This is a genomic window from Streptomyces glomeratus (genome assembly GCF_021462825.1).
Classification (GTDB): Bacteria; Actinomycetota; Actinomycetes; order Streptomycetales; family Streptomycetaceae; genus Streptomyces; species Streptomyces glomeratus.
Genome location: NZ_JAKEEB010000013.1, coordinates 1 through 114,541 on the forward strand (window position 1 = coordinate 1; position 114,541 = coordinate 114,541).

Genomic DNA, 114,541 nt, shown 5'->3' on the forward strand with positions numbered 1-114,541 from the left:
TCTACCGCCACCTGCCCCGCCCTCAAATCACCGCTGAACAGCTCACACAAGCCGCTTGACGATCTATAGGAGCTTCCGCCCGGACTCACCAGGGCCGGCCCCGGGCGACCATGGCCTCGATCCCCGCGATCAGCGTCTCCAGCGCGAACGCGAAGTCGCGGTCGCGCATCTCCTCCACCGTGTCACCGCCGCGGGCCTCGACGAGGTCCGCGGAGCGGTGCACGGCCTCACCTAGGCCGGGGCTCCTGGTCACCGCGCTCAGCGCCTGCCGGAAGTACTCGTCCTGCGTCGTCCCGGCCGCCGCACAGCGCTCGACGAAGTGCCCCTCGATCGTGCCGAATCCGTACACGAACTGGAAGACCGCCGAGATCGCGCCCATCTGCTCGTGCGCGGGCAGCCCGGTCAGCCGGATCACCCGCTGCACGGCGAGCGAGAACGCGGCGGCGTGCGGGCCGATGTTGAGGAACCTCCCGACCAGCGGGGACAGCCAGGGATGGCGCACCAGCAGCGCCCGGTACTTTGCGGCGAGCGCCCGCAGCTGGTCGCGCCAGTCCCGGTCCGCGTCGGCCGGCGGCAAGCGCATCTCCCCGAAGGCCGCGTCCAGCGCCAGTTCCAGCAGGTCGTCCTTGGTGTCCACGTACCAGTAGACCGACATCGCCGTGACGTTCAGCTCGGCGGCCAGGCGGCGCATCGAGAACTTCGCCAGGCCCTCCGCGTCCAGCAGCCGCACGGTCGCCCCGGTGATCCGCTCACGGTCCAGTCCGGAGGGCTGACCGCCGCCCCCGCGCGAGCCGCCCCGGGCGGCCTTGCCCTCCAGCCAGACGCTGGTCCGCAACGGGCGTCCGGCCCGCTGGGCTGTCTTCGCCATGGCGCACCTTCCTCGACACTCCGACGGCTGATCACGATGGTGCCCCTTCGGGGGCGCGAGACCGCTGTGCGGCCGGCACCCCCGAGTCTTCCCGTTCCGCCTGTGCGAAAAGCGGTGGGCCGGGCATGTGCCCGGCCCACCGCTTCGAGGCCCGCCGTCGGTCCCGCGGACCGGCCGTCAGCCGCCGGTCTTCCGCGTGAGGTCGTAGAAGGTGGCCGAACCGGCCGTCACCTTCTTGAAGTTCTTCTCGACCCACGAGGTGATCTGGGAGGAGACGCCGGAGCCGCCGGAGCCGCCCCGGCCGCCGAAGCCCCCGCCGGAGATGAAGTAGTGGATCCTGCCCTGCGCCACGTACTTCTGGAACTGGGCGAGCGTCGGGGACGGGTCGCTGCCGTTGAAGCCGCCGATCGCCATCACCGGGTCTCCGGTGGCGAGCTGGTAGCTCGCGGCGTTCTGGGAGCCGATGGACGCGGCGACCCAGGTGTATTTCCCGGCGTCCTTCTCCAGCAGCCTCCTGGCCTCGGAGCCGACCCGGGCGCCGTTGAGCAGGCCGCCCATGCCGCCGGGGGCGCCTCTGCCGTCCCCGCCCGTCCGGCCGGTGCCGGGTAGGCCGTTGCCCTGCTGCTGGTTCTGGCCCTGACCGTTCCGGCCCGGCATGCCGCCGCCGGGGAAGCCTCCGGGCAAGCCGCCGTTTCCGCCGCCCGGGAACCCGCCGCCCTGGCCGCCCTGGGCGGTGCCGTTGCCGTTGCCGTTGCCGTTCTGCTGGTTCCCGCCCGGCACGCCGCCGCCGAAGCCGCCGCGCATACCGCCACCGCCGGGGCCACCGGGGCCGCCGGGACCACCGCGGCCGCCCATCCTGCTCGCGCCCGCCGGACCGGCCGTGACGATCGAGCCGGTGTGGCCCTCGTTCACCGTGGTCAGGGTGTACGCGGCCGGACCCGCGAGAGCGGTCACCAGGCTCAGGCCCATCGTCGCCAGGGCGAGCCGCCGTCCGAGCCGGGCCACGAAGACCAGGCCGAGGGCGCCGGTCAGACCGCCGACCAGGACGAGCCACCTCAGCCAGGGCAGATACTCCGGCGTGCGGTTGAGAAGCACATAGCCCCAGGCCGCGGTCGCCGTGGCGGTGGCCGCGAGCGTGAGCGACGCCCAGGTCTTCGACCGCTCCTCCCACAGGACCGTGACGCCCATGCCGACCAGGGCGGCGATGTAGGGGGCCAGAGCCACCGTGTAGTACTGGTGGAAGATGCCGGCCATATAGCTGAAGACGACCGCGGTCATCAGCAGCGAACCGCCCCAGGCGAGGAAGGAGCTGCGGGTCAGGTCCGTCCGGGCGGCCCGGCCGGCGAGGACGAGGCCCGCGGCGAACAGGATCAACGCGGCCGGCAGCAGCCAGGAGATCTGGGAGCCGATCTCGGCGCTGAACATCCGGTCCCAGCCCGTGGCACCCCACTGACCGCCGCCCCCGCCGCCCATACCGCCCCTGCCGCCGACGCTGCCGGTCTCGTCGCCGTTGATGCGGCCGAGACCGTTGTAGCCGAAGGTCAGTTCCAGGAACGAGTTGTTCTGCGAGCCGCCGATGTACGGGCGCGAGGACGCGGGCCACAGCTCGACGATCGCGACCCACCAGCCGCCGGAGACGACCAGCGCAACCGTCGCGAGGCCCAGTTGCAGCAGCCTCTTCCTCGGCTTCACGGGCGCGCAGACGCCGTACACGGCCGCCAGGGCCGGCAGGATCAGAAAGGCTTGCAGGGTCTTCGTCAGAAAGGCGAAGCCGACGGCGACACCCGCCCACACCAGCCACTTGGTGCGGCCGTCCTCCAGGCCCCGGACGACGAAGTAGACCGTGACCGACATCAGCAGCGCCAGCAGCGCATCCGGGTTGTTGAACCGGAACATCAGCGCCGCGACCGGGGTGAGTGCGAGCACGGCGCCCGCGATCAGGCCGGCCGCGGGGCTGAACCGGCGGCGGACGGCCGCGTACACCACGGCGACCGTCAGGACGCCCATGATCACCTCGGGGACGAGGATCGCCCACGAGTTGAGCCCGAAGATCCGCACCGACAGGGCCATCGGCCACAGCGCGGCCGGGGGCTTGTCGACGGTGATCGCGTTGCCCGCGTCCAGCGAGCCGAAGAACAACGCCTTCCAGGAGGCGCTGCCGGCCTGGACCGCCGCCGAGTAGAAGGAGTTGGCGTAGCCGGAGGCGCTCAGGTTGTACAGGTACAGCGCAGCGGTGGCGAGCAGCAGGCCGAGGAACGCGGGGCGGGCCCAGCGGGGGTCCTCGGGCCGGCCGCGCCGGAGTCTGCGCGCGAGCGGCTGCCGGGGCTCACCGGCACCGGGGACCGGCGCCGGCGGTGCGGCGGGCTGCCGCGCCGAAGTCGTGGGGGGCGGCCCCCAGGAGTGCGGCCCCGGACCACCTGGGTGGGTCGGCTGGTCGAACTGGGTGGTCATCGGTAGTCCCTCGGGTCGGTGTCCTGCGGACGCACCGGCTGTACCGGCATGGTGGCGTCCGTCCAGCTGGCGCGGTCCGCGTCGGCACCGGCGCGGAACTGGGCGGTGTCGTACGCGGTGTCGTACGCGGTGTCGTACGTGGTGCCGTGCGCGGTGCCGTGCGCGGTGTCGTATGTGCCGGCGTATGTGCCGTCGCCGTCGGACGAGAACCGTGGCGCGGCGGGGCGCCGGGGCGGCGAAGGGTGCTGCCGGTGGTGCGGATACGGGTACGGGTACGGGAGGTCGCCGCGGGCGGTCGGGTCGTCGTGCGGGGGCCGGTCGTCGTGCGGGGGCCGGTCGTCGTGGGGGGTCCGGTCGTCGTAGAGGGGGCGGTCGTAGCGGGGCGCACGGTCGTCGTCGCGCCGGTCCGGGAAGACCCAGGCACGGAAGAGCAGGAACCGCAGCACGGTCGCGGCGAGGTTGGCGGCGATCAGCACCGCCAGCTCCGTGGAGTGCGCCGGATTTCCGGTCGCCGCGTTCAGGGCGGCGAGGGAGCCGCTGGTGAGGGCGAGGCCGATGCCGAAGACGACCAGGCCCTGCGCCTGGTGGCGGACGGCGCCGCCCCGGCCGCGCACCCCGAAGGTGAGCCGGCGGTTGGCCGCCGTGTTGGCGACCGCCGAGACCAGCAGCGCGAGCGCGTTGGCGATCTGCGCGCCCGAGAACTGCCGGAAGAGGCTGTAGAGCGCCAGGTAGAAGAGGGTGGACAGGCCGCCGACCACACAGAAGCCGACGAGCTGACGGGCCAGGCCCCGCGGTACGTCCTGGATGTCCCGGTCGCGCGGGTCGTCGCCGAACGGCCGCGCGAGCCGGTCCAGCGGCAGCGAGCCGGTGGCCAGCGCCCTGCCGATCCGCCACACGCCCTTGAGGTCGTCGGTCGCCGTCTTCACGATGTGCACCGTGGAATCGGGGTCGTCGACCCAGTCGACGGGCACCTCGTGGATGCGCAGACCGGCACGCTCGGCGAGGACCAGCATCTCGGTGTCGAAGAACCAGCCGGTGTCCTCCACCAGCGGCAGCAGCACCTGGGCCACCTCTCGGCGGATCGCCTTGAAGCCGCACTGAGCGTCCGAGAACCGGGCCTGGAGCGAGCCGCGCAGGATGAGGTTGTAGGCGCGGCTGACGAACTCCCGCTTGGGACCGCGCACGACCCGGGAGGTACGGGCCAGCCGGGAGCCGATCGCGAGGTCGGAGTGGCCCGAGATCAGCGGTGCCACCAGGGGCAGCAACGCGTTGAGGTCGGTGGAGAGGTCCACGTCCATGTAGGCGAGGATCGGGGCGTCGGAGGCGGCCCAGACGGTCCGCAGCGCACGGCCGCGTCCCTTCTGCTCCAGCCGGAAGGACCTCACCTCCGCGAGCTTCGCCTCCAGCCGTGCGGCCACCTGCGGGGTGGTGTCCGTGGACGCGTTGTCCGCGATCGTGATGCGGAAGGCGTACGGGAAGGTGCGCCTGAGGTGCTCGTGCAGTCCGAGCACGCACGGCTCGAGGTCCTTCTCCTCGTTGTAGACGGGGATCACTACGTCCAGGACAGGCGTACCGGCTCCGGCGGCCGGGAGGTGCTCCCGCGCCGGCAGGGTGCCGGGAGAGGAATCGGTTCGCATGGCCCCGACTCTTCTCAAGCGCCCTGTCGCACCCATGTGGTGACGCTGTGCTGTGCCTGTGAGTGCCGTTCCCGGTCCGCTTCGGGAGCGGGCGCGGGCGCGGGGACGTGCGGGGTGAGCGCCGGCAGATGCACGGTGAACACCGTGCGTCCGGGCACGCTGTCGACGGTCACCGCGCCACCGTGCGCGGTCGCGACGGCCTGCACGATGGCGAGCCCGAGTCCGGTGGAGCCGGTGGCCCGTGAGCGCGCCGAGTCGCCGCGCGCGAACCGTTCGAAGACGTGCGGCAGCAGATCCGGCGGGATGCCCTGACCGTCGTCCTGGACGTCCACGCACAGCCATGGCCCCCGCCGCGCGACGCGTGCGGTGACGGTCGTGCCGGGCGGGGTGTGGGTACGGGCGTTGGCGAGCAGATTGACGAGCACCTGCTGGAGCCGGGCGGCGTCCGCCGACACGAGCGCGGGCTCGTCCGGCAGCTCCAGCCGCCAGTTGTGGTCCCGCCCGGCCGCCCGGGCGTCGCTGACGGTGTCCACGACGAGCGGTACCAGGTCGGTCTGCTCGAAGCGGAGCGGGCGGCCCGCGTCCAGCCGGGCGAGCAGCAGCAGGTCCTCGACGAGGAGCGTCATGCGCCCGGCCTCGGACTCGATCCTCCCGAGGGCGTGCCGGGTGTCGGGCCCCGTCTCCTCGCGTCCGCGCCGGGTCAGCTCCGCGTAGCCGCGGATGGAGGCGAGCGGGGTGCGCAGTTCGTGACTGGCGTCCGCGACGAACTGTCTGACCCGCGTCTCGCTCTGCTGCCGTGCGTGCAGGGCGCCGTGGACGTGGTCCAGCATGCGGTTGAGCGCGGCCCCGACCTGCCCGACCTCGGTGTGGGGGTCGGTCTCGGACTCCGGCACCCGCTCGTCGAGGGTGACCTCGCCGGTGTGCAGCGGCAGTTCGGAGACCCGGGTGGCCGTCGCGGCGACCTTGCGCAGGGGCCGCAGGGCGAGCCCGACCAGTACGGATCCGGCGATCCCGGCGGCGACGAGCCCGGCGGCGGTGACGCTGACCTCGACGATGACGAGGGTGTTGATGGTGTTGGTGACCTCGGAGGTGGGCAGCCCGATGTAGTAGTTGCCGCGCGTCCCCTCCTTGTACGTGACCCGGTACTCGCCCCGGCCCGGGATGTCGACGGTGTGGATGCCCTGCTTCGGCACGGCGGAGAGCGCGGCGACCTGCCCGGCGCTCAGCTCGGTGAACACCATGCCCTTGAAGCCGACGTTGCTGTCGTTGGTGGCCACGGAGACGGCCGCCTTGACGATCCGGCCGTGCGCGTCGACCACGGCGGCGACCTCCCCCGGCTGCGCCGCCCCCCTGGTGACGATGAAGTCGAGCTTGTCGTCCGCCGATTCGATCCTGTTCGGGGAGTTCGGCAGTGACGCGTTGCCCGACGGCGGTCCCGAGCCGCCCTCGGGGCCGGGCGGTCCCCCCTCGGCCACCCCCTTGGGCAGCCCGGCGGCCCGCCGGGCGGCCTCGGCGACCTGGGCGTTCTTCTGTGCGTTCAGATGCTGGCTCAGCGCGATCGTCGTCACCGTGGCGATCACCGCGCACACCACGGCGATCAGCGTCACCGCCGAGACGACGAGCCGCGTCCGCAGCGTGCGCGGCTGTCGTCCTCGCCTCTGCGTACGCGGCCGTCGTCGCCTGCTCATGACGCCGCGGGCTTGATCAGATAGCCGGCGCCGCGCCGGGTGTGGATCATCGGCTCGCGGCCGGCGTCGATCTTCCGGCGCAGATAGGAGATGTACAGCTCGACCACATTGGCCTGCCCGCCGAAGTCGTAGGACCACACGCGGTCGAGGATCTGCGCCTTGCTGAGCACGCGCCGCGGGTTCCGCATCAGAAAGCGGAGCAGTTCGAACTCGGTCGCCGTCAGGTGGATGCTCTCCCCGGCCCGCGACACCTCGTGGCTGTCCTCGTCCAGGGTGAGGTCGCCGACGACCAGGACGGAGTCCGAGCGGCGGTCCGCGGCGCCGGAGCGCCGGATCAGCCCGCGCAGCCGGGCCACGACCTCCTCCAGGCTGAACGGCTTGGTGACGTAGTCGTCCCCGCCGGCGGTCAGACCCGCGATCCGGTCCTCCACGGCGTCCTTGGCGGTCAGGAAGAGCACGGGCACGTCGGGCAGTTCGCGCCGCAGCCGCCCCAGGACGCTCAGGCCGTCCATGTCCGGGAGCATCATGTCGAGCACGACGGCGTCGGGACGGAACTCGCGCGCGGTCTGGATCGCTCCCTGTCCGTCACCCGCGCTGCGGATCTGCCAGCCCTCGTAGCGAAGGGCCATGGAGAGCAGTTCGGTGATCGACAGTTCGTCGTCCACTACCAGCACTCGGACGGGGCTCCCGTCCGGCCTCAGCAGTTCGGTGCGCCCCTGGGGCGAGGTCGTGGTCATGATGGACACCCTGTCGAGGTCCCCTGAGAGAGCCCTTTCACCTGTCTGTGATTTCCCTGAGAAACGCACAGGTGCCGCTCAGGAAACTCCTGGGAAGTCCGCGAAAGGCCTTGCCACCGGGGACGGTTACCTCGTCATGGGGCGCGGATGAGACGAGGATGAGCGTCCGTGCCCGTGAAAACGCTGTGGTGGGACCGAGGATGACGGTAGGTCAGCCGCGCTCCGGGTCGGCCGGATAGGGCCGCTCGAAGGTGTGGCTGCGCTCGACCCTGGCGACATGCACCGTGTAGGCCTGGTACCACTCCGCACGCCCCCGCTTCTGGGCCGTGCGGTGCTCCTGATCGGTGCGCCATGCCTCGAGGGCGGCCGCGTCCCGGAAGTAGCCGACGGTGATCGACAGCCCGCCCGGGGTCCGGGCGTGATCCATGCCGAGGTATCCGGGAATCTCCCCGACCAGCTCCTCCATCCGCTCGGCGGTCTCCGCGTATCCGTGGTCGGCCTCGGTGCGCAGGGAGGTGAAGACAACGGCGTAGTAAGGGGGTTCATGGGCGGGGACGGGTACGGGGACGCCGGCTGCGGAGGCCGGGGCTGCGGTGGAGGCGGGGGCGCCGGGCACATTGCGGTGATCGCTCATGCCGACACGATCGGCCGCGCCGGCACCGTCCGTCCACCCCCCGGCCCGGGGCAGCCGTCGGCCCCTGCGGCAGCGCCGCTCAGAACAACCCGTCCTGCACGCCCGGGTCCCCCGACGCTCCGACCGGAACGGTCAGCCGATCATCGGGGGCACCCGTCAGTTCCCACCCGGTCATCAGCCGGGTGTCGAGTACGACGACGCCGCGCCCGGTGGCCAGATGAAGATCGGGCCCGGCGGCGGCCAGCAGATCTCCGCTCACCACCCCACCGGCGACCAGCTCGCTCACCACACCGTCCACCCGTACCGGCCCCTCCAGACCGAACACCGCGCCATGGTCGACCGCCCGGAACGCCGCCCGCTCCAGCGACTCCGGCCAGCCGTCGAGCGCCACCGCCCGGGCGTGCAGCTCGGCCAGCTCGGCCGCGCGCTCCCCGGCGGACGGCAGCACGGCCCGCACCGCACGCTTGCCGGCGTAGGGAATCCGGTCCGGTACCCCCAGCGCGGCCCGCAGCAGCTCCTCGGTGCGGCGCGCCGCCATCAGGGGCCCGGTCCCCAGCCAGCCGAAGGAGACGGCGCCCTGCTCCAGCAGCCGCGCCGGGCCGCGTTCGGCCGCGGTGATCCCGACCTTGACCATGCCGGGCCCGAACCATGCCAGATACACCCGGTACGGGCGGGGATCATCGGCGGCGGTGTCCGCGGCCACGGAGTGCGCCCGGTTCAGGCGCGCACACTCCTCGCACCGCGCACCGGTGCTCCGCCCCGAGACCTCCGCCCGTATCGGGCATCCATGGCCCCGCGCCCCCACGCAGGTCCGCACGCCGCCCGCCATGACGGCGAAGGCCACCCGCCTCCCCCGCTCCAGCTCACTGGGCCGCCCGCCTTCCCAGCGCAGCCGGGGACCGCCGTCGGCCCACGACAGCCCCGCGCATCTCCAGACCCGAGTCATCACTGCCGAGACTAGGCTCCGCCACTGACACTGCGGGCCCGACGGGCGACGCGGGCCCGGCGGCCCGGTGAGCCGGGCCCCTCGGTCGCGTCCCGCCCGCGTCCGAGGGGCCCGGGGCCGCTCTCAGTGGCCCATCGCCGCGCGGACGGCCGCGACCAGTTCCGCCACTCCGTGCTCCTTCAGGACGCTGCAGTGGTCGCCCTTCAGCTCCACGACCCGGGGGGCGGCCGCCGAGCAGCCCGAGCGCCCATCGATGAAGGAGTGGTCGTCTCCCTGGGCCTTGAAGAGGGTGATCGGCGCTTCGAGGGTGCGCTCGGCCAGTTCGCGGAAGGTGTACTCGAACTCGTACGTCGTACCCACGATGCGGGTGATGCGGCGGATCACGGCCTCGTCCAGGGACGGGCACAGGCCGTGGACATAGGAGACGAAGCCGTCCTCGTCGTGCGCCTGGGCGAGGCGGGCGTCCACGGCGGGGCCGTGGACGGTGCCCGCGAAGACGGAGAAGGGAATCTTCAGGTAGGCCGGGTTGCCGAACGACGCCTCCCGTCCCCAGGTACGGCCGTCCTCCTCGCGTACCTTCGGGTTGCCCGGGCAGATCAGAAGCAGGTGCTCGACCTTCTCCCCGGCCTGCTCCAGCTGCCAGGCCGCCTCGAAGGCGACACGGGCGCCGAAGGAATAGCCCCACAGGGCGTAGGGGCCGCTCGGCTGGACACGGCGGATCTCCGCGACATCCGCGGCGGCCGTCTCGCGGATGGTGTCGTAGGGGGTCTCGCCGTCGTTGATGCCGTGCGCCTGGACACCGAAGAAGGGGCGGTTCAGGTCGGCCTCGCGGCCCAGCAGGTGCAGGAACTGGCGCCCGGGAACCCCGGAGCTCTCCGGGACCCCCGGCCCTGTGCACCTTCGCCAGGGCCCCGGCAGAGCCTGTCGACGGCGAATCCCCAACCCCCGAGATCCGTCGGGGTCATCCCCCATTTCCCAGATCGGTTGTTGCCCGTCTCCTGAGCCCGCCAGCACACTGAATCCATGTCAGGCGATCTCTCCGGAGCAGACGACTCTCGCCGTCGCCCGGTGTCCGAGCAGCGGGTGTCTCATCGGGACCGGGACGCGGCCGTGGAGATCCTCCGGGTCGCGGCCGGTGACGGCCGGCTGACGGCCGCCGAGCTGGAAGAGCGCGTAGAAGCGGCGCTGGTGGCGCGCACCGCGTCCGACCTCGCGGAACTGACCGCCGATCTGCCTCTCGAAGGGATGCCGCCACAGGCTCGCGAGGTGATCCGGATCGACCAGCGCTTCGGAGAGGGCAAGCGCGCCGGTCGCTGGCTGGTTCCCCACCGGATGGAGATCCGGCTGATGTTCAGCGACCTGAAACTCGACTTCACCGAGGCCGTGATCACCCACGACACCCTGCACATCGAGGTGGACCTGCGCATCGGCGGCAATCTGACGCTGGTCACCGGACCGGGGATCGTGGTCGACGCCGACGACGTCACCTACAGCCGCGGCGACATCAAGGTCCACCCGGTCACCGGCCCGGAGATTCCCGTACGACTGCGCGTGGTGCTGACCGGCAGGTCGACCGGCGGCGACATCGTGGCCCGTCTGCCACGACGCACCCCTTGGCAGCGGCTGCGCCGCAAGTCCTGAGCGCCCGGCCCCTGTTCGGCCGGCGTCTTCGCGACCGGTGGGACGTCGAGGTGCCCCAGGGCGCGGGCGCGCCTACGAGGAACCTGCCCCGGAGGATCGGGGCAGATCGCTCGAGTCTTGCGCGGCTTGCGCAGTGTGCGGTGTGGCCGGGAACTAGAAGTAGATGATGTCCCAGTGGCTGACTTCATCGCAGTAGAGGTCGCCTGACGGGGACTTCCACAGCGCGAAGCCATCGCCGCGGAGGCCGACGTATTGGAAGGTGCCCTTGATGTAGTTGTTGAGAGCGGGGATGGGCAGGAGGTCGATCTTGTAGCCGTTGGCGTGGGTGTACTTCTCGCCCTCCCCGTGGCCGACCTCCGTGCCGCCGGTGACGATGAGGCTCGCGACGCCGCTGGCCTTCTTGAGGTTGATCACCCCGTCCACCGTGTCACTGAGGATGCCCTCGTACGAGACGCAGTCCGGGTTGTTCTTGTCGGTACAGCCCCCGGGGGATGTGGCCGTGATGCCGTTGGAGATCAGCCGTGCCTCCGCCTGCGCCTGGGTCAACGGCGTACCGGAAGCCGAAGCAACCCCGGCGGTGAACAACAGAGCGGCCCCGACCCCGGTGACAGTGACTGTCAGCTGGGGCAGTACGCGCATGGTGCCTCCTGAAGGTTGGGTGTCTGACGCCGACCGTGCGTCACGGAGCACAACGACCGTTCTCCGCACCGGTGCCGGGTGATCAAGGCAAGATCGCCGGGACGGAGTGCCGGCCGTACCGGGGCGGTCCGATGGGCTGATCTTCGCGACGACGCCCGGCAGTGTCACGACTCCCGCAGCCTGAACCTCATGCACGCGCGAGCCGGGATGTCAGCGGCGTGAGGTTCACTGAGCGCCATGGAGGATTCGGAAGTCGTTGCCGCCATCCGGAAGATCATCGACTCGTCCGTTGTGAGCGGACCACCGGTCGTTCTCGAGGCCTCGGAGGGCACAAGTCTGAGGGAACTGCTTGCCGAAGTGAGCCGGTGGGCAGGCAGGCCCCGCAACCTCGCCGCGGACGGCTTCACCGACCCCTCACTCACCGAGCGCACCGGACTGCCGCTCGTCGAACCGTTCGGGGACGAGTTGCTCGAGATGCGGGGCTGGGCCTACAGGTCTCACTGGGTCGGTTGCGGCAGCGTCGCCACCTCACACCGGGAGCGCGTGGTCGTGGTGATCGCCCACCGTGAGGACCCTGCGGTCACCGGGTTTCCCGAGGGTGCCTCCTGGGCCGGGAAACTGCGCATCCTCACCGGCTGGCAACCGGTGCCGCAGCCGGCCGTCGACTGGCCTGCCGTCGAGGCCGATCTGGGCACCTCGCTGCCGAGCGATTACAAGGAGATCGTCGACCTCTTCGGTCCGGGCGGCTTCGACGAGTACGTCGACCTCCTTGTCCCCGGAGCCCTGGGCATGGACATCGTGGACTGGGCCAAGAGCGAGGGCTATCCGGTGCCGGACGGGCTCCTGAGATGGGGATCGTCGGAGCAGGAGTTCGACTTCCTCTGGCAGACCAGGACGGCCAGTCCGGACGACTGGCCCGTCCTCGTCGGCCAGTACGGCGACTGGGAGCGATACGACTGCGGTCTGGGCGAGTTCCTCGTCCGCATGCTCACGGACCCCATGTACGCGTTCCCCACAAGCCGCCTGGACGCTCACTTCTTTTGCAGTAACGACCTTCGATCCGTTGAGGGGTGACTCGGCCACGGCACTCCTCGCACCGCGCTGACCGCAGCATGCGCCAGGTCCTATGTCAGCGTGGGCTTACGGGCGAGGATCTGGATCCCCCGGATCGCGGCCTGCCTGCCGATCCCGTTGAGCCAGGGCAGATGCAGCGGGTGGGTGAACGTCTTCGTGGCAGCGGCGGAATCCCAGTGGGAAACCCGGCTGGCGAGGCCGGACGTGGCGGGTGCCTCCCTGGGTGCATGGCTGAATCCCATCATGCCGCCACTGCGGTGGAAAATTACGTCGCCGGATTTCGGCAGGCGAGGGAAGAGCGCCCCTTGCGTCCGCGCCGTAACGCTCAGGACATGCCGAAGAATGTAGCGTGCTGCCCGGCCCCGATCGGGGACCCTGTCGCGAGGAGCCGGGAATGCTCAAGGGTTTCAAGAACTTCCTGATGCGCGGCGATGTCGTCGTCGTAGCCGTAGGTCTCATCGTCGCATTGGCCTTCAGTAACCTGGTCAAGGCATTCACCGATTTTGTGATCAACCCCATCATTGCGCGCGCTCAGGGCGGCAATTCAGTCGGATTGGGCTGGCAACTCGGCCAGGCGGGCAACAAGAGCACGTACCTTGATATCGGTTCTTTCATCTCGACGGTCATCTACTTCATCATCTTCATGGCCGTCGTCTACTTCCTCATCGTCGAACCGTACAAGCGCTATTCGGCGCGGCGCGGTGCGGTGGTCTTCGGGGACCCGGGGCCCGTCAAGACGTGCCCGGCCTGCCTGTCCGAGGACCTGCCGGCCGCTGCTGCCAAGTGCCGGCACTGCGGCACCGACCAGCCGCCGGTGGCCGGAACGCCACGCCCCTGATCGGACAGGGAGCCGCTGCCCCGTAGTGGGGCAGCGCGGGCTGGCCCCGCCGAGGTCGTCGGTCTGCGCTGGATGGACGTCGACCTGGAGCAGGGCACCGTCCGTGTCGAGGTCACCCGCACCCTGGTCGCCGGCAAGGTCATCGGGAGCCCTGACCTCCACTTGGGAGGATCAGGGCTCTGACCTGAATGGTGGCTGCCGTGCCGCCGGCATCGGGTGCGCCTCCCGGGCCGCCCATCGTCCCCACGTATGCCTGGACCAGGAAGGTTCCCCACATCAACGTCGCCCCCCCGGCAGGGATCATCCTCTGTGTGGTGATCGGGACCACCACCGTCCTACTGACGGTGGTGATCACGATTGCAGCCCTGCCGGACGGAGTGCTCGCCCAGTTGCTGATCTGACGAACCAGTGCGTCGAGACAGCGTTGACGTCACCCGCTGATGCCAGAGGCCCCTCGGGATAATCCCGAGGGGCCTCTTGATCTGTGCGCACTCGGCAGGATTCGTAAGGTGCCGTCACTTACGGCTGCGACGGCTGGTCCCGTCGGCCGGGGTCGTCACCGATGAGGATGACTGAGGTTGTCGTACCAGTGGTGGTCGTGCCAGTGCCGGCCGCCCCCGCCGCCTTTGGCCCTCACGGTGAAGCACTCGTTGCTGCCGTCCGCCGACACGGCGGCGTAGTTCGGGTTACCCGAGTACTCCGCGCGCCAGCAGTAGGTCCCTGCGACAGTCGGCCGGAACGGCGGGGACGTCGCGGTGGCGGTGGTCGGCGACGTGGCGGTCAGCGGCCGTGGGCCGTCCACCGCGGTGCCGCCGCTCGTGCAGCTCGTCGCCGGCGGACCGCAGACGAAGAAGGTCACCGTCGCACCGGACGCCGCAGGGTTGCCTTCCTGGGCGTTCCCGGTCACCGTCGCGCGGTCGACGACCGTGCTGCCGACTCGGAGCCTGGTCCTGGAGGGTCTGGTGACGACGTTCGGCGCGGACGTGTAGCTGATGGTCACCGAGGGAGTACCGGTGGGGTTGGCGACCGTGGAGACGTTGCTGGCGCTTGCGAAGGCGAAGCTCGAGCCGCCGCCCCCGCCGGCACCGGCGTTGGTCCCCGTAGCGCCGCCGCCCCCACCCCAAAAACCGGCGCCGCCTCCGCCGCCACCGGCCCCGAACGGGTAGCTGCCACCGCTGCCACCGGCACCCGGTGTTCCGCCCCCACCGTTGGATTGGGGACCGGCTGAGCCCCCGCCGCCCGTCCCTCCGGACGTGCACGTTCCACCCGTGCCCGGCCCGGCACCGGCGGCCCCGGTGCCATCAGTGCCGGGATTGCAGTAGGCGAGCCCGACCCCACCGGCGCCACCGCTCAGGGAGAGGGCGCCTCCACCACCACCCCCGCCGCCTGCACCCACCAGCCAGCGCGGGTCCGCCGAATCACCGGTCAGCATGCAGCCGGACGAGGTCGCCGAGCACGTGCGGAGGTCGGACTCGCCGCCGCCCGCCCCACCGTGGGTGGTACCACCGGGGCCACCGCCCACTCCGACCTCGACGTACAGCGTGCTGCCGGGGGTGACCGGGACGTCGGCCGTCACCTGCGCGCCCGCGCCTCCGGCGCCGCTCGAGGTGGTACCGGCCGCACCGTCGGCGACCACATGGATGCTGGTCACTCCGGAGGGCACGGTGAACGTGTCTTCACCGGTGGTGGTGTACGTACAGGTGGGCGGCGGCCCGCTACTGAAGACCCCGTTGGTCCCGCACGGACTCTGTGCGGACGCCTCCTGCCCCGTCATCCCCACGACACCGAGCGCCAGACCCACGGCAAGCGCCGCGGCCGGCGCCCGGCCGCGCAGGCCGAATACCCTCGCCCCACCACCGTACTTGTGATGCATCGAACCTCCCGAGGGACACGGCCACCTATAGCCGCGTTTCTGACATACCGTCAGTAAACCAAGGGAGGATTATTGTCCCCACGCGGCGCGCTGACCGGTGCAGTCATGCGGCCGAGCCGGTGCCTCGGGGCACACGGGACACGACAATCTTCATGGGGCCCCTGCCGTCCGATGGTCAGAAAAGTCAGAGGCCCTGTGGATCCTCCACAGCGCCTCATCAGCCAGCGAGTCGGAGCCGGACACCGAGGAGTGATCAGCGTTTCCGTCCGCGTTGATGTCAGAGGCCCCCTGGGATGATCCCAGGGGGCCTCTGAACTGTGCGCACTCGGCAGGATTCGAACCTGCAACCTTCTGATCCGTAGTCAGATGCTCTATCCGTTAAGCTACGAGTGCTTGTTTTCTGTTTTCCGTCCCCGCTCCCGGCCCTTCCGGCCCGCTCGCGGCGACAGGAAGAACATTACATGACTGCCGCCGCCATGTGAAATCCATTAGGCACACCCCTTGTGACCTGCGGAAACGTCGCGCGAGGGGGTCGGAGGCGATGGGTGGGCGACCGGGTCGGGACGGGCCCGGCAACGCCGAAGCCCCGGTCGCGGAGGACCGGGGCTTCGGGATCAGGTGCGGAGGCGGAGGGATTTGAACCCTCGATGGGCTTTAAGGCCCAAACCGCATTAGCAGTGCGGCGCCATAGACCGGACTAGGCGACGCCTCCAGCACAACCGTCCGCGCGAGCGCGAAGGTGCGTGCAGATGATGACACAGCCGAGCGGTGTGTCACCAATCGACCCCCACGGTACTAGGGAGGACGGCCGCAGGGCAAAGCACATGGCCGCCGATCCGGGACCCGCATGTCGCCACCGCGGTCACCCCCGCCACTCGGGTCACATACGCAACCGTCCCGCTTGGCCACCGTTAGTCATCGCATGACCCAGTTCACCTCGCGCGCCGTGCTCCTCGGGGCCGCGGCCCTGCTCGCCGGCGTCACGGCCCCCACCCCGGCGGACGCCCACGGGACACTGCCCCTGCCCCGCGGCGACCAGCTCGTCGTCACCGTCCGGCACACCGGGCGCGCCGACGGGATGTACCTGCTGCGCTGCCACCCCTCGCGCGGCAGCCACCCGAACCCCGCCATCGCGTGCGCCATGCTCGACCGGCGGACCATCTGGGGCCGCGACCCCTTCGCCCCGGTACCCCCGCGGGCCCTGTGCACGATGCAGTACGGCGGCCCGGCCACCGCGCACATCTCCGGGACCTGGGCCGGACGACCGGTCGACGCGCAGTACGACCGCCGCGACGGCTGTCAGGTGGCCCGCTGGGACAGCCTCGTGCCCCTGCTGCCGGACGTGCGTACGCCGCAACGGCACCACGGGACCGCAGCCGGCGCGGGGGCGCGTCCGAGCTGATATCGGGGGTTCTGCCCGGCGACCTGCGCGGTCACAGCTTCTGCGTCACTTCCGCGTGCGACCTCCCTCTCATCCGGCGCCGCCCGCCGGGCCACTGCCCGTAGACTCCCTCGCGTGACACGCTGCGGGCCGGTTGGCAAGATGGCCCTCGCGGTCGGCAAGGTGCGGTAACAGGGAGGAAGCGTCTCGTGAGCAGCAGGCCATCCCGAGGCGCTGCTCGCCTCGCTGCCATACTGGACGCGCTTCCCGACGCATTGGTGCTGGTCAACGCCAACGGAACGGTCGTCAACGCCAACACCATCGCCCTGGAGGCCTTCGAAGCGCCCGGTACCGCCCTGGTGGGGCGGGGGCTCCTCGACCTGCTTCCGCAGTTCGACTCGCGGCTGATCCCCGGGTCCATGCGGCGGCCCGACTCCATCGACCCGCTCGGACGCACCAAGCCGACGCGGATGATCGCGCGGCGCACCGACGGGAGCGAGTTCCCCGTCGAGGTCACGAGCGCCAACCTGGAGGACGGCCGCCAGGCCTACGACGGCTACGGCTACACCGGCGACGAACTGCTCATGCTCGTCGTCCGCGATCTTTCCGGCACGGTCGACACCGAGGCCGAACTCGCCCGCTCCCAGCGGCAGACCGAGATGATCCTGCGGGCCGCGGCCGAAGGCGTGGTCGGCACGGACACCGACGGGCGGATCGTGCTCGTCAACCCCGCCGCCGCCCAGATCCTCGGCTACCGGGCCAGCGACCTGGGCGGCAAAGAGCTGCACACCCTCGTTCTGCACTCGCGCGAGGACGGCTCCCCCTTCCCGTACACGGAGTCGCCGCTGCACGACACCCTGCGCTCGGGGCGCAAGCACCGGGTGCGCGGGCAGGTGCTGTGGTCCAAGCCCGGGCAGAAGGTGCCGGTCGACCTGACGACCTCGCCGGTGCGCGACGGCGACCAGATCGTCGGCGCCGTGATGACGTTCACCGACCGGCGCCCGTTCGACGCGCTCGTCGCGGAGAAGGAGGCGGCCGACGAGCAGCACCGGCAGGAGCTGGAGCGGACCGCGAAGGAGCACGAGGAGGAGCTGGAGCGGCTTCGTGAGGAGCACGCCGCCGAGCTCGCCGGACTGCGCGAGCGGCACGCGGAGGAGATCGCGGCCGGCGAGGAGCGCTATGCCGCGCTCGGCGAGCGCGAGAAGGACCGCTACGAGGCCCTGACCGCCCGGCACGATCAACTGCTCGCCGTGCTCGGCCAGTCGCTGCGCGGGCCCCTCGACGAACTGCGCGGTGAGCTGTCCAAGCTCGCCGCGGACGACGCCGGACAGCTGTGGCCCGAGGCCAACCAGGTGCTCCACCACCTGGCGGCCGGCTACTCGCGGATCACCACGCTCGTCGACAACGTCCTCGGTTACCAGCGGCTGGACGCGGGAGAGGACGAGCTCGTACGGACCACCGTCATGCTCGACGAGGTCGTCGCCGCGGGTGTCGACGGCGCCGTCGAACTGATCGGGCCCGGACGCGTGCAGTTCGCCGTGCACGCCCCGCCCATCGAGGCCGAGGTCGATCCGCAGCGGCTCGCCGAGGCGCTCGCGCACCTCGTCGCGGACGTGGCGGGCGTCGACGCCACGGGCAACGCGCCGGTCTCGGCGGGCGGTTACCTGGACAACACCGTCGTCGTGGCGGCCGCGCAGCGCGGCGAGGTCGTACGGATCGAGGTGCGTGGCCCGTACGCCGGGGGAGACCCGGTGCACCAGCCGATCGTCGCCGGAATCGTGCGCGCACACGGCGGTGTGCTGCAGACGCACGAGGTGCCGGGGATGAGCGGCAGCGCGTATGTGCTCGAGGTGCCGCTCGGCGGCGGCGCCGGGGCGGTCGCGGCGCCCCCGGTGAGGACACCCGCGGAGGACTCCGCCGGCGGGCCCGCGCAGATCGCCCCGCCGGAGCAGCCCGCGCAGCAGAGCGGCGGACGTCGGCGGGCCCGCCGGTCGTCCGTGGACGCGTTCCTGGAGAGCGAGGTGGGCGCCGGGTCCGCCCCGTCCTCCGAGCAGGCCGCGGTGGAGCCCACCGGGCGGCGCAGGCGGCGCCCGGCGCAGGAGCCGGCCGCCGAGGCGCCGGTTGCGGCGCAGGCGGCCGAGGGCGAGGACGCCATGGAGACCGCCGCGTCCGGCGGCACGGGACGACGGCGCGGGCGGCCGAGCCCCGCCGAGGGCAGTGCCGAGGGTGTGGCCGAGGGCTCGGTCGTGACCGCGGCGGAGCATGCCGCCGGGGCCCCGGCGGCGGCCACCGGACTGGGTGCGGCCGTACCGCCGCAGGGAGTGCCCGTCCCCACGGGCCGGCGCGCCCGCCGGGACGCCGAACCGCAGGCGCTGCCGCCCGCGCTGCCGACGGCCGCCGATGCACCCTCCCCCCAGGACTCCGGTGTCGCCGAGACACCGACCGGACGCCGTCGGCGTGCTCTGGCCGCCGCGAACGAGCAGGCCGCCGCCGCGGATTCCGGTGCCCGGACCGTGTTCGCGCTGCCGCCCGCCGAGGCGGACCGCGCGCCGGGGCAGTCCGCTCCCGTTTCCGGCCCCGCTGCCGTGCCCGGCCCGGCTCCCGTTCCCGGCCCGGGGGACGAGAGCCGCCATGACGCGGTGGCGCACGACCCGGCCGACGACCACACTCCGCCGCAGCCGCACCCGGTGGCCGCGCCCACGGGCCGCCGCCGCGCCCGGACGACCGCCACACCCGGGCACCAGCCGGACGGAGCCGGCGCAACCGGAACCACGCCTGCCCAGGGTGCGCCCGGCCCGATGCCCGCCGCGCCCGGCGTGTCCGCAACCGTGGCGTCCGCGCAGGGGGCTCCCGGGCAGATGATCCCGGCGGTGCCCGCACAGGGCGTGCCCGCTCCGGGAGGCCCGCAGCCCGTCCCGGCACAGGGCCTGCCCGCACCCGCGGCACCCTCGCCCACCGTGCCCCCGCAGGGGGTTCCGGCTCCCGCCGCCGTTCAGTCCGTCCCCGGGCAGCCCCCCGCGGCTCCGCGGCCCGCGGCGCAGTCGCAGCCCGGCCCGCAGCCGATGGTGCCCGCTCAGAGCACGCCCGCGGGCGGTGTCCCCGGGATGCCTCTGCCGCAGGCCACGCCGTCGGCGGGCACACCGCTGCCTCCGGAGCGCGCCGCCCAGCCGGGAGCCTCCCGGCCCGGTACCCGGCAGCCGCGGACCGCCCAGCCGCTTCCGGCCGAGTCCGCCGCTCCCGAGGACCCCAACTCGACACAGGGGCGGGCGATCAGCGTGCGAACCCTCGGGCAGGGCGTGCCGTTCGCGCGTCAGGCCGCGGCCCAGCCAACGGCCCAGCCCCGCCCCCAGTCCGCCACGCCTCCCCCGCACTCGCCGAACGGTGCGGGTCGCCGCCGCAAGCTCGGAACGCCTCCGGAGCCCGCGGGCGAGCGCCAGGACACTGCGGTGCGCCCGCATCCCCAGTCCCCGTCGGCTCCGCTGCCGGCGCAGCCCTCACTGGCCGGGCAGTCCCGCCTGGCCGGAGCCAGCGAGGGCGCCGGACGGTCGTACGCCATAGGGGCTCCGGACATGAACGCCGACGAGGGCCCCGAGCCGCTCGACGGGCCCGGCGGCGCCGTGGAGGTCGCCGACCAGCCTCTGTCACGGCCGATGGACGACGAACTGCCCCCGGAGCCGCTCGACAACCCGCGCCGGCTGCTCGTGTGGCCCGCGCCGGACGTGACGACCCAGCAGGCGCTCAGCGACCGCGGCTACCGGCCCGTCATCGTCAACTCCCGTGAGGAGGTCGACGCGCAGATCGCCGCCTTCCCGGCCGCCCTCTTCGTCGACCCGCTCACCGGACCGATCACCCGGACCGCGCTCCAGTCCCTGCGCCAGGCGGCGGTGACCGCCGAGGTTCCCGTACTGGTCACGGCGGGGCTCGGGCAGGCGACCCGGGAGGCGGCGTACGGAGCCGACCCGGCCGTACTCCTGAAGGCACTGGCTCCGCGGGACTCCGAGCAGCACCCGCCGCGCGTGCTGCTCATCGAGGAGCACGCGGAGATCGCGCTGGCCCTCACGGCGACCCTCGAGCGGCGTGGCATGCAGGTCGCGCGGGCCGCGTCGGACGCGGACGCGGTGACGCTGGCGGCGCAGATGCGGCCGAACCTGGTGGTGATGGACCTGATGCAGGTGCACCGCCGGCAGGCCGGAGTGGTCGACTGGCTGCGCGCGAACAACCTGCTCAACCGCACCCCGCTCGTCGTCTACACCGCTGCCGTGGATCAGGCCGAGCTGCCTCGGCTGGTCTCGGGGGAGACGGTGCTGTTTCTCGCGGAGCGCTCCACGAGCCCCGAGGTGCAGGAGCGGATCGTGGATCTGCTGTCGCGGGTCGGCACCAACTGAGTTCGCCGAAGGGGACTTACCGGTTCATACGTCGTGTGGGGCGCTGTTTCACGTGAAACAGCGCCCCACTCCCTGTGCTCAAGGTGCCTCTGCCGGCAGCCCTAGATGAGCGTGATCTCCAGCTCACCCGCCGCGTACTGCCGGCGCAGCAGCTTCTTGTCGAACTTGCCGACACTTGTCTTGGGCACCGACGGCAGAATGGTCCAGCGTTCCGGGAGCTGCCACTTGGCGATCCTCGCCTCCTCGGCCAGGAAGGACCGGAGGGTGGGGAAGTCCGCCGTGGAGCCCTCCTGGAGCACGACGATCGCCAGCGGACGCTCACCCCACTTCTCGTCGGGCACGGCCACGACCGTCGCCTCGGTGACCTCCGGGTGGGACATCAGCGCGTTCTCCAGGTCGACGGACGAGATCCACTCGCCGCCGGACTTGATGACGTCCTTGGCGCGGTCGGTGAGGGTGAGGAAACCGTCGGGACTGATGGTGCCGACATCCCCGGTCTTGAGCCAGCCGTCCTCGCTGAACTTGTCGTCCGGGCACAGGGGCTCGGCATCGGGGCCGTTGTAGTACGCCCCCGCGATCCACGGTCCGCGTACCTCAAGCTCACCCGCGGACTCACCGTCCCAGGGCAGCCGTTCCCCGCCGGGACCGGTGAGGCGGGCCTCCACACCGGCCGGGAAGCGCCCCTGGGTGAGCCGGTAGGCGAACTCCTGGTCCGTGCCCACCGCATGGGCGGGCGGGCGGGCAACCGTGCCGAGCGGGGAGGTCTCGGTCATGCCCCAGGCATGACAGACACGCATCCCGAGCTTGTCGAAGGCGGCCATGAGCGAGGGCGGACACGCCGAACCGCCGACGGTGACGTTGCCGAGGGACGTGACGTCCCGGGGCCGTGCGGTCAGCTCGGCGAGCAGACCCTGCCAGATGGTGGGGACGGCGGCGGCGTACGTCGGCCGCTGCTTCTCGATCATCTCGGCGAGCGGGCCGGGCTGAAGGAAGCGGTCCGGCATGAGCAGATGAACACCGGTCATGAAGGTGGCGTGCGGCAGGCCCCAGGCGTTGACGTGGAACTGCGGGACCACGACGAGCGCGGTGTCCTCGTCGGTCAGGCCCAGCGACTGCGCCATGTTGCACTGCATGGAGTGCAGGTAGACGGACCGGTGGGAGTACAGGACGCCCTTGGGGTCGCCGGTGGTGCCGGAGGTGTAGCACATGGCGGCGGCCTGGCGTTCGTCCAGCTCCGGCCAGTCGTAGGCGGTCGGCTTGCCGGCGAGGAGGTCCTCGTACTCGTGGACCTGCGCGGAGACGCCCTCGAGCAGCGAACGGTCACCCGGGCCGGACACGACCACGTGCTCGACCGTCTTCAGATGCGGCATCAGCGGGGCGAGCAGCGGCAGCAGGGAGCCGTTGACGATGACGACCCGGTCGGCGGCGTGGTTGGCGATCCACACCAACTGCTCGGCGGGAAGGCGGAGGTTGAGGGTGTGCAGGACGGCCCCCATGGAGGGGATCGCGAAGTACGCCTCGACATGCTCGGCGTTGTTCCACATGAGGGTGGCGACCCGGTCGTCGTCCCGGACGCCGATGTCCTCCCGCAGCGCGTGCGCCAACTGGGCGGCGCGGGCGCCGATTTCGGCATAGGAGCGGCGGTGCGGTTCGCCCTCGCCGGTCCAGGTGATCACCTGAGACGATCCGTGGACCGTCGACCCATGGGTGAGAATCCTCGAGATCAGCAGCGGTACGTCCTGCATCGTGCTCTGCACGGCGTCCTCCCGGGGCGACATTGCCTACGCGGTGGTAGGGGGTTGCGCTGATTCTGCGCACATACCGCTTGGTATGTCACTACTCCCCGGAATGATCGATCAGTGTCCGGGACGTGACGTCCAACGCACCGGCTCCAGTTCGGGGTCCTCGCGGAGCTTGCCCAGAGCCCTGGACACCGCGGACTTCACCGTGCCGACGGAGACGCCGAGCACCTCCGCCGTCTGGGCCTCGCTCAGGTCCTCGTAGTACCGCAGGACCACCATCGCCCGCTGACGTGCGGGAAGTTTCATGATCGCCCGCCACATGGCGTCATGCAGGGCCTGCTCCTCGGCCGGGTCCGCGGCGGCCGTCCGCTCCGGCTCGGGCAGTTCGTCGCAGACGAACTCGTCGACCTTGCGCTTGCGCCACTGCGAGGTCCGCGTGTTCAGCAGCGCCCGGCGCACATACCCGTCGAGCGCGCGGTGGTCCTCGATCCGGTCCCATGCGACGTAGGTCTTCGCCAGGGCGGTCTGCAGCAGGTCCTCCGCGTCGCTCGGATTCGCGGTCAGCGACCGGGCGGTGCGCAGCAGTACCGGCTGGCGTTCCCGGACGTACGACGAGAACGACGGATAGGGAAGGGTCTGCCTCGCTGATGCAGCGGCGTTCGGAGCGCTGGTGCAGACGGGTGTGGTCATGGCTCCACGCTAGGTTCGCCGCCTCGTGCGACGGATCGGCCGGAGGTCCCGAAGCCGTCTCCCCCTCAGGTTGTATGAGGGGGGCGTCCCTACCTCCTGAAGGTGGACGAGCCGGTCCGCCCGCGTGAGGGTTCATCCCCTGAGAGACGAGTACCGGGGCAGGGGGGAGCGGGGTAACGGGCCGCTGAGGGCAGGGGAGAGGGGTACGGCGCCGCTGAGGGCAGGGGGCCGGGTCATCCGTCCGCTGTCAGGATCAGGCCGGAGGTGGGGACCCCGGTTCCCGCGGTGACCAGGGTGCGGGTGGCGCCGGGTATCTGGTTCGCCGCGGTGCCGCGCAGTTGGCGTACGGCCTCCGCGATGCCGTTCATCCCGTGCAGATACGCCTCCCCGAGCTGTCCTCCGTGGGTGTTGAGCGGCAGAGTCCGGGCGGCCACGAACTCCGCCGCCGCGCCCGGCGCGCAGAACCCGAACTCCTCCAGCTGCATCAGCACGAAGGGCGTGAAGTGGTCGTAGAGGATGCCCACGTGGATGTCCTCCGGTCCCATGCCCGATGTCCGCCACAGCTGACGGGCCACCACGCCCATCTCCGGCAGCCCGGTCAGGTCGTCCCGGTAATAGCTCGTCATCTGTTCCTGGGCGCGGCCCGCACCCTGGGCCGCGGCAGCGATGACCGCGGGCGGGTGCGGCAGGTCACGGGCCCGCTCCAGGGAGGTGACCACCAGCGCCTGGCCGCCGTCCGTCTCCTGGCAGCAGTCGAGCAGCCGCAGCGGCTCCACGATCCAGCGTGAGGCCGCGTGGTCGGCGAGTGTGATGGGCCGGCCGTGGAAGTACGCCGCCGGGTTCGTCGCCGCGTACCCGCGGTCCACCACGGCCACCTGGCCGAACGCATCGGGCGTCAGCCCGTGGGTGAAGAGGTACCGCTGGGCCGCCATGGCCACCCAGGACGCGGGGGTGAGCAGCCCGAACGGCAGCGACCAGCCCAGTGCCGCCCCCTCCGCGGAAGGCTCCCGGTGCTGCACCCCGGAGCCGAAGCGGCGCCCGGAGCGTTCGTTGAACGCTCGGTAGCAGACCACCACCTCGGCCACCCCCGCCGCCACCGCGAGCGCGGCCTGCTGGACCGTCGCGCACGCCGCCCCGCCGCCGTAGTGGATCCGGGAGAAGAAGGACAGTTCGCCGATCCCGGCCGCCTGGGCCACGGTGATCTCGGGGCTGGTGTCCATCGTGAACGTGACCATGCCGTCGACGTCCGCGGGCGTGAGCCCCGCGTCGTCCAGCGCGGCCCGCACCGCCTCCACCGCCAGCCGCAGCTCACTGCGGCCGGAGTCCTTGGAGAACTCGGTGGCCCCGATCCCGACGACCGCCGCCCGTCCGCCGAGGGCGTCCCTCGTACGCACGCTCATCCGGGCCTCCGCACCGGGAGGTTGGCGCTGTCCAAGCCGGTGCCCGTGACCGTGTCCGTGCCGGTGCCGGTGCCGGTGCCCATGTCCGTGTCCGTGCCGGTGCCCGTGATGGTGTCCGTGTCCGTGCCCTCGTCCGTGCCGGGGAGGACGACGGTGACCGTGCCGGTGACGTGCCGGCCGATGCCGTTCTCCCCGACCACCCGCACCGTGACGGTGTCCCCGTCGACCTCCTCGACGGTGCCGGTCAGCACCATGGTGTCCCCCGGATGGTTGGGCGCGCCGAGCCGTATGGCGACCCTGCGCAGGACCGCGTACGGGCCGAAGTGGTCCGTGACATACCGTCCGACCAGGCCGTTCGTGGTCAGGATGTTCATGAAGATGTCGGGGGAGCCCTTCCGGCGGGCCAGCTCCGCGTCGTGGTGCACATCCTGGTAGTCACGGGAGGCGATCGCGGCGGCCACGATCAGCGTGCATGTGATCTCGATCCGGAGCGGTGGCAGCCGCGTCCCCGCCACTGCTGCCGCACACGGGATGACCACCGGTGTACGCGGGGTGTCCATGTCAGCCCCCGTTCCCGTCCTGGGCCCGGAACACCGGAAGCTCCAGCTCGTCGTCGTACCGCGCGAATTCCAGACGCACGGGCATGCCGATCCACACCTTGTCGTACGGCACCCCGATCACGTTGCCGACCATCCGCACGCCCTCCGCCAGCTCGATCAGGCCGACCGCGTAGGGAGGGGAGAAGGCCGGGAAGGGCGGATGATGCACGACCACGTGCGAGAAGACCGTCCCGGCGCCGCTCGCCTCGACCGTGTCCCACTCCGGGCACCCGCACGCGTTGCACCCCGGCAGCCAGGGGAATCGCAGGGTGCCGCAGCCGGTGCACCGCTGGATCAGCAGCCGGTGCCGGGCCACGCCCTCCCAGAACCCGGCGTTGTCCCGGTTGATCACCGGGCGGGGCCTTCGGCCGCCGGGCCTGGCACGCGCGGGCGCGTACTTGAGGATGCGGAACCGGTGGGTCCCCACCGGCTCCCCGTCCACACGCAGGTCCATCCGCGTCGTCACGAAGTACCCCGTGCCGAGTTTCGTCCGCTTCCGGTCCGAGACCGACTCGATCACCGCATCGAAGGTGACCTCGTCACCGGGCCGCAGCGGGCGCAGATACTCCTGCTCGCAGTCCGTGGCGACGACCGAGGTGCAGCCGGCCTGGTCGAGCAGTCCGAGCAGTTCGTCGTACGCCTCCGCACGCCCTGCGTGCCCGGAGAGACCGCCCATCGTCCACGCCTGGAGCATGGTGGGCGGGGCGATGGCGTCCGGGCCGGTGTACGCGGGGTTGGTGTCACCCATCGCCTCGCACCAGTGCCGGATCATGGGCGCGTTGACCCGGTCCTTGCCGACACCGGCGACGGCGGCCGGCCGCCCCTCGTACGCCTTCAGCCGCGCGGCGAACGCACCCTCGACCGCGTCGCTCATCGGCTTCCCCTCTCCCGGAGCAAGACTTTCTGACTGTCCGTCAGCTCATGGAAGCTGTCAAGGGAACCGCCCGCACGCACGCGTGAGCGCCGGAAAACGTCCGCGCGGCGGCACCGAAGCACCGCCGCGCGGACGTGTGATGACCCCGGAAAGCACCCAGACGCACATCAGGGCCGACGACGGCGCGTCGGCCCGTCGCTCACCACAGCCGGGTGAAGTGGATGAGCACGGTCTGGCTCCGCTGGTTGATGGCGGTGAACGCGGAGCGGTTCACCTGGGCCGTGTTGCTCTGGTTCGAGGCACCGGTGCCGACCGCCTGCTGCTGCGTGGTGGACGAGTTGCCGTTGTTGTCGCGGCCGACGCCGCTGCCGGTGATACTCGCCGCCGCCGCGTTCGATCCGTCGTCCGCGAAGGCGCCGTCGTCCGCCGAGGCGACGCCCGTGAAGAGGGCGGACGCGAGAGGCAGGGCCGCGACGGCGGCGAGAACGCGGGCGGTACGGATGCTTGCCATGTGTTTCCTCCAGAACCCTGTACGCGCCGGCCAGGTCGCCGGCGTGTACGTGAAGTACGGCTTGTACCAAGGCAGTTGGCCGACCGCCTCGGACGGTGCACGACGTCGCGACTCCAGAGTTGCCCACCGCATCACCGGCGAATCGCCCCGGAAGCCGCGATTCGCCCGCAAGCGTGAGGAGCAGTCGATAAACCCCTTTCGCGACACCTCCTCGCGCGCGCCCCGGACGTCGGCCGTCCGAGGCCGCAGGATCCGGTACGCGCCATGGAGAGAGGAGCCGCAGAAGCCGCGGAAGCCAGCCGGGCGAAGCCCGCCCGGAGCCCGTCCCCTCTTCCCTTTTTCGAACGTGTGTACGAAAATGGACCCATGGCCACCACCGACCGGCAGGCCACCACCCTGGCCCTGGCACACGCCCTGTCCGCCGCGGAGCGCGGGCTCGCGGTGATCCCGCTGTCCCGGACGAAACTGCCGGCCCTGCGCTCCCCCCACCGCGACGACCTCGATCCGACGGCCCCCGTGTGCCATGGCGAGTGCGGCCGATTCGGCCACGGGGTGTACGACGCCACGACCGACCCCCGCCGCATCCGCGCACTGTTCGCCGCCGCGCCCTGGGCCACCGGCTACGGCATCGCCTGCGGCCTGCATCCCCACCACCTGATCGGTATCGACCTCGACACCAAGTCCGGCACCGACTCCTCGGCCGCCCTGCGCGAACTGGCGTTGCGCCATCTGTTCACCATCCCGGAGACGGTTGTCGTACTGACCCCGAGCGGCGGCCGCCATCTGTGGCTGAGCGGGCCGCCGGACGTCGTCGTCCCCAACTCGGCGAGCCGTCTGGCCCCGGGCATCGACGTCCGGGGAGCCGGCGGCTACCTGGTCGGCCCCGGCTCACGCACCGAGCACGGGGCGTACGGCATCGCGCCGGACACCGCACACCTGGCGCCCGCGCCGTGCCCGCCCGCTCTGCTGCACCTGCTCACGCCCCCGCCCCGGACCCCCCACACGGCGCCCTCGTCGACCGGGCGGCACGGCCAGGGCCTGGTCCAGTTCGTCCTCGCGGCGCACGAGGGCCAGCGCAACACCCGCCTCTTCTGGGCCGCCTGCCGGGCCTACGAGAACGGCATCGGACCCGACCTCGCCCCCGCCCTGGTCGACGCGGCGATCCGCACGGGCCTCACCCGGCGCGAGGCTTGCTCGACGGTCGCCTCGGCGGCACGGATGACGGGGCGGCCGGCCTGACACGCCCCCGCACGGGGATCCGGCGGCACCCGGGGCCCAGGTGAGTTCCCTTTCAACCTTTAGGGTGCGTCAGCGCTCTGAAGAGGGGTGACAGGGCAGGGCCCCTCGACAGGGCCCGGAAAGGAGAGCAGATGCCGGAGAACGGCCGGGGCTCCAGCGCGCCACGGGAATCCCAGGCGCCCGAGAGCTTCGAGGCCTTCGCACAGGCGAGCCAGAGACGGCTGTACCGGACCGCGTACCTGCTGTGCGGCGACCCGGACATGGCCCGGGATCTGACGCAGACCACGCTGGCCAAGCTGTTTCAGCACTGGCGGCGGGCCAGTGCCGCCGACCATATGGAGGCCTACGCCAGAACCGTGCTCACCCGCACCTATCTGGCCGAGCGACGGCGTCGGCTGCGGGACCTGATGGCGCACTCCCGCCCCGATCCCCGGCCCGCGCCCGACCACACCGATCTGCGCGTGACGCTGCTGTCGGCACTGGCCGGGCTGCCGCCCAGAGCGCGGGCGATGGTCGTGCTGCGGTACTGGGAGGACCAGAGCGTCGAGTCCGTCGCCGAGCTTTTGAAGTGCAGCCCCTCCACGGTCAAGAGCCAGTGCTCACGGTCCCTTGCGAAGCTGCGCGTCCAACTCGGCGAGGCCCACACCTACACCACGGGGAGCTGAGGAACCGCATGGAAGACAACATGCCTCGAGACGACCACCGCAGCGCCCTGCTGGTCACGGATGCCATGGAACGAACCGTGGAGGAGCTGCCGCCGTTGCAGGACCTGGTGCCCGCGGCGGTCGCCCAGGGCCGACGCCGCAGGACGCGTGCCCGTCTCGCGCTCGCGGCCGGAATCGCCTGTGTGGCCGGGGCCGTGGTGTGCGGCTCCCTGGCGCTCGCCGTCGGGAACGACGCCCGTACGACGGTCCGTCCCGCCACGAGCGGCACACCCTCGGCGAGCGCGTCGCCCGACCGTGTCCAGGAGCCCGAGCCGTACCGGACACCGGTCCACATCGCCCCCACGAGCGACGGCGAACGGGCCACGGCCCACCTGCCCGCCGCCGAACGGAAACGGCGGGCGGAGTTCCAGCAACGGGCCGCCGTCCTTCTCGACAAGCTGCTGCCGGACGCCGTCGGCCTGATCCGGCCGGTCGACCTGGAGGTGTGGCGCTACCAGGCCGAGACGGCGGACGGCACCGTGTTCCCCGTCATCTTCTCCGTACGGCCCTCCGGCGGCGGCTCCGGTCTGAAGTCCTGCCCGGCGGATCCCGGCGCTCTCAAGGGCGGAAGTTGTGAGCAGGCGACTCTGCCGGGCGGTATCAAGGCCATCTCGCTCCGCGTGTTCGCCGACTCGGCCGAGACCATGGCCACCGAGGTCCATTTCCCGTACGGGCACAGTGACGTCACGCTCATGGTCAATCCCGCCCAGGGCGCCAGGGCCTCCGCTCCGGTCACCGGCAAGGAGCTGCTGGCGGCTGCCGCTGACCCACGCTTCCTCGAGCTGGTACGCCACGCCGACGCGCACCCGATGGAGAAGAGGCAGACCTCCGTCGAGGGCGGATGAGGTGCCCTAGTCCTCGAGGGTCCGCCTTCTGCCCTTGTCCCTGCCGGAACGCCTGACCAGCTCACCGGCGAGGAGGGTTGCGGTCGCCACGGCGCGCACCCACCGAGGGCCGCCGCGCGCCGCCCACACCACGGCGCCGCACCCGGCCACCGTGAGCACCAGCACCACGCCGAGCAGCACCACCATCGGATTCCCCCTTCCCGGGAACGCGGGAGGGGTGCCCCTCCCCCGAGGCGCACCCCTCCCGAGACGCACACCTCGAGCGATCTTGTCATCAATGGCGGCTCCGCCCGTGCGCAGCAGAAGCGCCGCGATAGGGCTACCGGCACTCGGGTCGACTGACTGACATGCGTGTACGCCGTGCGCGGTGCAGCGCTACCGCCGGCCGGCACCGAATTCGGTCCGTGCAGCGTCCCGCTCAGCGCGATGAAAGTCCCGCACGCATCGCCTCCGTACCACTCGGGAAAGAGTCCCCAACGTGATTGACGCGGCAGTCCAAGTCGCTGCTGATGTCGGTCACGGCGCGCGCCGCCCAGGAGCTCACCGCCGCCCTCCACTCAGGTGGGGCCGCCTCCCTGGATGGTGATCATCCCGACACCCTCGCCATCTCCTACGCCCTAGCCACGTCCCTGGCCCATCTCGGGGAATACGCCGAGTCCCGCCGGATGCACGAGGACACCCTCGAACGCCGCCGCCGCACCCTGGGCGAGGACCACCCCGACACCCTCCACTCCTCCAACAACCTCGCCACCACGCTCTACAACCTTCGGCAGCTCCCAGCGGCGGTGTCGCTACTCAAGGACACCCGCACCCGAGTCCGCCGCGTCCTGGGCGACGATCACCCTGTCACCCAGGACATCACCGAGAACCTTGTCGGGGCACTCATCGCCGCAGGCAAGCTGCACGAGGCCCACAAGCTGTTCGCATCCCGCAGAACAGGGCAACGCCGACCGCGACCGAAGCGCCGCTGAGAGCGGCTATCCCTGCCGAAGAACGGTGGCTCGCGCCACGACGGTCTTCAAGACGTTTCGCCGATCACGGCCGTTGACCGCCGCGCCGCAGGCCAGACGCGTGCAGGCACCCCCGCCGAGCCGTCGTCATCGTCGTCGTGCCCGCTTCATGCCGCAGAGGGAACAGAACGGGCACGATGGGACCGATGATCACCCGCGCTGCGGCGGCCCCGCCGACGGCGGGGGTGGACGGCGAGACCACCGGTCCATGTCCCCAAGCTTGTCAGCACCCGAGGCGGCAGCAGCGTAGTCAGGAACGGCCGGCCCCCGACAGCGGATTTCGTCAGGTATCAAATCCCGTCCAACCGTTCGTCCGCAGCCACGGCGGCTTGTAGGCCGACAACAGCTGTACCCCCTGGACGGCGACACCCACGGGTGAACGCCCCCGCGCGCCGCCCAGCACCGCACCACCACAGTTGGAAAGCGTGGACGTTGTCCGCGTAACGCTGCGAGTGCGGTACTGGCAGCCGAGCCGAGTGGAGAGCACGGGGGAGCCACACCGCACCGCTGGTGTGGCACGATCGCCGCGTGGACTGGGTGACCCTCGTTGGTACGGTGCTAGGAGCTGTTCTCGGTGTCGGGGCAACGCTGACCGGCGAGCACCTGCGCTGGCGACGAACCGTCAGAGACAGCAGACTGCAAGACCGCCGGGCCCTGTACGTGGACTGTCTGGTCACTCTGCGCCGGGCGCACGAGGCCATGCGGTTGGCCGCGGACGAGAACCACGCGGACCAGCAGACGCGGGCCGCCAGGGTCCGTCAGGCGTTCCAGGCGTCGGGCTGTGATGAGGCACGAGAACGGCTCGTCCTCACGGCAACCGACGATGTGGCAGCCGCCATAGACGCTTCGTACCACTCGCTACGTCGGGTTCGCGAGGCGCTCGCGGCCGGATGCACACTGGAGTCTGAGGAGTATCACGCCGCCAGGCAGGTTCACGGAGATGCGACCCGCGCGGCCCGTGTGGTGCTCCGCCAGGACCTCGCCGGCCTGGAGCCCTGACCGGCCGCTCCCGCGCCCAGATCGGCCAGGAGTGCGGCGTGGGCGAGAACGTGGTCCGCCGGGCGCAGGAGTTGCTGGTCTCCCAGGGCGTGTTGGAGGGCCGTGCCGGTTCGGGCACGTACGTCGCCGAGCCCCGGCAGCGGGTGCGGGTCCGTTCCTCGGCGCGCGAGCAGCCCGACGGATCTCCGTTCCGCTCCGCCATGAAGGCCGCGGGCAGGCAGGAGGATTGGGAAAGCCGGACCGATGCCAAGGTCCCGGCGCCGACGGAGATCGCGGCCCGGCTCGGCGTCGTCGAGGACGATCTGTGCGTCCGCACGACCTACGAGTTCCTGGCCGACGGCAGGCCGGTGCAGCTGTCGACGAGCTGGGAGCCGTACGACCTCACCGCCGGCACTCTCGTCGTCCTTCCCGAGAGAGGGCCGCATGCCGGGACAGGCGTCGTTAACCGCATGGCGGAGATCGGCGTCACGGTCAGCCACGCCGTGGAACATCCGGAGCCGAGGCAGGCGACAGCCGAGGAGGCGTCACTCCTGGGAATCCAGAAGGCCGCGCTGGTCACGCACATCCGGCGGACGTACTACAGCGACCAGGGGCGACCCGTGGAGACGCGGACATCATGGTGCCGCCGCTCACTGCGAGATCGTCCTCGAGATTCCGATCAACCGGTAGCCGACGGCGTCAGCCGTCCCGTGGATCTCCTCAAGCCGCGTTCAGGCTGTGCCCCGCGCGTGCCCCTTGCCTGCCCGATCGAGCGGGAGAGCAGGGGGAGACACGGTGCCGAGCAGGCTCGGTACAACGCAACGACCCCTGACCGAATCGCCTGGTCAAGGGCCATTCACCTGCGCGGTGGGTGTGGGATTTGAACCCACGGTGGCTCGCGCCACGACGGTTTTCAAGAGCGTCAAAGGGGCAGTGCATACGCCCTAGTCAGGGCCTGTTCTAAGAATCCTCCGGCGCTTCCTGGCCCACACATGGCCCATAGGCGGCCCTATTGACTTCTCTAGCTCGACTTCTTCAGGAGCAAGTAGCTAATCCAGCCTGTCCCACTGGACGCGGAACCGCGCACAGTGGGACAGGCTCGCTCGTACCTCAGGCCGTACCGTACTCCTGGGTGCCAGCGTCGTGACAGGCGGTGAGCATGCCTGCGCCGGTGTTGACGAAGCCGTCACCCACGCTGCCGCAAGCCTGGACAGTTACGTCCGCACCCTCGGGGATGTTCCATGGGTGCTCCGTGTCCGTGGTGCCGCACCCGGAAATATTGCGAATCGTCCGGAAGTTCCACCCATATCCGGATTTGTACCATGACAGCTGAGCCCAGACAGTGTCACCGTCGCATTTGCTGTCGTGAATTTTGAATTCGTCGCCATCGGCCACGAAGTATGCATAGCCGTCACCGTTGAACGCATACGACTTGGGCGAGTTCGTGCCTGCGCTGGCGGATGTCGCGGTTCCGATCACCATGCATGCTGCCGCGGCGGCGACAGCCGCAAAGCGGCGCGAGGATATTTGCTTCATCTCGGCAACCCTTTCCGATCTGGAGGGAATCAAGTAAAGGCTGCGCAATAAGCACCGAAATCGGCGTATTGCGCAGCACGCGAGCTGTGCGCGTACGCTCTCACATGGAATCCACCATGATCAAGTGCGATGCCCGTGACAGTCAGGAGACGAAGGCGTTGTGAAGTTCGACTGAGGCGCGCCTCCGACGACGAGCCACTGCCGGCGGAACATCGGATACCGCTGAGAGTCATCTGTGGTCGGTGTGGTCCCGGATCGTGCCTGGTTTCTGGCTTGTGTGGGTGAACGCAGGCGGGTTGGGGGTGGGGGGTTCTAGGCTCGGAGGTTCAGTGCGGTGGCTGGTCTCGGGGGATGGGGATGGGCGGCGTTGAGGTGCCTGGCCGGGCGTGGTTCGTCAGTCATGCGGGGGCGGATCGGGCCTGGGCGGAGTGGGCGGCGTGGCAGTTGGTCGATGCCGGTTTCCAGGTGGAGTTGGACTACTGGGACTGGGGTGCGGGTGACAACTTCGTCCTGAAGATGAACGCCGCTTTGGAAGCGGGGCGGTTTCTGGCGTTGTTCTCCCCGGCCTACTTCGAGCCGGAGCGGTTCACCACGCCAGAGTGGACCGCCGTCGTGGCGATGAGGGAGAAGATCACTCCTGTCTGTGTGGCCGAGGTCGTCTCACCACCGATCCTGCGTCCCCTGCTGGCCCCGAAGTTGTTCGATTTGGGTGAGGAAGCCGCCCGGCGGGTGCTGCTGGAGGCGGTGAGCGGCCCGCGTCGGCCGACCGCTGCCCCGGCCTTCCCCGGGGCGTTACGGCAGCTGGGTGGCAGCGGGCCCCGCCTGCCCGGGTCGCTGCCGCGGGTGTGGAACCTGCCCGCCCGCAACGCCTCCTTCACCGGCCGCGACACCCTCCTCGTCCAGCTCCGCCAAACCTTGGCGGCCAACAGTCGCGTGGCCGTCCAGGCCCTGCACGGACGGGGCGGGGTGGGTAAGACGCAGCTCGCCGTCGAGTACGCGCACCGCTTCGCCGGTGAGTACGAACTGGCGTGGTGGATCGCCGCCGAGGATCCCGCCCTGATTCCTGATCAGCTGGCCCAGCTCGCCACCCGTATCGGCGCGGCGCCTGCCGGCGCACCCTCGGCCGACGCCGTGGAGGTGCTGTTGGGTGAGCTGCGCACCCGTTCTCGCTGGCTGCTGGTCTTCGACAACATCGAGGACCCCGCGGTCCTGACCGCCTATCTGCCGGGGGGTGGTGGCCACGTCCTGATCACCTCCCGCAGCCCGGACTGGCGCGCGCACGCCAGCCCGCTGAACGTCGACGTCTTCACCCGTGTCGAATCGATCGCCCTGCTGCACGCTCACGGCGCCGTCCTGGACGACACCGATGCCGACGAGCTCGCTCGGGCCCTGGATGACCTTCCGCTGGCCCTCGCCCAGGCTGCCGCCCTTCTCACCGATGGTCTGTCCGCTGCCGATCTGAGCGCGGAACTGGCCCGGAGCACGGCCGAGGTCCTGGCCGAGGGCTGCCCCGTCGGCTACCCCGTCTCCCTGGCCGCGCAGGTCCGCCTGACCACCAGCCGCCTGGAATCCGACCACCCCGGCGCAGCCGCCCTGATGTTCGCCCTGAGCCTGCTGGCTCCCGAACCCTTCCCCGTCACCACCTGCGTCGGCCACCTCCCCGATACCGCCTCCGCACCCCTGGCCGATGCCCTGGCCACCCGCCTGGCCGGCAGTACAGCGCTGCGTGCCATCACCCGGCACAGCCTGGCTCGGGTCCAGGACGGCACCCTTCAGCTGCACCGCCTCACCCAGAGGGTGCTGCGCGACCAGCTCACGCCCGACCAACGCCGGCAGGCGGGGCGGGATACCGAGGCCCTCCTGACCGCGGCCGCCCCGGGAGACGTCGGGCATCCCTCGACGTGGCCAGCCTGGCGAACGCTGCTGCCCCACCTCCTCGCGGTGGACCCGGCCCTCATCACCAGCGAGGCGGGACGGGATGTGGTCCGCAATGCCTGCTGGTACCTGCTGGACCGTGGCCAGGCCCGCACCGCCCGAGACCGCCTCCAGCAGCTGTACGACACCTGGTCCCCGCAACTCGGCCCGGACCACGAAGGCACCCTGTGGACCGCCTACTATCTCGCCTGCGCCTACACCGACACCCGGGACCATGCGCGGGCCCGCGCCCTGGACGCGGACACCCTCCAGCGCCGCCGCCGCCTCCTGGGCGAAGACCACCGCCACACCCTGATGACCGCCTCCAACCTGGCCATCCGGCTGGCAGCACTGGGGGAGACGGAGAAGGCCCGCGCCCTGGACGAGGACACCCTGACCCGGCAGCGGCGGGTTCTGGGCGAAGACCACCCCGACACCCTGATGACCGCCTCCAACCTGGCCAACCGACTGGCGGCGCTGGGACAGACCGAGGAGGCCCGCACCCTGGGCGAAGACACCCTGACCCGACGGCGGCGGGTACTGGGCGAAGACCACCCCGACACCCTGATCACCGCCTCCAACCTGGCTATCCAGCTCGCGGAACTGGGACAAACCGAAGAGGCCCGCGCCCTGGGCGAAGACACCCTGACCCGGCAGCGGCGGGTACTGGGCGAAGACCACCCCAACACCCTGGCCACCGCCTCCAACCTAGCCAACTGGCTGGCGGAACTGGGGCAGACGGAGGAGGCCCGCACCCTGGGTGATGACGCCCTGACCCGGCAGCGGTGGGTACTGGGCGAAGACCACCCCGACACCCTGACCACCGCCTCCAACCTGGCCAACCGACTGGCGGCGCTGGGACAGACCGAGGAGGCCCGCACCCTGGGCGAAGACACTCTGACCCGGCAGCGGAGGGTACTGGGCGAAGACCACCCCAACACCCTGACCACCGCCTACAACCTGGCCATCCAGCTCGCGGAACTCGGGCAGACCGAGGAGGCCCGCACCCTGGCTGAGGACACCCTGACCCGACAGCGGAGGGTACTGGGCGAAGACCACCCCAACACCCTGACCACCGTCAGGTTCTTGGAGCAGCTGGGTGCGGCGCGGGAGGACCCCGACACCGGGGAGTGACCAGTCAGCACACGCGAGAGTCGCAGTCAGCATCACTGCACACGCAAGCGTGATTCCGAGGGAGGAGACCCCCGAGGGGGATTTCACTCGTCACTGCTTGTACGGCCCCATCTGCTCTGGCGTCGCCACACACCGAAACCCGGTGTCGTCGTCATGCATCGTCTGGTCGGCATCGTTGGGCACGGCGGGAACCCCCCGGAAGAGGGGACTCGTGAAGGCACTGCCTCGGAGTTCATAGCGCCCGGGCGAGGTCGCAGTTGCAAGCCATTCCCACACGTTGCCCACCATGTCGTAGACACCATAAGGCGACACACCGCTGTGGTATCGAGAGACGGACGTCGTGCGCTCCACGCCGGTCTCTCTGACGTTGCACTTAGCGGCGGTCTTCTGATCCCCCATGGGAAGGTGCGGCCGGCGGTTCCACGCGCCGCCTTCTCCCACTGTTCGGCCCTCGGCAGGGACTTCCCCGCCCACATTGCGTACGCGTGCGCGTCTCGCCACGTCACGTGCACGACGGGGTGGTCGTACAGGCTGCGGGGGCATCGGCCGTTCTCCCAGTGCTCGGGCGCAGGGTGCCGGGTAGCCGCGCAGAACCGCGCATAGTCGGCATTGGTCGTCGGGAAGGTGTCGATATAGAACTCGTCCACCCACACGGGCTCGTCGTCCTCCCCCGACAGAAAGATGCCTTCCGGCACGTGCGCCATGAGCTTGCCGTCTCCGGGGTGCTTCACGTAGTCGCCGCTGCTCGTCTGGTTCTCGTCGGGCTCAATGATTGCGTGCCTGGGGATATCGTCCGTCGCAAGAATACCGACGAAACGGCCCTGAGCGTCCTGGTCGGCCTTGGCGAGCAGGGTGTCTAAAGCCGCTTGGTTTACCATGCGTGATGGAGGCTTTTTCGCCGTCAGCCTCCCATGGGGAGACGATGCGATCAGAAACCCCCAATTTCTCTGCGAATTCCATGAGGCTCATGCGTACGGCTTCACGTAGCGCCTTGACCTCACGTCCGGTCCATCTCGTAACCAGTGGCATGGGGCTACCTCTGTCGTGAGGAACCGCCACCAAAGGCGGCGGCACGCATCTACAGACGCTCGCCAGGAATTCCTGCGTAGGCGTCACGCAGTGCGGCGAGCACGGGGTGGTCCTGCGGGAACTTCACGTCGTCGAGCGCACTGACAGTACGAACACCGATCGATACATTCGTGGAATGCGGCGGCCATGTGGGACACGTCTGCGAGTCGTACTGGAGCGGTGATCTGCTTTGGAGCATCGAGGCCCTGGAGCAGCAGCATCGTCGTACCGGGGAGCACGGGGGCGTCCGGCCAGATCACTGTCCCCTCGTGATCGATGAAACCGAGGTTCCACGTGCCGCCCTCGGAGACATGGCCATCCGGCTCAACGAACACGGCATCATCGAATCCGGCGAACTGAGCGTCACGGCGAAGCTTCAGCTGCGGGTGAAGGCCGATGTGCTTCACCTCTGCGTTGTCGCGGGTGGAGGTGAAGGTCTTGGCGGTCAGCGGCGGCGGCGGCATCGCACGCGCGGGCCGCAGGTTCACCAGGATGTGCGGGTCGTTGGCGTCGCTGGGACGCCCCATGTCCAGCGCGGGATCGAAGACAGTGACACGGAGGCCAACGACGCCGGCTACGCCATCGGCTGCCTTCCGGATGTAGCTCAGCGTCCGCTCTCGGTCCAACTCGACACCGAAGACGATGCGGCAGTCCCGCAACAAACGGTCGAGATGGAGACCCTGCGGAGGTCGCGGCCCGTGCCGGCCACAGCATCGCCGTGCTCTACCGCTTCTACGCCAAGATCCTTAAGGGCGGTCAGCAGCACTCCAATCAACCTGATCGCCCGCGCGCTCGACGAGGAAGAGCGGCCCTGACGCTGGCCCACAGATGGCCCATACGCACTGGTCAGAGTTGAGATACGGGCGAGAAAGGGTGAGACAGTCTGCACGCGAAAGGGGTGCCCCGATGACCGGGGCACCCCTTCTGACCAGCACCTAAGCTGACCTGCAAGCGGTGGGTGTGGGATTTGAACCCACGGTGGCTCGCGCCACGACGGTTTTCAAGACCGTTCCCTTAGGCCGCTCGGGCAACCCACCCCGCGCCCACCGTGATCGCGGGCGCGGGACAAGAGTAACGGGTTGGCAGGGGCGCGCGGGGGTCGCCGCCGATGTCGCGGGCCGCCGGATCAGCTGTCGCCGGCGCGGGAGCCCAGGGTCAGTTCCACCGTGTGGGACTTTCCGTCGCGCTCGTAGGTGATCATGACCTTGTCCCCCGGCTTGTGGGTCCAGATCTCGCCGATCAGGGTCGGGCCGCTGTCGATCACCCTGTCGTCGAGCTTGGTGATCACGTCGCCCGACTTGAGTCCTGCCTTGTCCGCCGGGCCGCCCGGCTCGACGGAGGCGGTTCCGGCCGCACCCTGGTCCGTGATCTTCGCCCCGCCGCTGCCTTCCTCCAGCGAGACCGAGGCGCCGATCTTGGCGTAGACCGGCTTGCCCGTCTTGATCAGCTGCTGGGCGACGTACTTCGCCTGGTTGATCGGGATCGCGAAGCCCAGGCCGATCGAACCGGACTGGCCGCTGCCGCCCAGGCCGCTGCTGCCCGTGGACTGGATCGCCGAGTTGATGCCGATGACCGCGCCCCGGGCGTCCAGCAGGGGACCGCCGGAGTTGCCCGGGTTGATGGAGGCGTCCGTCTGCAGGGCGCTCATGTAGGACGCCTTGCTGGAGGAGTTGCCGTCACTGGAGGCCACCGGGCGGTTCTTGGCGCTGATGATGCCCGTGGTCACCGTGTTCGACAGGCCGAAGGGGGCGCCGATCGCGATCGTCGAGTCGCCGACCGAGACCTTGTCGGAGTCGCCGAGCGGGAGCGGGTTGAGGTCCGACGGGGCGTTCTTCAGCTTGACCACGGCGACGTCGTAGCCCTGTGCGTGCCCGATGATCTCGGCGTCGTACTTCCTGCCGTTGGGGAAGGTCGCCGTGAGCTTGCCGCCGTCGACCGCGTCCGCGACCACGTGGTTGTTGGTGACGATGTGGCCCTGCTTGTCGAAGACGAAGCCCGTGCCGGTGCCGCCCTGGCCGTTGGTGCTCTCGGCCTCGATGGTCACCGTGCTCGGCAGGGCCTTGGCGGCCACCGCCGCGACCGATCCGTTGTCGTGCTTGACGTCGCCGCCGCTGGTGGCGGCGGAAACGGTCGTCGAGCCGGTGGAGTCGTCGTTCCTGGCCAGCTGGTAGCCGATGCCGCCGCCGACGCCGCCCGCCACCAGCGCGGCGGCGAGGACCGCGGCGACCAGGCCGCCACGGCCACCCTTCGGCTTCGGGGCCGGCTCCTGGTACGAGGCGCCCCAGGCACCGCCCGCACCACCGCCCCCGTAGGCGGGCGTGACCGGGGGAGGCGGCGGCCAGCCCGCCTGGGCGGCCGAGGGGGTACCGGGCTGCCCCGGAGGCACGGGCGGGAACTGTGTGGTCGGCGTGCCCTCCGGCAGGGCCGGGCCGGGCGCCGCCGCGGACGGCGTGTGCCCCTCGGGAGCCGCGCCCGGCGCGGAAGCGGGAGCGTCCACCGGCACGGGAGGTGCAGACGGGGCCGGGGGTACCGCAGTGCCCTCGTTCTCGGTGCTCACAGCTCTTCTCCTCGTTCCACGGCTGTTCCAATCGATCGCACTCGGCCGTATCCGCTCACCCTGCGAGGCGCCGGGCGCGTTTCAGCTGTGCAAGTCTGTTGTACGCCGTCAAGCTTTTCCCACGGGACGTCAGGGCACCATAAGCGGCGGCTGTGGGTCCGCCCCTTCCCTTTATATCGGACCTGTCCGAACAAAAATCTGCATTCCCGACACCTCGCCGATACCATCGCGCCGCCTCCCGATCCCACGCCTTCCCCCTGACGGTGGCACCATGACGCGGTGACCCACGCACGACAGCACCTGGTCCAGGTGGTCGCCCACCGCGGAGCCTCCGAAGAGGCCCCCGAGCACACCCTGGCCGCGTACAAGAAGGCGATCGAGGACGGCGCCGACGCCCTCGAGTGCGACGTCCGGCTGACCGCGGACGGACACCTCGTCTGTGTCCACGACCGACGCGTCAACCGTACGTCCAACGGCCGCGGCGCGGTCTCCGCACTGGAGCTCGCCGACCTCGCCGCCCTCGACTTCGGCTCCTGGAAGCGGAGCGACGAGGAGCCCGACTGGGAGCACCGCCCACAGGACCCCGAGGACACTTCCGTCCTCACCCTGGAGCGTCTGCTCGAACTCGTCGCCGACGCCGGGCGCCCCATCGACCTCGCGATCGAGACCAAGCACCCCACGCGCTGGGCGGGGCAGGTGGAGGAGCGGCTGCTGCTTCTGCTGAAGCGATTCGGCTTGGACGCCCCGGCGTCCCCGGCCGAGTCGACGGTGCGGGTCATGAGCTTCTCGGCGCGCTCGCTGCACCGCATCCGGTCCGCGTCCCCGAACCTGCCGACGGTCTATCTGCTCCAGTTCCTCTCGCCCCGGCTGCGGGACGGACGGCTGCCCGCGGGCGTCCGGATCGCGGGCCCCTCGATGCGGATCGTGCGCAGCCACCCCGCCTACATCCAGCGGCTGAAGCGCGTCGGCCACCAGGTTCATGTGTGGACCGTGAACGAGCCCGAGGACGTCGACCTCTGTCTCGAGCTGGGCGTGGACGCCATCATCACCAACCGCCCGCGCGCGGTGCTGCACCAGCTCGGCCGCTGAGCCCGCCCCGGCGCGCTGCCGCCCGCCACGAAATCCGTCGCCCGAAACTCCCCGTGGGTGGTGCGTGGCAGGTGGCACGCCGAGAGTTCCGTCACTGAGGCCGCCGCGGATCGCACTGCGGATTCCGCCGCATAAGGGGCGAAAACCAGCCATGCGATAACAGGGTGTGCACCGGCGCGTTCGCTCCGTGTTCGAGCGTGGACAATGCGTCAGCACAGGTGCACGGTCCGGTTTCCAGGTCATTCCCATGGGGCATTCACACCGTGGCGTGGGGCGAAGGAGGTCTCGGGGGTGGCGTTGGTGGTGGCACAGGAGGTGCCCACGTCGTCGAGCATGGCCGTACCCCATGGTCCTGCGGGCGTGGGGGAAGCAAGACATCGGATGCGTGATCAGTTGCGGACCGGTGGCGTGGCGGAATCGGTCATCGACGATGCCGTACTGATCCTTTCGGAACTGCTCAGCAATGCGTGTCGCCACGGCAGACCACTGGGCGACCGCTTGCAGGGGGACGGGGACGTGCGCGCCGCATGGCGTGTCGACGCCTCCGGGCGGCTCACGGTCGAGGTGACCGACGGCGGCGGCCCCACCCGTCCGGTCCCCGCGACCCCCTCGGTCACCGCGCACGGCGGCCGCGGACTGAACATCATCACGGCACTGGCCGAGGACTGGGGCGTCCGGGACGACGTCCACGGCGAGGTCACGGTGTGGGTCGTGGTCCAGGACGACGTCGGATCGGCACACCGGCGCGACGATTTCGCTACGCGTGTCACGTCACCGTCCGTGTCGCAGATACCCGGCCTGGACTTCGCGGACGCGTTCGACGACCTGGACCGACTGGACTGAGACGGTACCGGGGGCCGGGCCGGGCCGGTCGAGGGGCCGCGCGCCCACGGAGGCTCGCGACCCGGATCGGGACAGCCGGAGGACCGCCCCCCGGACACCCCGCCGACCGGAATCCGAACAGCCGGGGACCCCGCCACCCGGCGGCCGGCCGGGGCACGGGAGGGACGGCCGGCGACCGCCCGATCGGCGCCTTCCGACCTGGAACGGAGCACCGCTTCGAGGACGCCTCGGTGCGTTGTCCACAGGATCCCGTCGGGCGTCGTACGAACGGCTAGGCTCGCGCCCGTACGAAACGAGCCGTAACCGGGAGACACCCACGATGGCCAAGAAGCGACTCCAGACCAAGGCCGAGAGGCCGCAGCTCACGGATGCCGAGATCCCGGTCGTCGGCGCCCGTGAGCCCTGCCCCTGCGGCAGCGGCCGCCGCTACAAGGCCTGCCACGGCCGGGCCGCCGCGCACGCGGTGACCGAGCTGGTGCAGCGCCCGTTCGAGGGACTTCCGGGCGAGTGCGACTGGATCGCGCTGCGCGAGCTGGTGCCGGCGGCGACCGCCGAGCTGAAGCTCAGGGGCGACCTCCCCGAGGGCGTCCCCTCGGTCTCGCTCGTCACGGTCCTGCCGATGGCGTGGCCGGCTCTGCGCCGCGACGACGGCTCGGTCCTGCTCGGCCTGCAGAACGACACGGCGTCGGGCGACATCAGCCGCGACCTCGCGGACACCCTCCAGCGCGCTCTGTCCGCCCCGCCGGGCACGCCGGTGCAGGGCCGCCGCGCACCCGCCGACGGGCCGCGGCTGCAGGATCTGCTGGACCCCGAAGGCGCCTTCGAGCCGGTCGTGCACAGCGGCTTCGAGTTCTGGGTCCCGGACGCGGAGAACGCGACGCCGGAGGTGGCCGCCTCCCTGGAGCGGGCCAACGCCGCGGCCATCCCGACCGTGAAGCTCGAGGGCGTCGACGCCGCTTACTGGTGCGAGACGCCCGAGAAGAACCATCTGCGGTGGGTCATGCCGCATTCCGAGGAGCGGCTTCTGGACGCTCTCGCACGCCTGCACGCGGCCGGGCAGTCGAGCCTCGGCGAAGGCACGCGCCTGGTCGGCTCCTTCCGTGCCCACGGGCTCACGGTGCCGGTGTGGGACCTGCCGAGCGAGGTGAGCGCGGCGGACATCGAGAAGCCGGCGGCCGAGTTCGCCGAGCGCCTCGCGACCGCCCTGGCGGCGGACACACCGCTCACCGCGGACGAGCGCCGCGCACGCGGCGGGCTGACCAACCGGCAGGTGACGCTCAGCTGACCCACCGCCGCCACCTGACCGACCGTTCAGACGGTCCGGGGTGTCCCTGCGGGTGACTCCCGTCACAAGTTGCCGACGGGACAGCTAAATCCGTGTCCGAATAGCCGAGATCGAATTTGCGAACCGCCGATCTCTTGTTACCGTTCCAGTAGCCCGGTTGCTGGTGCATCCCCCGTCGCCAGCAACCGGGTCTTTCCATGTACACGTGCGCACATCCCGCCATGCGCGTACATCAACTGCCTTCAGCAGCAACCGAGTTACCGCTCGTTCGACTCACTGCCCGCTCGACTCGGGCCGTTCGCTCCCGGAGCGCAGCAGCAGCGGTCCGCCGCCGTCGCCCCGGGCGAACTCCGCGACCGCCGCATACGCCCCCGGGTCGCCCGTCACATGCTGCGGGGGCGTCTCGCAGGTCTCCGGATCGTCCGCGGCGGCGACCGTACAGCGCGTCTCGACGGTGCGTCCGTCGGGAGCCATCAGATTCAGGACGGAACTCAGACGCTCGCCACTGGCGTTGCGGTAGTACGTGCGAGCCCAGACGTCCCCTGCCCGCGTCAGCACACAGGTCTGGGCCTCGATGCCGTCGCCGGAGGACAGTGGCGATCCACAGCGGACGGCGGTGGCGAGCCCGGGGCCCCGCAGCAGCGGGGAACGCGCGGAGACCGAGCGCTTCGCGTCATCGTGCGCCGGTGGACGGACCGCGACGCGGCCCGCTTCGCGGACCTGTCCGGCAAAGGCCACGGTGAGCGGCAGGGCGGCCACGGCCGCGGCCACGGCCAGGAGCGCCAGCAGCCGGATCCCATGGGGGTCGGGCCGGCCGGGCCCCTGTGGCTCCTCCCCGGGACCGAGTCCGCGTCTCCCGTGTCCCCCACGACTCATCAGCATGAGGGCGAAGATATCCGCCGATCACGGGCGCCCGGTTCGGCCCGCGCCCGGCACCCCTACATCTCGGGGGCGCTCACACCCTTACGAGTGAGGGCCTCCACGACGGCGTCCACGACCGCCTCCACATCGGGGACCCAGGGCGAGGCGGAGCCGGGCAGCGGGGCGCGCTCCCAGCGGATCTGCCCATGGCCGGTCTCGGACGGGGGGAGGGCCAGATAGCCGCCCTCACCGTGGAAGCGCAGTGAGCCGGGGACGAAGTCCTGGGCGTAGAGCAGTTCGCCCAGTTGCTCCATGGAGTACGGCGCCACGAGGATCGCCCAGCGGTGCGATCCCGCCACGACCGGACCGAGACGCATGCCCTTCCGGCCGAGTGCGGCCAGGGCGCGCGAGGCCGCGAGGGCGGGCAGGCTCACCGCGCACGGCGCCCTGCCCCCGGTGGCCAGCACGATCGGTGCGGACGGCCGGTTGGTCCACCACCAGCGCACCATGCGCTCATCGGTGGTGGCCGCGAGCAGCCCCGGGTCGAAGGGGTGCGCGCCGGGCACCGTGCACTCCGGGTCGGGGCATCCGCAGCGGGCACGCCCCTGCGGGTCGGGTGCCACACCCGGGAGAACGGGCCACTGCCATGCGGTCGCGAAGGTGAGGGCCGCGCCGATCAGCTCAGGCTTTCCGTCCCTCCGCTTGGACAGGAGCCTGCGTCGCCTTCCGAGGATCTCGCGCATGAGCGCTCGTTCCTTTCCGTTGCACGCCTGGCAACACCGAGGATCACATCACACCATGTGTCGATCACTTCACTGTGCGTACCTACTGGCGCATCACACCCCTGTCGCGGACAGGGGGAACCCCTATGGGCCGAGCCTTGGCTGCGTCCGTCCATACTGCGCCCATCACCAGCATGGGCATGGCGTGGGGTGGCGGCGCCTGGCGATGTGCCGTCCGGCTCTTGCTCGCCGCCTCCGCCACGAGAGGATGGGGCTCGGTCGTCGGTGGTTAAGACGCCCGGGTCCGGCACCAGGTTCCGGGTGATCCCCAACCACCCCTGGCCTTCACCGAGTACGTACCCATCACGACCGCTGTGACGCTCCGTCGAACAAGGCCAGTCGACCGCAATGGGCCGATACCCGAGGCAGTTTTAAGCCAACTTTGCTTCCTTGCAAGTGAGTAAGGGCGCCTCACGGACACCAGGAATCCCAGCAGGACAATGCTGGACATCCCCTCACGAGTGCGTGTACATGTGGAGACACCGCTAGCGGCGCAGATTGACATGGGGGTTTGCGATGCTATCGAGCAATACGCACCGGTTCGAAAGCCGGACGCCATGAACGCCCCTCACCCTCCGAAAGTGGCCGGAATCGATTCAGCGGTTCCTCCGCCCGCACACACTGTCGCGCCGACGTCTGCCGCCACGGGTGCCCCTTCGGCCGTGCCCACCGCCCCCGTCGGCCCGGGAGCCCTCCTCCAGGACCGGCTCGCCGGCTGGGTCTCCGATCTGACGACCCTCCACGAGCTCACCGAGCGCCTCGCGCGCACGGACTCGCTCGCCGATGCGCTCCAGGAACTGCTGCGCGCCGGAGCCGCCCTCGTGGGCGCCCGGCGCGGTCTTGTCGTACTGGAGCCGCGCGACGGGCTCGGCCCCGACACCACGATCGGCCTCGGCCTGGCCCGCGCCGACCTCGGGCACATCGAGACCGTGCCGCGCAGCGCCCTGTCGTACGGCAGGATCCTCGACGGACTGCCGGGCGGCGAGCGCGAGATCGCTCAGCCGGATCTGTTCTCCGAGGACGGCCTCGACCCCCGCCACCGCGAGGTCGCCGCCCGGCTCGGCTACGCCGCCAGCTATGCCCTCCCCCTGGCCGGCGAGACGGCCGGCCGTCTCGGCGCCGCCGTGTGGCTCTACGACGAACCCGCCGAGCCGGTCGAGCGCCAGCGCCACCTGGTCGGCCTGTACGCCCGCTACGCGACCGAGCACCTGGCCCGGATGGTCGAGATCGAGCGCACGCGCGCGTGTCTGACGACGATGTCCGAGGAACTGCTGCCCACCCGGCTGCCCCGGGTCGCGGGCGTCCAGCTCGCCGCCCGGCGCCGCACGGGCCCGCGCGGGGGCGGCGACTGGTACGACGCGCTGCCGCTGCCCGACGCCGCACTCGGCCTCGCGGTCGGTTCCGTGACCGGGTCCGGTCCCGGCGCGGTCGCCGCCATGGGACGGCTGCGGGCCTCCCTGCGCGCCTACGCCGTGATGGAGGGCGAGGACCCGGTGGCGGTCCTCTCCGATCTGGAGCTGCTGCTGAGGCTCACCGAACCCGCCCGTTCCGCCACCGCACTGTTCGCTTACTGCGAGCCCGTGCTGCGCAGGCTGACACTCGCAGGCGCCGGGCACAGCCCGCCGCTGGTGATCGGCCCGCGGCGCACCGAGTTCGTCGAGACCTCGCTGTCGGCGCCCCTCGGCATGCTGGCCTGCTGGGAGGCGCCCAGCATCGAGCTGACCGCCGAGCCCGGCGAAACCGTACTGCTGTACACCGATGGACTGCTGCATCGCACCGGAGACTCCCTGGACCGCGCCTTCGCGCGGCTGCACGCGGCGGCCGCCGGGGTGCCGCGGCCGGTGCGCGCCGACCCGGGGGCGGTCGCCGACCACGTGCTGCGCACGGTGCTGCCCGACGGCCTGGACGAGGCGGACAGCACGGAGGACGTGGTACTGCTGGCGGCGCGGTTCGAGTAAGGGAACGGCTTCCTTCGGTAACAGGCGTTCCGGCCCTGGGCCCCCTTCAGTACGACCGTACGATGGTGGGGGCCCAGTGCCGTATCCAAGGAGGATGACCGTGGCGGACGAGCTCACTCCGGCGACCCCGGACGAGACCGAAGAGCCGATCAAGCAGCGCAAGAACGGCCTGTACCCGGGCGTTTCCGACGAGCTGGCCGAGAACATGAAATCCGGCTGGGCCGACACCGAGCTGCGCGACCTGCAGCCGATCGCCCAGGCCGCCGAGACCGCCGCCCGCCGCGCCGCCCTGTCCGCGCGCTTTCCGGGCGAGCGTCTGGTGGTCCCCGCGGGCAATCTGAAGACCCGCTCGAACGACACCGAGTACCCCTTCCGCGCCTCCGTCGAGTACGCCTACCTCACCGGCAACCAGACCGAGGACGGCGTTCTCGTCCTGGAGCCGGCCACCTCCGCGGACGGCAGGAGCGGCCACAAGGCGACGATCTACCTGCTGCCCCGCTCCAACCGCGAGAACGGCGAGTTCTGGCTCTCCGGGCAGGGCGAGCTGTGGGTCGGCCGCCGCCACTCGCTCGCCGAGGCCGAGCAGCTGTACGGCATCCCCGCCTCGGACGTGCGCGAGCTGCCCGAGAAGCTGAAGGAGGCCACCGGTCCGGTCCGGGTCGTCCGCGGCCACGACGCCGGTATCGAGGCCGCGCTGCACGACAAGGTCACCGCCGAGCGCGACGAGGAACTGCGTGTCTTCCTCTCGGAGGCCCGTCTGGTCAAGGACGACTTCGAGATCGGCGAGCTGCAGAAGGCCGTCGACTCGACCGTGCGCGGCTTCGAGGACGTCGTGAAGGTCCTCGACAAGGCGGAGGCCACCTCCGAGCGTTACATCGAGGGAACGTTCTTCCTGCGCGCCCGCGTGGAGGGCAACGACATCGGCTACGGCTCCATCTGCGCGGCGGGCCCGCACGCGTGCACGCTGCACTGGGTACGCAACGACGGCCCGGTCCGCTCCGGGGACCTGCTCCTGCTGGACGCGGGCGTGGAGACGCACACGTACTACACCGCGGACGTCACCCGCACGCTTCCGGTCAACGGCACCTACAGCGAGATCCAGAAGAAGATCTACGACGCCGTGTACGAGGCCCAGGAGGCCGGTATCGCGGCGGTGAAGCCGGGCGGCAAGTTCCGCGACTTCCACGACGCCGCCCAGCGGGTGCTGGCCGCGAAGCTGGTCGAGTGGGGCCTGGTCGAGGGCCCGGTGGAGCGCGTCCTGGAGCTGGGTCTGCAGCGCCGCTGGACCCTGCACGGCACGGGCCACATGCTCGGCATGGACGTCCACGACTGCGCCGCCGCGCGCACCGAGACGTACGTGGACGGCACGCTGGAGGCGGGCATGGTGCTCACGGTCGAGCCGGGCCTGTACTTCCAGGCGGACGACCTCACCGTCCCGGAGGAGTACCGCGGCATCGGCGTCCGCATCGAGGACGACATCCTGGTCACCCAGGACGGCAACCGGAACCTGTCGGAGGGCCTTCCGCGGCGTTCCGACGAGGTCGAGGCGTGGATGGCGTCCCTGAAGGGCTGATACGGCGGTGAAGGGCCGGGTGACCGTGGAGCGGTGTACCCGGCCCTTCGCATGAGCCGGTCGGGCCCCGGCTACACGACCGTCAGCGGGGAGCCCTTCTTCCACTTCAGGATCTTGTCGAAGCTCACCACCGCCCCGTCCCGTCCCGGCGTGTTGCCGATGTGGACGTGGTCGGCGAGTTCCTCGATTAGGCACAGGCCCCGGCCGTGCTCCGCGTCGGTGCAGCTCGGCAGGGTCACGGCACGGGATCTGCCGACGGGGAAGCCCGGGCCCGAGTCGGCGACTTCGATGCGGCACGTCTCGCCGTCGAGGTACGCCGTGACGCGGTACGCCTCCGACATGCCACCGAGTGCGCTGTCGCCGCCGTGCTCGACCGCGTTGGCACAGGCCTCGCTCAGGGCGACGGAGATGTCGTAGGAGATGTCCGGGTCGACGCCCGCGGTCTCCATCGTGCCCATCAGGAGCCGTCGGGCGAGCGGCACGCTCGCAGCCTCGCGCCGCAGTTGGAGTGACCACCAGATGCTCATGCTCCAGCCTCCTGGCTGCGGCTCGACATACCGTTACGTATTGCCGCGCGTACGCGACCGCAATCTCCCATGCGACGAGATCCCGCCCGTACGGCGGATGCGCGGAAGCCGGGAACGGTGTATGCACGCAGCTCGCATCGCCGGAGTGCGGTCTTCCGAAAGCGCCCCTCCGCATACCGCGCGAAAGCCGTCTTGCGGACCTGCCGCACCGGCGCCGAACGGCCAGTGCGATGATGAGGCCGCCATGAGTGCCCCCCACCAGCGCACACCACGCACCGGGTGCGAGCTGCGGATCCTGCGGGCCGCGGTGTTCGCCGCGGTCTGCGTCGTGCTGGCCGGGGCCGGGCACACACTCGCGTCCTGCGCCACGGTTCCGGTGTGGACGCTGGGCGCCGGCTTCCTCGGCGTGTTCGCCGTCACCGCCCTGCTCGCCGGGCGCGAGCGCTCACTGCTGGGCATCGCGGGCCTCCTCGCGGTGGGCCAGACCGTGCTGCACACCCTGTTCGGGCTCGGGCGGCATTCCGGTGCGGTGTCGATGGCGTCGATGACCTCGAACGCGACGGCGACTGCCGATGCCAGGCTCGTGGCACGGGCCGCGCACCTGCTGTGCGGCACCACCGCGGCGGCGATCTCCCCCGCCCAGGCCCAGAAGATCCTCGCCGACGCGCGGCTCGGCACGGGTACGGACATGGCCGCCATGCACCACCCCGCGGACGCGCTGTCGACCACGCCCGGTTCGTGGTGGTCGGTACTGCCGTCCGTGCCCATGCTGCTCGGCCACGTCCTCGCGGCCGTCGCCGCCGGGTGGCTGCTGCGCCACGGGGACAGGGCGCTGCTGCGGCTCATGAGCCTGTCGGCGCACGGAGTCGCCGAAGGGGCGCTCATACGATCCCTGCGCTCCTCGTTCGCCCTGGTGCGCGCCCTGCTGGCCGGGCTTCCCACGACTCCCGAAGCGGGTATCCGCGCCCCGCGCACCGCGTTCCTCACGGCGCCGAAGCCACGGACGACGGCGCTGCGGCATGCGGTGATCCGGCGCGGACCGCCCTCCCCCGCTCCCTGCGTCCTCGCAGCCTGACGCGACGCGCCGCTCCCCCTCGTCCTGTGCGGAGGGGCCGCCGTCGCGCGGCACGCGCGCGTGCCCGTGTGGTGCCACGACCGTGGCGTCCCCTGCGCACACGCGCCCTCTTCCTCAACGGACTCTCACTCGGAGTGGAGTGTTTCCCACGTCATGAAGGTCATCAAGGGTTCCCTGAAGCCGTCCCGTCTCGCCGTCACCGGTGCCGCCGCCGCGTCGGCCGTCCTGTTCCTGTCCGTCCCCGCGTTCGCGCATGTCACCGTGCAACCGGAGGGCGCGGCCGCCAAGGGCGGCTATGCGGTCGTGGACTTCAAGGTCCCGAACGAGCGCGACAACGCCTCGACGACCAGGCTCGAGGTCTCCTTCCCGGCCGACCACCCGCTCGCCTCGGTGATGCCGCAGCCCCTCGACGGCTGGAAGGTGCAGGTCACCAAGTCCAAGCTCGACAAGCCGCTCACGCTGCACGGCAAGCAGATCGACGAGGCCGTCACCAAGGTGACCTGGACCGCCACCGGCAAGGGCATCGAACCGGGCTACTTCCAGAAGTTCCCGCTCTCCGTCGGCCGGCTCCCCGAGAACACCGACCAGCTCGTCTTCAAGGCGCTCCAGACGTACTCCGACAACGAGGTCGTGCGCTGGATCGAGCCGCAGAAGGAGGGCCAGGAGGAGCCCGAGAACCCGGCCCCGGCGCTCCAGCTGACCGCCGCCGCCTCCGGCCACCACGGCTCCACGGCCGAGGACACCTCCGCCCGGTCGGCCGCCAAGGAGACCACGGCCGAGACCTCCACCGACTTCAGTGACACCACCGCCCGCGTCCTCGGCATCGTGGGCATCGTGGTCGGCGCGGCAGGCGTGGCGTACGGCGTTCTGGCCGGCCGCCGACGCGCCCCGCAGGCCTGAGGCCGGAATCGCCTTCGGACACGCGCCGGGGTCGTACGGCATCGCCGTGACGCGCCCCGCACGACCCCGGCGTCCATCGGAACCCCTAGATCTGGGACATTTCTCTATGCGCACGAAGAAGACGCTCGCCGCGGCCGCCCTCCTCGCCGCCGCCGCGCTCACCCTCTCCGCCTGCGGATCCGGCGCCGGCGGCGACAAGCCGGTCGCCGAGGTCTCGGCGGAGTCCGGCTCGGACAAGGCGGCCACCGTGCTCGACCCGCCGTTCGGGAAGCCGGACCTCGTCCTCACCGACACCCGCGGCAGGAAGTACGACCTGCGCGCGCAGACCAAGGGCAAGCCGACGCTGATCTACTTCGGCTACACCCACTGCCCCGACGTCTGCCCGCTGACCATGAACAACCTCGCCGTCGCCAAGAAGGAGACGGAGAAGAGCAAGGAGCTGACCCAGGCGCAGAAGGACTCGCTGCGGATCGTGTTCGTCACCACGGATCCGGAGCGTGACACCCCTGCCGCGCTCGGCAAGTGGCTCCAGGGCATCGATCCCGACGTCGTGGGCCTGACCGGCGACTTCTCCGCCATCCAGGCCGGCGCCCGCCGCCTCGGCATCGACGTCGAGGCACCGCGGAAGGAGAAGGACGGCAAGATCGTCTCCACCCACGGCAGCCAGGTCATCGCGTTCTCACCGAAGACCGACGGGGGTTATCTGCTCTACGGCCAGGACGCCACCGTCGACGACTACACCAAGGACCTCCCCAAGATCATCAAGGGGGACAACCCGTGAACCTCCATCTCGGCCGGGTCGCCGCGCTGACGGCGGCGGGTCTGGTGCTCGCGGGCTGCGGCGGCTCGGGTGGCTCGTCCTCGGCACGGCCCGAACTGAAGGTCACCGGCGCCTATATGCCCGCGCCCGTCACCGGCGACATGGCGGCCGGCTTCTTCACCGTCACCAACGCCGGTGGCGCCGACACCCTCACCTCCGTCACGAGCAACGCCGCCCGTGAGGTGACGCTGCACTCCACCAAGGACGGTGCGATGGAGGAGGAGAAGTCGTTTCCTGTGCCCGCGGACGGCACACTCGACTTCGCGAGCGGCGGCAACCACCTGATGTTCGAGAACCTCACCCGCAAGCCGAAGCAGGGCGACAAGGTGCCCGTGCAGCTGCACTTTGCCAAGTCCGGAACGGTCACGGTCGAGATGCCGGTGAAGTCGGCGACGTACTCCCCCAAGACCGGGCACTGAGAGAGGGAACACCGTGACGCAGGCCATCGCTCCCGACGCGCACGTCCGGAGAGACATCCGGGCGGCGCCGCCGCGCACGCGCCGTCTCCGGGCGCTCCAGGCACTGCTGGCGCTGCTGCTCGCCGTCATGGGCGCGCTCTTCGCCGGGGCCGCGCCCGCCTCCGCGCACGCCGCGCTGATCGGCAGCGACCCGGCGCAGGGAACGGTGGTCGACAAGGCGCCCACCCAGGTCACCCTCACCTTCTCCGAGAACGTGGCGCTCTCCGACGGCTCGCTGCGGGTCCTCGATCCACGCGGACAGCGCGTCGACACGGGGAAGCCGTCCAACCTGAGCGGGACGATGTACGGGGTGCGGGTGCGCGCGGGACTGCCCAAGGGCACGTACACCGTCACCTACCAGGTGGTGTCGGCGGACAGTCATCCGGTCTCCGGCGCCTTCACCTTCTCCGTCGGCGCGCCGTCCGCGACCACGGTCCCGGTCTCCGGCCCGGCCGCGGGCGGCGGCGTCGTCGGCTGGCTCTACGGGTTCGCACGGTACGTCTCCTACGCCGGATTCATCGTCCTGGTCGGCGGCGCGGCCTTCGTGCTGGCCTGCTGGCAGCGGGGCGCCGGCGTACGGGCGGTACAGCGGCTCGTGGTCTCCGGGTGGGTGGCCCTCACCTCGGCGACGCTCACGCTGCTGCTCCTGCGCGGTTCGTACACCGGCTCGGGGAAGATCGCCGACGTCTTCGACGTGTCCCTGGTCGGGCAGGTGCTCCAGACCAAGGCCGGGGCGGCGCTGGTCTCCCGGCTGCTGCTGCTCGCGGCCGGGGCGCTCTTCATCGCGGTGCTCTTCGGGGCGTACGTGCGACGGGACACGGGCGCCGAGGCGGCGGACGGCGAGGGAGCGGACGGCGAGGGCGGCTCCTCGGAGGACGACGCCGCCCGGGACGCCGAGAAGCGGGATCTCACCTTCGGCCTCGCCCTCGGCGGGACCGTCGTGGCGGCGGGGCTCGCGGCGACCTGGGCGATGGCCGAGCACGCCTCGACCGGCATCCAGACCGGTCTCGCGATGCCGGTCGACGTCCTGCATCTGCTGGCCGTCGCCTGCTGGCTGGGCGGGCTCACCACACTGCTCCTGGTGCTGTACCGGGCACCCTCGCTCGAGGCGGCGGCCGTGCGGCGCTTCTCGCGCCTCGCGTTCGTGTGCGTCGTGGCGCTGACCGCGACCGGGGTCTACCAGGCGTGGCGTCAGCTCGGCTCTTGGTCGGCCCTGACCGGGACGTCCTACGGGCAGCTGCTGCTCGTGAAGGTCGCCCTGGTCGCCGTTCTCGTGGGCATCGCCTGGATCTCACGGCGCTGGACGGCGCGGCTGGCGGATGCACCGGTCGCGGCGGTGGAGAAGGACTCGGCGGGGAAGCAGCGCACGACGGCGGCCAAGCGCGCGACCGTTGCGGCGAAGGCGTCGGCCAAGGGATCGGCGAAAGCGTCAGTGAAGGCGGCGGCCAAGGGATCGGCGAAGGGCGGCGCGCGGGGGAATGCCCCCGATTCGGAGCGGGCCGCGCAGCTGGCCCGGCAGCAGGCTGCCGTGGCAGCGGCAGAGGCCAAGCGGGTCCGCGAGGCCGACCCCGTCCGTTCGGGACTGCGCCGCTCCGTGCTCGCCGAGGCCGGCGTCGCGATCGTCCTGCTCGCCGTCACCACCGCGCTGACCACGACCGAGCCGGGACGTACGGAGGAGGCGGCCAAGGCGGCCACCGCGTCCGCCTCGCAGCGGTCGGGCCTCCTGTCGCTGAAGGTCCCCTTCGACACCGGCGGCCAGGAGGGAAAGGGCACCGTGCAGGTCACCCTCGACCCTGCCCGTGTGGGCGCAAACGAGATGCACGTCTATGTGGTGCGGCCCAACGGCAAGGCCTTCGACGTCCCGGAGGTCAAGGTCGCCTTCACCCTGGAGTCCAAGGGCATCGGACCGCTCCCCGTCGTGCCCGACCGCATCGCCACCGGGCACTGGTCGGCGAGCGGCGTGCAGATCCCCATGGCGGGCGACTGGAAGATCGCGGTGACCGTCCGGACCTCCGACATCGACCAGGCAACCGTCACCAAGAACGCGAAGATCGGCTGAACCCCACCATGGCTGACCAGTCCACATCGGAGGCGTCGGAGGCGTCCCCCGAGGGCATCCCCTCCCAGAAGACGCCCGGCCACCCCACGGCCAAGAGCTCGCCCAGGGGAGCCGCGGCACGCGGCTCCTCGAAGAGGACCGCTCCCATCAAGAGCACCCCCGAGGAGGCCGCTTCCGGCAGTGCTCTTCCGCAGGGAGTGATCTCGCGGCGGCGGCTCCTCGGGACCGCCGGGGCCACCGGGCTCGCCCTGGGCGCGGCCGGCGGAGCCGCCGGATACGCGGCGGCACCTTCCGAGAAGAGCACTCCCCTGACCTCGCTCGGCACCGACCGGGCGATGTTTCACGGGAAACATCAGCCCGGCATCACCGAGGCTCTCCAGGCGCGTGGCCATCTCGCCGCCTTCGACCTGGCGCCCGGTGCGGGCCGCAAGGAGGCCGCCGCACTGCTGCGCCGCTGGTCGGCCATCGCCGAGCGGCTGATGGCGGGCGAGGCGGCCCCGCACGACGACACCGGCGTCGCCCGTGACGCGGGCCCCTCGGCCCTGACGATCACCTTCGGCTTCGGGAACAGCTTCTTCTCCCGCACGGGCCTGGAGAAGCAGCGTCCGTCCGCCCTGGACCCGCTGCCCGACTTCTCCTCCGACCGGCTGGACAAGTCCCGTAGCGACGGCGACCTGTGGGTCCAGATCGGTGCCGATGACGCGCTCGTCGCCTTCCACGCCCTGCGCGCCATCCAGAAGGACGCGGGCGGCGCGGCGCGGCTGCGCTGGCAGATGAACGGCTTCAACCGCTCTCCGGGCGCCACCGCCCACCCGATGACGGCGCGCAATCTGATGGGCCAGATCGACGGCACACGCAACCCGAAGCCGGCCGACCCCGATTTCGACCGGCGGATCTTCGTCCCCGCGTCCGGCGACCCGGCATGGATGGCGAACGGCTCGTACGCCGTCGTACGCCGGATCCGCATGCTCCTCGACGACTGGGAGAAGCTCTCGCTCCAGGCCCAGGAGGCGGTCATCGGACGCCGAAAGTCCGATGGGGCACCGCTCAGCGGCGGCACCGAGACGACCGCCATGGACCTGGAGAAGTCCGGTGCCGACGGCACCCCGGTCGTGCCCCTGAACGCGCACGCGCGGATCACCCGGCCCGACCGGAACGGGGGCGCGGCGATGCTGCGCCGCCCGTTCTCCTTCCACGACGGCTTCGACGCGGACGGGACGCCCGACGCGGGCCTGCTGTTCATCTGCTGGCAGGCGGATCCGCTGCGCGGTTTCGTCCCGGTCCAGCGCAAGCTCGACCGGGGGGACGCGCTGTCGCCGTACATTCGCCACGAGGCGAGCGGCCTGTTCGCGGTGCCGGGCGGGGCGGCGGAGGGGGAGTACGTCGGGCAGCGGCTGCTGGAGGGGTGACCGGGGGCGGCGCAGCCGTTGTCCATGGATGCGAGCCGGGTTCCGCCGGGCCCATTAGGGTGAGGTCATGCCAGCCAGCTATGCGTATCTCGGTCCCGAGGGCACCTTCACCGAGGTCGCCCTGCGCACGCTGCCGGAGTCCGCGACCCGGGAGCTCGTCCCGATGGTGTCGGTCCCGGCGGCGCTCGACGCCGTCCGCAACGGCGAGGCCGAGGCCGCGTTCGTGCCGATCGAGAACTCGGTGGAGGGCGGCATCACGACCACGCTCGACGAGCTGGTCGCCGGTGAGCCGCTGATGATCTACCGGGAGGTCCTCCTCTCGATCACCTTCGCGCTGCTGGTCCGCCCCGACACCAAGCTCTCCGAGATCAAGACGGTCACCGCGCATCCGGCCGCACAGCCGCAGGTGCGCAACTGGCTGAAGGCCAACCTTCCGGACGCCGTCTGGGAGTCCGCCGCGTCCAACGCGGACGGCGCCCGGCTGGTCCAGGAGGGCCGTTACGACGCCGCGTTCGCGGGTGAGTTCGCCGCCGCGCGCTATGGCCTCGAGGCCCTGGAGACCGGCATCCACGACGCGGAGAACGCGCAGACACGCTTTGTGCTGGTGGGCAGGCCTGCTCGGCCGGCGGCTCCGACAGGCGCGGACAAGACCTCGGTCGTTCTGTGGCAGCGCGACGACCACCCCGGTGGCCTGCGCGACCTGCTGGGCGAATTCGCCGTCCGGGGTGTGAACCTGATGCTGCTCCAGTCCCGCCCTACCGGAGCGGGAATCGGGAACTACTGCTTCTGTATCGACGCCGAGGGTCATATCTCCGACCGCCGGGTCGCCGAGGCCCTGATGGGGCTGAAGCGGATATGTCTCCAGGTGCGGTTCCTCGGCTCGTACCCGCGTGCCGGCATCACGCCGGACGAGGTCCGGGTTCAACCGGCGGGGACGTCGGACGGCGAGTTCATGGAGGCCGCGGACTGGGTGGCCCGCTGTCAGGACGGCCGGTTCTAGCCAGGACCGCCGGTTCAGCGTGCCCGGTACTACCTGCGGATTTTCGTTGTCCACAGAAGTTATCCACAGGTTGGCTTCTCGATCTGGGGACAAGTCGACAACACGGCCCTTCGGGGTCGATAAATCTCTCCCGTGACCCCCCGTTCGTCTACCGCCGCGTTCGACACTGTTGTCCACCCGTTTCTCCCGATCAACTCTTTGAGGCGACCCCTTTGCACCCAAAAGTGCAAGTAGTGACGGTTTGAACAGCGAATTCCAGGCTCACCGGAGAGCCTTCGGAGTGATCAACTCCGGAGTCCACAGATCTTCCGCACAGCCTGTGGATAACTCCAGGAGGCCTGTGGACGCCTGTGGACAAGCCGAGCCCAAATCCCGCTGTCCACAAGGAATTCCAGTCAATGGAGCGTCCCCGGAACGCCTCGTTCCGGGGACAGTACCCCTTTTCTTGACACGCTACGTAATTGCCGCACAACGGAACATGTTGCGCGGATCGATAAACGGAGTCGTAGGCCGCAACCCCGCACCGGTAGCCTTGAGGGGTGATTGACCTTCGCCTGCTCCGTGAGGACCCCGACCGTGTTCGCGCGTCCCAGCGCGCCCGTGGTGAGGACGTCGCGCTCGTCGACGCCCTCCTCTCCGCCGACGAGCGGCGCAGGTCGTCCGGCGTCCGCTTCGACGAGCTCCGTTCCGAGCAGAAGGCGCTCGGCAAGCTGATCCCCAAGGCCACCGGAGACGAGAAGGCCGAACTGCTGGGGAAGGCGAGCCGGCTCGCCGCCGACGTCAAGGCGGCCGACGCCGAACAGAACGAGGCCGAGGAGGAGACCAAACGGCTTCTGCTCCAGCTCGGCAATCTGGTGCACCCCGACGTCCCGGTCGGCGGCGAGGAGGACTTCGTCGTCCTGGAGACGCACGGCACCATCCGCGACTTCGGCGCCGAGGGCTTCGAGCCCAAGGACCACCTCGAGCTGGGCGAGGCGCTCGGCGCGATCGACGTCGAGCGTGGCGCGAAGGTCTCCGGCTCGCGCTTCTACTACCTGACGGGCATCGGCGCCCTGCTGGAGCTGGCGCTCGTCAACGCGGCGATGGCGCGGGCAGCGGAGGCCGGGTTCACCCCGATGCTCACCCCCGCCCTGGTCCGTCCGCGCGCCATGGAGGGCACGGGCTTCCTCGGCCAGGCCGCGGAGAACGTGTACCACCTGGAGAAGGACGACTTCTACCTGGTCGGCACGTCCGAGGTCCCGCTCGCCGCGTACCACATGGACGAGATCATCGACGCGGACCGGCTGCCGCTGCGCTACGCGGGCTTCTCCCCGTGCTTCCGCCGCGAGGCCGGGACATACGGCAAGGACACGCGCGGCATCTTCCGCGTGCACCAGTTCGACAAGGTCGAGATGTTCTCGTACGTCGACCCCGAGGACGCGGAGAACGAGCACAAGCGGCTCCTGGAGTGGGAGAAGGACTGGCTCAACGCCCTGGAGCTGCCGTTCCAGGTCATCGACGTGGCGACGGGTGACCTGGGCGCGTCCGCCTCGCGCAAGTACGACTGCGAGGCCTGGATCCCCACGCAGGGCAAGTACCGTGAGCTGACCTCGACCTCCAACTGCGACGGCTTCCAGGCCCGCCGTCTGTCGATCCGCATGCGGGACGGCAAGAAGGTGCAGCCGCTGGCGACGCTGAACGGCACGCTGTGCGCCGTACCGCGGACGATCGTGGCGATCCTGGAGAACCACCAGCTGGCCGACGGCTCCGTGCGGGTGCCCGAGATCCTTCGCCCCTACCTGGGCGGCCGGGAGCTGCTGGAGCCCGTGGCCAAGTGAGCGCGGCCGGGCCCGACCGTTTTCCGTACCGGCTGATCGCGACCGATCTCGACGGGACGCTTCTGCGCCCCGACGAGACGGTCTCCGCGCGCACCCGTGCGGCACTCGCCGCGGCCACCGCGGCGGGCGCGGCGCACATCGTCGTCACCGGCCGCGCGGTCCCGTGGACCCGCCCCATCCTCGACGACCTCGGATACCGGGGGCTCGCGGTGTGCGGCCAGGGCGCACAGGTGTACCACGCGGGGGAGCGGCGGCTGCTGACGTCGGTCACCCTGGACCGGCAGATCGCGGGTCTCGCGCTGGCGAAGATCGAGGCGGAGGTGGGCCCGCTGCTGCTGGCGGCGAGCCGGGACGGGCTGGACGGGGAGGTCCTCGTCGGCCCCGGCTACCGGGTCCACGACGGACCGCTGCCGTACCAGCCGGTCAGGGACCCGGCGGACCTGTGGTCGGCCCCGCTGAACAAGATCTACATCCAGCACCCGAGGCTGAGCGACGACGAGCTGGCCGAGGCGGCGCAGCAGGCCGCCGGGGGTCTTGTCGGCGTCACGATGGCGGGCGAGGGGATAGTGGAGATCCTGCCGCTGGGCCTGACGAAGGCCACGGGACTGTCGCTGGCCGCCCGCCGCCTGGGGTTGAAGGCCGCGGACACGATCGCCTTCGGCGACATGCCGAACGACATACCGATGTTCGCCTGGGCGAGCCGGGGCGTGGCCATGGCCAATGCCCACGAGGACCTCAAGGCCGTCGCGGACGAGGTGACGCTCTCCGACGAGGAGGACGGGATCGCGGTGGTGCTGGAGCGCTTGCTGGGTTAGCCGGCGCGGCACCGTGCGCCGGATGCGCCCATGTCGGGCGGCCCATGTCTCGCGGAGGATGCGCGGATCGAACGCGCGCGGGCTTTCCAGACCCGACCAAGGCTTAGCAAGCCTGTGCCTTACCGCTCGGCCAATCCTCCGGGTGGGCGGCCCACGCGAATCCCTTCGCGTGCTCGAAGCGGCCGCCCCGGGCAGTTCCCCGTGCGGGGCGGGCTCGACGGAGGGGTAACTACTCCGGAGCCCGCCGCGGGCTGCCCTGTCGGGAGCCCGGCGTACTGCCGTGCATGGACATCGCCCAGCTCCTCTCCCGGAACGTGGCGCCGGCTCGATCCGGCGTCGTGGACATAGCCACTGTGCCCGTCCACCGCATCGGGCGCCACCGAATAAATTCCGCCTGTCGCGGGGGCCGCCGGGGGCGCACGCCCGCTACCGGCGGCGCCACCTGCGGCGGCGGGCCTTGCTGAAGAACCAGCCGGCGGGCGGCTCGTCCGAGCGCCAGGGCTGGGGGTCGGGCGCCTCGTTCCGCCAGCGGGCGGCCAGCATCCGGGCGCGCGCGGAGGGCTCCGTGGTCGCCGCGGACCGTATGAAGTCCTCGTCGAACACGACGCCGTCCCAGGCTTCCCCGGCCTCTCCCGGCCCTTCGCCCTGTGGTGCGTCCGCTGTCATGCCCGGTCCTTTCCGCAACGCATCCCCTGTGCCCAGTGTGCCCGGGCAGATGTGAAGCCGCTGTCAAAAAGCCTTCTGCGAAGACGCGGGCAACGGCCCGCCTCCGAGGCGCATACGGGCGCGGCCTCCTTCCGGGGGCCGCGCCCGCGCCGGAGCCCCGCCGGGGCCCCACGGTCGCTGTCACTCCTCGCCCGCCAGCGTCAGCGTCCGCAGTTTCCGGCCCGCGTACCAGGTGGCGGCCAGGGTCAGCACGATCAGCAGCACCGTCGCGGTGGGCAGTGCGACATCCGACGTGACGAGCGAGCTGTCGGAGACCTTGTGTGCCACGGCGAGCGCCCACTGCTGGACGCTGAGCGTGCGCGCCCCGGAGACCAGCGAGCCGAAGAGCGCCTCCCAGACCAGCGCGTAGACCAGTCCGAAGACCACCGCGTGCCGGCTCACGGTGCCGAACAGCAGGAACAGCGCGGCGTAGGCGATGGAGGCGACCAGCGCCGCAACCGTGTACGCGACCGCGATCTGCTGGCCGTTGCCGTTGAGGATCAGGCCCGCGATGAACGTCGGCAGCGCCGAGAACGCCATGGTGACCGCGATGGCGACGATCAGCTTGGTGATGATGATCGTGGGCCGCTTGACCGGCTTGGCCAGCAGATACACCACCGAGCCGTCGTCGATCTCGGGTCCGATCGCGCCGGTGCCCGCGATGACGCCGATGATCGGCACCATGGTGGCGAGCGCGAAGCCGCCGAGGACGTCGTGGGCCACCTGGTCGTCGGCGCCGGTCAGCGCCCGGACGACGGCGGAGATCACGATCAGCAGGGCGGGCAGCGCGCCGAGGATGAGGGCCCGGCGGCGGCCGAGCAGGCCCCGGTAGGTGAGCCGGGCGACTGTGGGGTCGTACATCTTCGGCCTCCTACGCCGCGACCAGATACGAGAAGACGGACTCGAGGGATTCGTCGGACGGCGAGACCGTGAGCAGCCGGACGCCGTGCTCGCGCGCGACCTTCGGCAGCAGGACCGTGAACCGGCCGAAGTCCACCGCCTGGATGCGCAGGGCGCCCTCCGCGAGGTCGACTTCGATGCCGGACGTCGACGGGTCGGCGATCAGCGCGGCCGCCAGCGCCCGGTCGTCGCTGGAGCGCACCAGATAGCGGTGCGGACGGTCGGTCATCAGACGGCGGATCTTCCGGAAGTCGCCGCTCGCCGCATGCCGTCCTGCGACGATCACCTCGATGTGGGAGGCGAGTTGCTCGACCTCTTCGAGGATGTGGGACGAGAAGAGCACCGTGCGGCCCTCGGCGCCCATGCGCCGCAGCAGTTCCATCAGCTGCATGCGCTGTCGGGGGTCCATGCCGTTGAACGGCTCGTCGAGCAGCAGCAGGGACGGATCGTGCACCAGCGCGGACGCCATCTTCACGCGCTGGCGCATGCCCTTGGAGTACGTGGAGATCTTCCGGTCCTGTGCGTACTCCATCTCGACCGTGGCGAGCGCCCGCTGGGCGGCCTTCGCGCCCAGGCCGTGCAGCTCCGCGTTGGCGACGACGAATTCGCGGCCGGTGAGGAAGTCGTACATCGCCTCGCGCTCGGGGACGATGCCGATGTGCCGGTAGATCTCCTCGTTGCGCCACACGGGCCGGCCGTCAAGGGTGACGGAGCCGGTGGAGGGGGCGAGGAAGCCGCCCATCATGTTGATGAGGGTGGACTTCCCGGCGCCGTTCGGGCCGAGCAGGCCCGTGACGCCGGGGCCGATGGTCATCGTCACGTCGTTGACGGCGACCACGTTGCCGAACCAGCGCGAGACGTGGTCGATGGTGAGCGTGGTCACAGTCCGGCCTTTCGGTAGCGGCGCATCAGCAGGCCGTAGCTGCCCGCGATGAGTCCCAGGACGACGAGGAGATAGACGACTCCCTGCGCGGCCGAGGGTCCTCCCCCGCCGGGGAAGGAGGAACTCGCGCCCAGGAAGGCGGTCTGCACGCCGTCGATGAGGGTGACGGGCGAGAACAGTCCCATCCAGACGATGGCGGCGGGGTTGCCCGACTGCGCGTCCGCGATGGCCTGGATGGTGGAGACGGCGCCGTACGAGATGGTCAGGACGGCGATGACGGCCGCGATGCCGAAGCCGCGCCGGGGGGTGGCCGCGGCGATCACCAGGCTGATCCCGGAGAACAGCAGGGAGAGCAGGGCCACGGAGACCAGTCCCTCGGCGAATCCCTTCGTCTGGTGGCCGAAGTCCAGCTTGGCGAGCAACGCCCCCACATAGAGGACGAGCAGCGGTGCGGCCGTCAGGATGAACAGGGCGGAGGCCAGGGCCGCGTACTTGGCGCGGACGTAGTCGGCGGTCTCGATGGGGCGTGAGAAGTACAGGGGCACGGTCTTGAAACGCAGGTCCCGGGAGACGGACTGGGGCGCCTGCGAGGCGATGTACAGACCGATGACGGCCTGCATGATGATCGCGTAACGCGTGTAGTCGACGGGCAGGTCCTTGGCCTTCGTGGCGACCGCGACCGCGACCATGATCAGTGCGGGCGCGCACATCACCACGAAGAGCAGCATCGGCAGCACCTTGGACTTCACCGAGCGGCCGAGGCCGTAGGCGCCGCGCAGGGACTGCGAGTACAGCGAGCGGCGGGCGTAGGCGCGGCCCAGGCGCGGGCCGTCGTACGCGCGGTAGCCGATGTTGTGGATCCGGGTCTGCTCGGCCGCACGGGCCGTGGGCTGCTCAACCGCCATGGCCGACCGCCTCCTTCCGCTGGTCGTCGCTGTCCTTGAAGACCTCCGCGATGTGGTGCCTGCGCTGTTCCATGCGGACCAGGCCCAGGCCCAGGTCGGCGACGACGTCCCGGATCAGGTCGTACGTCTGCTCGCCCTCCGCGGTCAGCAGCAGGATGTGCCCGGCGCCCGGCAGACCGCTGCCGTCGTGCGTGCTCACCCCGCGCGCGAGGAGCGCGTCGCGCACCGCGCGGGTGCCGTCGGGGTGTTCGTCGGTGTCGGTCACCTCGATCGCGAGGGTCGTGGTGGTCTGGGTGAAGTCCCGGGTGGAGCTGGAGCGAAGCAGCTTGCCGCCGTCGACGACGACGACGTGGTCGCAGGTTCGCTCCAGTTCGCCCAGCAGGTGTGAGGTGACCAGGACCGAGATGCCGAAGTCGGTGTACACCCGGCGGATCAGGCCGAGCATCTCGTCGCGGCCGACCGGGTCGAGACCGTTGGTCGGCTCGTCCAGGAAGACCAGCTGGGGGTCGTGGACCAGAGCCTGGGCGAGCTTGACGCGCTGCTTCATGCCGGTCGAGTAGCCGCCGATGGGGCGGTAGCGCTCCTCGTACAGGCCGACGTGGCGCAGCGTGTCCGCGGTGCGCTCACGGGCGGCGGCCGGGGGCAGCCCGGACATGCGCGCCATGTGGACGACGAACTCGGTGGCCGACACGTCGGGCGGCAGGCAGTCGTGCTCCGGCATGTACCCGACGCGCTCGCGGATGGCGCCGCCCTTGGTGGCGACATCCAGGCCGAGCACCTCGGCGCGGCCCTCGGTGGCGGGGGACAGACCCAGCAGGATCTTGATCAGTGTGGACTTGCCGGCTCCGTTGGCGCCGACGAGCCCCGTCACACCGGGTCCGACGTCCACGGAGAGCCGGTCAAGGGCGGTCACCCGGGGGAACCGCTTGCTCAGGCTTTCGGTCGCGATCACAGTCACGTCATCGACGGTAGTGACGTGTACCACTGCAGTCGTCAGACCGAAGAGCTGTCTGCGGGTCAGCCTCCAGTCGTACGGGCCCGTAGGGGTCACCCTCAGGTCGAACAACCGGGCGGTCAAGCCGGCCGGTGTTGTCCCCATTGCCGAGGTTGTCCACAGGTGGGCGCGGGCCTGTTGACGCGTTCTCTAACAAGTGCGAGATTCGCCGGTGTCACGGGACGGACACCAACTGTGGCCGATGTGGACGGCGGTGCGGTCGTCGAAGGACGGCGGCCTCGTCCACGGGGCCGGGGCGGAGGGCAAGTGACTCTCGAGGGGGCGCGGGAGCGCCGGGTGCGCGCGGACGGGGTCGAGCTGAGCGTGGCCGAGCTGGGCGATCCCGGCCGGCCCACGGTGGTGCTCGTCCACGGCTATCCGGACAGCAAGGAGGTGTGGTCGGAGGTGGCCGCCCGGCTGGCCGGGCGATTCCATGTGGTGCTCTACGACGTCCGCGGCCACGGCGGCTCGACGGCACCGCGGCCGTTGCGCGGCGGATTCACGCTGGAGAAGCTGACGGACGACTTCCTGGCGGTCGCGGACGCGGTCAGCCCGGACCGGCCCGTGCACCTCGTGGGGCACGACTGGGGCTCGGTGCAGTCCTGGGAGTTCGTCACCGTCCGGCGCACCGAGGGCCGGATCGCGTCCTTCACCTCGATGTCCGGGCCGTCCCTGGACCACTTCGGGCACTGGATCAAGCAGCGGGTGCGCCGGCCGACCCCGCGCCGCCTGGGCCAACTGCTCGGTCAGGGCGCCCGGTCCTGGTACGTGTACCTGCTGCACACCCCCGTTCTGCCGGAACTCGCCTGGCGCAGCCCGCTCGGCAACCGCTGGGCGGACGTCCTGCGGCGCGTCGAGAAGGTCCCCGGCGGCGACTACCCGACCCCGTCACTGCCCACGGACGCGGCCCACGGCGCCTGGCTGTATCGCGACAACGTACGGCCCCGGCTGCGCCATCCGCGCGCCGACGCGTACGCGCACGCGCCGGTGCAGCTGATCACGGCCCTCGGAGACGTGTTCCTGTCGCGGCGGCTCCATGACGAACTGGAGCGGTGGGTCCCGCAGTTGACGCGACGCACCGTGCCGGCCGGGCACTGGGTCCCACGCACCCGGCCCGACCAAGTCGCCTCGTGGATCGAGGAGTTCGTGACATCCGTCGAGGACGGCCGGCCGTCACCGGCGGCGAGCGGACGGTACGCGGACCGGTTCGGGGGACAACTCGTGCTGGTCACCGGCGCGGGCAGCGGTATCGGGCGGGCCACGGCCTTGGCGTTCGCGGAGGCGGGAGCACGTGTGGTGGCCGTCGACCGGGACGCGGAGAATGCGGCCCGCACGGCGCAGAAGGCCCTGCTGCTCGGCGCACCGGGCGCGTGGGGCGAGAAGGCCGACGTGTCGGACGAACAGGCCATGGAGAAGCTCGCCGAGCGGATCGCCACCGAACACGGGGTAGTGGACGTGCTGGTGAACAACGCGGGGATCGGTCTCGCGGGATCCTTCTTCGACACGAGCACCGAGGACTGGCGCGAGGTCCTGGACGTCAACTTGTGGGGCGTCCTGCACGGTTGCCGGCTTTTCGGCAAGCAGATGGCCGAGCGCGGCCAGGGCGGCCATATCGTCAACATCGCGTCTGCGGCGGCGTTTCAGCCCTCCAGGGCGCTGCCCGCCTACAGCACCTCCAAGGCCGCCGTCCTGATGCTCAGCGAGTGCCTGCGCGCCGAACTGGCCGGTCAGGGCATCGGCGTATCGGCGATCTGTCCCGGCTTCGTCAATACGAACATCCCCTCCAACGCGCGCTTCGCGGGCGTGGACGCGGCGGAGGAGAGGCGTCGGCAGCTTAGGGCCGCACGGCTGTACCGCCTGCGTGGGTATCCGCCGGAGAAGGTCGCCGACGCGATTCTCCGTGCCGTCGTGCACAACCGTCCGCTGGTGACGGTGACTTGGGAGGCACGGGCGGCCCGCCTGATGTCCCGCTTCGCGCCGCGTGCGCTGCGCGCGGTCGCCCGTTGGAACATGTGACTCCAGTAGTTTGACGAGACGTCAACTAGCTGTTGCGCGCGACCTGTACGCCAATGTGTCGCAGACAACGGCTCTTTGCCTCGCTGGGGATCAAGTCGACCTTTGGGGTAGATGAGTTGGCGAACGCTGCGCCGATGCAAGCCAGTTGTCCACAGGAGCGCCAATACGCCTGTGGATAACCGCACTTGCTTGTGGATCAAACATGCGGAACAAAATCAAATGCGTGATCCGCATCTCTCCCGCACTCTGGAGGGGTGACAGAAGGGAACGACGAGAGGCGCACCGTGAAGGTGTCGAAGTACCTCTCGAAACATCTACGGCACCAGCCGGAACGGATCGGCCTCACGCTCGACGAACACGGCTGGGTGGAGATCGGGACACTGCTCGCGGCGGCGGCCGCGCACGGCTTCCGGATCACCCGCGCGGAGCTGGACCGCGTGGTCGCCACCAATGACAAGAAGCGCTTCGCGATCGAGGGCACCCGCATCCGCGCCAGCCAGGGACACAGCATCGACGTCGATCTCGGACTGCCTCCGGCGGCCCCGCCCGCGTACCTGTACCACGGAACCGTGGCGCGCCACCTGGACGCCATCCGGGCGGAGGGCCTCAAGGCCATGAGCCGGCACGACGTCCACCTGTCGCCGGACCGAGAGACCGCGACCCGGGTCGGGGCCCGCCGTGGCCGTCCGGTCGTCCTCACCGTCGACGCCGCCGCCATGCACCGGGACGGCCATGTCTTCCATATGAGCGCGAACGGGGTGTGGCTCACCAAGGCGGTTCCGCCGCAATAGCTGCGTTTCCCGGGGTCACGCTGACGCTCCGCCTTTGATGCCGGGACCCGATCGATCAAGCCGACGCTCAGAGCACCCCGCGCTTCCGCTTACGCTCGAAGCATGAGTCTGCGTCTGAGCACCGTGATCCTGCCGTACGTCCGCTGGCACGAGGGCGGGCGTTCCGCATGGCAGCGCGCGGAGCAGCTCGGCTTTCACACCGCGTTCACCTACGACCACCTGTCGTGGCGGTCCTTCCGCGACGGACCGTGGTTCGGCGCCGTGCCGACCCTGACCGCCGCGGCCGCCGTCACCGACCGTCTGCGCCTCGGCACCCTGGTGACCTCACCGAACTTCCGGCACCCGGTCACCCTCGCCAAGGAGCTGATCTCCCTCGACGACATCTCCGGCGGCCGGATCACCCTGGGCATCGGGGCGGGCGGCACCGGCTTCGACGCCACCGCGCTCGGCCAGGACCCCTGGTCGCCGCGCGAGCGCGCCGACCGGTTCGGCGAGTTCGTGCCGCTGCTCGACCGGCTGCTCACCGAGGACTCCGTCTCCCACGAGGGCTCGCACTACTCCGCCCACGAGGCGCGCAACATCCCCGGCTGCATCCAGCGCCCCCGGCTGCCCTTCGCGGTGGCCGCGACCGGACCGCGCGGGCTGAAGCTCGCCGCCCGCCACGGCCAGGCATGGGTGACGACCGGCGACCCGAAGCTGTACGAGAGCGGCACCCCGGAGCAGTCGGTGCAGGCCCTGCGCGCACAGACCGGGAAGCTGGCCGACGCGTGCGCCGCGACCGGCCGCGATGTGACGGAACTGGACAAGATCCTGCTCACCGGCTTCACTCCGGACCGCGGACGGCCGCTGGAGTCCCTCGACGCGTTCGTCGATTTCGCCGGCCGTCACGCAGAGCTCGGCTTCACCGACATCGTGATCCACTGGCCCATTCCCGACTCCGCCTTCGCGGCGGACGAGAAGGTCTTCGAACAGATCGCCATGGAGGCCCCGGCCCAGCTGGACTGAGCCGCAGCAGGACAGCGCGTGACGGCCTGTAAAGGCGCTGGTGAGGAGCGTCACCACGCACATGCGCGGACTCACGCACGGCCGTGCGGGCATATGCGGGAGAATGACGCCCGTGACCTCAGCGACCCGACAGCCGGAGACCCCGGCCCACACCGTTCCGCCCCGGCTGATCGCCACAGATCTCGACGGCACCCTGCTGCGCGACGACAAGTCGGTCTCCGAGCGGACGGTCGCCGCACTGGCCGCCGCCGAGGAGGCCGGTATCGAGGTGTTCTTCGTCACAGGCCGCCCGGCCCGCTGGATGGATGTCGTCAGCGACCACGTCCATGGGCACGGGCTGGCGATCTGCGGCAACGGGGCGGCCGTGGTGGACCTGCACGGCGGTCCCGGCGCGCACCGGTTCGTCAAGGTCCGGGAGCTGGCCCGGGGGAACGCGCTCGACGCCGTACGGCTGCTGAGGGACGCCGCACCGGGGACGGTATACGCGGTCGAGCAGACGTACGGCTTCTACCAGGAGCCGGCGTATCCCAAACTGCACCTGGAGATACCGGACTTCCTGGCGCCCGCCGAGAAGCTGCTGGCGCCGGATGCGCCGGGCGCCCAAGAGCCGGTGCTGAAGATCCTCGCCTACCACCCGGAACTGGACCCGGACGCCTTCCTCACCCTGGCCCGCCTCGCCGTCGGCGACCGCGCCTCCATCACCCGGTCCAGTCCGAGCGCGCTGCTGGAGATCAGCGGCCCCGGTGTCTCCAAGGCGAGCACGCTCGCGCTGTGCTGCGCCGAGCGGGGCATCTCCCATGAGGAGGTCGTCGCCTTCGGTGATATGCCGAACGACGTGGAGATGCTCACCTGGGCGGGCCGGTCGTACGCGATGGGCAACGCTCATCCCGACGTCGTCGCCGCGGCATCCGGGCGGACGGTCGCCAACAACGAGGACGGGGTGGCCGTGGTGATCGAGCAGATCCTCGCGGAGCGGTCATAGCCTCGGACCGGTGAACGGCCTCAGACCGCGACCCGTCGAGTCCGCCGGGGAGTTCACAGGTGCACGCCGTGTGCCGCCAGCCACGGCACGGGATCGACGCCCGACCCCCACTCCGGAGTGGACCGGACCTCGAAGTGCAGATGCGGTCCGGTCGAATTGCCGGTCGTGCCCGACTGGGCGATCAACTGCCCGGTGGCCACCCGATCGCCCGGGCCGACGGCGACGGCGGCGAGATGCGCGTACTGCGTGCAGTAGCCGCCCGAATGCCTGATCACGACCTCGATGCCGAACGCGCCCCCGCACGTCACCCGCACCACCCGCCCGGATCCGACCGCCCGCACGGGCGTGCCGATGGGCACCGCGAAGTCCTGGCCCGTGTGGCGGTGCGCCCAGTGGTCGCCACCGCTGCCGAAGCCCGCGGAGAGCCGGTACGCCTCCACCGGTGAGATCCAGGAGGGCCAGGTCTTCCGCCGTGGCTGGTCCAAGTGGACCGCCCCCCGGCATGTCCTGGCGGATGCGGACGCGTCGGCCTGTCTCTGCAGCGCCCAGCGCGCCTCCTCAAGCTTGGCCTGGAGGCGCCGCTGCATCGCGGCCAGTTCACCGTTCCGCTTCTGCAGCGTCCGCCACCGCGCCGACGCCCGTGCCCGCTCCACGGCCAGCCGGGCCTCCGCCAGACGGCTCCGGATGACCGCGTTCCCGACCGTGAGGTCCAGCCGGGCGAGCGTCGTCTGGCTTGCGATCACCTGTTGCGCACTGTCCGGCAGCAAGGTGTGCGCGGTGTACGGGAGTCCGCCGCTCTGGCCGTACTGGACACGCGCGATCCGGCCCAGATCCGTATGCAGGGCCGCAATCAGCCCGTGCTCACGGGCGAGGAGCTCCTCGTCCCGCCCCGCTATGGCGCGCTGCTCCTCGGCCTCCCGACGCCCGGTGTCGTACTGCCGCGTCACCGTGGCCGCTTGCTCGTACAGCTGCGCCACCCGGGCACTGGCACGGATATTGGCGCCGTCGCCCGCCGCACCGCTCCCACCCTCTGCCGCGGCGGACCGGGCCGGGAACACCGTGACGGTGCCCAGGAGAAGAGAAACGACTATCGAAGAACGAAGAAGTGAAGGCATGTCAATGATCGTGGCCCGTGTCGCGCCCACCGTCCTGTCGACGTCCCACGGCTGGAGGAACAGGCGGGTACGGATGGCCCAGCGGCTTCCCCCACCCGGAGGTCCACCGCTGCTCCGTCCGGTCTGCCGTGAGGGTGCCGCACCTCAGGCGTCGGCGAAGGCCGGCGCCGTCGCACCCGTGTGCCCCTTCCGCTCGCCCAGCGGATCGCCCTGGGCTTCCCGCTCCACCATCGCGCGCAACGGCCCGTCCACAGCGGCGAGTTCCTCGTACGGGCCGCGCTGGACCACCCGGCCCTCCGCGAGCACGACCACCTCGTCGACCGTCTCCAGGCCGGCCAGCCGATGGGTGATGAGCACCGTCGTACGTCCCTCCGTGGCGGCCAGCAGATCCGCCGTGAGCGCGTCCGCCGTCGGCAGGTCGAGGTGCTCGGCGGGTTCGTCGAGGACAAGGACGGGGAAGTCGGCGAGCAGGGCACGGGCCAGCGCCAGCCGCTGACGCTGGCCGCCGGACAGCCGGGCTCCGTGCTCGCCGATCAGCGTGTCGAGGCCGTCGGGCAGCCCGTCGGCCCAGTCCAGCAGCCGCGCCCGCGCCAGCGCCTCCCGCACCTGCCCCTCGCTCGCGTCCTTCCGCGCGAGCAGCAGGTTCTCCCGCACCGAACTGTCGAAGAGATGCGCGTCCTGAGCACACAGTCCGACCACCCGCCGTACCTGGTCGCCGTCGAGCGCACGGGCGTCCGTCCCACCCAGCGTGTACGTGCCGGCGGCCGGGTCCAGGAAGCGCAGCAGCACCTGCGCGAGTGTCGTCTTGCCCGCCCCCGACGGGCCGACCACGGCGATTCGACGGCCCTGTTCGAGGGTCAGCCCGAGTCCGGTGAGCGCGTCGCGCTGCTGCCCCTCGTGGCGGGTCGTCAGCCCTTCGAGAACGAGCGGGAAGGGTGACGACGGCGGCGGCAGCGGCCGCTCCGGCTCACGGACGGGCTCCGGGGCATCCAGCACCTCGTACACGCGCTCGGCGCTCCGGCGCACCCGTTGCCGGTGCTGCACGGCGAGCGGCAGCCCCAGCACCGCCTCGAACGCGGCAAGCGGGGTGAGTACCACGACGGCCATGGTGACGCCGCCGAGCCGTCCGTCAGCCACGGCCTGCGCACCCACTAGGGCCGCGCCCGCGACGGTCAGCCCGGTGACAAGCGCGGTGAGCCCACCGCCCAGCGCGGTGGCGGTGGCGCCGCGGGAGGCGATGCGGGTGAGCACCCCGTCGGCCCGCCGCACCTCTTCGGTCCGCGCGGGCAGCGCACCGGCGACCGTCAACTCGGCGGTCCCCGTGAGGAGATCGGTCACCCGGGTCGCCAGCACTCCCCGGGCGGGCGCCAGTGCACGCTCCGCCCGGCGCGCCACGGCACCGGTCACCAGGGGTACGCCGACCCCGGCGGCCAGCAGCCCTGCGGCCAGGACGGCACCGGCCTCCGGCAGCAGCCAGGCCGTGAAGCCGACCGCACCCGCCGAGACGACCAGCGCGGCGCACGCGGGCAACAGCCAGCGCAGCCAGTAGTCCTGTAGCGCGTCCACGTCGGCGACGAGCCGCGACAGCAGGTCGCCGCGCCGGGTCGTGCGCAGACCGGCCGGTGCGAGCCGTTCCAGTCGCCGGTAGACGGCGACCCGGGTGTCGGCCAGCATCCGCAGCACGGTGTCGTGCGACACGAGCCGCTCCGCGTAACGGAAGACGGCGCGTCCGATGCCGAACGCCCGCGTGGCCGTCACGGCGAGCATCAAGTACAGCACCGGCGGCTGCTGAGAGGCCCGCGAGATCAGCCATCCTGAGGTGGCCATCAACCCGACGGCGCTTCCGAGCGCGAGGCTGCCGAGCAGCAGGGCGAGCGTCAGCCGCCCCCGGCGGGGGCCTGCCGTCGCGCGGACCCGGGCGAGCACCCCGACGCGTCCCTGCGGTGAGGGAAGGGGTGGCCGTTCGCCGGGGGTCTTGGGCGCCTCGGGCATCCGAGGGCGGGGCAGTGGCACGGCTCCGGAGCGCAGAGGACCGTTCGCCGCACAGTCCTCCGCGTCCAGGCGGACGATCCGGTCGGCAATCCCGAGCAGCGCAGGGCGGTGCACGACCAGCAGTACCGTCCGCCCGGCCGCCAGCCGGCGCACCGCCTCCACGACCTCCGCCTCGGTCGCCCCGTCCAGGGACGCGGTCGGCTCGTCGAGCAGCAGCACCGGCCGGTCGGCGAGAAACGCCCGTGCCAGGGCCAGCCGTTGACGCTGGCCCGCGGAGAGCCCTGCACCCTCCTCGCCGAGCACGGTGTCGGCCCCGGCGGGCAGCGCGTCCACGAACTCCAGCGCACCGGCGTCGGCCAGCGCCCTCCGCACCGCCGCGTCCTCCGCGTCGGGTCGTGCCATACGGACGTTCTCGGCGATGGTCCCCGCATACAGATGCGGTCGCTGCGGCACCCAGGCGATCCGCGAGCGCCAGTCCTCGAGATCGGCGGAGGCGAGATCGACTCCCCCGATCCGTACGCGCCCCTCGGTGGGCGGCACAAATCCCAGGAGAACGCTCAGCAACGTCGACTTCCCCGCGCCGCTCGGTCCGACGAGGGCGACCGTCTCTCCCGGTGCGACCTTCAGGGACAGTGCGGACACCGCGTCGGACGACCGTCCGGGGTAGCGCACGGTCAGGCCTTCGAAGGCGATCTCCCCGTGGGGGAGGCGCCGCGTCCCCGAGGCCGGTACCGGTGTCTCCAGCACCGTGAAAATCTCCTCGGCTGCGGAGAGTCCCTCCACAGCCGCGTGGTACTGAGTGCCGACCTGACGCAGCGGCAGATACGCCTCCGGTGCGAGCACCAGGATGACCAGCCCGATGTACAGGTCCATATCGCCGTGGACCAGCCGCATGCCGATGGTCACCGCGACGAGTGCGACCGAGATCGTGGCCAGCAGCTCGAGCGCGAAGGACGACAGGAAGGCGATCCGCAGGGTGCGCATGGTCGCCTGCCGGTACTCGCCGGTGATCTTTTTGATCGACTCCGCCTGCGCCTTGGCCCGGCCGAACACCTTCAGGGTCGGGAGTCCGGCGACCACGTCGAGGAAGTGCCCGGACAGCCTGGAGAGCAGGCGCCACTGGCGATCCATCTGGGAGCGCGTGGCCCAGCCGATGAGAATCATGAAGAGCGGGATCAGTGGCAGCGTGGCGGCGATGATCGCCGCCGACACCCAGTCCTCGGTGACGATCCGCGCGAGCACGGCCACCGGCACGACGACCGCGAGTCCCAGCTGCGGCAGATAGCGCGAGAAGTAGTCGTCGAGGGCGTCGACTCCTCGCGTGGCCAGGGCGACCAGCGACCCGGTCCGCTGGGCGCTCAGCCATCCGGGACCGAGCGCCCCCGCACGTTCCAGCAGCCGCCTCCGCAGTTCGGACTTCACCGCCGCGCCGGCTCGATGGGCGGCGAGTTCCGTGAGCCACGAGACCAGTGCACGACCCACCGCGACGGCCGCCAGAAGCAGCAGCGGGGTACCCAGCGCGGCAACCGAGTCATGGTGCTGGAAGGCGCCGACCACCACCCGGGCGATCAGCATCGCCTGGGCGATGACCAGTGCCGCTCCGACGACGCCCAGGCCGATGACCGCTACGAGGAAGAAGCGGGTGGCGCGCGCGTACTGGAGGAGACGGGGATCGATCGGTTTCACGTGAAACACCCCTTCGGAAAGGGGTGGGGGTGTTTCACGTGAAACACCCCCACCCACCGGACTCAGTGCACGGCGCCGGCAGCCGCGTCGGCGGCGATGTGCTGGGTTCCGATGCGCTTGCGGAACACCCAGTAGGTCCAGCCCTGGTAGAGCATGACGATCGGAGTGGCGATGGCCGCGCACCAGGTCATGATCTTCAGGGTGTAGGGGCTCGATGAGGCGTTGCTCACCGTCAGGCTCCACTCGGCGTTGAGCGTGGACGGCATGACGTTCGGAAAGAGCGTCAGGAAGAGCATTGCGACCGCCGCCACGATGGTGACGCCGGAGAGCGCGAACGCCCATCCCTCACGCCCGGCCTGGTTGGCCATGAGCGCCGCGACGAGAGCGCCGACCGCCACCACCAGGGCGACCAGGCTCTTGCCATCACCCTGTTCGACCTGAGCCCAGCCGAGGAAGAGCAGCGCCACCACGGCGGTCACCAGTCCGGCCACCAGGGCCAGCCTCCGTGCCCGACGCCGGATGTCCCCGACGGTCTTGAGCGCCGTGAAGACCGCTCCGTGGAAGGTGAACAGGGCCAAGGTCACCAGTCCGCCGAGGAGCGCGAAGGGATTGAGCAGATCCCAGATGTTGCCCACGTACTCGAGATGCCGGTCGATCTTCACCCCCCGGACGATGTTGCCGAAGGCCACCCCCCACAGGAACGCCGGGATCAGCGAGGTCCAGAAGATCGCGGTCTCCCAGTTGCGCTGCCAGCTCTCCTCGGGCCGCTTCGCCCGGTACTCGAAGGCGACACCGCGCACGATCAGGCAGACCAGAATGGCCAGCAGCGGCAGGTAGAACCCGGAGAAGAGGGTCGCGTACCACTCGGGGAACGCGGCGAAGGTCGCGCCGCCCGCGCTGAGCAGCCATACCTCGTTGCCGTCCCAGACGGGGCCGATCGTGTTGATCAGTACCCGCCGTTCGGGCCGGTTGCGGGCCAGCAGCTTGGTGAGGATGCCGACCCCGAAGTCGAAGCCCTCCAGGAAGAAGTAGCCGGTCCAGAGAACCGCGATGAGGACGAACCAGACGTCGTGAAGTTGCATGAGGTGAGCGCTCCCTCGGCCTAGTAGGAGAAGGCCATCGGCTTGTCGGCGTCCCGGGAGTCGCCGCCGATCCTGGTGGGCGGGTGGAGATCGGACTCGGTGAGCTCCGGCGGTCCGGCCTTGACGTACTTCGCCAGCAGCTTGACCTCGATAACCGCGAGGATCGCGTAGAGCAGCGTGAACACGGTCATGGAGGTGATGACCTCACCCTGGGAGACCCCGGGGGAGACCGCGTCCCGGGTACGCAGCACGCCGTAGACGACCCACGGCTGACGGCCCATCTCGGTGAAGATCCAGCCCCAGGAGTTGGCGATGAGCGGGAACCCCAGGGTTCCTATCGCGATGCGCCAGTACCACGTGGTGAGCACCGGGCCGAGGGCCTTGTTCCTGAAGAGGACAAGATGCGGCACCTCGTCCTCACCGACCCGCAGATGCGGGGGCAGCAGGCACTTCTTGCGGGTGAGCCAGAGGCCGGCCAGACCCAGGGCGAAGGACGCCATTCCGAAGCCGATCATCCAGCGGAAGCCCCAGAAGGTGACGGGGATGATGGGGCGGTAGTCGCCGGGGCCGTATTGCTGCTGCTCCGCCTTGTTGGTGTCGTTGATGCCCGGGACATACGAACCGAAGTCGTCGTCGGCGAGGAAGGACAGCACGCCGGGCACGGACAGCTCGACGGAGTTGTGGCCCTTGCTCACATCGCCGTAGGCGAAGATCGAGAACGGCGCGGAGTCCTGGCCGTCCCAGAGCGCCTCGGCGGCGGCCATCTTCATCGGCTGCTGCTTGAACATCACCTTGCCGAGCAGGTCACCGCTGACCGCGGTGAGCAGACCGGCTATGACCACGGTGACCAGGCCCAGCCGCAGCGACGTCTTCATCACGGTGACGTGCTTCTTGCGGCGCAGGTGGTAGGCGGCGATACCGACCATGAACGCGCCACCCGTGAGGAAGGACGCGGTCAGGGTGTGGAAGGCCTGGGTGAGCGCGGTGTTCTGCGTGAGGACGTGCCAGAAGTCGGTGAGCTCGGCGCGCCCCTTCGCGTTGTTGATCCGGTAGCCGACCGGGTGCTGCATCCAGGAGTTGGCCGCGAGGATGAAGTACGCCGACAGGATCGTGCCTATGGAGACCATCCAGATGCAGGCGAGGTGGAGCTTCTTCGGCAGCTTGTCCCAGCCGAAGATCCACAGCCCGATGAAGGTCGACTCGAAGAAGAAGGCTATGAGGGCTTCGAACGCGAGCGGCGCCCCGAAGACATCGCCGACGAAGCGCGAGTAGTCGGACCAGTTCATGCCGAACTGGAACTCCTGGACGATGCCCGTGACCACGCCCATCGCGATGTTGATCAGGAACAGCTTGCCCCAGAACTTGGTCGCCCGGAGGTACTTCTCCTTCTCCGTCCGCACCCAGGCGGTCTCGAGGCCGGCCGTCAGCGCGGCGAGCGAGATCGTCAGCGGGACGAACAGAAAGTGGTAGACGGTGGTGATGCCGAACTGCCAGCGCGCCAGGGTCTCCGGCGCCAAGGCCAGGTCCACGTCGTCTTCTCCTTACGTCGCCGTGGTCACAAGCGGCAGCTTGCCCCCATTTGTCACACACATCAGGAGCAATCCGGGCGCGTTTGTGAACGCGTTCACATTCACAAGCAATTATGGCGCATACAGGTTCGAGGTTGAACAGGTGGGGGGTCCCTAAGAGGGGATCTCCAAGAGGGGGCTCAAAGAGGGCCCATCGGCCCCGGGCGCCTGCCGGCTTGAGGCGCGCATGCAAAGAGGCGGGCCGCCGTCCGGCGGCCCGCCTACCTGTCTGACCCCGGGGGCCTAGAGCTTGCTGCGGAAGCTCTCCGCCACCTTCACCAAGATGTCATTCGCCTCGGACTCACCGATCGTGACCCGCACCCCTTCACCCGGGAACGGTCGCACGACCACGCCGGCCTGCTCGCAGGCGGCCGCGAAGTCGACCGTGCGCTCCCCCAGCCGCAGCCACACGAAGTTCGCCTGGGTCTCGGGGACCGTCCAGCCCTGGCCGCGCAGTGCGTCGACCACGCGTGTGCGCTCGCACACCAGCGAGCCGACCCGGCCCAGCAGTTCGTCCTCCGCGCGCAGGGAGGCGACCGCCGCCACCTGCGCCAGCTGACTCACACCGAAGGGCACCGCCGTCTTGCGCAGCGCAGCCGCCACCGGCTCATGGGCGATCGCGAAACCGACACGCAGCCCGGCGAGGCCGTACGCCTTGGAGAAGGTACGCAGCACGCAGACGTTCGGCCGCTCGCGGTACAGCTCGACGCCGTCCGGAACCTGAACGTCACGAATGAACTCCCGGTACGCCTCGTCCAGCACCACCAGCACATCGCTCGGCACCCGGTCGAGGAAGCGCTCCAGCTCGGCCCGGCGCACGACCGTGCCGGTCGGGTTGTTGGGGTTGCAGACGAAGATCAGCCGCGTCCGGTCCGTGATCGCGTCCGCCATCGCGTCGAGGTCGTGCACCTCTCCCTGGGTCAGCGGCACCTGCACCGAGGTGGCGCCGCTGATCTGCGTGATGATCGGGTACGCCTCGAAGGACCGCCAGGCGTAGATCACCTCGTCGCCCGGGCCGCTCGTGGCCTGCAGCAGCTGCTGGGCGACACCGACCGAGCCCGTGCCGGTCGCGAGGTGGGACTGCGGCACACCGAAACGCTCCGACAGCTCGGACATCAGCCCCGTGCACGCCATGTCGGGGTAGCGGTTGAACGACCCGGCCGCCTCGGTCACGCTCTCCATCACGCCCGGCAGCGGCGGGTACGGATTCTCGTTCGAGGACAGCTTGTAGGCCACCGGGCCGCCGGATGCCGCAGGCTTGCCGGGCCGGTAGGTGGGGATACCGTCCAGCTCGGCACGCAGCCTCGGGCTCGTCTCGCTCACCGCAGTCCTCCTCGCACACGCACCGGCTCATGACCACCACCGGCTTCCAATGCTTCTCACCTTATGAGGATTCGGCGCCCCTGCGAATGGGGTGTGTACAACCGCTTCCGTCTCCGCGGCGCCGTCCAGGAAACCGGGCGCATCACCGTACGCACCCGAGCGCATCACCGTACGGACCCCGGGCGCGTCACCGTACGAACCCCGAGCACATCACCGACGAACCCGAGCGCACCGTATGAACCCGAGGATCACCCCGTACGCCCCCGGGCGCATCGCCGCACGAACCCGGACGCATCACCACAGGAAGGCGCACGCATCGGGGGGCGCGTCACCCTTTGTCGTACGCGCCGGTGGCTCACGCCGTGGCGCGCATCCCTCGTGAAGGTGAGTTGAGACCTCTTCGAAATATGGCGAACTTGGCAGGCTCATGCGTGCCGACACGTCACGTACTGACCTCGCGACGTTCAACTACCTTGCATTCGAAGGAATTTCACTACCTCCTGCCGTGCAGAAACGTGCCTGTCAACGCGTGCATATGCGTCCGCACTACCCCACCGCATGAGCCCTACTATCGGCTCGCCATGACAGCAGCAGGGAAGCACCAGGTGAGCCGCGCGGAGACCTCCCGCCGAGGCAGCCGGCCGGGCCGGGCGGGCATCAGAGACGTGGCCGCCGCCGCCGGAGTCTCCATCACGACCGTCTCCGACGCTCTCAACGGCAAGGGCCGGCTGCCGGACGCCACCCGACGCCATGTCCGCGAGGTCGCCGACCGGCTGGGCTATCGGCCCTCCGCCGCCGCCCGCACCCTCCGCACCGGCAAGTCGGGGCTGATCGGCCTGACCGTGACCACGTACGGGGATGAACCTTTCACCTTCACCGAGTTCGCGTACTTCGCGGAGATGGCGAGGGCCGCCACCTCCGCGGCGCTCGCCCGGGGCTACGCCCTGGTCATCCTGCCCGCGACCTCGCGCCACGACGTCTGGTCCAACGTCGCCCTGGACGGCACGGTCGTCATCGATCCGTCCGACCAGGACCCGGTGGTCAGCGAGCTGGTCCGGCAGGGGTTACCGGTCGTCTCCGACGGCCGGCCGGCCGGCTCCCTCCCCGTCACCGCCTGGGTGGACAACGACCACGAGGCCGCGGTCCTCGGCATCCTCGATCATCTGGCCGCCGCCGGCGCCCGCCGTATCGGACTGCTGACCGGCACCACGACGGACACGTACACCCATCTGTCCACGACCGCCTACCTGAACTGGTGCGAGCGCGTCGGACAGGATCCCGTCTACGAGGCCTATCCCGCCCACGACCCGTGCGCGGGCACCGTCGCCGCCGACCGGCTGCTGGCCCGCCCCGACCGCCCCGACGCGGTCTACGGACTCTTCGACCCGAACGGCACCGATCTGCTGGCGGCCGCCCGCCGCTACGGACTGCGCGTCCCCGAGGACCTGCTGCTCGTCTGCTGCAGCGAGTCCGCCGTGTACGCGAACACCGAGCCGCCCGTCACGACGCTCTCCCTCAAACCGCGCCGGATCGGTACCGCCGTGGTCCAGCTCCTCATCGACGCCATCGAGGGAATCGAGTCGGACCAGCCGGTCGAGCAGGTCATACCGACGGAGCTGATCGTGCGCACCTCGTCCCAGCGGCGTCAGCCCCGCACCACGGTCAGCCCGCCCCGGTCGCCCGAGCAGGGATAGCCCGTCGGTGAGCCACGGGTGGCGCACAGGCCGCCCGGGAGGGTGACGCGCTGGTTTCCCGCGGGCGGGTGACGTGCCTGGTCGCAGCAGGGAAAGCCCCGCCCATTTAGGGCGAAAGCCGCGGTGACCGGTGGTCCTTCCCCGATTCACCACCCCTGGGTCATCACATGGCGCGATCCGCATTCCTATGATGGGCCCACGACACCGCGGACCGCTGCGACCAGGCAGTCCGATGCGGTGCAGATGCGGCGCGATGGTGGAGGGGTCGATGACTCAGGGGGCCGGTCAGGGACCCGAGGCGGAACGGACGGCGACGTTGCGCGACTTCCGGGTGCCCGCGTACGTCCACGAGACCGGTCCGTACGCGCAGAGCACGCCCCCCGGAGAGGTCACCGGACCACCCGCGCAGCCGGAGGCGTACCCCGACGGCTACTCCGACGCGTACACCCCCACCGAGCGGGACCTCCCGGTCATCAACCGCGGTGACACGCAGGTGGCCATCGACCCGGTCTCCGTCCCCGCCGCGCCCCCCGCCGAAGGGCCCGGACCGCTGTTCGTGGTCGGAGACGTCCACGGCTATCTGGACCAGCTCGTCGCGGCACTCCAGGAAAAGGGCCTCATCGACGCCCAGGGCCAGTGGTCCGCGGGCACGGCGCGGCTGTGGTTCCTCGGGGACTTCACCGACCGCGGACCCGACGGCATCGGTGTGATCGACCTGGTGATGCGGCTGTCCGCGGAGGCGGCCGCGGCCGGCGGCTACTGCAAGGCGCTCATGGGCAACCACGAGCTGCTGCTGCTCGGCGCCAAACGGTTCGGCGACACGCCCGTCAACTCCGGCGCGGGCACCGCCACCTTCCAGGCGGCCTGGCTGCTCAACGGGGGCCAGAAGACGGACATGGACCGCCTGCAGGACCACCACCTTCAGTGGATGGCCCGTCTCGACGCGGTGGAGGAGGTCGACGGACATCTTCTGGTCCACTCGGACACCACCGCCTACCTCGACTACGGCGACTCCATCGAAGCGGTCAACGACACCATCCGCGAGACGCTCACGCGCAATGACGCGGACGAGGTCTGGGATCTCTTCCGGAAGTTCACCAAGCGCTTCTCCTTCCGCGACGAGGGCGGCGCCGACGCCGTACGGTCCCTGCTGCAGACCTACGGCGGCAGGCGGATCGTCCACGGCCACAGCCCCATCCCGTATCTGCTCGGCGAGGTCGGCTCGGAGGACGGCGAGGACGGCACGGGTCCGGTCGTCGAAGGCCCGCACGTCTACGCGGACGGTCTGGCGATCGCGATGGACGGCGGTGTGACCATGGCCGGGAAACTGCTGGTCCAGCAACTTCCGCTGGACGACTGAGGTTTCGACGGGACGGCTTCGCCCGGCGGTGACCGTCCCAGGCGTGCCCGAACCGAGGGGGCAATTTCCGGAAACCCCCTGTCACCGTGTGCCGTCACGGTTCTACCATCGGCTTATCCGTAGCAGGCTCCCCTCCGTTTCTGCCCGACGGCTCGTCAGCATGCCGAGCCACAAGCCCTACGGAGCATCGGGGGATGCACATGAACAGCGTTCCGCAGCACCTGCTGAGCGAGGACCGCCAGGACTACGAGCGGATCCTCGGTGAGGCGCTGCGCTCCGCACCACACCGCCCGGATCTGGCCGCTGTGGGACAGCGGCTCAACCCCGAACAGCTGCGCACCATGGCGCTGAACGCGACCGCCCTCATCACCGAGGCGGCGGCGGCCGAATACCAGCACTATGTGCAGGTCCGCGAGGAACTGCGCCGGCCGGCGCCGTCCGCCCCGCCCGTCCGGGAAAGCACCGAGGAAGACGACTCCGCGGAGCCGGATGCGGACGGCCAGGGGCTCGCCGCCACCATGTCGGAGGCCGCGGCGAGCGCCGGAGCGGGTGCCGTCGCCGCGGTCCTCGCCCCTTTCCTCGCCGGTGCCGCCGCGGCGATCTTCCTGCTCGTCGGCTACATCCTCAAGATGGTCAACCCCGACCAGGCGTTCGCCCGGACCCTCCTGACCACCGGGTGGGTCTTCGGCGCGGTGACCGCGGCGGCGATCCTGGTCGCCGCGATCGGCCTGCTGCTGACCGCCCTGCGCAACAACTCATCGGCGCGGGACACCGACGCCCGGAGCGAGTTGATCATGGAGGTGGCCCGGGCCCGGGAGGCCTGGCACGAGGCACTGCTGGAGCGCGGCATCCTGCCGTTCCTCCGCGAGGCCCTCGCCGACCCGGGCACAGCCGCGATGAGCCACAAGGCACCGGAACCGACCCCCAGCCGCATGCCGCACCTCGGCTACGACCGCCCGGGGTTCAGCAGCCCCGACAGCGGCCCCGCCGCGGGCCCTCGCCCCAGCTTCAGCAGCCCGGACTTCACCAGCCCGGACTTCGGAGGCCCGGAACACCAGCCGGAGTGAGGGACCTCGACCACCGAAGCCGGCCCGCGTTCTCTCGATGGAGTGCGGGCCGGAACTTCGCCCAGGGACCTGTCCCGGCTCCCGGCACCGCACGGCGGCGGATCACTCCACGATCGGCAGGTACACCTGGTTCCCGCTCGCCGCGAATTCCTTCGACTTCTGGAGCATCCCCTCGGCGATCTCCTCCGCCGTCGCACCCGCGGCCGCCTCACCGCCGAACCGCTCCGTGATGCTCTGGCTGATCTTCATGGAGCAGAACTTCGGACCGCACATCGAGCAGAAGTGGGCCGTCTTGGCGGGCTCGGCGGGAAGGGTCTCGTCGTGGAAGTCACGGGCTGTGTCCGGGTCGAGGGCCAGGTTGAACTGGTCCTCCCAGCGGAATTCGAAACGCGCGTCGGACAGCGCGTCGTCCCACTCCTGTGCGCCCGGGTGCCCCTTGGCGAGGTCGGCCGCGTGGGCGGCGATCTTGTACGTGATGACGCCGGTCTTGACGTCGTCACGGTTGGGCAGCCCCAGGTGCTCCTTGGGGGTGACGTAGCAGAGCATGGCCGTGCCCCACCAGGCGATCATCGCGGCGCCGATACCGGAGGTGATGTGGTCGTACGCCGGCGCGATGTCCGTGGTCAGCGGGCCGAGCGTATAGAACGGAGCCTCATCGCAGATCTCCTGCTGAAGGTCGATGTTCTCCTTGATCTTGTGCATCGGGACGTGGCCCGGGCCCTCGATCATGGTCTGTACGTGGAAACGCCTCGCGATGCGGCCGAGCTCCCCGAGAGTACGCAGCTCCGCGAACTGCGCCTCGTCGTTCGCGTCCGCGATCGAGCCGGGCCGTAGGCCGTCGCCCAGCGAGTAGGTGACGTCGTAGGCCGCGAGGATCTCGCAGAGCTCCTCGAAGTTCTCGTAGAGGAACGACTCCTTGTGGTGCGCGAGGCACCACGCCGCCATGATCGAGCCGCCGCGCGAGACGATGCCGGTCTTGCGGTTCGCCGTCAGCGGTACGTACGCCAGGCGCACACCCGCATGGACCGTCATATAGTCCACGCCCTGCTCGGCTTGCTCGATGACCGTGTCTTTGTAGATCTCCCAGGTCAGCTCCTCGGCCTTGCCGTCGACCTTCTCGAGCGCCTGGTAGAGCGGCACCGTGCCGATGGGTACGGGGGAGTTGCGCAGCACCCATTCACGGGTGGTGTGGATGTTGCGGCCGGTGGACAGATCCATGACCGTGTCGGCGCCCCAACGGGTCGCCCAGGTCATCTTCTCGACCTCCTCCTCGATGGAGGAGGTGACCGCGGAGTTGCCGATGTTCGCATTGACCTTCACCAGGAACCGCTTGCCGATGATCATCGGCTCGATCTCCGGGTGGTTGACATTGGCCGGCAGCACCGCGCGGCCCGCTGCGATCTCCTCGCGGACGACCTCGGGAGAGACGTTCTCCCGGAGGGCCACGAACTCCATCTCCGGTGTGATCTCCCCGCGACGCGCGTACGCGAGCTGCGTCACCGCGTTGCCGTCGCGGCCGCGGCGCGGCTGGCGCGAGCGTCCCGGGAACACCGCGTCGAGATTGCGCAGGCCCCCACGCGGCGACGTGTGCCTGATTCCGTCGTCCTCGGGACGGACGGGGCGGCCTGCGTATTCCTCGGTGTCTCCGCGAGCGATGATCCAGTTCTCCCGCAGCGGCGCAAGGCCCCTGCGGACATCGGTTTCGGCGACCGGATCGGTGTACGGGCCGGAGGTGTCGTACAAGGTGACCGACCGCCCGTTGGTGAGATGCACCTGCCGGACCGGCACCCGCAGATCGGGGCGCGAGCCCTCGATGTACGCCTTGTGCCAGCCGATGGACTTCCCGGCCTCCTGGGGCTCTTGGCCCTGGACGGAGGCAGGCGTGCGTGCGTCCTTGTTGGTCATGAGACCTACTCCCTACGCCGGCATTACCCGGTAACAGGTTCAGCGGTCGACGCAGCAGTTCCCGCCGCCGATGTTCCACGTGAAACATCGCGTTGCGGAGGTCAGCGCCCTCTCAGCCCGGTGCTCCGAGCTCCCGCGTGTGCAAAGGTACTTTCACGCTAGCGTCTGATTGGGCAAGCTGAACAGTGGGCCTCAGGCGTTCCTGCGATGATCGGGCGGTGACACCTCCCTCACATCCCCCCGCGCGCTCAGCGTCCGAGCCGCTTCCCGACCATGGCCCGGGCGGCGGACACGTCCACTCCCACAGTCACAGTCATGGCCCCGCCGCCCCGGTGTCACGGCATCTGCGCAGAGTCATCGCCGCGATCCTCATCCCGTTCACGGCGGCGGTCGTGGTCGGGCTCGTGGTGCTGTGGCCCGGCGGCGTGCCGCCGCACAATCGTTCCGGCGTCGGGTTCGACCGGCAGACCCAACAGGCCACGGTCACCACGGTCGTGGCGGTGGACTGTACATCCGTGAACGCCTCGGGCGGGCCTCCGAACGGGAACGCGCCCACCGGCGGCGGTTCGGCCCCACAGCGGCCGGACGGCACCTGCAAGAAGGCGACGGTCCGCGTCGACACAGGCAAGGACAAGGGCCGCACCTTCACTGAGATCGTCCAGCCGGACCAGTCACGGCAGTTGCACGAGGGCGAGAAGGTCGTGGTCGCATACGAGCCCTCCGCGCCCAAGGAACTTCAGTACTCGGTGACCGATGTGGACCGAAAGTTCCCCATGGCCCTGCTCGCCGGCATCTTCGCCGTCGCGGTGGTGGTCGTGGGCCGGATGCGCGGGGTCATGGCGCTCGTCGCGCTGGCCGTCAGTTTCCTGGTGCTCAGTCTCTTCATCCTGCCCGCGATCCTGCAGGGCGCGAATCCGCTGCTCGTGGCCGTGGTCGGGTCGAGCGCCATCATGCTGATCGCCCTGTACATGTGCCACGGTCTCTCGGCCCGTACCTCCGTCGCGGTACTCGGCACGCTCATCTCCCTGTCGCTGATCGGCGTACTGGGCTCGGAGTTCATCGACTGGGCCGCGCTGACCGGCAATACGGACGACAACACCGGTCTGATCCACGGGCTGTACCCGCACATCGACATGAGCGGTCTGCTGCTCGCCGGGGTCATCATCGGTTCGCTCGGCGTCCTCGACGACGTGACCGTCACGCAGACATCCGCGGTCTGGGAACTGCACGAGGCCAACCCCTCGATGGGCTGGCGCGGTCTGTACCGTGCGGGCATCCGCATCGGCCGCGACCACATAGCCTCGGTCGTCAACACACTCGTCCTGGCCTATGCGGGCGCGGCCCTGCCCCTGCTGCTGCTCTTCTCGATCGCCCAGAGCAGCGTGGTCTCGGTCGCGGGCAGCGAACTGGTCGCCGAGGAGATCGTGCGCACGCTGGTGGGCTCGATCGGGCTGGTCGCCTCGGTGCCGGTGACGACGGTCCTGGCCGCCGTCGTCGTCTCGGCCGACCGCCCGGGCAGAGCCGACGCCACCCCGGCTGCGGTGGCCCCGGCCCGTGCGGGGAGAGGGCGCCGCCGCAAGCGCTGAGACGTCCCGGACCGGTATGACGCCCCAGCAGAAGCGTTACGGCGCCGCGCGCCCTCAGCCTGCGCTCTGCTCCTCCGCCAGGATCCGGTCCAGCGCCTCCTCAAGATGCGCATCGAAGTCGGCGAGTGATCCCTCCTGCCCGAGCGGCACCAGCTTGTCGGTGCGGTCGAGGAACGCCACCAGGGGTGCCGCACCCGACCGGAACACCGCCCGGTCGCCGCCCACCTGGAGCCGGATCAGCACATCACCGAAGGTGTCCGGCTCGGCGGGCGCGATATGCACATCGCCGTCGCCGCACGGCCGGCCCACCCCGTCCACCAGCAGCTCACGACCGAACGCCCAGGTCACGGGCGCGTCCCCGGGCAGATGGAAGGTCAGACGCACCGCATAGGGATCACAGGTTTCGTAACACAGCTCCACCGGAATGCGGAAGGAGAGCTCCTCGGACACGAGAAAGCTCATCATGACCTCTGCCTGCACCGACTCGCGCATCGTCTACCCCGTCAGTAGCCGTCGACTGGCCAGGAATGATCCCCCTGACACCTGCTGGAAGTTTGCTGAACGTACATGGCGGATCACAAGGAGTGAGTTTTCAGATGCTGATAGAGAGGGCGAGTGTCCCTAGCAGTCCGCCGGTCTCCGCCTGCAGCCGACGGGCCGCCGGCAGCAGCCGGTGGGCTTGGTGGGAGGGCAGGGAGATGGCCACCGCCGCGGCCGTCGAGCCGACGGTGAGGGGGATCGCAGCGCAGGCCGTACCCAGCGTGTACTCCTGGCATTCGATGACGGGTTCCCCCGGTTCCACGTGCTCCAGACGGCACTCCAGGCTGCGGTTGTCACGCACCGTGTATGGAGTGAGCGGCTGCACCGGATAGCGGTCGAGGTGATCGCGCCGGGCCTCTTCGTCGAGCTGCGACAGCAGGCACTGACCGATCGCGTGTGCATGGCCGGTCTCCCGGAAGTCGGCCCATCCCCCGACGGCCGGACCGCCCGGGCCGGCGGCAACACCGAGGACCTCGATCTCACCCTCGCGGTAGACCGCGTAGTAGACCGGGACACCGATCGAATCACGCCATTGTGCGAGCGCTTCGTTCATCATGGTGCGACGTTTCTGCTGGGCCGCGGTGCCACTCAGCCGCTCGGCTGCCTCCCCGAGGAAGAACAGGCCCTTCTCCCGGCGCAGATAGCCCTCGTGGGTCAGGGTGCGCAGGAGGTGGTACGCCGTGGGCAGCGCGAGGCCGACCTCACGGGCCAACTGCTTGGCGGGGGCCCCGTACTCGTGCTCGGCGACGGCCTCCAGCAGCCGCATCGCACGCTGCACCGATCCGATGAGGGTGGTGGACTGCGCCGCCGCGGGCGGAAGGTGCTCTTCCGCCGGGGAGGCACGCCGCTGCGCGGGTGGGGCGGACGACTGTGCAGGTGCGGTGCCAACCGTGGCCAAAGGTCACTCCCGGAGCACGAGGTGGCCTCCCGTGCGGGGACACGGGAGGGGATGCACCGCGCGCGGGGCCGCCGCGCGCCGGGCTCCGGACTTTAACGGCCGCCCACCGGCCGCCGACGGCGTCACCGGGAAAACTTCCCTCGCCCGAGGGAACCTCAGGTTCCTGTTACCGGCGCCCTGTTGCCGACCGCCGGGCCGGTCCCCTGCCGCCCCGTGAAGCCGCCCTCCGCCCGATGCGCTCCGTGGGGCTCACCAGTCGCCGCGTGACGACGAACTCGACATGAACTTCCGTACGACGTAGATCAGTCCGCCGACCAGAGCGACGAAGAGCAGCACCTTGAACAGCAGCTGGATGACGAAGCTGACGACGGTCGCTATCACACTGCCGAAAACCACCAGGGCGATGACCGGCACCGCGATCCACTTCACCCACCACGGCAAACCCGCGAAGAACTCTCGCATCGCCCTCGTCCTTGTCTGTCCGCCCGTTGCCCCGCGTCCTTTTGGGGGGCTCCGCAACCGGGTCCTTCTGTCCTGCCTCGATGCTAGGACCGCGAAGGGGCGGATCGCGGAACTCGCGCCCCTTGTCCTCCCCTGATCGTTCCCCTAGGGAACCCCGAGACGGGTCTCAGCTCTCCGGTGGAGAGAACACCACCAGAACCCTCAGGTCCTCGGTGATGTGGTGGAACTTGTGGGCGACCCCGGCGGGCACGTAGACGACGCTTCCGCGTGCGACCTGGGTGGTCTCCAGGCCCACGGTGATCGAGGCGCGGCCGCTGGCGACGAAGTACACCTCGTCCTGATGGTGTGGCTTCTGCGGGTCGAGGTCGCCGGCGTCGAGCGCGTACAGGCCGACCGACATGTTCCGCTCCCGCAGGAACTGCAGATAGGCGCCGTCGTTGGCGGCACGCTCCGCCTCCAGTTCGTCCAGCCGGAAAGCCTTCATCGCTCCTGCCCCTCCTTGCTCGGCCTTGCTCACTATTCGCCTCTGATCCCGTCTGCCACGATCAGACACATGAAGAATTTCGTAGTCAAGACGATCGCCAACGCCGGGGCCCTCGCCGTCGCCGTATGGCTGCTCGACAAGATCACCCTGACGGGTTCCGGCACGGCCAAGAAGGTCGGCACGCTCATCGTGGTCGCGCTGATCTTCGGGCTGGTGAACTTCCTGGTCAAGCCGGTGGTGAAGGTACTGACCTTCCCCCTGTTCATCCTGACGCTCGGGCTGATAACCCTGGTGGTCAATGCTCTGATGCTGCTGCTCACCTCCTGGGTGGCGGGCAAACTGGACCTGAGCTTCCATGTCGAGGGCTTCTGGACCGCCGTCCTGGGTGGCCTGATCATTTCGATCGTCTCCTGGGCGCTGCACATGGTGCTTCCCGACGACGAGGACTGAGTGACCGCATGACCTATCGCGTCTGCTTCGTCTGCACCGGCAACATCTGCCGCTCGCCGATGGCGGAGTCCGTGTTCCGAGCCCACGTGACGGAGGCCGGTCTCGACGAGCTGGTCGAGGTCGACAGCGCGGGTACGGGCGGCTGGCACGAGGGCGACGCCGCGGATCCGCGCACCGCCGCCGTGCTGGAGGAGAACGGCTACGGCAGCGTGCACACCGCACGTCAGTTCCAGCCCTCCTGGTTCTCCGGGCTGGACCTCGTGATCGCCCTGGACTCCGGCCATCTGAAGGCCCTGCGCCGTCTCGCCCCCACACCGAAGGACGCGGCCAAGGTCAGGCTTCTGCGTTCGTACGACCCGGCCGCCGACGGCGACCTCGACGTGCCCGACCCGTACTACGGCGGGGTGGACGGGTTCGAGGAGTGTCTTGAGATGGTGGAAGCGGCGAGCCCCGGACTGCTCGCCGCGGTACGAGAGCAGGTGGAGGGACGGGCGGCATGAGCACAGGGGACCCGGGGGCTGCGGCCGCGTCCGGCGCGCGGACCGGCGACGGCACGCGGGGCATCGGCGACGGCACGCGCGCGGTGCGGGCGGGGCTGCCCGAGCCGGTCAAGCACGAGCCGACCCTGCCGGGCCCGGTCTTCGCCGCGCACTTCCACCTGCCCGGCGAGCCGACCGGCCCGTACGCCTATGGGCGGGACGAGAATCCCACCTGGACGCATCTGGAGCGCGCCATCGGCGAGTTGGAGGCGCCCGGCGAGGAGGGCGTCGAAACGCTCACCTTCGCCTCCGGCATGGCCGCGATCTCGGCGGTCCTCTTCTCCCAGCTGCGCGCCGGCGACACCGTGGTGCTGCCCTCGGACGGCTACCAGGTACTGCCGCTGGTGGGCGAACAGCTGACCGCGTACGGCATCGACGTGCGCACCGCGCCGACCGGTGAGGACGCCCAGCTCGGCGTCCTCGAGGGCGCGAGGCTGCTGTGGATCGAGACTCCGTCCAACCCCGGACTCGACGTCTGTGACGTGCGGCGACTCGTGGCGGCGGCCCAGGCGCAGGGCACCCTCGTCGCCGTCGACAACACCCTGGCGACGCCGCTCGGCCAGCGGCCCCTGGAGCTGGGCGCCGACTTCTCCGTGGCCAGCGGCACCAAGATGCTCACCGGGCACGGTGACCTCCTGCTCGGATACGTGACATCCGGGAATGCCGAGCCGATGGCCGCCGTACGGCGCTGGCGCAAGATCGTCGGAGCGATCCCGGGTCCCATGGAGGCCTGGCTCGCGCACCGCTCGCTGGCCACCCTGCGGCTGCGCGCGGACCGGCAGTCGGCCAACGCGCTGACGGTCGCCGAGGCACTGCGCGGCCGGCCCGAGGTGACCGGGCTGCGGTACCCGGGCCTGCCCGACGACCCCTCGCACAAGATCGCCGCGCGGCAGATGCGGCGCTTCGGATGCGTGGTGTCGTTCTCGCTGCCGACACGTGCGCGTGCCGACCGCTTTCTGGACGCGCTCCGCCTCGTCGACGACGCGACCAGTTTCGGAGGAGTGCGGTCCACCGCCGAGCGGCGTGGGCGCTGGGGCGGCGACGCGGTCCCGGAGGGTTTCATCCGCCTGTCCGTCGGTGCCGAGGATCCCGAGGATCTGGTGGCCGATGTGCTGCGTGCGCTCGACGAGTCGGCGGAATGACCACGTCCTGAGCCGTGCCCCCGCTCCGGCTACGCACATCCGGGGAGGCGATGCGGTCCCCCGGACGGCTCTTCTACGCACAACGGACGGTCCGAGCCTCCCCCCTCGTGGCTCGGACCGCCCCGGTTCCGCGCTTGAAGAACCGCGCAGCCAAGGCTAGTTGACTCTGTGTCAGTGTCCAATCACGCTAGCGACAGAGACCTATCGACTTATTTATAGTTGGCACGGTCGCGGGGTGCCGGGAGGGGAGGGAACATCATGGATCTGGCCCTGCTGCGCACCTTCGTGACGGTGCACCGGGCCGGTTCCTTCACCCGCGCCGCGGCACTCCTCGGCCTCTCGCAGCCGGCGGTCACCTCCCAGATACGCACCCTCGAACGGCAGCTGGGCCGTCCCCTCTTCCTGCGCCAGGCCCGCGGCGTGACCCCCACGTCCATCGGCGACGAACTGGCGCACAAGGCCGCCCCGCATCTCGACGCCCTGATCGAGATCGCCGAGACCGGCCTCGACGAGCAGTCGTCGTTGCGCACCCTCCATCTCGCGGGGCCGCCGGAGTTCACCGCCGAGCGCGCTCTGCCCGCGCTGGCCGAGCTGACCGACGGGGACGGCCAGGGGCTTGCCCTCCGCGCCTCCTTCGGGAACGCCGACGAGACGCTGGAAGGGCTCGCCGCCGGGCACCACGACCTGGCCATCACCACGGCCCGGCCACGCGGCGCCCTGCTCACGGCGACCCCGCTCTGCGACGAGGAGCACGTCCTGGTCACAGCCCCCCGCTGGGCCAACCGGATCGGTCGCGGCAAGGTGCGCCTCGGGGGCGCGCACCTGCTGGAGAACCTTCCGGTGGTGGAGGTGCACGAGTCGCTGCCCTTCGTCTCCCGCTACTGGGCCTCCGTCTTCGACTCCCGGCCGGCCGCCTCCGGCACGGTCGTCGTCCCCGATCTGCGGGCGGTTCTCGCCTGTGCCGCCACCGGAGCCGGGCTCGCCGTGCTTCCGCGCTACCTCTGTGTCTCCGCTCTGGAGCGGGGCGAGATCGTGGCCCTTCATGAACCGGCGGTGGCCCCGTTGCGGACGTACTTCCTGGTGGTCCGTACCGGGACTCTCGCCATGCCCCACATCGCTCGCGCCTACGAGTGGCTGCTGCGGTCCGCGGCCGGCTGGGGCTGAGACGCGGAGTCCGGGCACGGCGCGGTCGACTGCCACGCCCGGCACCGGGTCCACCCACTGGTCACTTCGATGTCGACTCCAAGTGGGGTGTGGGATGTTTCACGTGGAACAGGCTGGGCCACATTTCACCCATGACCGTTCGCCCCGTGGTCAAGCGCACTGCCCGCGCCATCCTGCTGGATGGTGACGACCTGATTCTGATCAAGAGGACCAAGCCCGGAGTCGATCCGTACTGGCTCACGCCGGGCGGCGGGGTCGAGCCGACGGACGCGACCGTTGTCGACGCGCTCCACCGCGAAGTGCACGAAGAACTCGGGGCAAAGATCGTCGATGTGGTCCCCTGCTTCGTTGACACGGTCGAGCACATCGGCGAGAACGGCGGGGCGACCGGCGTGAAGGTCCAGCACTTCTTCGTCTGTCGTCTCGAGTCCATGGACGAGCGCCTGCGGCACGGCCCCGAGGTCGAGGAGCCCGCCGGCGAGTACGAGATCGTACGAGTGCCCTTCACCCGAGTCGGCATCGCGTCCGTCCATCTCGTACCGCTGTCGCTCCGGCACTATCTGGACGGCAACATCGAGGGTGTACGCGCGATGCACGCGCCCGACCTGGGCTGACGCCGCGGAGGACGCCCATCGGACGTTGTCCGGGAGCCCTCGGCGGACCGTGGCCTTACGAGGCCCCTCCGCCGGCCAGGACCAGTTCCTCCACCGAGTCGTGACGGATGCGTTCCGAGGGAACACCGATGTGCCGGAGCGCGTCCACCCCGCTGCGGATCATGCCGGGCGGACCCGAGAGATACGCGTCGTACTCGTTCCACGGTCCCCACTCTCGGATGGCGTCCGGAAGCCGTAGCTGTGTCTGCTCGTCGACGACCGGGCGGACCGAAAGCCAGGGGTGGCTCTGCTGCATCCGCAGCAGGGTGTCGATGTCGTAGAGATCGTGGCCGGTCCGGGCCCCGTAGAAGACCTCGACCAGGCGCCGCTCACCGTGCTCGACGACGTCCTCGACCAGGGCCTTGATGGGCGCGATCCCCGTGCCGCCGCCGAGACAGAGCAGTCCGCTGTCCGTGGTGTGGTCGACGGTCATCGTGCCGGCGGGCGGACCGAGCCGGATGATGTCGCCGGGGCGGGCCCGATGGACCAGCGCATTGGACACCCAGCCCGCCGGGACCGCCTTCACATGGAAGGTGAGCAGTCCGTCGGGGCGCGGCGCCGAGGCGAAGGAGTAGTGGCGCCATACCCGCGGCCACCACGGGGTCTCGACACCGGCGTACTGACCGGCCAGGAACGGGTACGGCTGGTCGGGACGGACCGTGATCACCGCGACGTCCGGCGTCCGGAGGTCGTGCGAGACGACCTCCGCGTACCACCAGGCCGGGGCCAGCAGCTCGTCCGCGGCCGCCGCGTCGATCATCACCTGGGAGATGGTCGTGTACGTCCGCACCCAGGCCGCCTCGGTCTCCTCGTCCCAGATCGCACAGGCGTACTTGCTCAGTGCTCCGATGAGGCACTCCCCGACGGCCGGGTAGTGCTCGGCCCGGGTGCCGTACTTGCGGTGCCCGCGGCCGAGGTTCTTCAGATAAGCGACCAGCACCTCGGTGTTGTCGATGTGCTCGGCGGTGGTCAGCAGCGCCTTGAGGAGCCGGTCTCGCTGGGTGTCCATCGCGGCGGGGAACAGCGACCGAAGATCGGGGTGGCGTACGAACAGCAGCGCGTAGAAGTACGAGGTGACCTTGTCGGCCACGGGTCCGACTTCGGCCATGGTCCGGCGGACGAGCACGGCGTCGGAGGAGGTCCGGGGATCGGGTGCCGATCGCAGGACGGGGACGGGTGGCGCAGGACGGCCCTCGGGCTGCGGACCCCCGGAGGTCCGGGTCTCGTTCGGGGAGACGGCGGGGGCGACTGCCCCGGGGGACGGTTCCGGTTGGGCGAGAGGGAGGTCCGGCGACGCGGTCCCTGGTGCGGCACGGCGTATTCGCGACTGCTCGGTGTCCGCATCCGGCGTGTGCCGGCCGACAGGGCGCATCGCCGCCAGGCGGCTGCCTTCGGGTATCTCCTGGTCTTCGCTCGGGAGTGTCTGGGGCTTTTTGCGGGGCGTGAACCAGCCGCCCCCGCCGCCGCCACCGGACGGGCCCTTGTCGGCCGACGTGGTGGTCGGAGCGTCCATGGTGTGCCTCGCCTCGAACATCTTTCGGTGGTCTGCGCACTTACCCCTGTCGGCGGGCGTCGGTTTCCTCGCCGAAGGCCTTGCTCTTTTCCCCGTTCAATCGCTGAGAGTCGATGCGGCCACATTCGGCTCGCGTTCCCGTCGCGTACGGACATGTGAGGCGAGAGTGTGACATCGGCCGCGGTACTCGGACCGCAGCATCGCACTCCGGACTCCGGCCCGGCCGTGTAACAGAAAATGCGAGTCTTCGATCTCTCCGTCCCGTTAGGCTGCATTGGCCTGCGTTCACAACGGCGGAACACACGCGCATCACGCCGGACGCGAACCGGACTCGACCCTACCGGCCGCCGTCTCCTACACAAGTGCGCCGTTGAGCCGGCGCCGAAGAACGGTCGTCCAGGGCAGGCAATTCCCTCAACTGCCATGGGCTGTCCAGCAATTCAGGTGGCTGCTCCGAAACGGCCGGGATCCGGCCCCTCACCGTTTCACGTGAAACGCCTGCCCTTGGGGTGTGATGGAAGACGACATGGCTTGAAGCGTGCCCGTTCGACCAGAAACCGGTGGACGACGATGGCCCCTGTCGTACAGCCTGACCTGCGTGTCGACACCTCCCCTCAGTACTCTGCCCATCCGCCGTCTGACGCCTCGCGATCTCAGCGCCTGCGCCGACTTGTCCGAGGATCGGGGGTGGCCCCGGGAGGAACACAAATGGGGTCTGCTCCTGGCCGCCGGCAGGGGATACGGCATCGACGACCCCGGGGGCGGTCTTGTCGCGGCCTGCGTAGTGACCGAATACGGATCGCGGTACCGTCCGGACCTCTGCGGCATCGGCATGGTGCTCGTCGCCCAGCGACATGCACGCCAGGGGGTGGGCCGTCGGCTGATGCGCCATGTGGTGGCGGAGAGGGGCGTCACCCCGCTCACGCTGTACGCGACCCCGTACGGCCGGCCCCTCTACGAGGAGCTCGGCTTCAAGGTCACCGGCAGTTCCGAGATGGTGCTGGGGCGCTTCGCGGCCGGTGGACCGCCATCCCCCGTCGGCACCCGCCCGGCCACCGGGGAGGACCTCGCCGCGCTCGTCCGGCTGGACGAAGAGGTCTTCGGTGCCGACCGCACCCATGTGATCACCCGGCTGCCCGCCTTCGCCGACCAGGTGCGCATCGCCGAGGAGGGCGGGCGGATCATCGGGTACGCGGCCGCATGGCCCAACATGGACACGCATGTCGTGGGCCCGCTCATCGCCCGCGACACCGAGACGGCCAAGGCGCTGGTCGCGTCTCTCGCCGCCCACACCGACCGCCCGCTGCGCACGGACGTCGATGTACGGCACGAGGACCTGCTGGCCTGGCTGAAGGAGCACGGGCTCTCCACCGTCGGTGTGAACGCGGTCATGACGTATGGAATCCCGGATCTGCCCGGTGACTGGACGCGGCGCTTCGCTCCGGTCACGGTAGCGGCGGGCTGAGCCCGGAGGCGAGGCAGAACCTGGGAGACGAGGCAGAGCCTGGGGAACGGGGCAAGGCTGACAGGGGCGCACACTTGCATACGCCTTATATTTGCCAAGGCTGTATATTGCGATGGTGCCCTATCCTGGGCGGGAGCCGCCCCGGCACGGAGGAGAACGCCATGACAGCGACGGACCCCGCGCTCACCGCCCTCGCTCAGGGCTGGTGCGCCCTCTCCCTGCTGCACGGGAGAATCGAGGCTCATATCGAGCGAGCCCTGCAGGCCGGGCACGGGCTGAGCGTGCGGGAGTACTCCCTGCTCGATGTGCTCAGCCGGCAGCACGGCGGTGTGGGCGGCATGCTGCAGATGAAGCAGGTCGCCGAAGCGGTGGTCCTCAGCCAGAGCGCCACGACCCGGCTGGTCACCAGGCTCGAGGACCGCGGACTGCTCGCGCGCTACCTCTGTCCGACCGACCGCCGCGGTATCTACACCAACGTCAGCGAAGCAGGTCTCAAGCTCCTCGAAGAGGCCCGCCCCACCAATGACGCCGCTCTGCGCGAGGCGCTGGACGAGGCGGCGAGGAACCCAGAGCTGGAGCCCCTCGTCCGCGTGGTCGAGTCGCTGAACGTGCCTTCCTGGAACCGCCTGCTCCCCGCACACCCGGAAACGCCCGGTCCCGCATAGGCTGCGGACATGGGAGATCTTGAGGTACGACGCGTCGTCGCTGATGACATCCCCGCGGTCGTCGCCATGCTCGCGGACGATCCGCTCGGCGCCCAGCGGGAGTCACCGGACGACCTGACTCCCTACCTGGCCGCACTGGACCGGGTGAACAGCGATCCGAACCAGCATCTGGTGGTGGCCGTCCGCGACGGAAGCGTCGTCGGCACCCTTCAGCTCACGATCATCCCGGGGCTGTCCCGGAAGGGTGCGACCCGCTCCGTCATCGAGGCGGTACGCATCCACGCCGACGAGCGCGGCAGCGGGCTCGGTACTCGGCTCATCGAGTGGGCCATCGAGGAATCCCGGCGCCAGGGCTGCCAGTTGGTCCAGCTCACCTCCGATACGAGTCGCACCGACGCCCACCGCTTCTACAAGCGTCTCGGCTTCGATGCCTCACACGTGGGCTTCAAGCTCCAGCTCTGACACGGCGCCTAGCCGATCCCTCGCCATCCCTCCGGATCCACCCCGCCGGGCACCGGAGCGCCCTCGTCATACGGCTGACGCGTGAAGACGAACGATCCGAGGTCCAGATGACTGACGGACCCGTCCGCACGCCGCACGGCCTGCAGGCGCTCTCCGGTGTAGTAGCCCTCCAGCCCCGTCCATGTACCGTCGCCGTTCGCCCGGAAACGCGAGCGCCGGCCCGCACCGGTCAGCGGCTCCAGGGAGACGATCCCGTCCGCCGTGTAGCGCAGGGCGAATCCCTGCGTCCCCCAGTACCACTGCCCCGCCAGCTCCAGCACGGCCGGATCCACGTCCCTCAGCGGGCGCCAGGGCCCGGGGATTCTGGGTTCGGCCTCGGCCACGACACGGACGAGGTCGGCCGCCACGACCGACAGCAGAGGGCCGGAGGTGCAGTTGGCCAGCACGACGGCTGCGACATCGTCCTCCACGCTGAGCGTGAGGCAGGCGAGAAACCCCGGCAGGGACCCTGTGTGCCCCACGAGGAGCCGCCCGCCCGAGCTCCGGATCTCCAGCCCCAGGCAGTAGGCGTAGCCGGCCGCGACGTCCGCGGCTTGGGGCGGAGCCGCCGGAGTGCGCATCTCCAGGAGCGATGCGGCGCTCAGCACCCGGTCGTCGCCCTTGGCCAGGAAGGCCGCGAAGCGCGCCAGATCCCCCGTGGTGGACCAGAGCTGTCCGGCCGGGGCCATCCGGCCGAGGTCTTCGGCCGGCTCCGGCAGCATGACATCGGCCCAGGGATGCACCGCCCAGCCGCCCGTGTGCGGTGCCTGCGGTTGCGTACTCGTGCGATGCAGGCCCAGGGGCTCCAGCACTTCGCGTCGTAGCACCTCTTCCCACGGGGCTCCGCGCAGCTCCTCGACAAGCGCCCCTAGCAGGGTGTAACCGGGGTTCGAGTAGTGGAACCCCCGGCCGGCCGCTTGCAGGAGCGGCTGTGGGCCGAGCACGTCCGCGAGTTCCGGGCGCATCGAGCCGGGTGTGCGCTCCCACCACGGAGCGGGCGACTCCGCCGCCAGCCCGCCCGTGTGCGCAAGCAGCTCGGCAATGGTCGCCTCCCCCGCCCCCGTGCCGGGCAGATGCTTCTCCAGCGGGTCCCCGAGATCCAGAATGCCCTCGTCGCGCAGCCGCATGACGAGAACCGCCGTGAACGTTTTGGTGATCGAGCCGATCCGGTACTGCACGTTCTCGTCCGGGGCGTGACCGTCCACGGAGGTGCGCGAGCCGTGCCACACCGTCCGGCCGTCCCGGACGACCGCTGCGACCAGTGAGGGCGCCCGCCCCTCGGCCTGGGCCACGGCGATGCGATGCAGCAGGGCACGGCGTGTGGCGGGTAGCAGTTCTTCCTGCGATGTCGTCATGGCACCCAGTCCACCTGCCAGGGAATCCCGCGTCGAGCCCATTTCCCCGGCGTCTCCGCGTCCAGGTGGGGCGGCATCGCGCACCACCGTGGCCCGCGCGGCGAATCGGCCGGTGGCGAAGGTGCGCTCCGGATAGGGCCCGAGCGAGGCCTGCCAACGCTTCTTGCGGCTGAGGCCGTGCCACGGAATCCGAGACCGTACGGGGGCCGGCTCAGGTCTGGGCCATGTCCACAAAACGGGAGTAGTGGCCCTGGAAGGCCACGGTGATCGTGGCAGTGGGGCCGTTGCGGTGCTTGCCGACGATGATGTCCGCCTCGCCCGCGCGCGGCGACTCCTTCTCGTACGCATCCTCGCGGTGCAGCAGGATCACCATGTCGGCGTCCTGCTCGATCGATCCGGACTCACGCAGGTCGGACACCATGGGCTTCTTGTCCGTCCGCTGTTCGGGGCCTCGGTTGAGCTGTGAGAGCGCGATCACCGGCAGCTCCAGCTCCTTGGCCAGCAGCTTCAGGTTTCGCGACATCTCCGAGACCTCCTGCTGCCGGCTCTCGGACCGCTTGGAGCCCGACTGCATCAGCTGCAGATAGTCGATGACGACCAGCTTCAGGTCGTTGCGCTGCTTGAGGCGGCGGCACTTGGCACGGATCTCCATCATCGACAGGTTCGGCGAGTCGTCGATGTAGAGCGGCGCGGCGGAGACATCCGGCATACGGCGCGCGAGACGGGTCCAGTCCTCGTCCGTCATCGTGCCGGACCGCATGTGGTGCAGGGCCACGCGTGCCTCGGCGGACAGCAGTCGCATGGCGATCTCGTTACGGCCCATTTCGAGCGAGAAGATCACGCTCGGCAGGTTGTGCTTGATGGACGCCGCGCGTGCGAAGTCCAGGGCCAGCGTCGACTTACCCATGGCGGGACGGGCCGCGATGATGATCATCTGGCCGGGATGCAGACCGTTGGTGAGCTGGTCGAGATCGGTGAAGCCGGTCGGCACACCGGTCATCTCCCCCGAGCGTGAACCGATCGCCTCGATCTCGTCGAGGGCGCCCTCCATGATCTCGCTGAGCGGCAGGTAGTCCTCGGCCGTCCGCTGCTCGGTGACCGCGAAGATCTCGGCCTGGGCGCTGTTGACGATCTCGTCGATGTCGCCGTCGGCCGCGTATCCCATCTGCGTGATGCGCGTGCCGGCCTCGACCAGCCGGCGCAGAACCGCGCGCTCGTGCACGATCTGCGCGTAGTACTCGGCGTTCGCCGCGGTCGGGACCGTCTGTACCAGGGTGTGCAGATACGGGGCGCCGCCGACCTTGGTGATCTCGCCCCGCTTCGTCAGCTCGGCGGCGACCGTGATGGGGTCGGCCGGCTCGCCCTTCGCGTACAGATCGAGGATCGCCTGGAAGATCGTCTCGTGTGCGGGCCGGTAGAAGTCATGGCCCTTGAGGACCTCGACGACATCCGCGATCGCGTCCTTGGACAGCAGCATGCCGCCGAGGACCGACTGCTCGGCGTCCAGGTCCTGCGGCGGTACGCGCTCGAAGGATGCGCCTTGGCCGTCCCAGGCGCCGGTGTCGTCACCGCGGTCGTGCTGCTCTTCGCGGCCTCGGCCGCCGTCACGGCCCCGGCGGGAAGCGGGAACACGATCACTGGGACCGCTGTCGGCCCACGGATCGTCCAAGGGCTCGGAAATGCTCACCGGGCCGCCTCCTCCCGTCCGCCGCGCGGACCTCGCCGTGCCCCTCATTTCTAGGGCACGGCACTGACAAAGCGAGACGCCCAGCTCCGGTTCAGACGCGTCTTTTTCGCGCGCTTTCCAAAGGCGGAGGGGGAGCGGGCGCCGCACCACGTTAGGCCCGTCGGCAGCGTCAGCCAATCTGGTTATCCACAGGCCATGTGGACGACGGCCCCGATGCTGTGGAGAACTCCGCAAAACCTGTGCACGACACGGTGGACAGCCCTGTGAACAAGCCCTCAGCCGATCCGGAGAACCCCGCCTGAGCTGCATCTTTCCCGTCCACCGGCTGTGCAGAAGAAAAACTTCCCCAACCGGATCAAGATCACCGCGAAGGGTACACGGGACCGCGCCCCGCGCCAGCCACAGTAAGGGACACTACCGCTTTGCATCGCTTACCTGTGGACGATTAGATTGGTGGCCATGACACAGACTCCCGCGCCGCCCGGCGCCGCCCGCCGGCATGACCGGGAGATCATCGGCCTGGCCGTTCCGGCCTTCGGCGCACTCGTAGCGGAGCCCCTGTTCGTGATGGCCGACAGCGCGATCGTCGGCCATCTCGGCACCGCCCAGCTCGCCGGGCTCGGTGTCGCCTCGGCACTCCTCACCACCGCGGTGAGCGTCTTTGTGTTCCTCGCCTATGCCACGACGGCCGCCGTCGCCCGCCGCGTCGGCGCCGGCGATCTGCGGGCCGCCATTCGCCAGGGCATGGACGGCATCTGGCTGGCATTGCTGATCGGGGCGGCGGCCATCACCGTCGTGCTGCCCACGGCGCCCGGCCTTGTGGAGCTCTTCGGCGCTTCCCAGACGGCTGCGCCCTATGCAACGGCCTACCTGCGGATCTCGACGCTCGGTATCCCCGCCATGCTGGTCGTCTTCGCCGCGACCGGCGTACTGCGGGGCCTCCAGGACACGAGGACACCGCTGTACGTCGCCGTCGCCGGCTTCGTCGCCAACGCCGCCCTCAACGCCAGCCTCGTCTACGGGGCCGGATGGGGGATCACCGGGTCCGCGTGGGGCACCGTCATCGCCCAGTGCGGCATGGCCGGTGCCTATCTGTATGTCGTCGTCCGCGGCGCCCGTCGGCACGGTGCCTCGCTGCGGCCGGATGCGGCGGGCATACGCGCCTGTGCCCAAGCCGGAGTGCCCCTGTTGGTGCGGACGCTCTCGCTGCGGGCGATCCTGGTGATCGCGACGGCCGTTGCCGCCCGGCTGGGAGACGCGGACATCGCCGCGCACCAGATCATTCTGTCGCTGTGGAGTCTGCTCGCCTTCGCCCTGGATGCGATCGCCATCGCCGGGCAGGCCATCATCGGACGGTATCTCGGAGCAGGTGATACAGAGGGCGCCCGTGAAGCGTGCCGCCGCATGGTCCAGTGGGGAATCGCCACCGGACTTGCTCTGGGACTGCTGGTTCTCGCGGCCCGTCCGCTCTTCCTGCCGTTGTTCACCGGTGACCCGGCCGTCCACCGCACGGCCCTGCCCGCACTGGTCCTCGTGGCAGTCTCCCAGCCCGTCTGCGGCGTGGTCTTCGTGCTGGACGGCGTCCTGATGGGTGCGGGCGACGGCCCGTATCTCGCCTGGGCGATGCTGCTGACCCTGGCCGTCTTCGCTCCTGTGGCCCTGCTCGTCCCGGCCCTCGGCGGCGGACTCACCGCGCTCTGGGCGGCGATGACGCTGATGATGACCACACGGATGGCCACGCTGTGGCTGCGTGCCCGTTCGGGCCGCTGGATGGTGACGGGTGCGACGCGCTGAGCGAGACCAAGGCCCAACCGGTGTCCTCCTGTTTCACGTGAAACGGGGCCCGTTTCACGTGAAACAGGACTCCGTGGGGCCGTCGCCGGTCACGAAGAAAGGGCCGTACCCCATGGGGTACGGCCCTTCTCTGCGTTGCTCAAGCCGAGCCCGGCGTCAGGCCGCGACGACCTCGATGTTGACCTTGGCGGCAACCTCGGGGTGAAGACGCACGGACGTCTCGTGGGCGCCCAGCGTCTTGATCGGGGCACCCAGCTCGATGCGGCGCTTGTCGACCTCGGGGCCACCGGAAGCCTTGATCGCCGAAGCGATGTCGGCCGGGGTGACGGAACCGAAGAGACGGCCGGCGTCGCCGGAGCGGACGGCCAGGCGGACCTTCACGCCCTCGAGCTGGGCCTTGACCTGGTTGGCCTGCTCGATGGTCTGAATCTCGTGGATCTTGCGAGCGCGACGGATCTGCTCGACGTCCTTCTCGCCACCCTTGGTCCAGCGGATCGCGAACTTCCGCGGGATCAGGTAGTTGCGAGCGTAACCGTCCTTGACGTCGACGACGTCACCGGCAGCGCCGAGGCCGGAGACCTCGTGGGTGAGGATGATCTTCATGAGTCGGTCACCCTTCCCTTATCGCGCGGTGGACGTGTAGGGCAGCAGCGCCATCTCACGGCTGTTCTTGACGGCCGTGGCGACGTCACGCTGGTGCTGCGTGCAGTTGCCGGTCACGCGGCGGGCACGGATCTTGCCGCGGTCGGAAATGAACTTCCGCAGCATGTTCGTGTCCTTGTAGTCCACGTACGTGACCTTGTCCTTGCAGAAAGCGCAGACCTTCTTCTTCGGCTTGCGCACAGGCGGCTTCGCCATGGTGTTTCTCCTGTGTGATCAAGAAGTTGGGGATACGGCCCACCCTCGACCCGTCCGGGTCCGGGGACCCGGCACAAAGGCCTAGAAGGGGGGCTCGTCCGAGTAGCCGCCACCGCCGCCGGAGCCACCGCCCCAGCCGCCACCCTGGCCGCCACCGCCCTGGCCGCCACCGGCGGGGGCGCCGGTCGCCCAGGGGTCGTCGGCCGGAGCGCCGCCCTGCTGGCCGCCACCGGGGCCTCCGCCCCAGCCGCCGCCACCCTGGCCGCCACCGCCGCCGTAACCGCCCTGGCCACTGCGGGCGCCGGCCGCGGTCTTGGTGACCTTGGCCGTGGCATTGCGCAGGCTCGCGCCGACCTCGTCGACGTCGAGCTCGTAGACCGTGCGCTTGACGCCCTCACGGTCCTCGTAGGACCGCTGCTTCAGCCGGCCCTGCACGATGACGCGCATGCCTCGCTGGAGCGACTCGGCGACGTTCTCCGCCGCCTGGCGCCAGACCGAGCAGGTCAGGAAGAGGCTCTCGCCGTCCTTCCACTCGTTGGTCTGGCGGTCGAAGGTGCGGGGAGTGGACGCGACGCGGAACTTCGCGACCGCCGCACCGGACGGGGTGAAGCGCAGCTCGGGGTCATCGACAAGGTTGCCGACGACCGTGATGACGGTCTCGCCTGCCATGGGGGAACCTCTCGGCGGGTTTGCTGCTGGCTGCTTGTGCTGCTACTCGAATCCCGAGATCAGCTGAGCGGAAGCTCAGTGGGTCTCGGGGCGGAGGACCTTGGTCCGGAGGACCGACTCGTTCAGGTTCATCTGGCGGTCGAGCTCCTTGACGACCGCAGGCTCGGCCTGCAGGTCGATGACCGAGTAGATGCCCTCGGGCTTCTTCTTGATCTCGTACGAGAGACGACGACGGCCCCAGGTGTCGACCTTCTCGACCTTTCCGCCACCGTCACGGACGACAGAAAGGAAGTTCTCGATCAGCGGGGAGACAGCGCGCTCCTCGAGATCGGGGTCGAGGATGACCATCACCTCGTAGTGACGCATGTGGAACCCACCTCCTTTGGACTCAGCGGCCACGGTCGTTCCGTGGCAGGAGGGTTGTGATGCGTACGCAACAGTGCCCGCCACTCAATCAGCCGCCACTGACAATCAGGGTCGGTAGACGATTGACCTGGCTCGGCCTGGGCAGACACCGGTGCAGACGGTACAGAGTACCCGCACACGAGCTTCCGGTTGAAATCAGGCCGCGAAGGCCGTCAATCTGTACACATCGGGTGTGTAAGGCGCTACGATGCGCCGCCTTCCGCAGGAGGTGCCCCATGGCACAGGTATTGCGACCCAACACCACCGGCTCCCTGTTGGCCACGGACGGAAAGGCCCATCCCGTCCAGGACACCTTTCTCCTGGTGACCCTGGCGCTGGGGATCACGGCCTTCGTCACGGCCTTGGTCTCCCAGGGCCTGCATCTGGTCAGTTCCTGGACCGGCCTGGTGGGGATCTTCACCGGCGCGTACGGTCAGTTCATCTCCGTCACGACCCGTCAGCGCTTCGGACTGATCCTGGGGCTCGGCGCCTCGGCCATCGGCTTCTTCCTCGGCATGGCCCATGGCGGCCTCTTCGGCGGGCTCCTCGGCAGCTGACCGGTGAGGTGGCCGGCCGGGCCGCGGGGCCGGCCGGCCACCTCATGGCACACAGGTTCCATACGGCCAGACGGGGCGCTCGCGGGGCGCAGTAGGCTTCGGCGCGAGAGCCGGAGCCCCTGTACCCATGGGGACACACCAGCCCGAGGAGCGCCCCGTATGAGCCTGACCCTGAGGACGATCAGTCGCGAGCAGCATCTGGCATACATCCAGAGCCTGCCGGCGGCGAGCCACATGCAGGTCCCGGCCTGGGCAGATGTCAAGGCGGAGTGGCGCTCCGAGAACCTCGGCTGGTTCGACAAGAACGGCGAACTGGTGGGCGTCGGACTGGTGTTGTACCGCCAGCTGCCCAAGATCAAGCGCTATCTCGCCTACCTTCCCGAGGGTCCGGTCATCAACTGGTTCGCGCCGAACCTGGACGACTGGATCCAGCCGATGCTCGCCCACCTCAAGCACCAGGGCGCGTTCTCCGTGAAGATGGGCCCGCCGGTGATCATCCGGCGCTGGGAGGCCAACTCCATCAAGCAGGGCATCCAGGACCCGGACGTGAAGCGCCTGCGCGACATCGAGGCCGACTTCATCGAGCCGCGCGCCTTCGAGGTGGCCGACAAGCTGCGCCGCATGGGCTGGCAGCAGGGCGAGGACGGCGGCGCCGGCTTCGGCGATGTGCAGCCCCGCTACGTCTTCCAGGTTCCGCTCGCCAACCGCTCTCTGGAAGAGGTCCACAAGAACTTCAACCAGCTGTGGCGCCGCAACATCAAGAAGGCCGAGAAGGCCGGGGTCGAGGTCGTCCAGGGCGGTTACCACGACCTCGAGGAATGGCAGCGGCTCTACGAGATCACGGCCGTGCGCGACCACTTCAGGCCGCGCCCGCTGTCGTACTTCCAGCGCATGTGGACGGCTCTCAACACCGAGGACCCCAACCGCATGCGGCTTTACTTCGCCCGGCACAACGGCGTCAATCTGTCGGCGGCGACGATGCTGATCGTCGGAGGGCACGTCTGGTACTCCTACGGCGCCTCCGACAACATCGGCCGCGAGGTCCGTCCCTCCAACGCGATGCAGTGGCGGATGCTGCGCGACGCCTACGCGCTCGGCGGGACCGTCTACGACCTGCGCGGTATCTCCGACTCACTGGACGAGACGGACCACCTCTTCGGCCTGATCCAGTTCAAGGTGGGCACGGGCGGGCAGGCCGCTGAGTACCTCGGCGAGTGGGACTTCCCGCTGAACAAGCTGCTCCACAAGGCACTCGACATCTACATGTCGCGCCGCTGACGCCGGACCCCGCGTGCCGGACCGCCCGAGCGGTCCGGCGGGCCCCCGGCCCGGCGGATCCGTCACAATTCCCTTTCAGACCTCTGATACACCGCAGCCACGAGAAAGGTTCCGGGACCGGCCATGGCGCTCACGCTCTACGTCGACACCGCGCGCTGGCGGGCACACCACAAGCACGTCCAGGAGCAGTTCCCGGGGCTCGTCCCGGTCTGCAAGGGCAACGGCTACGGCTTCGGCCACGAGCGGCTGGCGGAAGAGGCCACGCGGCTGGGCTCGGACGTTCTCGCCGTGGGCACGACGTACGAGGCGGCCCGGATCAAGGACTGGTTCGGTGGTGACCTGCTCGTGCTGACTCCGTTCCGGCGCGGCGAGGAACCGGTACCGCTGCCGGACCGCGTCATCCGGTCGGTCTCGTCCGTGGACGGCGTGTACGGACTCGTGGGCGCCCGTGTGGTCATCGAGGTGATGTCCTCGATGAAACGGCACGGGGTGAGCGAGCAGGACCTGCCGCAGCTGCACTCGGCCATCGAGAACGTCCGGCTGGAGGGCTTCGCCATCCACCTTCCGCTCGACCGCACGGACGGCTCGGACGCCGTCGAGGAGGTCATCGGCTGGATGGACCGGCTGCGCGCGGCCCGGCTGCCGCTGCACACGATGTTCGTCAGCCACCTCAAGGCGGAGGAGCTGGTCCGTCTGCAGCAGCAGTTCCCGCAGACCCACTTCCGGGCCCGCATCGGCACCCGGCTGTGGCTGGGAGACCACGAGGCGACCGAGTACCGCGGGGCGGTCCTGGACGTCACGCGTGTCTCCAAGGGCGAGCGCTTCGGCTACCGGCAGCAGAAGGCGGCCTCCGACGGCTTCCTGGTCGTCGTGGCGGGAGGAACGTCCCATGGGGTGGGCCTGGAGGCTCCCAAGGCACTGCACGGCGTCATGCCGCGCGCCAAGGGCGTCGCCCGGGCCGGCCTGGCGACGGTGAACCGGAATCTCTCGCCGTTCGTCTGGGCGGGCAAGCAGCGCTGGTTCGCCGAACCCCCGCACATGCAGGTCTCGATCCTGTTCATCCCCGCCGACGCGACGGAGCCGAAGGTGGGCGACGAACTGGTGGCCCATCTGAGGCACACCACCACTCAGTTCGACCGCCTCGTCGACCGCTGACCCAGAGCGCCGACCGCCGCCCGAGGCGGAACAGCACCAAGGCCGCACACGGAAACCCGTGTACGGCCTTGTGCGTGGTGGCCCGGCGGCCTGTTCGCTCAGGGCGAACCGTCCCTCGGGGGCTCTGCGCCCCGGCCGCCCCACTCCACATGGGACCCCTCGAAGTGCGCCGCGTGCCGCGGTGGATGCGCGGCGGCCCCCAGCACGAAGACGTCCTCTGCACCGTCCAGCACACCGCCGGACGGGTCGTCGTCACCGGCCCGGCGCACCATGTCCCGTTCCGGCATGAAGATGTCCCGCACGACGACGGCACACAGATAGAGCGTCCCCAGCAGGTGGACCGCGATGACGCATTGGTATCCGTCCGTGGGCAGCCCCTTGTGGGCGTCTCCGCTGGTCGTGTACGCGAGGTACGTCCAGATCCCCAGGAAGTACGCCACCTCGCAGGCCTGCCAGATCAGGAAGTCCCGCCAGCGCGGCCGGGCCAGTGCGGCGAGGGGGACCAGCCAGAGCACGTACTGCGGCGAGTAGACCTTGTTGGTGAGGATGAACGCCGCCACGATCAGGAACACCAGCTGGGCGAATCGGGGGCGGCGGGGGGCCGTCAGCGCGATGGCCGCGACAACCGCACAGGCCACGACCATCATGACCATGGCCCAGGTGTTGGCCGTGTCCGCGGTGATGTTGATGTCGAACCAGCGCGAGACGAACAGGAAGACCGATCCGAAGTCGACACCGCGCTCCTTGCTGAAGCGGTAGAACTTCGACCAGCCCTGGGGCGCAAGGAACATCACCGGCACGTTGACCACGAGCCACGCCCCGACGGCGCCCAGCACGGCGGTCGTGAACTCCCGCCACTTGCCGGCCCGCCAGCACAGCACGAGCAGCGGTCCTAGCACGAGGAACGGATAGAACTTTGCCGCCGTCGCCAGTCCCACCAGGACTCCGAAAGCCAGGGCGCTGCCACGCGACCACATCAGCATCGCGACGGCCAGCAGGGCCACGGCGAGCAGGTCCCAGTTGATGGTCGCCGTCAGCGCGAAGGCGGGCGCGAGAGCGACCAGAAGGCCGTCCCAGGGCCGTCGTCGGTGGATACGCGCGGTGCACACGGCGATGACCACGGCACACACCAGGAGCATCCCGGCGTTGACCATCCAGTAGGTCTGCTCCCGGGACTGGAGGGCGCCGCTGCCCGGTGTCAGCCAGGAAGCGACCTCCATGAACACACCCGTGAGTACCGGGTACTCGAGGTAGTCCATGTCGCCGGGGAGCTTGTCGAAGTAGGGCACGAGCCCATCGGCGAAGCCGCGGCCCTGGTAGAGGTGCGGGATGTCCGAATAGCACGCGTGCGTGTACTGCGAGCTGGCGCCGAAGAACCAGCCGCTGTCGTAGCAGGGCAGCTTCTGGACCATGCCGAGGGCGAACAGGCCGATCGCGACGAGCGCCACGACCCGCACGGGAGTCCACCAGGACGTCCCGAGCAGTGCGCGTCGTCCGATGGGGCCACCGATCAGCTCGCTCCCGGCCGCGGCGACCTCGTCCTCCCGGGTCGGCCGCACCAGGTCCGGCTCCTGGACGCTCACTCGCATCGTCTCTCCACTGGGCATGGGGGCCATCCTGCCGCATGCACCTAGGAAAAAGCGGAGGGCCGCCCCACCTGATCGGTGGGACGGCCCTCTTCGGGCCCTGTTTCACGTGAAACGGAGAGTTTCACGTGAAACACGGTCGGTGACGGCTAACCGTTCGGGCCGCCGAAGATCCCACCATTGCCATTGCCTCGGCTGTTTCCGGTCCCGAAGGTCTCGGTCGGGCTCGAGGTCACCCCGCCCGTACTGCCGGCGTCGGTGCCGCCGCCGTTGGCACCACCGTTGTCGTTACCGCAGTTCCAACGGAAGTTGCCGCAGGTGTCGCTGGGCGTCGGCGTAGGGGAGATGAGCGTCTCACTCGGCGTCGGGGTCGGCGTCGGGCTCGATGTGATGCTCGGCGTGGGCGTGGCGGTCACGCTCGGGCTCGGGGTGTCGTTCACGACCACACCGATGGGCTCGGGTGTCGGGAAGGTCTTCACCGGCTCGTTCTTGAGCGCCTGAAGCATGTAGTCGTGCCAGATCTCGGCCGGGAACGAGGCGCCGTGGATCTCCTTCTTGCCGCCTGTTCCATACATCTTCAGGAACTCACGCGACTTGTTGTTCTCGTTGTCGTCCATCCGGAACATGTCGATCGCGGTCGCCAGCTGAGGGGTGTACCCGACGAACCATGCGGACTTGTTGCCGTCCGTGGTACCGGTCTTGCCCGCGACCTCGCGGCCGGGCAGCTGCGCGGCGGTGCCGGTGCCCTTGTCGACCACGGTCCTCAGGACGTCGGTCACGTTGTCGGCGACCTTCGAGGTGAAGGCCTCCTGGGGCTTGCTCTTGTGCTGGAAGACCGTGCCGTCCTGGTTCGTGACCTTCTGGACCGAGTACGGGTCGTTCTGCTGACCACTGGCCGCGAAGGTGGCGTAGGCGCCGGCCATACGAATGGCACTGGGATCGGAGGTTCCGATGGAGAACGACGGGTAGTTGGCGCTCGCGAGACTGGTCTTGAGGATGCCCGCGCTCAGAGCCGCCTCCTTGACCTTGTCCAGACCGACATCCATGCCGAGCTGGACATAGGCGGAGTTCACCGAGTACTGCATGGCCTCACGAAGATCGATCTTGTAGTCCGGCGGGTGGCCCACCGACTCGTTGCCGTCATTCGCCTGCAGCCACTCCTCGCCCTTCTCGTTCTTCCAGATCTCGCGGTTGTACTCCCTGATCTTCAGCTTGTTCTGACCGCTGTAGAGGCTCTTCGGCGAGACGATGGTGCGTTCGTCCTGTGCCTGCGACTCGCCGAGATCCGGGTTGCGCTTGCCCCACGACATCGCCGCCGCCAGCACGAACGGCTTGAACGTGGAGCCCACCTGCGCACCGGTCTGGTCGGCGTTGTTGGTGAAGTGCTTGGTCGCATCCTCACCGCCGTAGATGGCCTTGATGGCACCGGTGGACGGATCCACGGAAGCTCCGCCGAACTGGACGTATTTGTCCGTTTTCGGGCGCAGTTTCGGTTTGATGTTGGCCTTCTGCACGTTCTTGACGGCGGTCTCGAGCTGGCGGACCTTCGTCTTGTCGAAGGTGGTGTAGATCGAGTAGCCGCCCCGTTGCAGGTCGTTGGCCGTGATGTCGGTGTTGTTGATCAGGTAAGCCTTGGCGAGGTCGACGAGATAGCCGGTCTGGCCGCTCAGCCGGCTGTTCGACCGCGGGTTCTGGACCTTGGGCAGCTTGGTGTACTGGGCCCGCTCCGCCGGGCTCAGATGGCCGTACTCGACCATCTTGTTCAGGGTGTCCTGCATCTGGAGCAGGGCCCGCCTGCTGTTGGCCTGCGCCGTGGCCTTGGGATCGAGGGACGTCGCCCCGGCCGGGTCGTAGTACGTGGCGCCCTTGAGCATCGCGGCCAGGAAGGCGCACTCGCCCGCATTCAGATCGGTGGCGTCCTTGTTGAAGTACGCGCGCGAGGCCGCCTGAAGCCCGTAGGCGCTCCGCCCGTAGTAGGCGGAGTTCAGGTAGCCGGCCATGATGTCTTCCTTGTGGACCTCGGCGCCCACCTTGATCGCGACGAAGATCTCCTTGAACTTCCTGGAGATCGTCTGCGACTGGTCGTCCAGCATCGCGTTCTTCACGTACTGCTGGGTGATGGTGGAACCGCCCTGCGTCTGACCGCCCCGGGCCATGTTGAACAAGGCGCGCGCGATGCCCTTGGGGTCGACGCCGCTGTCGGTCTCGAAGGTCTTGTTCTCCTGGGAGATGACGGCGTACCGCATGTTCTTCGGAATCTGCGCGTAGTTGATGATCTGGCGGTTGACCTCACCGCCGGTGGCGACCATCTGACTGCCGTCCGACCAGTAGAAGACGTTGTTCTGGGCCTTCGCCGTCTTGGCCACGTCCGGAATGGTCACCATCGCGTAGCCGACGCCCGCGACGGCCACCATGGTCCCTATGAAGCCGATGAACAGCCCCGTCACCAGCTTCCATGACGGCACCCAGCGGCCGAAGCCGGACTTGCCCGCTCTCGGGTAGTCGATGAATCGCTTCCGGGGCGGAGGACCGTTGCGCCCCCTGCCCCGGCCGGGCCCGGGGGCGTCGGCCGTTCTGCGCCGACTGCCACCGCTTCTCTGGGCCGCCCGCCGGGCCTCGGCACGGCCGGCGTACGGGCGCTCTTCTCCTCCCGTTGCATAGGAGCCGGAAGGAGACCCGGTGGCGCCTCCCGGTGCAGCGCGGCGGCCGGGGGGCGCCGATTGACCGCGTCGGGCCGCGGCACGTCCGCCTCCCTGCGGCTGCGGCGGTTTGCGACGGTGCTCGCTCATCGAACGATTACTCCTCGGGCAGGCGCATCGAGCGCCTGGCAACGGCGGCAGGTTTCCGGTCCCCCCCAAGTACGGATGCGGTCGTTTTCGCATTCATCCGTACTGCACCGAGGACGAGGACGTCCCCGGGCGCCACTCGGTTCCCGGTGATGTGCATGCCGCACAGACTACGCACCGCCAAAACCCGCCGAGTCCTGAAGTTCATCCCAAAACAGGCAACTTGCATCCTGCGAATCGGTGATGTGACCCCGTTCACCCTGCCCCCTCTTGTCGCACCCGAAGGGGCGTTCTATCGTGCTGATGTATCGAGTCGATACATCAGCACGGTATAAAGACCGTACGGACGAGACAGCGGCAGGGAGGAGGCGCACATGAGCCGGCGTTCCGGGATCCTCGAGTTCGCCGTCCTCGGTCTGCTCCGCGAGTCCCCGATGCACGGCTATGAGCTGCGTAAACGGCTCAATACGTCACTGGGTGTATTCCGCGCGTTCAGCTACGGGACGCTCTACCCGTGCCTCAAGACGCTGGTCGCCAACGGCTGGTTGATCGAGGAGACGGGCGATACCAGCGACGACGCCCACGCGGCTACACTCGCGGGGCGGCGCGCCAAGATCGTTTACCGGTTGACGGCCGAAGGCAAGGAGCACTTCGAGGAACTGCTCTCCCAGACGGGGCCCGACGTGTACGAGGACGAGCACTTCGCCGCTCGCTTCGCCTTCTTCGGGCAGACGTCCCGCGACGTGCGCATGCGCGTCCTGGAGGGCCGCCGCAGCCGGCTGGAGGAACGCCTGGAGAAGATGCGGGCCTCCCTGGCGCGCACCCGGGAGCGTCTCGACGACTACACCCTCGAGCTCCAGCGCCACGGGATGGAGTCCGTGGAGCGCGAAGTGCGCTGGCTGAACGAGCTCATCGAAAGTGAGCGGGCCGGACGGGACCTCAGGGGTTCCAACGCCGACGGCACCGCTCACGGCAGCACATCTGGAGAGACGGGCGGCCTGCCCCGGCACCGGGACAGCACCCGGCCGGATCCGTCCGACGACACCACCACGTGAGGTCCAGTCGGGGCTTCACCTCGCACACACAGGGAGCAACCGGAATGGGTTCGGTTCGCGTAGCCATCGTCGGCGTGGGCAACTGCGCCGCATCGCTGGTGCAGGGAGTCGAGTACTACAAGGACGCCGACCCGGCGTCCAAGGTCCCGGGTCTGATGCACGTCCAGTTCGGTGACTACCACGTCCGTGACGTGGAGTTCGTCGCCGCCTTCGACGTGGACGCCAAGAAGGTCGGCCTCGACCTGGCGGACGCCATCGGCGCCTCGGAGAACAACACCATCAAGATCTGCGACGTCCCCTCCACCGGCGTGACGGTCCAGCGCGGCCACACCCTCGACGGTCTCGGCAAGTACTACCGCGCCACCATCGAGGAGTCCGCCGAGGAGCCGGTCGACATCGTCCAGATCCTCAAGGACAAGCAGGTCGACGTCCTCGTCTGCTACCTGCCCGTCGGCTCCGAGGACGCGGCGAAGTTCTACGCCCAGTGCGCCATCGACGCCAAGGTCGCCTTCGTCAACGCCCTTCCGGTCTTCATCGCCGGCACCAAGGAGTGGGCCGACAAGTTCACCGAGGCGGGCGTCCCGATCGTCGGTGACGACATCAAGTCGCAGGTCGGCGCCACCATCACGCACCGCGTCATGGCGAAGCTGTTCGAGGACCGCGGCGTGATCCTGGACCGCACGATGCAGCTGAACGTCGGCGGCAACATGGACTTCAAGAACATGCTCGAGCGCGAGCGCCTGGAGTCCAAGAAGATCTCCAAGACGCAGGCCGTCACCTCCCAGATCCCCGACCGGGACCTCGGCGAGAAGAACGTGCACATCGGCCCGTCCGACTATGTGGCCTGGCTCGACGACCGCAAGTGGGCCTACGTCCGCCTCGAGGGCCGCGCCTTCGGTGACGTCCCGCTGAACCTGGAGTACAAGCTCGAGGTCTGGGACTCCCCGAACTCCGCGGGTGTCATCATCGACGCCCTGCGCGCCGCGAAGATCGCCAAGGACCGCGGCATCGGTGGCCCGATCCTCTCGGCGTCCTCGTACTTCATGAAGTCCCCGCCGGTCCAGTACTTCGACGACGAGGCCCGCGAGAACGTCGAGAAGTTCATCAAGGGCGAGGTCGACCGCTGATCCCGGCGTTCACCTGCGCACGGTGAAAGGGTCCCCAGGCCATGTGCCCGGGGACCCTTCGGGTATGTGAGGCTGGGGCCCATGTCCGTCGTGCGCGACCTGAGCGTCCTCCTGCGCTTTCAGGGCTTCCGGCGTCTGCTCGCCGTACGGCTGCTGTCCCAGGGAGCCGACGGTGTCTACCAGGTCGCACTCGCCGCCTATGTCGTCTTCTCCCCGGAGAAGCAGACCTCCGCCGCGGCCATCGCCTCCGCGATGGCGGTACTGCTCCTTCCGTACTCCCTCGTCGGCCCCTTCGCGGGAGTCCTGCTGGACCGCTGGCGGCGGCGCCAGGTCTTCCTCTACGGCAACCTGTTGCGCGCCCTGCTCGCCTGCGGCACAGCCGCTCTGATGCTCGGCCATGTCCCGGACTGGCTCTTCTACGTCTCCGCGCTCTGCGTCACCGCGATCAATCGCTTCATCCTCGCGGGCCTGTCGGCGGCGCTGCCCCACGTGGTCGACGGCGAACGCCTGGTGATGGCCAACTCGCTCTCCCCGACAGCCGGCACGCTCGCCGCGACCGCGGGCGGTGGACTCGCCTTCCTCGTGCGCCTGGTGGCCGAGGGCTCCGATGCGGCGGTGGTGCTGCTGGGCGCGACGCTGTATCTGGGCTCGGCCCTCGCCTCGCTCAGCCTGGCACCGGAACTGCTGGGCCCCGACCGGGAGTCGGTGTCACCGCGGCTGGGCACGGCTCTCGCCGGCACCCTGCACGCCCTTGTGGCGGGCGTACGCCATCTGGCGGAGCCCCCGCGCCGGGAGGCCGCCTGGGCGCTCACCGCGATGACGCTGATGCGGTTCTGCTACGGAGCACTGCTCGTCCTGCTGCTCATGTTGTGCCGGTACGCCCTGGCCTCGGACTCCGACCACGGCCTCGCCCTGCTGGGGCTGGCGCTGGGGGTGTCCGGTGCCGGTTTCCTCGCCGCGGCCGTGGTGACTCCCTGGGCGGCGGGACGGCTCGGTCCCGGCCGCTGGATCGTCGTGTGCGCAGCGGGGGCCGCGGTGCTGGAGCCCGCGCTCGGCCTTCCGTTCGCCACCGGGCCCATGCTGGTCGCGGCCTTCGTCCTGGGGCTGATCACGCAGGGGGCCAAGATCTCCACGGACACGATCGTCCAGTCGGCGGTCGAGGATGCCTTCCGGGGCCGGATCTTCTCGGTGTACGACGTACTGTTCAACGCCGCCTTCGTCGGCGCGGCCGGGCTCGCCGCCCTGATGCTGCCTCCTGACGGCCGATCAGCCGCCTTGGTGGTCACGGTCGCCGTTATCTACGCGGCAGTTGCTACGGCTATGTCCCGCTTCCAACACCGGTAAGTGTCACATCAAGGCTACGGAGCCCCCCTGAGCTTCAGTGTGTCAGTGGGGACCGGTAACTTACGTGCGTCTTACTTCGTACATGACACATCCACATTTGAGGGGACCCCGCAGTGACCACTCCGCCGCCCCAGGGCGCGAACCCTTACGCCCAGCAGCCCGGCGCGCCCATGGAGCAGCAGCCCGGTCAGCCCGGAGTTCCGCCGCAGCAGGCCGGCGGCCCCGGAGCCCCCGGGGCCCCCTACGCCCCGTTCCCGAACCAGGGAGCTCCCACCCCGATGCCCCCGCAGGCGGGCTCGGGTAAGCGCGCGGGTAAGAAGGCGCTGCGCATTGTCGGTCTCATCATCGTTGTCGTCATCGGCCTCGGCGTGAAGTTCGGCATCAGCTGGTGGGCGAACCAGACGGATGCGGAGACCACGAAGGTGGGCGCCTGCATGCACAACGAGGGTTCGAACTCCAAGGCGGACCTGAACGAGGTCGACTGCACCTCCAGTGAGGCCCAGTACAAGGTCGTCCAGAAGTTTGACGACACCACCGACGACAACAAGTGCGAGGCCGTCAAGGAGGCGACCATCGCCTACGTCCAGTACGGCAACGGCCACGACGTGGTGCTGTGCCTGAAGGAGAACAAGTAACACCTCGGTCTGCACAGACTGGGAGGGGCGATGTTTCACGTGAAACATCGCCCCTCCGTGCGTCCTGGGTGCATGTTTCACGTGAAACATGCACCGGCTCCCCGCCTCAGGAGCCTTGCTCGGCCCACCACTCCTTGAGCGCCGCCACTGCGGCATCGTGCTCCATCGGCCCGTTCTCCAGACGAAGCTCCATCAGGAACTTGTACGCCTGGCCGACGACCGGGCCGGGGCGGACGCCCAGGATTTCCATGATCTGGTTGCCGTCGAGGTCGGGTCGGATCGCGTCCAGCTCTTCCTGCTCCTGGAGCTGGGCGATGCGCTCCTCCAGGCCGTCATACGCACGGGAGAGCGCCATCGCCTTGCGCTTGTTGCGGGTGGTGCAGTCGGACCGGGTCAGCTTGTGGAGGCGGTCGAGGAGCGGGCCCGCGTCACGGACGTAGCGGCGCACCGCGGAGTCAGTCCACTCCCCGGTGCCGTAGCCATGGAAGCGCAGGTGGAGCTCGACCAGCCGGGAGACATCCCTCACCAGCTCGTTGGGGTACTTGAGCGCCGTCATTCGCTTCTTGGTCATCTTGGCGCCCACCACCTCATGGTGGTGGAAGGAGACACGGCCGTCCTTCTCGAAGCGACGCGTCCTCGGCTTGCCGATGTCGTGCAGCAGGGCGGCAAGCCGCAGGGTCAGATCCGGGCCCTCGTCCTCTAGCGCCATCGCCTGCTCCAGCACGATCAGCGTGTGGTCGTAGACATCCTTGTGCCGGTGGTGCTCGTCACGCTCCAGCCGCAGCGCGGGAAGCTCGGGCAGGATGTGGTCCGCAAGCCCCGTCTCGACCAGCAGCCTCAGTCCGTTTCGCGGCTGAGCGGACAGAAGCAGCTTGTTCAGCTCATCCCGTACACGCTCGGCGGACACGATCTCGATGCGCTCGGCCATCTCCTTCATCGCCGCGACGACCTCAGGAGCGACCTCGAAGTCCAGCTGAGCCGCGAACCGTGCGGCCCGCATCATCCGCAGCGGGTCGTCGGAGAACGACTCCTCAGGGGTGCCCGGTGTGCGCAGCACCCGGGCAGCGAGGTGGTCGAGCCCCTGGTGCGGATCGATGAACTCCTTCTCGGGCAGCGCGACGGCCATGGCGTTCACCGTGAAGTCACGGCGGACCAGATCCTGCTCGATCGAGTCGCCGTACGACACCTCGGGCTTGCGCGAGGTCCGGTCGTACGCCTCGGACCGGTAGGTCGTCACCTCGATCTGAAAGCGCTGGACAACGTCCCCGACGCGGGCCTCCTTCTGGGCGCCGACCGTGCCGAAGGCGATACCGACGTCCCATGTGGCGTCCGCCCACGGGCGCACGATCTT

At 70.0% G+C, this 114,541-nt stretch carries 97 protein-coding genes, 4 tRNA genes and 4 pseudogenes (1 of these 105 cut by a window edge); 50 read left to right on the forward strand and 55 right to left on the reverse strand.

The window, feature by feature from the left end; genetic code table 11:
• Positions 1-85: 85 nt before the first annotated feature.
• From LZ604_RS17450 to LZ604_RS17485, 8 genes and pseudogenes are all read right to left on the reverse strand, one after another.
• Positions 86-868 (reverse strand): TetR/AcrR family transcriptional regulator, encoded by a 783-nt coding sequence (locus LZ604_RS17450; protein ID WP_234516146.1) that lies wholly within the window; start codon positions 866-868, stop codon positions 86-88.
• Positions 869-1,045: 177 nt separating this feature from the next.
• Complete coding sequence (locus tag LZ604_RS17455) at positions 1,046-3,319, reverse strand: glycosyltransferase family 39 protein (protein WP_234516148.1); 2,274 nt, start codon at positions 3,317-3,319, stop codon at positions 1,046-1,048.
• Positions 3,316-4,956 carry a bifunctional glycosyltransferase family 2/GtrA family protein gene (locus LZ604_RS17460; protein ID WP_234516150.1) on the reverse strand — a complete coding sequence of 547 codons (1,641 nt, stop codon included), beginning with the start codon at positions 4,954-4,956 and terminating at the stop codon, positions 3,316-3,318. Before LZ604_RS17460 ends, LZ604_RS17455 begins: the two co-directional genes overlap by 4 nt.
• 14 nt (positions 4,957-4,970) lie before the next feature.
• Complete coding sequence (locus LZ604_RS17465) at positions 4,971-6,644, reverse strand: sensor histidine kinase (RefSeq protein WP_234516151.1); 1,674 nt, start codon at positions 6,642-6,644, stop codon at positions 4,971-4,973.
• Complete coding sequence (locus LZ604_RS17470; protein WP_308283601.1) at positions 6,641-7,381, reverse strand: response regulator transcription factor; 741 nt, start codon at positions 7,379-7,381, stop codon at positions 6,641-6,643. The genes LZ604_RS17465 and LZ604_RS17470 overlap by 4 nt, the downstream gene beginning before the upstream one ends.
• Positions 7,382-7,592: 211 nt before the next feature.
• Complete coding sequence (locus LZ604_RS17475) at positions 7,593-8,015, reverse strand: antibiotic biosynthesis monooxygenase family protein (protein ID WP_234516153.1); 423 nt, start codon at positions 8,013-8,015, stop codon at positions 7,593-7,595.
• 79 nt (positions 8,016-8,094) lie between these two features.
• The gene (locus LZ604_RS17480) at positions 8,095-8,961 is read right to left on the reverse strand and encodes a DUF2797 domain-containing protein (protein ID WP_234516154.1); all 867 of its coding nucleotides are present in this window, start codon (positions 8,959-8,961) and stop codon (positions 8,095-8,097) included.
• A gap of 123 nt (positions 8,962-9,084) precedes the next feature.
• Positions 9,085-9,807 (reverse strand): annotated as a pseudogene (locus tag LZ604_RS17485) (thioesterase domain-containing protein); the annotation flags it as partial.
• A 177-nt stretch (positions 9,808-9,984) separates the two neighbouring features.
• On the opposite strand from LZ604_RS17485, the gene LZ604_RS17490 reads away from it, so the two are divergent.
• On the forward strand, positions 9,985-10,602 hold the full coding sequence (locus tag LZ604_RS17490; protein WP_234516155.1) for a DUF1707 SHOCT-like domain-containing protein: 618 nt from the start codon (positions 9,985-9,987) through the stop codon (positions 10,600-10,602).
• A gap of 153 nt (positions 10,603-10,755) precedes the next feature.
• Here the strand turns inward: LZ604_RS17490 and LZ604_RS17495 are convergent, their stop codons facing one another.
• Positions 10,756-11,241 carry a hypothetical protein gene (locus tag LZ604_RS17495; protein WP_234516156.1) on the reverse strand — a complete coding sequence of 162 codons (486 nt, stop codon included), beginning with the start codon at positions 11,239-11,241 and terminating at the stop codon, positions 10,756-10,758.
• A gap of 237 nt (positions 11,242-11,478) precedes the next feature.
• On the opposite strand from LZ604_RS17495, the gene LZ604_RS17500 reads away from it, so the two are divergent.
• Complete coding sequence (locus LZ604_RS17500) at positions 11,479-12,315, forward strand: hypothetical protein (RefSeq protein ID WP_234516157.1); 837 nt, start codon at positions 11,479-11,481, stop codon at positions 12,313-12,315.
• A 50-nt stretch (positions 12,316-12,365) separates the two neighbouring features.
• Here the strand turns inward: LZ604_RS17500 and LZ604_RS17505 are convergent, their stop codons facing one another.
• A complete protein-coding gene (locus tag LZ604_RS17505; protein ID WP_234516159.1) occupies positions 12,366-12,560 on the reverse strand; it encodes a hypothetical protein in 195 nt (64 codons plus the stop codon).
• Between the two features lie 149 nt (positions 12,561-12,709).
• Between LZ604_RS17505 and LZ604_RS17510 the strand changes: the two genes are divergently transcribed.
• Positions 12,710-13,153, forward strand: a complete 444-nt coding sequence (locus tag LZ604_RS17510; RefSeq protein ID WP_234516162.1) for an MscL family protein — start codon at positions 12,710-12,712, stop codon at positions 13,151-13,153.
• A 556-nt stretch (positions 13,154-13,709) separates the two neighbouring features.
• Here LZ604_RS17510 and LZ604_RS35760 read toward each other — a convergent pair.
• The 3 genes from LZ604_RS35760 to LZ604_RS17525 form a co-directional block, all read right to left on the reverse strand.
• On the reverse strand, positions 13,710-15,026 hold the full coding sequence (locus tag LZ604_RS35760) for a hypothetical protein (protein WP_267971501.1): 1,317 nt from the start codon (positions 15,024-15,026) through the stop codon (positions 13,710-13,712).
• Positions 15,027-15,346: 320 nt separating this feature from the next.
• Positions 15,347-15,419 (reverse strand) — tRNA-Arg (locus tag LZ604_RS17520).
• A gap of 228 nt (positions 15,420-15,647) precedes the next feature.
• Positions 15,648-15,738 (reverse strand) — tRNA-Ser (locus LZ604_RS17525).
• A 210-nt stretch (positions 15,739-15,948) separates the two neighbouring features.
• Between LZ604_RS17525 and LZ604_RS17530 the strand changes: the two genes are divergently transcribed.
• Both LZ604_RS17530 and LZ604_RS17535 read left to right on the forward strand, forming a co-directional pair.
• Entirely contained in the window at positions 15,949-16,428 is a 480-nt protein-coding gene (locus tag LZ604_RS17530) for an SSI family serine proteinase inhibitor (protein ID WP_234516164.1), read from the forward strand.
• Between the two features lie 188 nt (positions 16,429-16,616).
• Positions 16,617-20,792, forward strand: coding sequence for a PAS domain-containing protein (locus LZ604_RS17535; protein WP_234516166.1), 4,176 nt, complete (start codon positions 16,617-16,619; stop codon positions 20,790-20,792).
• Between the two features lie 101 nt (positions 20,793-20,893).
• Here the strand turns inward: LZ604_RS17535 and LZ604_RS17540 are convergent, their stop codons facing one another.
• The 6 genes and pseudogenes from LZ604_RS17540 to LZ604_RS17565 form a co-directional block, all read right to left on the reverse strand.
• Complete coding sequence (locus tag LZ604_RS17540) at positions 20,894-22,570, reverse strand: long-chain fatty acid--CoA ligase (protein ID WP_234516168.1); 1,677 nt, start codon at positions 22,568-22,570, stop codon at positions 20,894-20,896.
• Positions 22,571-22,648: 78 nt separating this feature from the next.
• Entirely contained in the window at positions 22,649-23,224 is a 576-nt protein-coding gene (locus LZ604_RS17545; protein ID WP_234516170.1) for a SigE family RNA polymerase sigma factor, read from the reverse strand.
• Between the two features lie 233 nt (positions 23,225-23,457).
• Positions 23,458-24,624, reverse strand: a complete 1,167-nt coding sequence (locus LZ604_RS17550; RefSeq protein ID WP_234516171.1) for a lipid-transfer protein — start codon at positions 24,622-24,624, stop codon at positions 23,458-23,460.
• Positions 24,625-24,764: 140 nt separating this feature from the next.
• Positions 24,765-25,184, reverse strand: a pseudogene (locus LZ604_RS17555) (hotdog family protein); the annotation flags it as partial.
• A 1-nt stretch (position 25,185) separates the two neighbouring features.
• Positions 25,186-26,097, reverse strand: a complete 912-nt coding sequence (locus tag LZ604_RS17560) for a bifunctional MaoC family dehydratase N-terminal/OB-fold nucleic acid binding domain-containing protein (protein WP_234516173.1) — start codon at positions 26,095-26,097, stop codon at positions 25,186-25,188.
• 199 nt (positions 26,098-26,296) lie between these two features.
• Positions 26,297-26,608: a hypothetical protein gene (locus LZ604_RS17565; RefSeq protein WP_234516174.1), complete on the reverse strand. Its 312-nt coding sequence runs from the start codon at positions 26,606-26,608 to the stop codon at positions 26,297-26,299.
• Between the two features lie 366 nt (positions 26,609-26,974).
• On the opposite strand from LZ604_RS17565, the gene LZ604_RS17570 reads away from it, so the two are divergent.
• From LZ604_RS17570 to LZ604_RS17580, 3 genes are all read left to right on the forward strand, one after another.
• Positions 26,975-27,847, forward strand: a complete 873-nt coding sequence (locus LZ604_RS17570; RefSeq protein ID WP_234516175.1) for a bifunctional DNA primase/polymerase — start codon at positions 26,975-26,977, stop codon at positions 27,845-27,847.
• A gap of 131 nt (positions 27,848-27,978) precedes the next feature.
• On the forward strand, positions 27,979-28,512 hold the full coding sequence (locus tag LZ604_RS17575; RefSeq protein ID WP_234516177.1) for a SigE family RNA polymerase sigma factor: 534 nt from the start codon (positions 27,979-27,981) through the stop codon (positions 28,510-28,512).
• Positions 28,513-28,520: 8 nt separating this feature from the next.
• Positions 28,521-29,396 (forward strand): hypothetical protein, encoded by an 876-nt coding sequence (locus tag LZ604_RS17580; RefSeq protein ID WP_234516179.1) that lies wholly within the window; start codon positions 28,521-28,523, stop codon positions 29,394-29,396.
• Positions 29,397-29,402: 6 nt separating this feature from the next.
• Here the strand turns inward: LZ604_RS17580 and LZ604_RS17585 are convergent, their stop codons facing one another.
• A complete protein-coding gene (locus LZ604_RS17585; RefSeq protein WP_234516180.1) occupies positions 29,403-29,582 on the reverse strand; it encodes a hypothetical protein in 180 nt (59 codons plus the stop codon).
• Positions 29,583-29,878: 296 nt separating this feature from the next.
• Between LZ604_RS17585 and LZ604_RS17590 the strand changes: the two genes are divergently transcribed.
• The 3 genes and pseudogenes from LZ604_RS17590 (at position 29,879) to LZ604_RS17600 (ending at position 32,074) form a co-directional block, all read left to right on the forward strand.
• A complete protein-coding gene (locus LZ604_RS17590) occupies positions 29,879-30,367 on the forward strand; it encodes a tetratricopeptide repeat protein (protein WP_234516182.1) in 489 nt (162 codons plus the stop codon).
• A 567-nt stretch (positions 30,368-30,934) separates the two neighbouring features.
• The gene (locus tag LZ604_RS17595; RefSeq protein ID WP_234516183.1) at positions 30,935-31,405 is read left to right on the forward strand and encodes a hypothetical protein; all 471 of its coding nucleotides are present in this window, start codon (positions 30,935-30,937) and stop codon (positions 31,403-31,405) included.
• Positions 31,402-32,074: pseudogene (locus tag LZ604_RS17600) on the forward strand (GntR family transcriptional regulator). Before LZ604_RS17595 ends, LZ604_RS17600 begins: the two are co-directional and overlap by 4 nt.
• Before the next feature lie 420 nt (positions 32,075-32,494).
• Here the strand turns inward: LZ604_RS17600 and LZ604_RS17605 are convergent.
• Complete coding sequence (locus LZ604_RS17605; RefSeq protein WP_234516185.1) at positions 32,495-32,920, reverse strand: hypothetical protein; 426 nt, start codon at positions 32,918-32,920, stop codon at positions 32,495-32,497.
• Positions 32,921-33,277: 357 nt separating this feature from the next.
• Between LZ604_RS17605 and fxsT the strand changes: the two genes are divergently transcribed.
• Positions 33,278-35,968: an FxSxx-COOH system tetratricopeptide repeat protein gene (fxsT, locus tag LZ604_RS17610; protein ID WP_234516187.1), complete on the forward strand. Its 2,691-nt coding sequence runs from the start codon at positions 33,278-33,280 to the stop codon at positions 35,966-35,968.
• A 90-nt stretch (positions 35,969-36,058) separates the two neighbouring features.
• Here fxsT and LZ604_RS36700 read toward each other — a convergent pair whose 3' ends face one another.
• From LZ604_RS36700 to LZ604_RS17630, 5 genes and pseudogenes are all read right to left on the reverse strand, one after another.
• A complete protein-coding gene (locus LZ604_RS36700; RefSeq protein ID WP_505016492.1) occupies positions 36,059-36,511 on the reverse strand; it encodes an SUMF1/EgtB/PvdO family nonheme iron enzyme in 453 nt (150 codons plus the stop codon).
• Positions 36,412-36,846 (reverse strand): annotated as a pseudogene (locus tag LZ604_RS36705) (formylglycine-generating enzyme family protein); the annotation flags it as partial. The gene LZ604_RS36700 and the pseudogene LZ604_RS36705, both read right to left, overlap by 100 nt.
• A 234-nt stretch (positions 36,847-37,080) precedes the next feature.
• Positions 37,081-37,698, reverse strand: a complete 618-nt coding sequence (locus tag LZ604_RS36065) for an aminotransferase class IV (RefSeq protein ID WP_372482153.1) — start codon at positions 37,696-37,698, stop codon at positions 37,081-37,083.
• Between the two features lie 290 nt (positions 37,699-37,988).
• A tRNA-Ser gene (locus tag LZ604_RS17625) sits at positions 37,989-38,073 on the reverse strand.
• Between the two features lie 89 nt (positions 38,074-38,162).
• Positions 38,163-39,593 carry a S1C family serine protease gene (locus tag LZ604_RS17630; RefSeq protein WP_234516188.1) on the reverse strand — a complete coding sequence of 477 codons (1,431 nt, stop codon included), beginning with the start codon at positions 39,591-39,593 and terminating at the stop codon, positions 38,163-38,165.
• A gap of 279 nt (positions 39,594-39,872) precedes the next feature.
• Here LZ604_RS17630 and LZ604_RS17635 point away from each other — a divergent pair, with 279 nt between their 5' ends.
• The 3 genes from LZ604_RS17635 (at position 39,873) to LZ604_RS17645 (ending at position 42,810) form a co-directional block, all read left to right on the forward strand.
• Positions 39,873-40,682 (forward strand): glycerophosphodiester phosphodiesterase, encoded by an 810-nt coding sequence (locus LZ604_RS17635; protein ID WP_234516190.1) that lies wholly within the window; start codon positions 39,873-39,875, stop codon positions 40,680-40,682.
• Between the two features lie 204 nt (positions 40,683-40,886).
• Complete coding sequence (locus tag LZ604_RS17640; RefSeq protein ID WP_234516191.1) at positions 40,887-41,525, forward strand: ATP-binding protein; 639 nt, start codon at positions 40,887-40,889, stop codon at positions 41,523-41,525.
• Positions 41,526-41,844: 319 nt separating this feature from the next.
• Positions 41,845-42,810, forward strand: coding sequence for a DUF5926 family protein (locus LZ604_RS17645; protein ID WP_234516192.1), 966 nt, complete (start codon positions 41,845-41,847; stop codon positions 42,808-42,810).
• 273 nt (positions 42,811-43,083) lie between these two features.
• On the opposite strand, the gene LZ604_RS17650 is transcribed toward LZ604_RS17645, so the two are convergent.
• Positions 43,084-43,692: a hypothetical protein gene (locus LZ604_RS17650; RefSeq protein WP_234516193.1), complete on the reverse strand. Its 609-nt coding sequence runs from the start codon at positions 43,690-43,692 to the stop codon at positions 43,084-43,086.
• A gap of 56 nt (positions 43,693-43,748) precedes the next feature.
• Complete coding sequence (locus tag LZ604_RS17655) at positions 43,749-44,414, reverse strand: bifunctional DNA primase/polymerase (protein WP_234516195.1); 666 nt, start codon at positions 44,412-44,414, stop codon at positions 43,749-43,751.
• A 479-nt stretch (positions 44,415-44,893) separates the two neighbouring features.
• Here LZ604_RS17655 and LZ604_RS17660 point away from each other — a divergent pair, with 479 nt between their 5' ends.
• Entirely contained in the window at positions 44,894-46,411 is a 1,518-nt protein-coding gene (locus tag LZ604_RS17660) for a PP2C family protein-serine/threonine phosphatase (protein WP_234516197.1), read from the forward strand.
• Positions 46,412-46,505: 94 nt separating this feature from the next.
• Positions 46,506-47,984, forward strand: coding sequence for an aminopeptidase P family protein (locus LZ604_RS17665; RefSeq protein ID WP_234516198.1), 1,479 nt, complete (start codon positions 46,506-46,508; stop codon positions 47,982-47,984).
• Positions 47,985-48,055: 71 nt separating this feature from the next.
• Here the strand turns inward: LZ604_RS17665 and LZ604_RS17670 are convergent, their stop codons facing one another.
• Complete coding sequence (locus LZ604_RS17670; RefSeq protein ID WP_234516199.1) at positions 48,056-48,511, reverse strand: ATP-binding protein; 456 nt, start codon at positions 48,509-48,511, stop codon at positions 48,056-48,058.
• A 244-nt stretch (positions 48,512-48,755) separates the two neighbouring features.
• On the opposite strand from LZ604_RS17670, the gene LZ604_RS17675 reads away from it, so the two are divergent.
• From LZ604_RS17675 to LZ604_RS17715, 9 genes are all read left to right on the forward strand, one after another.
• Positions 48,756-49,586, forward strand: a complete 831-nt coding sequence (locus LZ604_RS17675; protein WP_234516201.1) for a hypothetical protein — start codon at positions 48,756-48,758, stop codon at positions 49,584-49,586.
• Positions 49,587-49,739: 153 nt separating this feature from the next.
• Entirely contained in the window at positions 49,740-50,486 is a 747-nt protein-coding gene (locus LZ604_RS17680) for a YcnI family copper-binding membrane protein (protein WP_234516202.1), read from the forward strand.
• A gap of 106 nt (positions 50,487-50,592) precedes the next feature.
• The gene (locus LZ604_RS17685) at positions 50,593-51,267 is read left to right on the forward strand and encodes an SCO family protein (RefSeq protein ID WP_234516203.1); all 675 of its coding nucleotides are present in this window, start codon (positions 50,593-50,595) and stop codon (positions 51,265-51,267) included.
• Positions 51,264-51,725, forward strand: a complete 462-nt coding sequence (locus LZ604_RS17690) for a copper chaperone PCu(A)C (protein ID WP_234516205.1) — start codon at positions 51,264-51,266, stop codon at positions 51,723-51,725. Before LZ604_RS17685 ends, LZ604_RS17690 begins: the two co-directional genes overlap by 4 nt.
• Positions 51,726-51,852: 127 nt before the next feature.
• The gene (locus LZ604_RS17695; RefSeq protein ID WP_234516348.1) at positions 51,853-53,823 is read left to right on the forward strand and encodes a copper resistance CopC/CopD family protein; all 1,971 of its coding nucleotides are present in this window, start codon (positions 51,853-51,855) and stop codon (positions 53,821-53,823) included.
• Between the two features lie 8 nt (positions 53,824-53,831).
• Positions 53,832-55,232, forward strand: coding sequence for an iron uptake transporter deferrochelatase/peroxidase subunit (gene efeB / locus LZ604_RS17700; protein ID WP_234516206.1), 1,401 nt, complete (start codon positions 53,832-53,834; stop codon positions 55,230-55,232).
• A 67-nt stretch (positions 55,233-55,299) separates the two neighbouring features.
• Positions 55,300-56,232, forward strand: coding sequence for a prephenate dehydratase (gene pheA, locus LZ604_RS17705; protein ID WP_234516208.1), 933 nt, complete (start codon positions 55,300-55,302; stop codon positions 56,230-56,232).
• A 539-nt stretch (positions 56,233-56,771) separates the two neighbouring features.
• Complete coding sequence (gene serS, locus LZ604_RS17710; protein ID WP_234516209.1) at positions 56,772-58,049, forward strand: serine--tRNA ligase; 1,278 nt, start codon at positions 56,772-56,774, stop codon at positions 58,047-58,049.
• Positions 58,046-58,864 (forward strand): HAD family hydrolase, encoded by an 819-nt coding sequence (locus tag LZ604_RS17715; RefSeq protein WP_234516211.1) that lies wholly within the window; start codon positions 58,046-58,048, stop codon positions 58,862-58,864. Before serS ends, LZ604_RS17715 begins: the two co-directional genes overlap by 4 nt.
• 52 nt (positions 58,865-58,916) lie before the next feature.
• Here LZ604_RS17715 and LZ604_RS17720 read toward each other — a convergent pair.
• From LZ604_RS17720 to LZ604_RS17745, 6 genes are all read right to left on the reverse strand, one after another.
• Positions 58,917-59,004, reverse strand: a tRNA-Ser gene (locus LZ604_RS17720).
• 286 nt (positions 59,005-59,290) lie between these two features.
• Positions 59,291-59,530 (reverse strand): SGM_3592 family protein, encoded by a 240-nt coding sequence (locus LZ604_RS17725; RefSeq protein ID WP_234516212.1) that lies wholly within the window; start codon positions 59,528-59,530, stop codon positions 59,291-59,293.
• Between the two features lie 180 nt (positions 59,531-59,710).
• Positions 59,711-60,430: an ABC transporter permease gene (locus tag LZ604_RS17730; RefSeq protein ID WP_234516214.1), complete on the reverse strand. Its 720-nt coding sequence runs from the start codon at positions 60,428-60,430 to the stop codon at positions 59,711-59,713.
• A 10-nt stretch (positions 60,431-60,440) separates the two neighbouring features.
• Positions 60,441-61,352 carry an ABC transporter ATP-binding protein gene (locus LZ604_RS17735; RefSeq protein WP_234516217.1) on the reverse strand — a complete coding sequence of 304 codons (912 nt, stop codon included), beginning with the start codon at positions 61,350-61,352 and terminating at the stop codon, positions 60,441-60,443.
• Positions 61,349-62,257 (reverse strand): ABC-2 transporter permease, encoded by a 909-nt coding sequence (locus tag LZ604_RS17740; protein WP_234516218.1) that lies wholly within the window; start codon positions 62,255-62,257, stop codon positions 61,349-61,351. The genes LZ604_RS17735 and LZ604_RS17740 overlap by 4 nt, the downstream gene beginning before the upstream one ends.
• A complete protein-coding gene (locus tag LZ604_RS17745; protein WP_234516349.1) occupies positions 62,247-63,209 on the reverse strand; it encodes an ABC transporter ATP-binding protein in 963 nt (320 codons plus the stop codon). The genes LZ604_RS17740 and LZ604_RS17745 overlap by 11 nt, the downstream gene beginning before the upstream one ends.
• A 309-nt stretch (positions 63,210-63,518) precedes the next feature.
• On the opposite strand from LZ604_RS17745, the gene LZ604_RS17750 reads away from it, so the two are divergent.
• The 4 genes from LZ604_RS17750 (at position 63,519) to LZ604_RS17765 (ending at position 68,045) form a co-directional block, all read left to right on the forward strand.
• Complete coding sequence (locus tag LZ604_RS17750; RefSeq protein WP_234516220.1) at positions 63,519-65,267, forward strand: SDR family oxidoreductase; 1,749 nt, start codon at positions 63,519-63,521, stop codon at positions 65,265-65,267.
• A 254-nt stretch (positions 65,268-65,521) separates the two neighbouring features.
• On the forward strand, positions 65,522-66,058 hold the full coding sequence (locus LZ604_RS17755) for an RNA 2'-phosphotransferase (RefSeq protein ID WP_234516221.1): 537 nt from the start codon (positions 65,522-65,524) through the stop codon (positions 66,056-66,058).
• A gap of 102 nt (positions 66,059-66,160) precedes the next feature.
• Entirely contained in the window at positions 66,161-67,063 is a 903-nt protein-coding gene (locus LZ604_RS17760; RefSeq protein WP_234516223.1) for an LLM class flavin-dependent oxidoreductase, read from the forward strand.
• A gap of 112 nt (positions 67,064-67,175) precedes the next feature.
• Complete coding sequence (locus tag LZ604_RS17765; RefSeq protein WP_234516225.1) at positions 67,176-68,045, forward strand: HAD hydrolase family protein; 870 nt, start codon at positions 67,176-67,178, stop codon at positions 68,043-68,045.
• Between the two features lie 53 nt (positions 68,046-68,098).
• On the opposite strand, the gene LZ604_RS17770 is transcribed toward LZ604_RS17765, so the two are convergent.
• The 5 genes from LZ604_RS17770 to hisC all read right to left on the reverse strand — a co-directional run bounded on the left by LZ604_RS17770 (position 68,099) and on the right by hisC (position 76,811).
• Entirely contained in the window at positions 68,099-69,160 is a 1,062-nt protein-coding gene (locus LZ604_RS17770; RefSeq protein ID WP_234516226.1) for a M23 family metallopeptidase, read from the reverse strand.
• 144 nt (positions 69,161-69,304) lie between these two features.
• The gene (gene cydD, locus LZ604_RS17775; protein ID WP_234516228.1) at positions 69,305-72,838 is read right to left on the reverse strand and encodes a thiol reductant ABC exporter subunit CydD; all 3,534 of its coding nucleotides are present in this window, start codon (positions 72,836-72,838) and stop codon (positions 69,305-69,307) included.
• 62 nt (positions 72,839-72,900) lie between these two features.
• Positions 72,901-73,920 (reverse strand): cytochrome d ubiquinol oxidase subunit II, encoded by a 1,020-nt coding sequence (gene cydB, locus LZ604_RS17780; protein WP_234516229.1) that lies wholly within the window; start codon positions 73,918-73,920, stop codon positions 72,901-72,903.
• 20 nt (positions 73,921-73,940) lie between these two features.
• Positions 73,941-75,449 carry a cytochrome ubiquinol oxidase subunit I gene (locus LZ604_RS17785; RefSeq protein WP_234516231.1) on the reverse strand — a complete coding sequence of 503 codons (1,509 nt, stop codon included), beginning with the start codon at positions 75,447-75,449 and terminating at the stop codon, positions 73,941-73,943.
• Between the two features lie 282 nt (positions 75,450-75,731).
• Positions 75,732-76,811 (reverse strand): histidinol-phosphate transaminase, encoded by a 1,080-nt coding sequence (gene hisC / locus LZ604_RS17790; RefSeq protein WP_234516233.1) that lies wholly within the window; start codon positions 76,809-76,811, stop codon positions 75,732-75,734.
• Between the two features lie 581 nt (positions 76,812-77,392).
• Between hisC and LZ604_RS17795 the strand changes: the two genes are divergently transcribed.
• The 3 genes from LZ604_RS17795 to LZ604_RS17805 all read left to right on the forward strand — a co-directional run bounded on the left by LZ604_RS17795 (position 77,393) and on the right by LZ604_RS17805 (position 80,932).
• Positions 77,393-78,505 carry a LacI family DNA-binding transcriptional regulator gene (locus tag LZ604_RS17795; protein WP_234516234.1) on the forward strand — a complete coding sequence of 371 codons (1,113 nt, stop codon included), beginning with the start codon at positions 77,393-77,395 and terminating at the stop codon, positions 78,503-78,505.
• Positions 78,506-78,758: 253 nt separating this feature from the next.
• Positions 78,759-79,865 (forward strand): metallophosphoesterase, encoded by a 1,107-nt coding sequence (locus LZ604_RS17800; protein ID WP_267971503.1) that lies wholly within the window; start codon positions 78,759-78,761, stop codon positions 79,863-79,865.
• 194 nt (positions 79,866-80,059) lie between these two features.
• Positions 80,060-80,932: a hypothetical protein gene (locus LZ604_RS17805; RefSeq protein WP_234516237.1), complete on the forward strand. Its 873-nt coding sequence runs from the start codon at positions 80,060-80,062 to the stop codon at positions 80,930-80,932.
• A gap of 102 nt (positions 80,933-81,034) precedes the next feature.
• Here LZ604_RS17805 and thiC read toward each other — a convergent pair whose 3' ends face one another.
• Positions 81,035-82,837, reverse strand: coding sequence for a phosphomethylpyrimidine synthase ThiC (gene thiC, locus LZ604_RS17810; protein WP_234516238.1), 1,803 nt, complete (start codon positions 82,835-82,837; stop codon positions 81,035-81,037).
• 218 nt (positions 82,838-83,055) lie between these two features.
• Between thiC and LZ604_RS17815 the strand changes: the two genes are divergently transcribed.
• Complete coding sequence (locus tag LZ604_RS17815) at positions 83,056-84,423, forward strand: YibE/F family protein (RefSeq protein ID WP_372482154.1); 1,368 nt, start codon at positions 83,056-83,058, stop codon at positions 84,421-84,423.
• A 54-nt stretch (positions 84,424-84,477) separates the two neighbouring features.
• Here the strand turns inward: LZ604_RS17815 and LZ604_RS17820 are convergent, their stop codons facing one another.
• The 4 genes from LZ604_RS17820 to LZ604_RS17835 all read right to left on the reverse strand — a co-directional run bounded on the left by LZ604_RS17820 (position 84,478) and on the right by LZ604_RS17835 (position 86,807).
• A complete protein-coding gene (locus LZ604_RS17820) occupies positions 84,478-84,915 on the reverse strand; it encodes an SsgA family sporulation/cell division regulator (RefSeq protein ID WP_234516241.1) in 438 nt (145 codons plus the stop codon).
• A gap of 100 nt (positions 84,916-85,015) precedes the next feature.
• On the reverse strand, positions 85,016-85,861 hold the full coding sequence (locus LZ604_RS17825; RefSeq protein WP_267971504.1) for an IclR family transcriptional regulator: 846 nt from the start codon (positions 85,859-85,861) through the stop codon (positions 85,016-85,018).
• 249 nt (positions 85,862-86,110) lie between these two features.
• Positions 86,111-86,323 (reverse strand): DUF5326 family protein, encoded by a 213-nt coding sequence (locus LZ604_RS17830; protein ID WP_234516242.1) that lies wholly within the window; start codon positions 86,321-86,323, stop codon positions 86,111-86,113.
• Positions 86,324-86,489: 166 nt separating this feature from the next.
• Positions 86,490-86,807: a cupin domain-containing protein gene (locus LZ604_RS17835; RefSeq protein ID WP_234516244.1), complete on the reverse strand. Its 318-nt coding sequence runs from the start codon at positions 86,805-86,807 to the stop codon at positions 86,490-86,492.
• Between the two features lie 69 nt (positions 86,808-86,876).
• Between LZ604_RS17835 and LZ604_RS17840 the strand changes: the two genes are divergently transcribed.
• From LZ604_RS17840 to LZ604_RS17860, 5 genes are all read left to right on the forward strand, one after another.
• Positions 86,877-87,257 (forward strand): phage holin family protein, encoded by a 381-nt coding sequence (locus LZ604_RS17840; RefSeq protein WP_234516246.1) that lies wholly within the window; start codon positions 86,877-86,879, stop codon positions 87,255-87,257.
• A gap of 8 nt (positions 87,258-87,265) precedes the next feature.
• Complete coding sequence (locus LZ604_RS17845) at positions 87,266-87,757, forward strand: low molecular weight protein-tyrosine-phosphatase (RefSeq protein ID WP_234516248.1); 492 nt, start codon at positions 87,266-87,268, stop codon at positions 87,755-87,757.
• Positions 87,754-88,938 carry a cystathionine gamma-lyase gene (locus LZ604_RS17850; RefSeq protein WP_234516249.1) on the forward strand — a complete coding sequence of 395 codons (1,185 nt, stop codon included), beginning with the start codon at positions 87,754-87,756 and terminating at the stop codon, positions 88,936-88,938. The genes LZ604_RS17845 and LZ604_RS17850 overlap by 4 nt, the downstream gene beginning before the upstream one ends.
• Before the next feature lie 258 nt (positions 88,939-89,196).
• The gene (locus LZ604_RS17855; protein WP_234516251.1) at positions 89,197-90,102 is read left to right on the forward strand and encodes a LysR family transcriptional regulator; all 906 of its coding nucleotides are present in this window, start codon (positions 89,197-89,199) and stop codon (positions 90,100-90,102) included.
• A gap of 131 nt (positions 90,103-90,233) precedes the next feature.
• Positions 90,234-90,716 carry an NUDIX domain-containing protein gene (locus LZ604_RS17860; protein ID WP_234516252.1) on the forward strand — a complete coding sequence of 161 codons (483 nt, stop codon included), beginning with the start codon at positions 90,234-90,236 and terminating at the stop codon, positions 90,714-90,716.
• 55 nt (positions 90,717-90,771) lie between these two features.
• Here LZ604_RS17860 and LZ604_RS17865 read toward each other — a convergent pair whose 3' ends face one another.
• Positions 90,772-92,268, reverse strand: coding sequence for a globin domain-containing protein (locus LZ604_RS17865; RefSeq protein ID WP_425577886.1), 1,497 nt, complete (start codon positions 92,266-92,268; stop codon positions 90,772-90,774).
• A gap of 598 nt (positions 92,269-92,866) precedes the next feature.
• Between LZ604_RS17865 and LZ604_RS17870 the strand changes: the two genes are divergently transcribed.
• The 3 genes from LZ604_RS17870 (at position 92,867) to LZ604_RS17880 (ending at position 94,860) form a co-directional block, all read left to right on the forward strand.
• On the forward strand, positions 92,867-93,733 hold the full coding sequence (locus LZ604_RS17870) for a GNAT family N-acetyltransferase (protein WP_234516255.1): 867 nt from the start codon (positions 92,867-92,869) through the stop codon (positions 93,731-93,733).
• A gap of 161 nt (positions 93,734-93,894) precedes the next feature.
• Positions 93,895-94,398, forward strand: coding sequence for a MarR family winged helix-turn-helix transcriptional regulator (locus tag LZ604_RS17875; RefSeq protein WP_234516257.1), 504 nt, complete (start codon positions 93,895-93,897; stop codon positions 94,396-94,398).
• A gap of 9 nt (positions 94,399-94,407) precedes the next feature.
• The gene (locus LZ604_RS17880; RefSeq protein WP_234516258.1) at positions 94,408-94,860 is read left to right on the forward strand and encodes a GNAT family N-acetyltransferase; all 453 of its coding nucleotides are present in this window, start codon (positions 94,408-94,410) and stop codon (positions 94,858-94,860) included.
• 8 nt (positions 94,861-94,868) lie between these two features.
• Here the strand turns inward: LZ604_RS17880 and LZ604_RS17885 are convergent, their stop codons facing one another.
• Positions 94,869-96,254 carry a serine hydrolase domain-containing protein gene (locus tag LZ604_RS17885; protein ID WP_234516259.1) on the reverse strand — a complete coding sequence of 462 codons (1,386 nt, stop codon included), beginning with the start codon at positions 96,252-96,254 and terminating at the stop codon, positions 94,869-94,871.
• Between the two features lie 211 nt (positions 96,255-96,465).
• Positions 96,466-97,941, reverse strand: a complete 1,476-nt coding sequence (dnaB, locus tag LZ604_RS17890; protein WP_234516261.1) for a replicative DNA helicase — start codon at positions 97,939-97,941, stop codon at positions 96,466-96,468.
• A gap of 459 nt (positions 97,942-98,400) precedes the next feature.
• On the opposite strand from dnaB, the gene LZ604_RS17895 reads away from it, so the two are divergent.
• Positions 98,401-99,735 carry an MATE family efflux transporter gene (locus LZ604_RS17895; protein WP_234516262.1) on the forward strand — a complete coding sequence of 445 codons (1,335 nt, stop codon included), beginning with the start codon at positions 98,401-98,403 and terminating at the stop codon, positions 99,733-99,735.
• A 156-nt stretch (positions 99,736-99,891) separates the two neighbouring features.
• On the opposite strand, the gene rplI is transcribed toward LZ604_RS17895, so the two are convergent.
• From rplI to rpsF, 4 genes are all read right to left on the reverse strand, one after another.
• A complete protein-coding gene (gene rplI / locus LZ604_RS17900; RefSeq protein WP_030938854.1) occupies positions 99,892-100,338 on the reverse strand; it encodes a 50S ribosomal protein L9 in 447 nt (148 codons plus the stop codon).
• 18 nt (positions 100,339-100,356) lie between these two features.
• On the reverse strand, positions 100,357-100,593 hold the full coding sequence (gene rpsR / locus LZ604_RS17905) for a 30S ribosomal protein S18 (protein ID WP_003949403.1): 237 nt from the start codon (positions 100,591-100,593) through the stop codon (positions 100,357-100,359).
• 81 nt (positions 100,594-100,674) lie between these two features.
• On the reverse strand, positions 100,675-101,262 hold the full coding sequence (locus LZ604_RS17910; RefSeq protein WP_234516264.1) for a single-stranded DNA-binding protein: 588 nt from the start codon (positions 101,260-101,262) through the stop codon (positions 100,675-100,677).
• 75 nt (positions 101,263-101,337) lie between these two features.
• Positions 101,338-101,628: a 30S ribosomal protein S6 gene (gene rpsF, locus LZ604_RS17915; RefSeq protein ID WP_004985983.1), complete on the reverse strand. Its 291-nt coding sequence runs from the start codon at positions 101,626-101,628 to the stop codon at positions 101,338-101,340.
• A 275-nt stretch (positions 101,629-101,903) separates the two neighbouring features.
• Here rpsF and LZ604_RS17920 point away from each other — a divergent pair, with 275 nt between their 5' ends.
• The 3 genes from LZ604_RS17920 to LZ604_RS17930 all read left to right on the forward strand — a co-directional run bounded on the left by LZ604_RS17920 (position 101,904) and on the right by LZ604_RS17930 (position 104,657).
• Positions 101,904-102,224, forward strand: a complete 321-nt coding sequence (locus LZ604_RS17920) for a hypothetical protein (RefSeq protein ID WP_234516266.1) — start codon at positions 101,904-101,906, stop codon at positions 102,222-102,224.
• A 159-nt stretch (positions 102,225-102,383) separates the two neighbouring features.
• Positions 102,384-103,502, forward strand: a complete 1,119-nt coding sequence (gene femX / locus LZ604_RS17925) for a peptidoglycan bridge formation glycyltransferase FemX (RefSeq protein WP_234516268.1) — start codon at positions 102,384-102,386, stop codon at positions 103,500-103,502.
• A gap of 123 nt (positions 103,503-103,625) precedes the next feature.
• The gene (locus tag LZ604_RS17930) at positions 103,626-104,657 is read left to right on the forward strand and encodes an alanine racemase (protein WP_234516269.1); all 1,032 of its coding nucleotides are present in this window, start codon (positions 103,626-103,628) and stop codon (positions 104,655-104,657) included.
• Between the two features lie 98 nt (positions 104,658-104,755).
• On the opposite strand, the gene LZ604_RS17935 is transcribed toward LZ604_RS17930, so the two are convergent.
• Both LZ604_RS17935 and LZ604_RS17940 read right to left on the reverse strand, forming a co-directional pair.
• Positions 104,756-106,264 carry a glycosyltransferase family 87 protein gene (locus tag LZ604_RS17935; protein WP_234516271.1) on the reverse strand — a complete coding sequence of 503 codons (1,509 nt, stop codon included), beginning with the start codon at positions 106,262-106,264 and terminating at the stop codon, positions 104,756-104,758.
• Positions 106,265-106,392: 128 nt separating this feature from the next.
• Entirely contained in the window at positions 106,393-109,032 is a 2,640-nt protein-coding gene (locus LZ604_RS17940; protein WP_234516272.1) for a transglycosylase domain-containing protein, read from the reverse strand.
• Between the two features lie 371 nt (positions 109,033-109,403).
• Here LZ604_RS17940 and LZ604_RS17945 point away from each other — a divergent pair, with 371 nt between their 5' ends.
• The 4 genes from LZ604_RS17945 to LZ604_RS17960 all read left to right on the forward strand — a co-directional run bounded on the left by LZ604_RS17945 (position 109,404) and on the right by LZ604_RS17960 (position 113,190).
• Positions 109,404-110,084, forward strand: a complete 681-nt coding sequence (locus LZ604_RS17945; protein ID WP_234516274.1) for a PadR family transcriptional regulator — start codon at positions 109,404-109,406, stop codon at positions 110,082-110,084.
• Between the two features lie 44 nt (positions 110,085-110,128).
• Positions 110,129-111,211, forward strand: coding sequence for an inositol-3-phosphate synthase (locus LZ604_RS17950; RefSeq protein WP_234516275.1), 1,083 nt, complete (start codon positions 110,129-110,131; stop codon positions 111,209-111,211).
• An 81-nt stretch (positions 111,212-111,292) separates the two neighbouring features.
• On the forward strand, positions 111,293-112,555 hold the full coding sequence (locus tag LZ604_RS17955; RefSeq protein ID WP_234516277.1) for an MFS transporter: 1,263 nt from the start codon (positions 111,293-111,295) through the stop codon (positions 112,553-112,555).
• 113 nt (positions 112,556-112,668) lie between these two features.
• Positions 112,669-113,190: an LppU/SCO3897 family protein gene (locus LZ604_RS17960; protein WP_234516279.1), complete on the forward strand. Its 522-nt coding sequence runs from the start codon at positions 112,669-112,671 to the stop codon at positions 113,188-113,190.
• A 106-nt stretch (positions 113,191-113,296) separates the two neighbouring features.
• Here the strand turns inward: LZ604_RS17960 and LZ604_RS17965 are convergent, their stop codons facing one another.
• Positions 113,297-114,541, reverse strand: the 3' portion of a protein-coding gene (locus LZ604_RS17965) for a CCA tRNA nucleotidyltransferase (protein ID WP_234516281.1). 225 nt of this gene lie beyond the right edge of the window; 1,245 of the gene's 1,470 nt are visible here — the last part of the coding sequence; its start codon lies off the right edge, out of view; it ends in the stop codon at positions 113,297-113,299.

Bases quoted from the DNA above. Each gene is read 5' to 3' on its own strand.
- LZ604_RS17450 (WP_234516146.1), bottom strand. From the start codon at position 868: ATGGCGAAGACAGCCCAGCGGGCCGGACGCCCGTTGCGGACCAGCGTC.
- LZ604_RS17455 (WP_234516148.1), bottom strand. From the start codon at position 3,319: ATGACCACCCAGTTCGACCAGCCGACCCACCCAGGTGGTCCGGGGCCG.
- LZ604_RS17460 (WP_234516150.1), bottom strand. From the start codon at position 4,956: ATGCGAACCGATTCCTCTCCCGGCACCCTGCCGGCGCGGGAGCACCTC.
- LZ604_RS17465 (WP_234516151.1), bottom strand. From the start codon at position 6,644: ATGAGCAGGCGACGACGGCCGCGTACGCAGAGGCGAGGACGACAGCCG.
- LZ604_RS17470 (WP_308283601.1), bottom strand. From the start codon at position 7,381: ATGACCACGACCTCGCCCCAGGGGCGCACCGAACTGCTGAGGCCGGAC.
- LZ604_RS17475 (WP_234516153.1), bottom strand. From the start codon at position 8,015: ATGAGCGATCACCGCAATGTGCCCGGCGCCCCCGCCTCCACCGCAGCC.
- LZ604_RS17480 (WP_234516154.1), bottom strand. From the start codon at position 8,961: ATGACTCGGGTCTGGAGATGCGCGGGGCTGTCGTGGGCCGACGGCGGT.
- LZ604_RS17490 (WP_234516155.1), top strand. From the start codon at position 9,985: ATGTCAGGCGATCTCTCCGGAGCAGACGACTCTCGCCGTCGCCCGGTG.
- LZ604_RS17495 (WP_234516156.1), bottom strand. From the start codon at position 11,241: ATGCGCGTACTGCCCCAGCTGACAGTCACTGTCACCGGGGTCGGGGCC.
- LZ604_RS17500 (WP_234516157.1), top strand. From the start codon at position 11,479: ATGGAGGATTCGGAAGTCGTTGCCGCCATCCGGAAGATCATCGACTCG.
- LZ604_RS17505 (WP_234516159.1), bottom strand. From the start codon at position 12,560: ATGATGGGATTCAGCCATGCACCCAGGGAGGCACCCGCCACGTCCGGC.
- LZ604_RS17510 (WP_234516162.1), top strand. From the start codon at position 12,710: ATGCTCAAGGGTTTCAAGAACTTCCTGATGCGCGGCGATGTCGTCGTC.
- LZ604_RS35760 (WP_267971501.1), bottom strand. From the start codon at position 15,026: ATGCATCACAAGTACGGTGGTGGGGCGAGGGTATTCGGCCTGCGCGGC.
- LZ604_RS17530 (WP_234516164.1), top strand. From the start codon at position 15,949: ATGACCCAGTTCACCTCGCGCGCCGTGCTCCTCGGGGCCGCGGCCCTG.
- LZ604_RS17540 (WP_234516168.1), bottom strand. From the start codon at position 22,570: ATGTCGCCCCGGGAGGACGCCGTGCAGAGCACGATGCAGGACGTACCG.
- LZ604_RS17545 (WP_234516170.1), bottom strand. From the start codon at position 23,224: ATGACCACACCCGTCTGCACCAGCGCTCCGAACGCCGCTGCATCAGCG.
- LZ604_RS17550 (WP_234516171.1), bottom strand. From the start codon at position 24,624: ATGAGCGTGCGTACGAGGGACGCCCTCGGCGGACGGGCGGCGGTCGTC.
- LZ604_RS17560 (WP_234516173.1), bottom strand. From the start codon at position 26,097: ATGAGCGACGCGGTCGAGGGTGCGTTCGCCGCGCGGCTGAAGGCGTAC.
- LZ604_RS17565 (WP_234516174.1), bottom strand. From the start codon at position 26,608: ATGGCAAGCATCCGTACCGCCCGCGTTCTCGCCGCCGTCGCGGCCCTG.
- LZ604_RS17570 (WP_234516175.1), top strand. From the start codon at position 26,975: ATGGCCACCACCGACCGGCAGGCCACCACCCTGGCCCTGGCACACGCC.
- LZ604_RS17575 (WP_234516177.1), top strand. From the start codon at position 27,979: ATGCCGGAGAACGGCCGGGGCTCCAGCGCGCCACGGGAATCCCAGGCG.
- LZ604_RS17580 (WP_234516179.1), top strand. From the start codon at position 28,521: ATGGAAGACAACATGCCTCGAGACGACCACCGCAGCGCCCTGCTGGTC.
- LZ604_RS17585 (WP_234516180.1), bottom strand. From the start codon at position 29,582: ATGGTGGTGCTGCTCGGCGTGGTGCTGGTGCTCACGGTGGCCGGGTGC.
- LZ604_RS17605 (WP_234516185.1), bottom strand. From the start codon at position 32,920: ATGAAGCAAATATCCTCGCGCCGCTTTGCGGCTGTCGCCGCCGCGGCA.
- fxsT (WP_234516187.1), top strand. From the start codon at position 33,278: ATGGGCGGCGTTGAGGTGCCTGGCCGGGCGTGGTTCGTCAGTCATGCG.
- LZ604_RS36700 (WP_505016492.1), bottom strand. From the start codon at position 36,511: ATGCCCCCGCAGCCTGTACGACCACCCCGTCGTGCACGTGACGTGGCG.
- LZ604_RS17640 (WP_234516191.1), top strand. From the start codon at position 40,887: ATGCGTCAGCACAGGTGCACGGTCCGGTTTCCAGGTCATTCCCATGGG.
- LZ604_RS17645 (WP_234516192.1), top strand. From the start codon at position 41,845: ATGGCCAAGAAGCGACTCCAGACCAAGGCCGAGAGGCCGCAGCTCACG.
- LZ604_RS17650 (WP_234516193.1), bottom strand. From the start codon at position 43,692: ATGCTGATGAGTCGTGGGGGACACGGGAGACGCGGACTCGGTCCCGGG.
- LZ604_RS17655 (WP_234516195.1), bottom strand. From the start codon at position 44,414: ATGCGCGAGATCCTCGGAAGGCGACGCAGGCTCCTGTCCAAGCGGAGG.
- LZ604_RS17660 (WP_234516197.1), top strand. From the start codon at position 44,894: ATGCTGGACATCCCCTCACGAGTGCGTGTACATGTGGAGACACCGCTA.
- LZ604_RS17665 (WP_234516198.1), top strand. From the start codon at position 46,506: ATGACCGTGGCGGACGAGCTCACTCCGGCGACCCCGGACGAGACCGAA.
- LZ604_RS17670 (WP_234516199.1), bottom strand. From the start codon at position 48,511: ATGAGCATCTGGTGGTCACTCCAACTGCGGCGCGAGGCTGCGAGCGTG.
- LZ604_RS17675 (WP_234516201.1), top strand. From the start codon at position 48,756: ATGAGTGCCCCCCACCAGCGCACACCACGCACCGGGTGCGAGCTGCGG.
- LZ604_RS17680 (WP_234516202.1), top strand. From the start codon at position 49,740: ATGAAGGTCATCAAGGGTTCCCTGAAGCCGTCCCGTCTCGCCGTCACC.
- LZ604_RS17685 (WP_234516203.1), top strand. From the start codon at position 50,593: ATGCGCACGAAGAAGACGCTCGCCGCGGCCGCCCTCCTCGCCGCCGCC.
- LZ604_RS17695 (WP_234516348.1), top strand. From the start codon at position 51,853: ATGGGCGCGCTCTTCGCCGGGGCCGCGCCCGCCTCCGCGCACGCCGCG.
- efeB (WP_234516206.1), top strand. From the start codon at position 53,832: ATGGCTGACCAGTCCACATCGGAGGCGTCGGAGGCGTCCCCCGAGGGC.
- pheA (WP_234516208.1), top strand. From the start codon at position 55,300: ATGCCAGCCAGCTATGCGTATCTCGGTCCCGAGGGCACCTTCACCGAG.
- LZ604_RS17725 (WP_234516212.1), bottom strand. From the start codon at position 59,530: ATGACAGCGGACGCACCACAGGGCGAAGGGCCGGGAGAGGCCGGGGAA.
- LZ604_RS17730 (WP_234516214.1), bottom strand. From the start codon at position 60,430: ATGTACGACCCCACAGTCGCCCGGCTCACCTACCGGGGCCTGCTCGGC.
- LZ604_RS17740 (WP_234516218.1), bottom strand. From the start codon at position 62,257: ATGGCGGTTGAGCAGCCCACGGCCCGTGCGGCCGAGCAGACCCGGATC.
- LZ604_RS17760 (WP_234516223.1), top strand. From the start codon at position 66,161: ATGAGTCTGCGTCTGAGCACCGTGATCCTGCCGTACGTCCGCTGGCAC.
- LZ604_RS17770 (WP_234516226.1), bottom strand. From the start codon at position 69,160: ATGCCTTCACTTCTTCGTTCTTCGATAGTCGTTTCTCTTCTCCTGGGC.
- cydB (WP_234516229.1), bottom strand. From the start codon at position 73,920: ATGCAACTTCACGACGTCTGGTTCGTCCTCATCGCGGTTCTCTGGACC.
- LZ604_RS17795 (WP_234516234.1), top strand. From the start codon at position 77,393: ATGACAGCAGCAGGGAAGCACCAGGTGAGCCGCGCGGAGACCTCCCGC.
- LZ604_RS17800 (WP_267971503.1), top strand. From the start codon at position 78,759: ATGGTGGAGGGGTCGATGACTCAGGGGGCCGGTCAGGGACCCGAGGCG.
- LZ604_RS17805 (WP_234516237.1), top strand. From the start codon at position 80,060: ATGCACATGAACAGCGTTCCGCAGCACCTGCTGAGCGAGGACCGCCAG.
- thiC (WP_234516238.1), bottom strand. From the start codon at position 82,837: ATGACCAACAAGGACGCACGCACGCCTGCCTCCGTCCAGGGCCAAGAG.
- LZ604_RS17820 (WP_234516241.1), bottom strand. From the start codon at position 84,915: ATGCGCGAGTCGGTGCAGGCAGAGGTCATGATGAGCTTTCTCGTGTCC.
- LZ604_RS17830 (WP_234516242.1), bottom strand. From the start codon at position 86,323: ATGCGAGAGTTCTTCGCGGGTTTGCCGTGGTGGGTGAAGTGGATCGCG.
- LZ604_RS17835 (WP_234516244.1), bottom strand. From the start codon at position 86,807: ATGAAGGCTTTCCGGCTGGACGAACTGGAGGCGGAGCGTGCCGCCAAC.
- LZ604_RS17840 (WP_234516246.1), top strand. From the start codon at position 86,877: ATGAAGAATTTCGTAGTCAAGACGATCGCCAACGCCGGGGCCCTCGCC.
- LZ604_RS17845 (WP_234516248.1), top strand. From the start codon at position 87,266: ATGACCTATCGCGTCTGCTTCGTCTGCACCGGCAACATCTGCCGCTCG.
- LZ604_RS17850 (WP_234516249.1), top strand. From the start codon at position 87,754: ATGAGCACAGGGGACCCGGGGGCTGCGGCCGCGTCCGGCGCGCGGACC.
- LZ604_RS17855 (WP_234516251.1), top strand. From the start codon at position 89,197: ATGGATCTGGCCCTGCTGCGCACCTTCGTGACGGTGCACCGGGCCGGT.
- LZ604_RS17860 (WP_234516252.1), top strand. From the start codon at position 90,234: ATGACCGTTCGCCCCGTGGTCAAGCGCACTGCCCGCGCCATCCTGCTG.
- LZ604_RS17865 (WP_425577886.1), bottom strand. From the start codon at position 92,268: ATGGACGCTCCGACCACCACGTCGGCCGACAAGGGCCCGTCCGGTGGC.
- LZ604_RS17875 (WP_234516257.1), top strand. From the start codon at position 93,895: ATGACAGCGACGGACCCCGCGCTCACCGCCCTCGCTCAGGGCTGGTGC.
- LZ604_RS17880 (WP_234516258.1), top strand. From the start codon at position 94,408: ATGGGAGATCTTGAGGTACGACGCGTCGTCGCTGATGACATCCCCGCG.
- LZ604_RS17885 (WP_234516259.1), bottom strand. From the start codon at position 96,254: ATGACGACATCGCAGGAAGAACTGCTACCCGCCACACGCCGTGCCCTG.
- LZ604_RS17895 (WP_234516262.1), top strand. From the start codon at position 98,401: ATGACACAGACTCCCGCGCCGCCCGGCGCCGCCCGCCGGCATGACCGG.
- rplI (WP_030938854.1), bottom strand. From the start codon at position 100,338: ATGAAGATCATCCTCACCCACGAGGTCTCCGGCCTCGGCGCTGCCGGT.
- rpsR (WP_003949403.1), bottom strand. From the start codon at position 100,593: ATGGCGAAGCCGCCTGTGCGCAAGCCGAAGAAGAAGGTCTGCGCTTTC.
- LZ604_RS17910 (WP_234516264.1), bottom strand. From the start codon at position 101,262: ATGGCAGGCGAGACCGTCATCACGGTCGTCGGCAACCTTGTCGATGAC.
- rpsF (WP_004985983.1), bottom strand. From the start codon at position 101,628: ATGCGTCACTACGAGGTGATGGTCATCCTCGACCCCGATCTCGAGGAG.
- LZ604_RS17920 (WP_234516266.1), top strand. From the start codon at position 101,904: ATGGCACAGGTATTGCGACCCAACACCACCGGCTCCCTGTTGGCCACG.
- femX (WP_234516268.1), top strand. From the start codon at position 102,384: ATGAGCCTGACCCTGAGGACGATCAGTCGCGAGCAGCATCTGGCATAC.
- LZ604_RS17930 (WP_234516269.1), top strand. From the start codon at position 103,626: ATGGCGCTCACGCTCTACGTCGACACCGCGCGCTGGCGGGCACACCAC.
- LZ604_RS17935 (WP_234516271.1), bottom strand. From the start codon at position 106,264: ATGCCCAGTGGAGAGACGATGCGAGTGAGCGTCCAGGAGCCGGACCTG.
- LZ604_RS17940 (WP_234516272.1), bottom strand. From the start codon at position 109,032: ATGAGCGAGCACCGTCGCAAACCGCCGCAGCCGCAGGGAGGCGGACGT.
- LZ604_RS17945 (WP_234516274.1), top strand. From the start codon at position 109,404: ATGAGCCGGCGTTCCGGGATCCTCGAGTTCGCCGTCCTCGGTCTGCTC.
- LZ604_RS17950 (WP_234516275.1), top strand. From the start codon at position 110,129: ATGGGTTCGGTTCGCGTAGCCATCGTCGGCGTGGGCAACTGCGCCGCA.
- LZ604_RS17955 (WP_234516277.1), top strand. From the start codon at position 111,293: ATGTCCGTCGTGCGCGACCTGAGCGTCCTCCTGCGCTTTCAGGGCTTC.